This window comes from Paenibacillus taichungensis, assembly GCF_013359905.1.
Taxonomy (GTDB): domain Bacteria; phylum Bacillota; class Bacilli; order Paenibacillales; family Paenibacillaceae; genus Paenibacillus; species Paenibacillus taichungensis.
Genome location: NZ_JABMCC010000112.1, coordinates 461,371 through 576,713, shown reverse-complemented (window position 1 = coordinate 576,713; position 115,343 = coordinate 461,371). Strand labels below are relative to the sequence as shown.

Here is a 115,343-nt window from a genome sequence, read left to right as displayed (position 1 = left end):
GCTATTCAATCCCGTATATTACTTAACGGGGCAGCAATTCCAGCGAGTGTAGTTTCACCATTGCTTTCCCTGAGTCAGTTACAGTCTGACTTTATTGTGACGGTAACTGCCGGATCTACAATACAGTTCCAACTATTTGGTCTTGTTGGTACCGCTGTCCTCTCTCCACCAGGAGCTACATTAAACATTATTCAATTAAGTTAATGCATGAATTACGCTTTAAAAAAAGAAGTTTGAGTTTATAAAAAGAGGCGAACCCAATAAGGGTTCGCCTCTTTTTTTATCTTATAAGTGAATAGTCCGACAATAATTAATTCAGAACGATTTCAACGGCAGTATTGATTTCCTGAAGAGCTGCAAGTTGCACAAGTACATCTTTTGGAACTTCTTTATCTACAGTCAGAATCATGATAGCCGCCCCACCGATGATTTTACGTCCGACCTGCATGGAGGCGATGTTAACTTCGTTCTCTCCAAGCAAAGTTCCAACACGTCCGATAATACCCGGTTTATCATTATGAGAAATCAGAACTTGGTGACTTTCTGGAGCAATATCCACTGGGAATTTGTCCAGACGCACGATACGCTCTCCATAACCTGCAAGCAGTGTGCCCGCAACACGACGCTCCTCAGCATCCTGATTCGTCACAAGTGTGACGGTAATCAGATTAGTAAATCCTTTCGTCGCCGAAGTTTGGCTAACCACTACATTGAGATCCCGCACTTTAGCCAAATGCATGGAGTTGACAATATTGGCTTCTCCGCCTAAATGCCTTGCGAGAATACCTTTTACAATGTAACGAGTCAAAGGCGAAGTATCCACTTCCGACAGATCTCCAGCGTAGTCAATCCGGATTTCCTGAACTGCATTTTGAGTGATCTGAGCTGCAAAGCTGCCCAGTGTTTCACCAAGTTTAAAGTACGGCTGCAGTTTGTTCATTACAGTTGGAGCTACAGCAGGCATGTTAACTGCGTTTTTGAACGGTTCATTGCGCAGAATATGCAGGACTTGCTCGGATACGTCGATCGCTACATTTTCTTGTGCTTCGACTGTCGATGCACCAAGATGAGGCGTCACAATAATGCTAGGATGATTCAGGAACGGATGGTCAGCAGCTGGTGGTTCGCTCTCGAATACGTCGAATGCTGCACCAGCAACGATACCTTCATCAATTGCTTCTACAAGTGCCATTTCATCAACAACTCCGCCACGGGCACAGTTGATAATACGCATCCCTTTTTTCATCACTTCGAATTGAGGGCGGGAAATCATATGGCGTGTCTCAGGTGTTAATGGTGTGTGAACGGTCATGAAGTCGGCATTGCGAATGATGTCATCTACACTAGCCAGCTTAACCTGAAGTTTCTCTGCGCGATCTTGAGTGAGGAACGGGTCGTAAGCCAGAATATCCATTCCGAATGCTTTTGCACGTTTAGCTACTTCGCTACCGATTCGTCCCATACCGAGCACACCTAGCGTTTTATTTCTTAACTCCACACCCAGGAAGGTTTTACGATCCCAAGTACCTTGAATGGTTTTGGCATATGCCTGAGGAATATGTCGTGCCAGTGCCATCATCATGGCAAATGTATGCTCACATGTCGTAATCGTGTTACCGTCAGGGGCGTTAATAACAATGATACCGCGTTGGGTAGCAGCTTCCAAATCAATGTTATCTACACCTACGCCAGCACGTCCGATGACTTTAAGGTTTGTACCAGCCGTCATAATACGATCCGTTACACGAGTCTGACTTCGAACTAGAAGGGCATCATAATCGCCGATAATTGCAACAAGCTCATCTTCGCTAAGACCTGTTTTCTTCTCAACTACAACATCATTTGCATCCACCAGTTGCTGGATACCCAGATCACTAATGGGGTCCGACACTAACACTTTGTACATGGTTTCTTCCTCCTTAGGTATGTGTATCTATATCGTCAAGGTCTCACCTCACGAAAGAGGCATTCCTTAAAACCATTGAAACTCTTCCTTCCAACAACGCGGTGTCGCAGTAGAGGGGGAGGGTGTAGCAAATAGGGCGATTCCCACGTCTGTACTCTAAAATAAATCAAAAAACTCTCAATCCACATACTGCTTGCGCAATAAGGGACGAGAGTTGTCGTGGTACCACCCTAATTCACCGCCGTTTCGCAACGACAGTCTTAGCGGTCAATGAAGACCGAAGAGGATAACGGGTCTAAACCGATTGCACCTACTCCAATTTCAATGCAATAACTCAGGAGCGCTCAAGATCATCTGCCTGCCACCGATTTACACCATCCATCGGCTCTCTGTAAGACAAAGCAACGTCTTTTTTCCATCATCGTGTTTAACGTGACTAATTTTTTCATAATGTATCATGGCTGACATGAGCATGTCAATAGGCTTAAATGTTTTAATTCGATTTGCTAATGTAATTTTCTTCAGTGGGGGAGAAGGCGTACAGATGATAAAAATTGATCTCATTAATCGATTGATATAGCTCGATTACAAGCTGTTTTGTGAATCGGATTTTAACACATTAATGAACTAATTCATTGGATAAAACTCTGTTGAAAAACCGGGACTTGGGGCAGGCCTTGAACCTATTTGGTTTTTTGGCTATCATTTAGTATACTATCCGATTGGACAACGAAATTGTTATCCATCAAATATAAGTCAAGAGGACAGACATAGGCGATGAAAAAATTAAAGTTTCCCAAGTTCAAGATTCAGAAGGCTGAACCACAGCAGCTTACCGAGCGTTTGCTTCTGATCAATCTATACTTTACACAAGGGTTAACTTTGATCATTGGGGTTGTATGGATTTTATTGCAGAAGAGAAATCTTTTTGATGTGCTTGCGTGGCCAGACAGTTACCAGTTTATATGGTGGGGACTTGGTCTTGCTGGCATTATGCTTGTTATGGACTTGGTTCTTTCTTATGTTATTCCTCAAGAAAGCATGGACGATGGTGGAATTAACGAGATGCTGTTTCGCAAGCGTCCAATCTGGCACATTGTATGCATAGCAGCTATCGTTGCTGTTTGTGAGGAATTATTATTTCGTGGAGCCATTCAACATGCGATAGGTCCTTACTGGACAAGTATTTTATTTGCGGTCATCCATATACGCTATTTGCGGCACTGGATTCCGACTGGTTGGGTATTTGTTTCGAGCTATGGATTGGGTTGGATTTATATGCAATCCGGCACATTATGGGCGCCTATATTATGTCATTTTATTATTGATTTGGTGTCTGGATTAGCGATACGTTTTCGGAGGGAATCATGAATCAGCAATTAAGTAGAATGAAGACATACGGCAGTCAGCGCCATCGTCACTCGGATAAGACAGAGACAACTGAGCGTCCTGGAGTTTCTCAAGTTAATCTGGTCGTTGAACCAGCTGCTGCCTCAGAGGTGGGAGGACTCACACCAATTACCTCAGTCTCCATACCAAGATCACAACGTAAGTCTTATACATCATCACTGGAAAGTCCAGTACTTCCCCGGCGGGCGCCAGCGCGTGCCAACAAAGCAGAAAAACCATCAGAAGAATCCGTTTCCGAAGCGGGCACACTTCCTACGCGGACTGAACTTCATCCGTCTCGTCGTTTGCGCCTCAGTAAACGATTTGTTAATTCGCTCATTTTTATATTTGTTTTGCTTACAATCAGTCTGGTTTGGTGGGGGATTAAAGGAGCGCCTTCATTGGATACTTTCCTTCCATGGCCATGGTAATACTGGCCTGGTTCGTTACCGTTATTTTGGCCGGGATTGCTTTGATGGTTCATATGTGGCGTGAGGCGCATCTTCATCACATCGTTTCAGAAGAGGTTGAAGTTCCGAATTTGCCCTCTTCTTTTGATGGCAGCAAAATCCTGTATTTATCTGATATCCATAAACGCAAGCTGAAAAAGAATGATCTGGAACATCTTCGCAATCAGGTGGACTGGGTTATCATTGGGGGTGATGTGGCGGAAAAAGGAATTTCATGGCCACTCGTCAGACATAATATGAGCTTGTTATCTTATATTGCCCCTGTTTTTACAGTGTATGGGAACCATGACAAAAGAGCAGGAACTGTGCATCTCGAACGTATATTCCGAGATACGGGTGTTCAACTCTTACAGGATTCTACCACTTACCTTCGTAAAGGCAAAAGCAAACTCTGCCTGGTCGGAGTTGATTATCGTTCACGGCGAGGCGATTCGCTGCTTGCAGAATTGGACACCAAAGATTGCAAGATTGCCATCGTGCATGATCCCTTAGAGGCTCTTCATTTGAATGGACCTGTTGATCTGATATTGAGTGGTCACACTCACGGTGGGCAATTAGTATTTCCAGGCTTTGGCCCCGTCTTTCTTAACAAAGCATACCGCTCCGTATCTAGTGGGTGGTTCTCTCTAAAAAAGGATGATAATGACACCGAGCAAGAAGGCAAATTGCTGGTTAGCAAAGGATACGGAACCAATCATTTGCCGTTCAGACTTTGTTGTCCCGCAGAAATGCATATTATTACTTTGCGAATGCTCTCAAACAAACAGCCTTGATCCGCATAGGACCAAGGCTGTTTGTTATAACTTTTCAGTTCCTTCGTGTGAGTTTTGATTCATCAATTAATGATATTAAGCCGAATGCTGGGCAAATAATCGAAGCTCAGCGGGCTTCGAGTTCAATGGAGCGAGGGTCGACAAAAGTGTAGCCTTTCTGTTCAATTTTGGTTAACAACTCATCCAACGCTTCAACCGTCCATGGCAACTCATGCATCAAAATATTACTGCCGGGATTTAATTGATCCAGTACATTCTGGATAACTTTCTCCGGTTTGTTTTTGGTGCTCTTATCCCAATCCAGTGAACCATTGGACCATGTCATGTATAACATGCCGTTTTTCTTGACTGTGGCCTTTAGTGCATCATTTCCAGAACCGAACGGCGGGCGGAAAAACTGAGGTTCCACGCCAATCGTATCTTTCACAATCTTTTGCACATCGGTTACCTGTTTGGCTGCTGCTGTGGTGGACATTTTTTTCAGGTCTTCATGATCCCACGCATGATTTCCTATTACTTGCCCACGTTTATGAATGATCTCTAGCAACTCGGGATGACTTTTCACTCGGTATCCGTTAACAAAAAATATTGCTTTCGCATTATGTTTATCCAATGTGTCGATTAATCCATTAATCATTTTTTCTTCTTTGGGCCCATCATCAAATGTCAATAATACAACCTTGCTTTCGCTCGTCTTATCGTTGGGTTTGATGTAGTAATTGGCGTTCATGTGATATGTTTTTTCAATATTAACTTCGGCTACTTGTGAATCGGGAGCATTATCAGTTCCTTCTTTTTCTGTCAAAGATGTTTCGTCATTACTTGGTGATGCTTGATCCGTATTCGAGTCCGAGTCCGTTGAGGACGGGGAATCCGTGGTTTGCTTTTCGCTTGTGCCAGTGGAAGTTGGCTCATTCTGCTGCTCCTTCGTTGAAGTAACCGAATCATCATTGGGCTTCGTGGATTCAGGTGTTGTTTCGACTTTGGTTCCACAAGCTGACAACAGCATGCATGCGATCATAATTAAGGCGATGGTGTGTCTAATCATGCTTTCAACTCGCTTTCCTGTATTTATGCGGAATGAGATGAGGCACTCCCGCAAACACTAGTTGTGATTTTAACATTAAAAGGAGGTTGGTGTAATGAAGGCGTCATCCTTTTTCTGGGGTGTTGTAATTGGCGTAGCAGCCAGTTCTTGGCTGTCCAAAGGTAAAATGTCAATGCTGTCTTCCGGTTCATCCCGCAACATGATGAATCAGGCCAAACACAAAATGATGGAGATGACATTCCCGGGCATGGACGGTTTCAGCTCCAAGCCAAACGAACAGAGCGGAGATGCCCACAAAAGCACGCATAAAAAAAGTGCAAATCCGATAACTCCGCAAGAAAAAGAAGAGAACATGAGCATGCTAAAAGATTTTATTCGCACCAATCCGGATGTTAAACAAGAAGTTGAGCAAATTTTAACTCAAACAAACACAACAGTACCGGGTTTATAAACACAAACCTCCCATTAGAATCATCCACAGTCCTGTTTTGATGTGGAATGATTCTTTTTTTGTCGATTTTACTTCGTGCATTTGCAGGTATAAAATGATAACATAACTACATAGATTTATTTTCAGCACATATTGTTTTGTGCTTCATAATCTGTTATAAGACTTGCTTATAAAGGGGAGATCCTGTATGAAAATAGAACGATTAAGTCACGATAAGATACGGATTTTCCTGACCTTTGACGATCTGAGCGAGCGCGGAATACAAAAAGAAGATATGTGGCAGGAAATACCTAAAGTTCATGAACTGTTCACTGAAATGATGGACCAGGCCTATTCCGAACTTGGATTTGATGCTACAGGTCCACTTGCTGTCGAAGTATTCGCACTTCCCGCTCAAGGGATGGTTGTCATTGTCACCCGGGGGAAATATGATCCGCAACAATATGGTTCAGGTAATGAGGATGATTTGCCTGAAGAAGTATATGAGATGGAAGTTACACTTGAGCAAAGCGATTCCATCGTCTATGCATTCAAAGATTTTGAAGTGTTGGTTGAGGCTGCACATATGTTGCATCAGCACGTAACGGATGCTGGAAGACTTTATTCCTATAAAGACAAATGGTTTTTGCATTTTGAACCGGATGACTTGGATTCCACTAAACATGCAGCATTGATTGCCTTGCTTGCTGAATTCGGTGAAGGATCTTCCGTTACCCCTGCCGTCATGGAAGAGTACGGAAAGGTTGTTATGCCTGAACAAGCGGTTGAGGTTATTTGCACCCACTTCAAGCGTCAGGAGTAAGCTCTCGTTGTAATCGCGTCTTTAGTCAGAGGAGGGAATTTCGGTGCTTTTGTTTTCGGTTTTAGCGGCAGCAGTAGCTCCGGGTCTCGCCTTGTTAACATACTTTTATCTGAAAGACCGTTATGACTCAGAACCTCTTCACATGGTATTTCGAGTCTTTCTCATGGGGATTCTGATGGTATTGCCTGTGATGATTATTCAGCGTGGCATGATGATCTGGCTTGGAGATAATCCTTATGTTGAAGCTATCCTGATTTCAGGTGGTGTTGAAGAGTTCGTCAAATGGTTTGTGATATACCATATTATTTATAACCATACCGAATTTGACGAGCCTTATGATGGGATTCTATACTCCGTTGCTGTTTCACTCGGATTTGCTACAGTTGAGAATGTGTTGTATGCCTTTGCGGGGAATGCTTCCGTCTCAGCTATGTTCATTCGTGCATTGCTTCCTGTATCGGGTCACGCCATGTTTGCAGTAATTATGGGTTATTACATGGGGCGGGCCAAGTTCTCGGATGGTAAGAAAAAACGTTGGTTTCTTATGCTCTCACTCGTTTTACCGTTCTTCTGGCATGCGCTTTACGATGTCATTATGAATACGATGGTGAATCATTGGTTATGGTTCATTGCGCCACTGATGGCGGGTCTATGGTACGGTGCGATGGGCAAGATTACAAGGGCCAACAATCGTTCTCCTTTTCGTTTTGTGAAGCGTGAGGAAGAGATTAAATTATAAAAATACGGACACACTGGTGGACATGGAGCGCAACCTGCGCCTGATGCCCCGGTGTGTTTTTTGTTGCAATAAAATAAAAATTCCCGGGGAAAGACAAATAGAAACGGGGATAAGCGTGATGAGAATCAAAATTAAAATCAGATGCAAGCAATGTGGAGAACGTTTTACGCTGCGAGGCAAGAAGGAACGAGGAAGAATTGAGACTGGTTTTAAACAGTGTTTGTGTGATAATCGCGATCAGTTCGAAATTGAGGAAGATGGCGGCACAACCTGGGTACAATTGAATTAAACAGAACGTTTGAGACCACGCGTCATAAGCCCGTCATTGGACAGACTGGAAATCGCATGCATAAGAGGTCTTTCTTCGATCCACAATAGAGGTAGTGGCTTAGAAGAAAGGAGACTCTACCGATGTATAAACGTTTAAGTTCAGTTATGTTTCCGATATTTGCAGTTCTGTTAATCGGTGCTCTCGTATGGGGTTACCAAGAGAACCAGGAGAAAAATGCCATACTGATCAAGGCAGAGAATCAATATCAGCGTGCCTTTCACGATTTATCTTTTCATATGGACAAATTGCACTCCGAGATTGGGAATACACTGGCAGTTCATGCTACGTCCCAAGGGATGCATCGTAAAGGTCTGATGAACGTATGGCGACTCACCAGTGAAGCGCAGAATGAGATTAACCAATTGCCGCTTACAATGTTGCCATTCAGTGAGACGGAGGAGTTTCTCTCCCGCATCTCTAACTTTGCTTATCAGGCGTCCATGCGTGATCTGACCAATGAACCTTTAAGTGAAAAAGAAATGGGCAACTTGAAAAAGCTGTATGCGAATTCATCCGAGATCACTAAAAATCTGCAGGATGTACAGCAAAAAGTCATTTCTGACCGTTTACGCTGGATGGATGCCGAGTCGGCTATGGCAACCGAAGAGCAAACGATGGACAACACCATCGTGGATGGATTCCGGACAGTCAACAAAAAGGTACAGGAATACCCTGAACTTGACTGGGGTCCTTCAGTCTCCAGCATTTATGCCAAACGTTCGGTGAAAAAGCTGGATGGCTTACCGATGACCAAAGAGCAGATCCAAACTAAAGCTGCAAAGTTCTCCAATGCCGAACACGGCAAGATTCAAATACAGGAGAATGGTAAGGGTACAGACTGGGAATCGTACACAGCTACGATTGATCAATCCAAAGACAGTAAATTGAGTATGGACTTCACGCGTAATGGCGGTCTGCTCATCTCTTACAGTGACACTCGTCCAATCGGAACAAAGAAAGTCACACGTAAGGAAGCTATGGCCAAAGCAGATCATTTCCTTTCCAATAAGGGTTACAAAGATATGAAGGCAGTCAATTATGACGAGTTTGGCAATCTCGGTAATCTGACCTATGTTCGCAAACAAGGCGATACACTGATTTATCCTGAAAAAATGTCTGTTAGGGTTGGCCTTGATAATGGGGATGTTACAGGCTTCCAGGCAAGTGACTTTGTATATGAACATCAGAAAAAGCGGGAGATTCCAAAAGCCACACTCACGGTTGAACAGGCCCGCAAAAAACTGAATCCGGAATTCAAGGAGAGCTATGCTCGCAAATCACTCATTAAGAATGATTACAGCAAAGAAGTTCTGTGTTACGAATTCGGTGGACGCATCAATGGTGCAAAATATAAAATTTACATCAACGCTGATACAGGTATGGAAGAAGCCGTTGAGGAAATCAAACCGGTGAATGAGACCACATAACATCAAGAAACCGGTAGGCTGTTAAATTGCAAATAGATAACTGAACAGGCCACGCAGTGGTCTGTTTTTTGTTGTCCACTATGAGAAAGGTCATGGTATAATAGTCCTTGTACATACGATTACGAAGATAAAAAGCTAAGGTGGCGGTGAACAGCTTGTTTCCCAAAATAAATGAAGTTTTATACATCCAGATTGCCTCTGCAGATGAAAAAGAGGAAAGCAAAGAATATAAATCACGTATAGCTGATGTGGATGACAATAGTTTTCTGATCGAAGTTCCGATGCAGCAGGGAAGCAGCCGGTTGAAACGGTTGTTTTTTGGTGAAGAATTGTCCATTTCTTATATTACGGAAGACGGGGTTCGTCATTATTTCAACACGTATGTGACCGGATTTGAGGAAGATGTAGTACGGCTAGTACGAATTCGCAAGCCGTTGCCGGACGACATTACCAAAATCCAGCGTCGCAGTTTTCTGCGTGTTCATGCAAACCTTGAAATGGCCATCCAGGGTGAAGATTTGACCCGTGCAGTGGGCTTGACTGAAGATATTGGCGGCGGGGGATTGTCCATTTATGGAGAACCCAATTTTGCTATTGCGGAAGGGCAGAAGCTGAAATGCTGGTTGCTTATTCCTTATCGGAATGCAGCAATTGAACATGCTAATTTTGAAGCTGAAGTGGTACGTATCAAAACACTGGAAACAGGCAGACAGCTATGCATGTTAAAGTTTGTGCAGATTACGGATTCGGAAAGGCAGAAGATCATCAAGTTTTGTTTTGAACGGCAATTGGATTATCGATCGAAATAAAGAGGATAATTGTCTGGTATAGCAATGGACAATGCTGGGCACTGTAATGGAAAAACGGAGGTTCGGCTTGTGAACAATCGCCATGCATCCCGCAGATACGAGCGCCTATATTATGTTTTATCCAAGCGAATGGAAAGAAGGGCTCTGAAGCTGATTACAGCTCTTCTTATTCTGCTTGTGTTTTATCAATTATTACTTCTTGTGCCTAATATGAAAAAGAATATGACCTCCATTGATCGTCTGGAAGGAACACCAATTCAGATGCAAACGGTACACGAACAATAGCATTAAGGATTTGTCTGATTTTGCATCCATGTGTATAGTGTGGTATAATTTTGACGATGCAGGCAATGCCTGTTTTTTTATTGAGGCTTATCGTTTGAGGAGGAATGCCCCGTTGGCAAGCCAGAACACATCAGAGAACGGGAAAATGAACGTCGCAATTGACGGACCTGCCGGTGCCGGGAAAAGCACGGTGGCCCGATTGGTTGCAGAGGCGCTCGCGTATATATACGTCGATACTGGCGCGATGTACCGTGCGGTAACCTTGCATATGCTTCGAAAAGGTATTTCACCGGAAGATGTGCCAGAGGTGCTTCAGGAAACCCAAAAGCTGGTCATTGATTTACAACCGGATCCCGACGGACAGAAAGTGTTCTGTAATGGGGAAGATGTAACCTCGGAAATCCGCTCCCGTGAAGTGACGGGAATCGTGTCCCGATATGCGCAAATCGAGGGGCTGCGTACGCAATTGGTGGATACACAGCGGCAAATGGCTTTGCGCAAGGGCGTCGTCATGGATGGACGCGATATCGGAACGACAGTACTGCCCGACGCGGAAGTGAAAATCTTCATGACTGCCAGTGTGGAAGAGCGTGCACTTCGCCGCTTCAAAGAACTGGATCCCTCAGAAGGACTGACGTTGCAGCAACTTGAGCGAGACATTGCCACCCGTGACAAACTGGATGAAAGTCGGGAAATTTCCCCGCTTCGTTGTGCTGAGGACGCTACAGTGCTCGATACAACCGAGATGAGCATCCATGAAGTGGTTGACAAAATCGTGTCTTATTGCACAATGGTCAGAGGAGAGATCGGTCTATGATTTACACATTTTGCAGCACATTACTGCGGATCATTTACACCATTCTTTTCCGCCTGGAGGCAGTTGGACGGGAGAACATCCCGAAAGAAGGCGGCGTACTTTTATGTTCCAATCATATCAGTAACTTTGATCCTCCAACGGTTGGGATCAAGATTCGTCGTCAGGTGCGCTTCATGGCCAAAAGCGAATTGTTTGATATTCCGGTCTTTGGCCGAATTATCAAAGCCGTAGGCGCTTTCCCTGTTAAACGTGGAGGCGTCAGCAAGGAATCCATCAAGACCTCACTCAACATTTTGCGTGGTGGTGAAGTGCTTGGCATTTTCCCTTCGGGAAGCCGACACAATGATGGAGGCATCGGCAAAAAAGGGGCAGCGAGCTTCGCTCTCCGAAGTGGTGCTACTGTTATTCCTACTGCTATTATCGGTAACTACAAGGTTTTTCGTAAGATGAAAGTTGTTTATGGAGCACCGGTGAATTTGGACGAGTTCAAGGAAGATCCTTCCGGCGATGCGCTGGAAAGAGCGACGGAGAAGATTATGTCCAAAATTAATGAAATGGTGCAAACGGGCGTACCGAGCAAGTGATTAAGGTGACGTCGAACAACTGAGTGCATGTTTCCATTTTTTTGTGGGAAGCTAAGCTATGCATTTAGTTCTGAAAGTGTTTTGAACTCTGCTACAGGCAGGTTTGAATATAATGGGGTTTTTGAATTGAGGAGGGTATTTGACATGTCGGAAGAAATGAAAAATCAAGAAGCAACCCAAGATGAGTTGGATCAATTCGTTTCCTTGAAAAAAGGAGATACCGTAAAAGGAACCATCGTCAAATTGGAAGATAACCAAGCCTATGTGAGCATTGGATATAAATATGACGGTGTAATTCCAATTCGTGAACTGTCTTCCCTACACGTAGACAGCGCGTCTGATGCAGTTGAAGTTGGACAAGATGTTGAAGCTAAAGTACTTAGCATCGACGACGAGAAAGAAAAACTCGTTCTGTCCAAACGTGCAATCGACAGCGAAAACGCTTGGGATCAATTGCAAAAGCATTTTGAAGACCAAGACGTATTCGAAGTTGTTGTAGCTGACGTTGTTAAAGGCGGTCTGGTAGCAGACGTGGGCGTACGCGGATTTATCCCGGCTTCCATGGTAGAGCGCCATTTCGTTGAAGATTTCAGCGATTACAAAGGACGCACATTGCGTGTTAAAGTGAAAGAGATCGACCGTGAGAATAACAAAGTGATCCTTTCCCAAAAAGACGTACTTGAGCAAGAATTCGAAGCAAACAAAGCTACGGTTATGGCTGGTTTGCAAGAAGGTCAAGTTATCGAAGGTACGGTACAACGTTTGACTCAATTCGGTGCTTTCGTTGATGTTGGCGGAGTAGACGGATTGGTTCACGTATCCGAGCTGGCTTGGACACACGTTGACAAACCATCGGACGTTCTGTCTGAAGGCGATAAAGTAAACGTAAAAGTGCTGAAAGTTGATCCTGAAAAAGGTAAAATCAGCCTGAGCATGAAAGCTGTTCAACCAGGTCCTTGGGAAACAGCTGGCGACAAATTCAACTCTAGCGATATCGTAACAGGTGTTGTAAAACGTCTGGTTGACTTCGGTGCTTTTGTTGAAATCGCTCCTGGTGTTGAGGGACTTGTGCATATCTCGCAAATCTCCCACAAACATATTGGCACTCCGCACGAAGTGTTGAAAGAAGGACAAGAAGTTCAAGTTAAAATCTTGGACATGAATCCTTCTGAGCAACGTGTAAGCCTGAGCATCAAGGAAACTGAAGAAGCTCCTGCTCAAGCGCCAAAATCAGAAAGACCTGCAAGAAACAATGCTCCACGTGAAGAAATCAACAACCCGAACGTTTCCTTGAGCAATCAAGGTCTGAGCATCACGCTCGGCGAGCGCTTCGGTGACAAACTCAGCAAATTCAAATAAGTTATACATGCATGGTTCTTAGTTATATACTGCATATTTTGCTGAACAATAAAAGCAAGATCGGCGAGCCCCAGCGGGTTCGCCGATTGTTTTTATTGCGAGTATAACGGCATGAAACGTTAGCCAAGACAGGCGTTTTTTGCTATGATGATTATCGTAAGTATGGACAGGAGGAGTGGAATGTATGGCAAGACCCGTTGTGGCAATTGTCGGGCGACCGAATGTGGGCAAATCCACCATTTTTAATCGGATCATCGGCGACAGATTGGCCATTGTGGAAGACAAGCCGGGCATTACCCGTGACCGTATCTACGGAATCGGCGAATGGAACGGTAAACCATTTAGCATTATCGATACAGGTGGTATCGAAATCGACGGCGAGGACGTCATTTTAAAATCAATCCGGATGCAGGCAGAGCTCGCCATTGAAGAAGCGGATGTTATTGTATTCATGTGTGATGCAAAAGCAGGGATTACGCAATCTGATGAAGAAGTCGCAGAGATGTTGTACCGCTCAGGTAAGCCTATCGTTGTAGCCGTTAACAAAGTGGATAATATCGGGCGCAGTGAGCTCATTTATGAGTTTTATGGATTTGGATTTGGTGATCCAATCGGAGTATCGGGAAGTCATGGTACAGGTGTAGGTGATTTGCTGGATGCCATCGTTGAGAAATTGCCTGAACTTGAGGAAGAGACTTACGATGACGATGTCATTCGTGTAGCTCTGATCGGACGTCCTAACGTGGGTAAATCTTCATTGGTGAATGCCATTTTGGGCGAAGAACGTGTTATTGTCAGTGATGTTGCTGGTACGACGCGGGATGCGATCGATACACCGTTTGAAAAAGACGGTCAGCGCTATGTGCTGATTGATACAGCAGGTATGCGTAAACGTGGTAAAGTCTATGAGACCACGGAGAAATACAGCGTGATGCGTGCGATGCGTGCCATTGAGCGTGCAGATGTTGTTCTGATTGTAATTAATGGTGAAGAAGGCATTATCGAGCAGGACAAGCATATTGCAGGTTATGCATTTGAAGCAGGCAAAGCCTCCATGTTTGTTGTGAACAAATGGGACGTTGTAGAGAAGTCTGATAAAACAATGAATGAGTTTGAGAAAAAAATTCGGGATCATTTCCTGTTTATGACTTACGCTCCGGTTGTATTTTTGTCAGCCAAGACAAAACAACGCTTACAAAAATTGTTGCCTGTGGTGCAGCGTGTGGCCCAGCAGCACTCGATGCGTGTTCAGACGCATCTGCTTAACGATGTAGTGTCTGATGCAGTGGCGATTAATCCGCCACCAACAGATAAAGGACGCAGAATGAGAATCAACTATGTGACTCAGGTTGCAGTTAAACCTCCGACCATGGTTATTTTTGTGAACGATCCGGAATTGATGCACTTTTCTTATGAACGTTACCTGGAGAATAAAATTCGTGCAGCGTTTGATTTTGAAGGGACGCCAATTCGCATATTTACTCGGAGGAAGTCCGACGAAGGTTAGGGGAGAAGTTTGTGATTTTACAAATCGCAGCGATTGTACTGAGCTATCTGCTCGGTTCAATCAGCTTTAGTGTCCTCCTTGCAAAAGCACTACGGGGGATCGATATCCGTCAACACGGAAGCGGAAATGCAGGGGCTACCAATACTTTGCGGATATTGGGTAAAGGACCAGCAATTCTGGTACTGCTGTTGGATGTACTCAAAGGTATTGCGGCCGTTTGGATTGGGGTTTGGTTCAGCAATGGCTCCGATTGGATTCCTGCACTTAGTGGTATAGCTGCCATTGCAGGACATAACTGGCCGCTGTACTTCCGTTTCCGTGGAGGAAAAGGAATTGCGACAGCGATTGGTGTACTCGTGACTCTTGCACTTATTCCTGCGCTATGCGCCGGGGTATTTGCGATCCTGTCCATCGTATTGACACGATATGTTTCATTGGGTTCCCTTATTTTTGTAGCTTTGACACCGCTCTTCATCCTTGTGTTACCCGGATATTCGATGAGTATTTTCTGGGGAAGTCTGATTATTTGTCTGTTTGCGTTCTGGAGACATCGTACCAATATTGCGAAGCTCGCCAAAGGACAGGAAAATAAATTGGGATCGAAAAACCCTGGAGGGGGAAAACGCGTTGTCTAAAAAAGTTGCTGTTCTGGTTGCTGGCAGTTGGGGTACTGCACTTGCCAGTGTATTGGCTGCCAATCAACTGGATGTGATCATGTGGACACGTGGTGAAGACCAGGCCGCAGAGATCAATAATAAACATACAAACCAACGCTTCCTTCCCGATGCAGAGCTGTCACCTCGTATTCAGGCAACCACGGATATGGCGACGGCAGTTGAAGGGGCTTCTGCTGTGTTAATTGTTGCTCCATCATCGGCGATGCGTTCGGTTGCACATCAGCTTAAGGCCTATTACAAACCGGAAATGTTAGTCATTCATGCAACCAAGGGTTTTGAGACAGAAAGTCTGAAACGTATGTCCACGGTCATTTCGGAAGAACTCGAATGTGAAGAAGGCCGTGTCGTTGTACTTTCTGGTCCAAGCCATGCGGAAGAAGTGGTTAAGCGTTGCCCAACGACGGTTGTTGTGGCATCACTGGATAAAGCTTCTGCCGAGGCGGCTCAAGGTTTATTTATGAATGCTTATTTCCGTGTGTACACGAATCGAGATATGATCGGTGTAGAACTGGCGGGAGCGTTCAAAAATATTATCGCGCTAGGAGCTGGTATGTCAGACGGGCTTAACTTTGGTGACAATGCCAAAGCAGCGTTGTTAACACGCGGGCTTGCCGAAATCACACGCATCGGTGTGGAGATGGGAGCGAATCCGCTCACGTTCTCTGGACTCGCAGGGATCGGCGATTTGGTCGTGACTGCGACCAGTCAGCACAGCCGTAATTGGAGAGCTGGCTCCTTGCTGGGCAAAGGACAGAAGCTGGACGATGTTTTGAATTCCATGGGCATGGTTGTGGAAGGTATTCGGACCACGCAGGCCGCCCACTTTATTTCTCAGAAATACGGTGTGCAAATGCCGATTGCAGATCAGCTTTATCACGTTCTTTTTCAAGAGAGACAGCCGCGGGATGCGGTTGAAGCTTTGATGGGACGTGATCCCAAGACCGAAATGGAAGTCATGACGCTTGAAACATGGGAGCAGTGGCATTCCTGATGGTAGCGTAGGCAGCTTTCCCGAAATGAGAAGCTTCTTCACCTTTTTTGCGGTGCACTCATATTATACACATGAGTATTGCCGGAGGAGGGGAGACGAATGGCTAACAACATTTCCAAGGAAGCGCTGAAAGCGATCAACAAAAAAACAGGGAAATCGATTACGGAAGGTGCCGTCAAGAAATTGGCGAGTACAGTAAAACCGTCCACCATGCAGAATGAAGCTCAATTGCGCCAACTGATCAAGCAAGTATCCGCCATGGCAAAAGTGCCGGTATCTGAAGATACAGTTCAGGATATCGTGAGTGCCGTCAAAAAAAGCGGATTAAACCCAAACAGTATGGAATCATTAATGAAAATGATGATGAAAAAATAATAGATCGCGCCTGCGTGCAGGCGATCAGGCAAGACAAAAAGACGAGTCCGCATCTGCCGGCTTGCTTTTTGTCTTTTTTTTTGGAAATCTGAGCAATGTTTCGTGTTATAATAGTTGCAATTGTCACAGTGTCAGTGATGAATAACGGACTGAAGGGGAGAACTCTGGATTATGAACGCGATGGACAAGATGTGGCTTTCATTGGTCGCAATCCTTATTATGGGACTATCTGTATTCCTGATTACGTTTGCTCGATCCAAAACGAAAGGTATTGTACGGGGGATTCTTTCTTTAATTGCTTTTCTCATTATGCTGATTGGCTTCTTCGGCGGAATAGCTTCTCTGACCTGATCTTTCTCGCCTGAGAGATAACATCCGCATAAACACATCATAAGAACTGACACAACGAAAACGGATGAAGGGAAGGTGAGCCGATGAGGTTGCATGAAACGGAGGATCGGATAGAGCGCTATCCAGAATTACAAGCCGCTTTGCTGGAAACGGCGAAAGCTTGGGATGCAGAGCCTTATACGTGGCTGCTTGGGGGAAGCTGTGGGTTGTTGCTCCAACAGGTGGCATTACAGCAGGCTCCCAGAGATATTGATGTTTACGCTGACATCACCGCCGCGAAGTTGCTTCATAAATCTGCGCCTGGAATGGTGCTGGACGAGCCTGTCGTAGATAAAACTGGACCTTATGCCTCGCTGCTCAGTCATTATCAGGTAGGGACTTGTGCGTTGGAACTGGTTGGTGGTTTCGAAGTGTGGTCACGTAAAAGTTGGTACCGCATTGAAATTGAGCATATATTGGCCAAGTATGCACCTGAAGCCAAAGTAGGTTCTTACACATTGCGTTTAATGCCGCTTGCTCATGAGCTGTTGTTCAATCTAATGAGAGGCCGTGCCGATCGTTATGAACCCATTGCAAGACAGATCCGGCAGATGCCCGAATCACATCAACCTCTAATGACTTTATTGGGGAAGCAAAATATATGGACAAGCCGATTCAGAGCAGAAGTGGAAGAGCTTGTTGGCTTCGAATGGCCTCAATAGGTTGGGAGGAAGAATGATGGATTACAATATTACATTTTTACCGCAAAATAAAACGATTCGGCTAAAGCCGGGTGTAACACTGCTAAATGCTGCACGTCGTGCAGGGGTGAAAATTGCAACGCGATGCGATGGAAAGGCAGCCTGTCTGATGTGTAAGGTGAAAGTAGATTCAGAACATCTTGCAGCGCTTCATCCACCAACAGATGCGGAGAAGCGTAAGCTAGGTTCGCTGCTGGATGCAGGTACTCGGTTGTCATGTCAGGCAAAGGTGCGGGGATCGGTGATGGTTCATGTTCCAGAGGACCCGCTGAAGGCAGCGATTCGTAAACAATTGGAGCGTCAACAGCAGGAAGAGGACGATTGGTTCTAAGAATACCTGAGTGGAACGATTTCAAGGAGGATACGGATGAACGAGAATATGGCGAAGGTCGCGAAACCAAGAGGGCAGAGGCGTCATTTGCAGAAGATGTCCTGTCTACTCTTGTTCCTATTGTTTGCTTTTACAGCAACGGGGTGTATGTATCAATCCCAGAGTAATCCTGATCCCAAAATAGCTTATAGGGAAAGCGTAAGCCGTATTCAAACTGCGGTAGAAGCATTCCAACAGGATCAGGGGATTTTGCCCATGGTCAATGCAGATATAGAAACACCGAAATATGAAAAATTCAGAGTAGATCTGTCCAAGCTGAAACAGCAGGGGTATCTGGATGAAATACCCGGCACTGCGTTTGAAAGTGGTGGGAGCGCTTACTTTCTCATTCAGGATGAAGAAGTGAACCCGACAGTCAAAGTCATGGATCTTCAAACCGTACAGAAAGTAAATGATGTTCAGCGAATGGTCAACCAGTACATGTCCGTACATAACAATCAACTGCCAAGTGGGGAAGAATTGTATCCGAATCTATACGCTGTAGATATGGAACAAGCCGCACAGGCAGGTGCCCCAGCGGTTACACTGAATAGTGTATATTCGGGTCAGGAACTGCCTTTCATGATGGATGACGAGGGTAATGTCTATGTGGATTATGCTTTTGACATTATGCAGGCTGTAGAGAAGTCAGATAATGCTCCAACAAAAGTGGAAGATATGCGTGAATTCTTGCTGGAGCATTCTTACTTCGTCCCTGTAAAATCGGTCGCTTATACCTGGCAGAATAACACCCCGGTTGCAACAAAGTAATAATGAGCGTTAATTCAATTCGAATGCATGCAATCAATGATTATCCTTAAGGTAAAAAAAGAGATATTCCGCATCACGGAATATCTCTTTCTTGTATGTTGGTTTATAGTTCACATCATAAGGAGCATAAACTATATTCAGATTACGTTGTTCAGACCTCCACTTTATAACTCAAGTCAAGTTCATCGCCGGGTAATCCCCGAATACCCCAATGACTACGCGGTGTTTCAAATATGGTGATCTCCACATCATTAGGTGATAACTTCAACTGTTCATTCATTCGTGTGAATAATTGCTGAATGAGTTCTTTCTTGACTTGATCTGTGCGGCCTTCGAACATGCTGATTTCAATAATGATATATGCTGCTGAACGATCAGAGGGAAAAAGAAAATCATCCGTTTCCATGGGAAAGTAACGTTGAAACTTCTTGTTCTCCGGTAATCCCACAACATCCACCATAACGGAGTGTATAACTTGTGAAAGCTGTGCTTTCAATGGATTCAGGTGCTCACCTAGTCCATATACTTTGATCTGTGCCATGCTCATCTCACCTTTCTCAGCTCATTATCTCTGCTCTTCTCTGCTAAAAAATGCCTTACCCTCACAGTATACCTTCTGCACGGCTTGAACGGTACCACGAAAACCAAATCAACGAACCGGCATAAAAGCTTCGGCACGCTCATAAAGTAGATTGAAATAAAGACGCGCAGTCCGAGAGCGGGGCGATTCTCTTAAGGCAACTACCTTGAGAAAAAAACAAAAAAATACGCGTCATAATGCTGCATACGGATACATAAGATGATACTAGTCCAATTGCATGTACGAGTTAACGCCGCTTTCGCCGGTTTCATCAGAATGCAACGTTCGGCGGCGGACGACTTCCGGGCACTCACAAAGGCGGCTCTACCGTTGCAGGGATTTCAGTCTTCTGATTGAAAAAACGAAGCGGATGCTCTTTAGCATTTTTCCTTCGGAGTAATTTAGGGAGGGGATTTCATTGGAGAAAGTGGACATTTTTAAGGACATTGCCGAGCGGACCGGAGGGGATATCTATCTCGGGGTTGTCGGCGCAGTCCGGACAGGTAAATCAACATTTATCAAACGTTTCATGGAAACGATTGTACTGCCAAACATCACAAACGAGGCAGACCGCGGGAGGGCAGTTGATGAACTGCCACAGAGCGCAGCTGGCAAAACAATCATGACTACGGAGCCAAAATTCGTACCGAATAACGCGGTTCAAATCAAAGTCGCCGAGGGACTTGATGTCAATGTGCGCCTTGTGGATTGTGTAGGTTACGCAGTGGAAGGAGCCAAGGGATACGAGGATGAGAATGGACCACGCATGATCTCCACACCTTGGTTCGAAGAACCGATTCCTTTCCAGGAAGCTGCCGAAATTGGTACACGCAAAGTCATTCAGGAGCATTCCACATTGGGTGTGGTGGTCACAACAGATGGCACAATCGCTGAGATTGCCCGGAGTTCCTATGTGGAATCAGAGGAACGCGTTATAGCCGAACTGAAGGAAGTAGGCAAACCGTTTGTACTGGTGATCAACTCCACTCGCCCTCGCAGTGAAGAAGCGCTGCAGTTGCGAAGTGAGCTTGCTGCCAAGTATGACATTCCGGTTATGACACTCAGTGCAGCTACAATGACCGAAGATGATGTGACAGGTGTACTTCGCGAAGTGCTATATGAGTTCCCTGTACATGAAGTGAATGTGAATTTGCCGAGCTGGGTGATGGTGCTGAATGAAAATCACTGGCTGCGCAGCAACTATGAAAATTCCGTTCGCGATACGGTTAAGGATATCCGCAGATTGCGTGACGTGGATCGGGTAGTTGCTCAGTTCATGGAATACGAATTCATCGACCGAGCCGGTCTGAGTGGTATGAACATGGGGCAAGGTGTGGCAGAAATCGATCTGTATGCACCGGATGAACTATATGATCAGATCCTCGTGGAAGTTGTTGGTATTGAAATTCGAGGTAAAGATCATCTGCTGCAATTGATGCAGGAATTCTCCCATGCGAAGAGGGAGTATGATCGCTTCGCTGAGGCGCTGGAGATGGTCAAAACGACTGGCTACGGCATCGCGGCTCCATCCCTCGCCGAGATGGCACTGGATGAACCAGAACTCATCCGGCAGGGCACCAAATTCGGCGTCCGCCTGAAAGCAACCGCACCATCCATTCACATGATCCGGGTCGATGTGGAATCGGAGTTTGCACCGATTATCGGAACGGAAAAACAAAGTGAGGAACTGGTGAGATACTTGATGCAGGACTTCGAGAACGATCCGATCAAGGTATGGGATTCAGATATGTTCGGTCGTTCGCTGCATTCCATCGTGAGAGAAGGCATTCAGGGTAAAATTGCGATGATGCCAGATAACGCACGATACAAATTGCAAGAGACACTAGGACGTATCATTAACGAAGGTTCAGGTGGATTAATCGCCATAATTCTGTAACTCCAAAAGGCCGTAGGGGTATCCCTCGCGGTCTTTTTCTTGTTTTATTTACATGATTCTGGATGAACTGGATAAGATACTTTAGTTTCGGATGAAAACTTAGCGAGTTTTAGCTTTAAATTACTAAAACCCATTTACATACTAGGGATTAGCCGTTATATTAATATTCAACTATTGTGATCGAGATCACAGAGAGTGTGAACAGGGGGAGAAAGAGATGAGAGGGAAAAACACAAAATGGGTATGGTTGAGTGTGCTGCTTGTATTTACATTGGCGCTGTCCGCTTGCGGAATTAAAAAAGAACCTGCTTCAACTACAGCTTCCGGCGCAGCAGAGGACAAGCCTCAAACCGAAGCAGTAACAGGCCCACTCAGTGGAAAACGAATTGCACTGATTATGGAATTTAACACAGGTACGTTCTCGCAGCAATATGTGCAAGGGGTTAAAGAAGAAATCGAAAAATTCGGTGGACAACTGACTACGTTTGTCGCCGATAATGATAAAGCCAAAATGGTATCGTTGCTCGATAGCGCAATTAACCAGAAATTCGATGCCATTCTAACGGATCATGGGGATTCCTTGCTGACGCCGGGCGTGAAAAAGGCAGTAGAACAAAACATTCCGGTTGTTGTGTTCGATGCAGACATTAGCGTTCCGGGAGCAACAGTGTTGTCCCAGGATGATCAGAAGATGGCTGAGCTTACGCTGGAGCAAATGAAAAAAGATATTAACGGACAAGGCAATATCGTAAAAGTATGGGTAGCCGGTTTTGCACCAATGGAACGTCGTCAAATTGCTTATGGCAAGTTCCTGAAAGAAAACCCGGACATTAAGGAGATTGCAACGTTTGGTTCAGCACAGAATCCAGCACTGGATACACAAGCCAAAATGGAAGCGATTTTGAAACAATATCCAAAAGGTGAAATCACGGCGGTATGGACTGCTTGGGATGAGTTCGCTAAAGGTGCAGCACGTGCCATTCAGCAAGCAGGACGTGATGAGATCAAGGTATATGGTATTGACATGAGTGATGAAGATTTGCAGATGATCCAGGATCCGAAAAACCCTTGGGTAGCTTCCGCAGCGGTTGATCCAACAGACATTGGACGTGTTCAGGTTCGTTATGCGTACCAGAAGCTGAATGGGGATGAGACAGAGGATCAAGTGGTTCTCAACCCGGTTTATGTACAGCGCGATGCGCTGCCAGACAAACAAATCTCCACTTCAGAGCTGTCCGAGTATGTTGAGGGCTGGGGAGGAAGTACACAGGGAATCAAGGATTGGATGTCGGAATACGGAGTTACTGCTAAATAAAACAGCGTAACGGAGGCGCGCCACAAGGCGCGCTTTTTCCAACCATGATGAAAAAACTACATGAGAAAAGTGATACTCCCGTAGGGAGCGATTGGAGGTTGGCGTCATGAGTACTGCACCGATTCTGCTTCAAATGAAACATATCCACAAGCAGTTTGCAGGTATTCCTGCACTGAAAGACGTGGAGTTCTCCGTGAAAGGCGGGGAAATTCATGCGCTGCTTGGTGCGAATGGTGCCGGCAAGAGCACATTGATGAAAATTCTATCTGGTGCCTATCAACTGGATCAGGGCACCATTCAATTAAGTGGGCAAACAATTCATCTGAATTCACCAGGAGATGCTAAAGCGAGTGGAATTCACTGTGTGTACCAGGAAGTGGATGCTGCGCTAGTTCCACAATTGACAGCTGCCGAGAACATTATGCTGGATCAATTGGCGTCGCCGAGTGGAGGTTGGTGGAAAAGCCCGCGGAAACTGCAACAGCGTGCGGCTGAAGCTTTGCAGCAATTAGGAGCGGCTATATCGGTTCACAAAAAAGTAGCCGACCTGACACTCGCGGAGAAGCAGATGATTCTGCTCGCACGTATCCTGATTCAGGATGCCAAGGTCATTATTTTTGATGAACCAACTGCACCGCTGAGCCAAGAAGAAACGGATGCTTTTTTTCGAATCGTTCATTTATTGAAAGAACGCGGAGTGGCATGTATTTTTATTACGCACCGTCTTCCTGAAGTTACAAGTCACTGTGACCGCGTTACCGTTATGAGAGATGGACAACATGTGTTCACGGGTGAGGCAAAAGAGCTTACGATCAATGATCTGGTGACGCAGATGCTCGGAAAACCATTTGAGGAAGAGTTTCCCAAAACAGAAGCTCCGGTAGGTGAAGTGTTGCTGGAAGCAAGAGGACTTCGGCGTGGAGTCCGGGTCAAGGGCGTGGACCTGTCTGTTCGTCGAGGCGAAGTGCTTGCTGTGGTAGGGCTTGTAGGTGCGGGGAAAACGGAATGTTCCCGCTTGTTGATTGGTGCAGATCGGCTGGAGAGTGGAGAGATTCGGCTTAACAATCGTGAACTTCGTCTTTCCCAACCAGCTGATGCTGCGGCTCAGGGCATTGTTTCCGTGCCTGAGGAACGGCGGAAACAGGGGATTCTAATTGAGGAAAACGTAGAACGGAATTTGAGCCTGCCATTGCTTGGACGTCTTAGTAAATTGGGCTTTGTAAGTCGAAAGCGAGAGCGCGAGAATGCGGAATCTTTGGTGCAGCAGCTCGGTATCAAAACATCGTCAGTGCGGCAGGAAGTGAAGTATTTAAGCGGTGGCAATCAGCAAAAGGTGGCCATTGGCAAATGGCTGAATGCGGACGCAGACGTCTTTATCTTTGATGAGCCGACAAAAGGTGTGGATATCGGCGCCAAAAGTGACATCTTTCGCATCATTAACGAACTGGCTTTGGCGGGTAAAGCTGTTATCTATTTCACGTGTGAACTGGATGAAGGATTGGGCATTGGTGATCGAATTGCAGTCATGTGTGAAGGAACTATCGTAAAGGAATTCAAACGGGGCGAGACTAACCAAGAACAGCTGCTATACTATGCAAGCGGTGGACAAGAGGTGGGAGCATGAAGGATAAATCATTGGATTTTGCGTTCCGTTATGGCGCAATTATCGTTATTATTGGTGTTATAGCATTTTTCGGTATTAAATTGCCTTATTTCTTCACATACAGTAACTTGACCGATATTTTGGGTTCAATCTCTATCGTGACATTTGTGGCGATTGGTGTTACCTTATCTCTCATTGTTGATGGATTTGACCTCTCGGTGGGGGCTACCGTCTCGTTAACTACTGTCGTTACTGCTTCATTGATGATTTGGTATCAGCAGCCGCTGGCAGTTGTCATTATCGTCCCACTAATTATTGGGGCTGTGATTGGTTGGCTTAATTCCTTACTCATTGTGAAACTGCGTATCCCGGATCTGCTCGCTACACTTGCCACGATGTACATTATCGGTGGAATTCATAAAACGTATGCTCAAGGATACACGATCTATAACCATATGCAGTTTCCTGACGGAAGCAAGGCTGCCGGAGAGATGGACCCCACATTTCTGCAGCTTGGGCAGGGAAAATGGCTGGGAATGCCGATTTCGGTCATCCTGCTGCTCATTGCGGTTATCGGTGTGCATATCTTTTTGACCTATACGAAGTATGGGCGCCAGATGTACGTTACGGGGGGCAATGAAGAAGCGGCACGCCTATCCGGTATCAAGGTGAAAAAGGTGCGTACACTCGCTTATGTAGCTGCTGGAGTGTTTGCTGCAATCGGCGGTATTATCTATGCATCCAAAGTAGGTTCAGGGCAAATAGATGCGGGATCACCGTTGTTAATGGAATCCGTGGCTGCTGTGTTTGTCGGATTCTCCGTATTTGGTGCAGGTAAACCAAACGTGATCGGAACATTCATCGGTTCGGTTCTGATTGGTGTTCTGGTGAACGGTCTGACTATGATGAATGTTCAATATTTCACGCATGATATTGTAAAAGGTGGGGTGCTCGTGCTTGCCCTAGCGGTTACATTTTACGTGTTAAACCGCAACCGCACTTGAAATTGTGTGCTGTCTGTATTAGTATAAAATTTGTTCGGCGTCTGAAACAACCTTTGTTTCAGGCGACATTCTGCCAGAAATGACTGTTGACCGCAGGCCGAGATTTCTGTTCATCACGCTCAAGATGTACGTAGATTTTTTGTGTATGAACGTATATTTCGCTATAAAACGGAAACACAGTATAACATTCAGGACATTGATTCAGGAGGTGAAAAAACAAATGAACAAATCAGACTTGATTACACACGTGTCCGAAGCTACTGAATTGTCCAAAAAGGATGTAACGAAAGCGGTTGATGCCGTATTCGAAGCAATCTCTGAGGCTCTTCAAAGCGGAGACAAAGTACAATTGGTTGGTTTTGGGAACTTCGAAGTTCGCGAGCGCTCTGCACGTAAAGGACGCAACCCGCAAACAGGTGAAGAAATCGAAATTCCTGCGAGCAAAATTCCTGCATTCAAACCAGGTAAAGCGCTCAAAGACGGAATTAAATAAGATTTCTACATATTCCATATGTCGACAAAAAGACCGTGACTTGTTCACGGCCTTTTCTTTTGTCCTTTAATTATTTTTCTTCCTGCCATCTTGCGATTCCGGATCATCCGGTTGCTGTGCATAGGCAATCAGAATAAGCTCTTCTCCAGCTGCTGCGGACATATGCTGTTCGGTTTCTTTTAACTGGTGAATATGCTCGTCTGTTAGTGCTGCGGGAATGTACTTCATATAAACTCTCCTTTCTGTGGCAGGATCACTTGTAGTATGACCTGGGAGTAAAAGATTATTGCGCTCCATCCACATAAGGGCTGGTTGACAAATGAAACAATATTTATCATCATTAACGCTATTGAACAAGGAGAGGGGATGTGCGTGATGGATCATCCAACCGGCAGTGATTATATCGTAATTAAGGCGGAGGAGAACGGTGTTCAGGTGATCGGCTTAACCCGAGGTCAGGATACCCGCTTCCACCATACGGAGAAGCTGGATAAGGGAGAAGTCATGTTTGCCCAGTTTACCAATCATACTTCCGCCATTAAAATCCGTGGAAAAGCCACGCTGATTACGAAGCATGGACAGATTCAGTCGGAATAATGAAAATTGCAGGCATAGCCTGCTTTTTTTCATTGTACAATGAGGTATGAGCCTTTACCGGACAGACTACACTAATAGGTAAGGGCAGGGAGGCATTTATGAAACCGCGGATGATCGTGACTGCTTCACTGCTGGCAACGGTTGCGGCGGTCCTTCTGCTTGTTGCCATACAAACCTTACATATGCGTACCTTGGGCGGTGAAAACGTACAACCCGTTTCTGCGGCGCAGCATCCCGTCCAGCTAACAGAAGACAATCTGGTGGACGTGCTGAGCACCATGAAATTATCGACACCCATTGCCAGGGTGGAGTGGAAACAATCCATTTTGACACTTGATCTAAAGGTTACCGGAACCAGCACAAGTTACACCGAAATCTATGGTAATATGGCTACTGTGGCAGATTTAGGATTTCGAAGTCTGGATAACGTGGAACAGGTGATGCTGCGTGTTATGGCAGAAGATGAATGGCTTCATAAAAGACATTTGTTGCTCGCTGCCGATTTTCGGCGTGGGGAATGGCCAATGTATGCAATCGAAACGCTTCGAGACTGGAAAAGTCCGATCCTCTCGGACGAATTAAAGGACTGGTTTCACATGATGGAGACCGAACTTTGGAAGAAGCAATTCGAAATGTCAAGTCAGGGGTAATAGAATAGCATGATTCAGTGCGTGCCCGATAAACATATGCTATAATATATAAGATTGTAGTGCAGAAATGGTTTAACAATGTAAAGGCTCGGAGGCTGAGAATGAATTCATATCGCGTACCCCAACTAGCAAAGAAATATACGGATTACGACATGATTCGACAACATACGGAAATCCCATCATTTCCGGATAGCCGGGCTCGTCTGCTGCAGGTATTTGTGGGCCGCACAGACGAAAAGGTGCATGATGAGCTATACGCTCTCGCAACCTCGCTCGTTCAGTTGGCCATGGATACGCATGATCGAATCGATACGATATCCGGAGAGCGTAGAGAACTGGAGATGCGTTCACGCCAGCTGAACGTGCTTGCCGGAGATTATTTCAGTAGTCGTTTCTATCAGTTACTTGCCCATGCAGGTAAAATTGAAATGATCGGTAAACTTAGTGGTGCTGTATCCGAAGTGAATGCACGCAAGATGACGCTGTATGAACGGATGAAAAAGCTTCTCGTTTCGGCTGAAGAATACTTGCGTGAAACAGTACAGCTGAAGATGCAGCTGTTTCTTTCTTTTACAGGCATGATCCGTGATAACGAAGCATCGCTATGGAACGACCTGTTGGCCGAATTCAGCTACTGCGAAGCAATTATGGAAGAGCTGCGTCGGATGAATGACGAACAGAGGTTTTATCACAGTTATGCTTTCTGGCATATTTACGAGTACGGTAATGACGATGAGCGAAAAATGCTGCGTCAGCCCGAGCCGGATACAAGAGCATGGAGCGGTATGGTGCTGAAGTATCGGATCGGCGAGTTTTTGCTGGACAAGCTTCGTGAGTGTACACACCGTATACAACTGTTGCTGCAAGACGAGGAAGATCAACTGGGCCTGCATGAGATTAATGCAATCCTGGAGCCTTACCTGACGTATTTGCAGCCTTCACATGCGGCAGTTAGGGAAGATTGAGGGGGAGACAGACGAATGGGGAGCGGAGAGACCAAACCTAAAGAAGAATTTGTCCATTCTGTTTTTCAGAGTATAGCTGGTAAATATGACGTCATGAATGATATTCTGAGTTTCCGCAGGCACAAAGCTTGGCGTAAATTTACCATGAAGAAAATGAATATGTCCAAAGGCGATACCGGTCTCGATTTGTGCTGCGGCACGTGTGACTGGACACTTGCCATGGCCCAAGCAAGTGAAACGGGTCACATGCATGGACTTGATTTTAGCAGCAATATGCTGGAAGTTGGACAGACCAAAGTTGATGCTGTAAACCGTCAGAAACAGATCACGCTGGTTCAAGGCAATGCGATGTCACTTCCCTTTGAAGACAATTCATTTGATTATGTCACCATTGGATTTGGACTTCGCAATGTACCTGATCTCAGACAAGTTCTGTCAGAGATGAAGCGTGTAGTGAAACCGGGAGGCATGGTAGTTTGTCTGGAGTTGTCTAAGCCGACATGGCAACCATTTAAAGCTATTTATTATTTTTATTTCGAACAACTATTACCGAACATTGCCAAATTGTTTGCCAAACGTTATGAGCAGTATAAATGGCTGCCGGACTCACTGGCACTTTTTCCAGGGAGGAAGGAACTGGCCGACATTTTTGCAGAAACCGGATTAAAGCAAGTGCAGGCCTATCCTCTGACCGGAGGTATTGCGGCATTGCATATTGGAACCAAGGAGAATCAGCATGTTTAGGAAAATTCGCATCTTTTTAGAAATGATTAAGATTGAACATACGCTTTTCGCGTTACCTTTTGCATTTATGGGGGCCATTCTCGGTTCCATGGTAGTGAATGATACATTCCCGACCTGGATGCAGATAATGTGGGTATTACTGGCTATGATTGGTGCAAGAAGTGCTGCTTTTGGCTTAAACCGCATGATTGACCAAGCCATAGACAAGAAAAATCCACGTACCGCAATGAGAGCAATTCCTGCCGGTTTGTTGAAAAACGGTGAGGTCGTTATTTTTATCATAGTATCATTTGTGCTCTTGTTCTGGGCTTCATCCAACCTTAACGTGTTATCCATGCAGCTGTTGCCGATAGCTGTATTTATGCTGGTATTGTATTCATATACCAAACGTTTCACCTGGTTGTGCCACATAGTGCTCGGTATGACCATTGGTCTGGCTCCACTGGGGGGTTGGGTAGCGGTAACGGGTACGATGGATTGGACAGCGATTGTACTGTACGTTACGATTGTGTTCTGGACTGCAGGGTTCGATATCATCTATGCATGTCAGGATCTGGATTTTGATCAGGGAGAGGGTCTTCATTCCATACCTTCCCGTTTTGGTCTTAACAAATCATTGCAGATCGCAAAGTTCTTCCACGTGATTACCGCAATCGGTTTTCTTGCTTTGTTATTGTTGACTGATCTGAGCTGGTGGTATGGTGCCGGAATGCTAATTACTTATGGTATCCTCTTCTATGAACACTATATTGTATCGCCAAATGACATGAGCCGCGTGCAGACCGCATTCTTTACAATGAACAGTGTGCTAAGTCTGGTTGTATTTACATTTACTTTAATTGATCTGGCGGTGAAATAAAGATGCAGCAGCCGGACAATAAACGACTAGTTGTCGGAATTACCGGGGCCAGTGGAAGTATATATGGCATCAGATTAATTGAAACGCTGCTTGATCTTGAATACACCGTGCATCTGGTGATCTCCAATGCCGGGTGGCGTGTATTAAAAGAAGAAATGGACTGGGATGTTACGAATCGGGACCGTGTGCTGGGAGAAAAATTCGGCGGCCGTGCGGGTTCCCTGATCTATCATCCCGTTAGTGATATTGGTGCCTCCATCGCAAGTGGTTCTTTCTTGGCAGAAGGCATGATTATAATGCCGTGCTCCATGGGTACTCTTTCATCCATTGCACAAGGTTCGTCGGACAATCTAATGTCCCGGGCTGCAGATGTCATGATGAAAGAGGGAAGAACGCTGATTTTGGTGCCACGTGAGACGCCACTGCATGCAATCCATCTGGAAAACATGCTGAAGCTCTCACGGCTTGGTGTCCGAATGATACCAGCCATGCCTGCTTTTTATTACAAACCCCAAACGATGGACGAGTTGATTCTATTTCTGGTGGGTAAAGTGCTTGATAGTCTGCGCATCCCGCATCAACTGTTTACCAGATGGGGAGAACCGGATGAACGGGGATAACTTCTTAGCTTCCTGCAATTTTGAATCTGCTGACCGAATTGCAGGGGCAATTTGTTGTCCCCCAATCCCGGGGTATTGGTGAGCGCTGATGGCGACCTTTGGATGGAACCACAGCCTTGACCCATGCTCCGGCAACTTCTGTACTTATGTTTCAGAACAAGTCGCAGAGTTTAATTCCCGGATGTCGGCCTTGACATTCGAAGAAGAGTAGTACGTCTCAGAAGAACACAAGCAGGAAAGGCAAGCCCTGGTTTTTCGTTATGCCTGCAGGCCCGACTTGCTGGAGGGGAAGGTAAGCATGGATTTATGGACTGACAATACGCTGACACGGGTGAACGAATGAAACTATTGGATATTTTCGGATTGTTAAAAAAAGACATGGACTACATTGAAAAAGAGTTGTATCGCAGTGTTCAGGGAGAACAGAAGCTGCTAAGTGAAACGTCACTTCACCTGCTCAAGGCAGGGGGTAAGCGTTTGCGTCCGGTATTTGTGTTACTCGGTGGGAAATTTGGTACATACGATATTGAACGTCTGAAGCTGGTAGCGGTTCCGTTGGAACTAATTCATTCGGCTTCACTGGTTCACGATGATGTTATTGATAATGCCGCGACACGAAGAGGTAAACCAACGGTGAAGTCCAAATGGGATAATCGGATTGCCATGTACACCGGAGATTACATTTACGGCAAGGCGCTTGAGATGACTGCGGGCCTATCCGATCCGGCGATACACCGTATTCTGGCCAAAGCGATGGTGCAGATGTCCATTGGTGAAATGGAGCAAATTCGGGACTTTTTCAATACGGGACAAAGTGTACGTAACTATCTCTTACGAATTCGTCGCAAAACGGCGCTTCTTATTGCTGTCAGCTGCCAGCTGGGGGCGCTTGCTACTCGTGCGCCGGAACATGTATCTTCGTTGCTGTACACCTATGGTTACAACGTGGGTATGGCGTTCCAGATACAAGATGATGTACTTGATCTGGTTGGTACCGAGAAGCAATTGGGCAAGCCTCCAGGGAGTGATATGAAGCAGGGAAATATCACGCTGCCTGTACTTTATGCATTGCAGGAACCTAATTTGCGTGAACCATTGCTGGAGGAGATAACCCGCGTTCAGCACGAGGAGGGACGGGCGAGTGCATCCGATGCAATTGGCATGATTCGCCAAAGTCAAGGAATTGCTAAAGCAGAAGCCCTGGCTGACCGATATATGAAGAAAGCGCTCGATGCTCTGGATCAACTACCTAACATCAAGACCACCAAAAACTTGCGTGATATCGCTCATTTTGTGGTCAAACGTACGCATTAATATGTTTGAACATTAGACTGCTATGGACGGGCATCTTTTCATGAATGCAGTTCCTCGTGTAGCTGTCTCTTACTCAAAAATAACATTCATGTGATATTCCTCATTGGGAGGATTTGGACATGTATGTTACAATCAAAGGGATTGCGTTTACATAATGAAATAACTTTGAACCGTGAGTGAGGAGTGAGCCTATGGATCGTACATTTTTGATGGTGAAGCCGGATGGTGTGCAGCGTGGATTGATAGGGCGTATCGTTAGCCGTCTGGAAGACAAAGGGTTTAAGTTGGTGGCAGGCAAGCTGGTGCAGATGTCTGAAGATCAGGCCAAACGCCATTATGCTGAACATGAGGGGAAACCGTTCTTCGATGATCTGGTTCGTTTTATCACATCTGGACCTGTATTTGCTATGGTCTGGGAAGGTGACGACATCGTGGCACTTGCGCGCATCGTAATCGGGAAAACCAATGTGAAGGAAGCGGCTCCGGGTACAATTCGCGGAGATTTCGCCAGCCACACACCGCATAATCTGATTCATGGGGCGGATTCACCGGAAAGCGCCACTCGTGAAGCAGCAAACTTCTTTACTCCGGATGAGCTGGTAACGTACGACAAGAGCATCGCAGCCTGGTTGTAATTTTTTAGCCAGAAGGGTGATACGATGCTGGAGCAGGAACAACTACTAGACCCGGATTACGCTGGATTTATTCGGAAAATCAAAGAGAGCACAGGCATTGATCTTGCTCAATACAAGGAAGGCCAGATGAAAAGACGGCTGACCACACTTCGTAACAAAAACGGATTTCATACGTTTTCTATCTTTTTTGATGCCATGCAAAAGGACAAGTCCTTGTTTTATGAGTTTCTGGATCGCATGACCATTAACGTCTCGGAATTTTGGCGTAACCCTAATCGCTGGGAAGTACTGCGGGATGAAATCCTGCCTGAGTTACTAGGTCCGAAGCGTGGCGTTAAAGTGTGGAGTGCCGCTTGTTCTACAGGCGAAGAACCGTACACGCTAGCGATGATTCTGGACACGATGGGCATTCTTAAGGGAAGCTCCATTACGGCAAGTGACTTGGATGAAGGTGCTCTCGCTAAAGCCAAGGAAGGGCGTTATATGGAACGCTCGCTTAAAGATGTTCCGAAGGAAACAGCCAATCGATACTTCAAGCAGGATGGCTTGGTGTACCGTATTGATGAACAACTGAAAAGTTCAGTTAAGTTCATGAAGCAAAATCTGTTACTGGATCGTTTTGACGAAGGATATGATCTGATTGTGTGTCGTAATGTCATGATCTATTTTACAGAGGAAGCCAAAAACCTGTTGTATCACAAGTTTGCAACAAGTTTGCGTCCAGGTGGTATTTTGTTCGTGGGCAGTACGGAACAGATTTTTTCCCCGGGACAATATGGTCTGGAGACAGCGGAAACATTCTTTTATCGCAAAAAATAATTTTAATTATTTCATAACCGTCTGGCGTGCACATGTATATGTGTCCAGGCGGTTATTTGCATAATGAATGAATGGATACTTCTCACAGTCGTCGACATCTCAATCAATCACCATTCGAGTCCAATCCAGTTTAGGATAAGAAACGACCAGTTTTCTTGTCAAAGCCGGTCAGCTATACTATAATAAGCAAAGAAATTATGGGATTTTAGCAATGTGAAGTTTAACAGTTTAAAGGGGGAACGTATTATGAGTTTACGCTATTTAACCGCAGGGGAGACGCACGGACCCCAATTAACCGCAATTATTGAAGGATTGCCAAGCAATCTGAATATTGACTTTGAAGAACTGAATTTTCAACTTCACCGCCGCCAGAAAGGATATGGCCGTGGACGTCGCATGCAAATTGAAAAGGATCAGGCCAATTTCGTTGGTGGTATCCGTCACGGATATACAACAGGTGCTCCTGTAGCATTGGTTGTTCAAAATAATGACTGGAAACACTGGCAGAATATTATGAATATTGAGCCGATTGAAGGCAGTGACGAAGAGAAACGTCGCGTTCATCGTCCACGTCCGGGACATGCTGATTTGAATGGTGGGCTCAAATATAACCTGAAAGATTTGCGTAATGTACTGGAGCGTTCCAGTGCCCGTGAAACAACGGTGCGTGTAGCATGTGGTGCTATTGCACGTCAATTCCTTGCTGAATTCGGAATCAAAGTAGCTGGACGTGTGTTGCGTATCGGAGAAATTGAAGCTCCTTATCAAGATCTGCCGATCGATGAACTGATCGAAGTGACAGAAGCTTCTTCCGTACGTGTAACCGATGCTGAAACCGAGAAAAAGATGGAAGCCTACATTGATCAGATCAAGCAGGAAGGCGACTCCATCGGTGGAATCGTGGAATGTATCGTTGAAGGTGTGCCTGTAGGGCTTGGTAGTCACGTACAGTATGACCGCAAACTGGATGCACGGATTGCTCAGGGTGTAATGTCCATTAACGCATTCAAGGGTGTGGAAATTGGTATTGGGTTCGAAGCTGGAACGATTCGTGGTTCTCAGGTGCATGATGAAATCATGCATAGTGAAGAGCGTGGTTATCACCGAGCTACCAACCGTTTGGGCGGATTCGAGGGCGGAATGACTAACGGTATGCCAGTTGTGGTACGTGGGGTTATGAAACCTATTCCTACGTTGTACAAACCGCTTCAAAGTGTGGATATCGATACAAAAGAAGCATTTACAGCCCAGGTTGAGCGTTCTGATGCATGTGCTGTTCCGGCAGCTAGCGTCGTAATGGAGCATGTGGTAGCCTGGGAAATTGCAAAAGCTTTCCTTGAGAAATTTGGCGGAGACTCCATGGAGGAAATTCGCGCTAACTTTGCTAACTACAATAATCAACTGGAGAATTACTAAGATGCGCCAGCTGACGGTGCAGTTGGAGGAACGCTCTTATCCAATCCTAATTGGCAGCGGCCTGTTGGCTCAAGCACCTCAATATTTTGAGCAATATGGCTTAACCAAAAAAAGCCCCTTACTCATTATTACTGATGAACATGTGGCACCCAAGTACTTGTCCAATCTGGAACAAACGCTGAGTACGGCTGGTTTTACAGTCGTCTCCGCAGTTGTTCCATCGGGTGAAACATCGAAATCCCTTTCGGTATATCAGGATATGATGACTGTCGCCATCGAAGGCAAACTGGATCGCAGTTCGGCGATTGTTGCTCTAGGCGGGGGTGTAGTAGGGGATCTGGCTGGTTTTGTTGCTGCTACATATATGCGTGGAATCAAGTTTGTACAGGTGCCTACGACGATCCTTGCGCATGACAGCAGTGTTGGCGGCAAGGTAGCTGTCAATCATCCGCTGGCTAAAAATATGATCGGTGCATTCCATCAGCCAGAGCTGGTACTCTATGATGTGGATACTCTTCAAACCTTACCGCCACGCGATGTCTCGGCTGGTTTGTCAGAGATGCTGAAGCACGGACTGATTCGGGATGAAGCTTTTGCATACTGGTGTGAGGAACATGCAGATGAGCTGCTTGCTCTTGATCCAGAAGCTCTGGGCTATGGCTTGGAACGAGGCTGTGGTATTAAAGCAGAGATTGTGTCACGTGACGAACGTGAAAATGGAGAACGTGCATTGTTAAACCTGGGTCATACGATTGGTCATGCTATTGAAGCGATTGCTGGTTACGGCGAATTTCTGCATGGTGAAGCCATCTCGATTGGTATGGCGGGCTCGGCATTGCTCGGCGAGAAGTTGGGAGCTCCAGCAGGACTCTATGACGACACGGTTCGCATGTTGCGTTCATTGCGCCTTCCGGTGACGATGCCAAAACATCTGGATACGGATGCATTAATGGATGCAATGATGCACGACAAAAAGTTCCGTGAGGGCCATATGGTCTTCATTATTCCTGACCGGATCGGCGCTGCCAGAATTGTAAAGGATGTACCGGTTACGGCAGTACGCGAAGTCATTGAAATGCTCAAGAAGGGAGATTAAAAGCGATGGTTACTCGGGGAATTCGCGGGGCTACTACGGTCACGCATAATAACGAAGAACATATTTTGAAAGAAACGGCTGTACTTTTGCAGGAAATCGTGGATCGTAACGAGATCCAACCCGAAGATATTTGCAGTGTCTGGATTACGATGACTGGAGATCTGGATGCAGCTTTCCCAGCAAAGGCAATTCGCCAGTTGGATGGCTGGGAGCTTGTACCTTTGATGTGTGCATTAGAAGTTCCGGTTGCAGGCGCCTTGCCACAGTGCATCCGTTTTATGGTACATGTTAACACTGCAAAAGGTCAGAATGAAATCAACCATGTGTATCTTAACGGTGCACAGTCTCTGCGTCCTGATTTGGCGGCACCTTCCAATTCGTAAGATTAGAGTGGTTGTCAAATCATTCGGAATGATGTATAGTGAGAACCAGTTGAGTAGAGTAGAGATTGAGCTGAGAGCAGCTGAGATGAGTGGAGTATATAGCAGAGTCCAGCGGGTGGTAACCGGAGCAACAGAAGCCGGTCAACTGATTCGCGGTACGTCGAGCTACGGAATTATTAGAAACAGGATGAAGGAATGCAAACGTGTCTAGCGACATCGTTTTGTTTAGGTATAACACGACCGATATCCTCTTGCATTTCATGAAAGATTGAGTGCTATGGGTGAGAATTAGTGTATGCCGGTACATTTCCTTGTATTTGATGGATTGATATTACATCCATACAACAGCCTGTGTGATAATTCGGTAAGGATGCATGTATAGGGACTTGTTATTTATGAAGCACCAACCTGTTGAAACAGCTTATAACCAAACCTCTACCTGATGGTAGAGGTTTTTTTGTTGTAAATATTACTTTTTCTTCTACCCTTATAGGTTCAACTAAACTTTTATACACAAAAACGGAGAGGACAGAAATAACCTGAAGAAGCGGAGTGTTCGCCTTTATCACCGGATTTTCCCTTTAGAAGGGGAATCAAAAAATCTGGGGATAACAGCAATCGGAAGGGTGTTCTGTCATCGGAGTGCTCAGTGTAAACCTCTTTAGTTGAACTTATATAAATCTGAAAGGACGTGATCTGATGATAACGCCAAACGTTAATCAAGTACTGAAAATGTCGAATGAATATAATCTGATTCCGGTAGTCAAACGGATTCTGGCAGACATGGAGACCCCGATTCGGATTTTCCGCCGTTATGCTGACAACGACCGGGCATTTCTGCTGGAAAGTGTGGAGGGTGGAATTCAATGGGCGAGATATTCCTTCATCGGTACAGATCCGTTCCTGATGATCTCGGCCAAAAAAGGGCGGATCGTGGTAGAAGAAGCGGGACAGATTCGAGAACTGCCAGGCAAGCCGATTGAAGAGCTCAAAGCGCTGCTGCGTAAGTATCGCAGTCCGAAAGATGATGAACTGCCGCCATTTACAGGCGGGGCCATTGGTTTCTTTGGATACGATCTGCTGCAATATTATGAGAAGCTTCCGGCCCACGCGCTGGATGATCTGAAAATGGATGATATTCGCTTCATGTTCTGTGACCAGATTATTGTGTTTGACCATGTGAAGCAGCAGATGCTACTTGTGGGCAATGTACATGTGAAAGACGGTGCAACGGATGATGATATCCGTCAAGCTTATGCTTTAACTTCTGAGAAGCTGGAACAGGCGGCTGAACGCTTGCAGCAGCAAGGACCAGGGGAAAACCTGAATCCGCGTTCCATTCCAGGAGACGTGGAACTGGGGGATATTCGATCCAATCTCACGAAGGAACAGTTTATCGGAAATGTAGAGCAAGCCAAAGAGTACATTCGGGCAGGAGATATTTTTCAAGTGGTATTATCCCAACGTTTCCATATAGATACCGAAGTTTCTCCGCTGCATGTATATCGCGTGCTTCGGACGTTGAATCCATCACCCTACATGTATTATCTGAAGATGGACGATGAAATTATTGTAGGGACTTCACCGGAAGCGTTGGTAAAAGTGGATGGAAACCGCGTAGAGACACGGCCGATTGCGGGGACTCGTCCAAGAGGAGCTACGGAAGCAGAAGATCGTGCATTAGCGGCAGATCTGTTGCAGGATGAGAAGGAACGTGCGGAACATCTGATGCTTGTTGATCTGGGGCGTAATGATCTGGGACGTGTGTCTAACTTCGGAAGTGTGAAATGTGACATGTTCATGGAGATTGAACGATATTCCCACGTCATGCATATGGTGTCCAACGTTACAGGTGAGCTTAGAGAAGACAAGGATTTCTTTGATGCATTTCTTTCATGTTTGCCAGCGGGGACGGTATCCGGTGCGCCGAAGCTGCGTGCGATGGAGATTATCGCGGAACTGGAAAAAGAAGCGCGGGGTGCTTATGCAGGTGCTATCGGTTATCTTGGTTTCTCAGGAAACATGGACTCCTGTATTACAATTCGAACGATTATCTTCAAAAAAGGAAAAGCTTATGTGCAGGCTGGAGCCGGAATCGTATGGGATTCGGTGCCTGAGAATGAATATGAAGAAACAGTAAATAAAGCCAAAGCGCTGCTGAAAGCGATTCGCACAGCAGAAGCGATGTTTCCTGCCAAAGAGAAGGATCACACCTTGAAACTTGCCAACGCCGATTATTTTGTTACCCCAGCCACGGCTGCACAAAACTGAGAGAGGAGAGACCGGAAATGAATATGAACCCAGTCATGAATGAAGAATCAGAGCGATTTGGAACTAAAGATAGTCATGCGGAAGGGATGAAGAATGGCCTTGCCAAAATTTTGGAGGGAAGCCATCTGGAGCAGGCAGAAGCGCGCGACTTAATGTACTCCATCATGAGAGGTGAGGCCACTCCGGCTCAAATCGGAGGTTTGCTTATGGGCTTGCGGATGAAGGGGGAAACGGTGGATGAAATCACGGGGTTTGCCGAAGCCATGCGTGGACAGGGCGGACGGATTCTAACCGACGGCAATGGACTGCTGGACACCTGTGGAACAGGTGGTTCAGGTATTCATAAGTTCAACATTTCAACGGCATCGGCCATCATTGCTTCAGCAGTTTCTGTCCGGGTGGCGAAGCATGGTAATCGCTCTGCCTCAGGTAAAGCGGGCAGTGCGGATGTACTTGAAGCATTGGGCGTGAATATTCATCTGGACGGAGAGCAGGCGAGACAATGTCTCGATGAGATCGGAATCTGTTTTTGTTTTGCTCAGGTGTATCACCCTTCTATGAAACATGCTGCTGCGCCAAGAAAAGAGCTGGGTGTGCGTACGATCTTTAACATGCTCGGACCTCTAACCAATCCTGCGGGAGCGGATCGACAATTGCTTGGTTTATACGACCGCAGCCGGACACCGATGATCGCTGAAGTGCTGAATCGTCTAGGGCTGAAAAGAGCTTTGGTCGTAGCGAGTCATGATGGACTGGATGAAATCAGCATCTCTGCACCTACACAAGTATCCGAACTGCGTAATGGTGAAGTGCATACGTATGACATTGATCCACGTGATATGGGATTATCGTTACATCCGCTGGAATCGGTTCTTGGAGGAGATGCGGCTCAGAACGCCGAAATTATTAAAAGGATCTTCCAGGGAGAACGGAGCGCATACCGTGATGTCGTTCTGTTGAATGCCGGGGCGTGCATCTATGTATCCGGTCTAGCGAATACCATTGCAGAAGGTGTGTTGATGGCGAAAGAAGCTGTAGACTCGGGCAAGGCTGCCGGGAAGCTGGAACAGTTAATTCATACAACGGAGGCGTACAGTCATGTATCTTGATCGAATCGTAGCAACCAAACATAAAGAAGTTGAAGTTCTCGCACAAACATTTCAGATGGACGATGCGCTGAAAAAGATAGAGGCATTACCCAATACTCGTGGATTCGAACGTGCTTTATCAGAGAGACGTAACCGTAAGCTGGGTCTCATTGCCGAAGTGAAGAAAGCTTCTCCATCCAAAGGACTGATTCGTCCTGATTTCCATCCAGTAGAAATTGCTTCCGCATACGAACGGGCTGGAGCAGATTGTATATCCGTATTGACCGACGTTTCTTATTTCCAGGGAAATAGCGAATACTTGCAGGCCATTCATGAAGCTGTGAACATACCGTTACTGCGCAAGGATTTTATTATAGATGAACGACAGATTGCCGAGGCAAGGCTGCTTGGCGCGGATGCCGTTTTGCTGATTGCGAGCATTCTGACACCCGAACAAATGCGTCAATATCTGACATTTGCCAAAAGTCTGGGTCTTGATGCATTAATTGAAGTCCATGATCGTGCTGAACTGGAGCAAGTACTTGATATTCCTCAGGCAACACTTGTGGGCATCAACAACCGCAATCTGAAAACGTTCGAAACGAGTCTGAACACCACATTGGATTTGATGAATTTGATTCCGGAGGGTGTAACATTAATCAGTGAAAGTGGAATTGACGGTCCTCAGCCATTGGAATCTCTTATTGAGGCAGGTGTGCATGGTATCCTTGTTGGGGAGCATCTGATGCGCAAAGACAATGTTGAGGCTGCGGTATATGAACTGATGGGACCAAAAGCATGAATGCATTCAATCATGACGGCACAAGCAGCAGAGACGTGGATCTGCGAAACCAGCCGGCAGCGGCTGTAAAAATATGTGGACTTCAGGACGTTGAAGTGCTAAAATCGATGATAAACTTGCCTGTGGATTACGTTGGTGTTGTTTTTGCCCCATCCCGTCGCCGTATTACACCTGAACAGGGTGCGGAGCTAAGAACGGTTCTCTTGGAATGGACGATGTTCGATCGGCCGAAGCTGGCGGGTGTTTTCGTGAATCCCACGCTCGAAGAGCTGGAAAGCATCATGCAGATTTCACGCCTGGATGTCATTCAGCTGCACGGACAGGAATCGCCGGAATTTTGTGAACAGGTGAAACAGCGCTTCGGTATCGAAGTGTTCAAGGCTTTCTCTTTTCCAAAAGATGAAACAGGTTCATTAGCTGACGATACCGCCTTACTGGCACTTGATCCATATAAAAATGTGGTGGATGCCATATTGCTCGATACGTTTGACCCGCTCTATGGAGGGGGTTCCGGTAAAACCTTTGCCTGGGAACGAATTCCATTCTACGCCGAGTGGGCAAGAAAACATGGAATCGCGTTGTTCGTGGCAGGAGGTTTACAGCCGGATAATGTGCAACAACTGATACAGACATATGCACCTGACGGCGTCGATGTATCCAGCGGCGTAGAGTCCGAAGGTGTGAAGGATATTGCGAAAATAACAGCATTTGTAGAAAGGGTGAAGCAGGCATGACACATCAATTGCCGGATCAACACGGGCGTTTCGGTCCCTTCGGAGGCCGCTTTGTACCTGAGACACTAATGAACGCTCTGATCGAACTGGAGGAAGCGTATAGCCACTTCTCCGAAGATGAGGAATTCAACAAGGAACTGAATTATCTGTTAAGCGAGTATTCTGGACGGGAAACGCCTTTATACCATGCAGAACAATTGTCCCGCCGCTTGGGTGGACCCAAAATTTATCTGAAACGTGAAGACCTGAACCATACAGGAGCGCATAAGATCAATAACGCTATTGGACAGGGATTGCTGGCTAAACGGATGGGGAAAAAGAAAGTCATTGCCGAAACAGGTGCAGGACAGCATGGCGTTGCCACGGCAACAGTTGCTGCATTGCTGGGGCTTGAATGTAAAGTGTTTATGGGTGAAGAAGATACGCAGCGACAACAATTGAACGTATTTCGGATGAAGCTGCTTGGAGCAGAAGTCATTCCGGTGACATCTGGCACGCGTACATTGAAAGATGCGGGTAATGAGGCGCTTCGCTACTGGGTTAGTAATGTGGAAGATACCTTCTACGTGCTTGGATCCGTAGTCGGTCCTCATCCGTACCCAATGATGGTACGTAACTTCCAGCGAGTGATCGGTGATGAGACACGGCGCCAGATTCAGGAGATTGAAGGACGGTTGCCGGATGTGATTGTTGCAGCTGTAGGCGGCGGAAGTAATGCAATCGGTATGTTCTATCCGTTTATTGGCGATCAGGATGTGAAGCTTGTTGGAGTTGAAGCAGCTGGTAAAGGGGTGGACACCGAGTTCCATGCGGCTACGATGAGCAAAGGGACACATGGTGTATTCCAGGGTTCGATGAGTTATCTGCTGCAAGATGAATATGGACAGGTTCAGCCAGCCCATTCCATTTCAGCGGGACTTGATTATCCGGGTGTTGGTCCTGAGCATTCCTATCTCAAAGATATTAAACGTGCCAAATATGTTCCGATTACGGACCAGGAGGCATTAGATGCCTTGCAGTTGCTGAGCCGAACAGAAGGCATTATTCCGGCTTTGGAGTCAGCCCATGCTGTTGCGCAGGTCGTCAAGCTTGCGCCTGAACTCAGCGCTGATGATATCGTTGTGATCTGTCTTTCCGGTCGTGGTGACAAAGACGTTGAATCCATTATGAAATACACAGGAGGGGACTTGGCATGAACCTGATGGACCAGACCTTCCAGCAATTGAAAGAACAGAACCGGACAGCACTTATTCCATTTCTTACGGTTGGAGATCCAGATGTGGACACCACGGTGGAGATCATTAAGGAACTGGAACAGGCAGGAGCGGACATTTTGGAACTCGGTGTTCCCTATTCTGATCCGCTCGCAGATGGACCCGTAATCCAGCGTGCTTCCGAGCGTGCATTGAAAAGTCAGATCACAATTCGGACTTGTATGGAGACAGCAGCAAGAGCACGTGCTGCGGGTGTGAAACTACCTTTTGTACTGTTCACCTACTATAATCCGGTGTTACAGACGGGACTGGATGTATTTTTTGACGAGTTGATCAAACATGAGATCAGTGGCATGATCATCCCGGATCTTCCGATTGAGGAAGCGGAGGACATGCGACGCCGTGCGGATGCTGCAGGTGTGCATTTGGTTCCGCTCGTAGCCCCTACGTCCAACGCGAGAATCGAGCGTATTGTTACGGGAGCACGTGGTTTCATCTATTGTGTCTCTTCTCTGGGTGTCACGGGAGAGAGAGCTTCCTTTTTCGATGGAGTAGAAAGCTTTATTGAAACTGTAAAGAGCCTGACAGATCTTCCGGTCGCTGTTGGCTTCGGCATTTCCAGTCACGAGCAGGTAGCTCGTTTCTCCCGCATCTGTGATGGTGTTGTTGTTGGTAGTGCTATCGTTCGTCAGGTGGAAGAAGCTATACCTCTTCTTGGAAATCCGGATACGCGTCAGGCGGGACTGTTGCAAATTCGCAACTTTGTGGCACAATTAAAAGGATAGGGATTCAATGATGTTACATCCCCAGGGCATGCTCAGCACAGGCTGAGGCATGTCCATAACTATTTCAATAACAGGAGGCGGTCGGGTTGAAACCGAAGTCCCAGATTGTCAATCTGCCTGTATATAAACCGGGCAAACCGATTGAAGAAGTGAAACGTGAACTGGGTTTGGAGCAAGTGATCAAGCTGGCCTCCAACGAAAATCCATATGGAAGTTCGCCTGCTGCGCTTGAAGCAATCACTAGAGAGCTAGTCAATGTAAGCATATATCCGGATGGAAGTTCCACGGAACTGACTGAAGTGCTGGCGAAGCATCTGGGAGTGGAACGGGATAATCTAATCTTTGGTTGTGGATCGGATGAGATCATTGCGTTGATCACTCGTGCATTCTTTCTCCCGGGAGACGAGAACATCATGGCTGACCAGACGTTCTCTGTATACAAAAGTAACGCTGACATCGAAGGTGCTATCAGCATTGAAGTACCGCTCAAAGATGGAACTCATGACCTGACTTCCATGCTGGCGCAAATCAATGATAAGACGAAAGCAGTCTGGGTGTGTAACCCCAATAATCCAACCGGTACAATTATCTCTGAGCAGGAATTGACGGCATTTATGGATCGTGTACCTTCTCATGTGATGGTTGTGCTGGATGAAGCTTACTATGAATTTGTAACGGATGAGGCGTATCCACAAAGTGTTCCTATGATTGAGCGTTATCCTAACCTGGTTATTTTGCGGACATTCTCCAAAATCTATGGATTGGCTTCATTGCGTATTGGATACGGTATTGCACGCCCAGAAGTAATCGATCTGATCAACCGTGTGCGTGAACCGTTTAATACTTCACGATTCGGTCAGGCTGCGGCGAAAGCTGCACTTGAGGATCAGGCTTTTGTCCAAGAGTGTGCGGAGCGTAATGCAGTAGAACGAGCGTATTTACAAAATGAATTCACACGGTTAGAACTGCCGTTTTTCCCTTCGCAGGGTAACTTCATCATGGTTGATCTGGACATGCCATCTGCAACGGCGTTCCAGTCGCTTTTGAAACAAGGCATTATCGTTCGTCCTGGATTCCATGTATATCCAACATACATTCGTGTGTCCGTCGGAACATCAGAACAGAACCGTGCGTTTGTCACGGCACTGAAGAACACGCTGGCTGAGAAGGCGGTAGCACGCCCTTAAATCTGGCGATGAAAAGAGTGAGGACCCATGAAACTAAAAATTGCAATGATCGGTGTAGGGCTCATCGGCGGTTCACTGGCGCTTTGCTTCAAAGGCAAGCCTGGTGTAACGGTGATGGGCTATGCCCACCTGCCTGAACTGAAAGACAAGTACATAGCGAGTGGTGTAGTGGATGATGCTACGCTCTCTCTGGAGGAAGCGGTACAGGATGCCGACTTTATTTTTTTGTGCGTACCTGTTGGGCTGCTCGAATCCTATTTTGGACAATTGGCCAAGCTTCCCTTGAAAAAGGGATGTATCATTACGGACGTAGGAAGCACAAAGGCGTCCATCGCAGCTTGTGCTGAGCATGTCCGCATGAGTGATGCATACTTTATTGGCGGTCATCCGATGGCTGGATCTGAGCGTGCAGGTGTGGATGCAGCCTCGTCTGTATTATTTGAGAATGCATACTATGTCTTGACCCCTTCAGAACAAGTACCTGAGGAAGCTTATGACAGATTATCTGATCTTCTTGCGTACACACGTGCACAGATTGTTCGTGTAGAGCCACTGCTGCACGATGACATAGTTGGAGCGATCAGTCATTTGCCACATGTTATTGCAGTTGCGCTGGTGAACCAGGTGCGTGAATATAATGAGTCGAACCCTTTGTATAAAATGCTGGCTGCAGGCGGTTTCCGTGATATTACTCGGATTGCCTCCAGTGATGCCATTGTATGGAGAGATATTCTGCTGAGCAACCGTGAGGTGCTGCTGGGCTTGTTGAAGGACTGGAACGGCCAAATGACGGCTTTCACCGAAATGCTGGAGCAACAAAATGGTGAGGGCATTGAGGAGGCGTTTCGTCAGGCACGCGAGTTCCGCAGTGTGCTGCCAGAACGACGGAAAGGCATGATCTCGTCGTTGTTTGATCTATATACGGACGTACAGGATGCACCGGGGATGATCGGCAAGATTGCCACCGAGCTTGGGGCGAATGATATTAACTTAAGCAACATGGAGATTATTGAGAACCGGGTCGATGTGCCGGGCATTATGCGTTTGTCGTTCCGGCAAGAAGAAGAAATGGAACGTGCCAAAACGTTGCTGGATTCCCTGGGGTATCAAGTGTGGGTTTAGGTTATTGGAAGGGGGCGAAAGCCCTCTTTTTTATGTTGATAATCGGCTGTTACAGGACATGTTCTAAAAAAGGACAAAAAAAAGACCGCTTACATAAGCGGCCATTGCTCACGTGGAGCAATACAGTTATTGGATAGGAGTGGAGAGAAACCATACTGTACTTTTATTATATGTATCCGTTTTCATTTTGTCAACACTTTGAGTAAAATTGTTTAAGTTAATTATAACATTCGTAAATTAAGGAAATATAATCCTTGCATAAAGTGAGTTGGAAATGCATTTTGTCTATTGCTCGATGATCGGAAATAAGGTTTAATGGTGCAATTGCTAAAAATATGTTATGACGAAATTCTGCTGAAATTTTAAAATTATTTCTTAATTCACACAAACTTTTTGAGGCCTTCGTTCGTCCAATATATGAGTGGCTTCACAAAAGGGATCAAATTGAAGTCATGGACGAGAAAATGGCTGCATAATAATGACTGGTCGGGCTTCAACGGAAGCCATGGATTTGCCAGGATGATGCAGACCGTTGTACAATAAATACTGTTAATGTAGAAACGTTGGGGAAATTGCCATTACATAGGGGAATTTGGCGGGAAGGCCTGTTTTGGCGCTGAACGCTGTTTTATGCGGTGAAAACCGCAACTTTTTTGTGCCTGTTCGGTAATACATGGATAGAGTCGAACGGGGAGAAGCACATGGATGGGCGAGGAGGGGTCGCACTCAAATGACGGATTCCCAGTTGATTCGAGAGATCAAGGAAGGTAACCTGGAGTTATATTCCGAGCTGATGAGTCGTTATCAGCGTAAAATACTGGCTTTCGTATATCATATGTTGAAAAGTTCTAATATGGAGCTGCTTGCGGAAGATCTCTGTTCTGAGACTTTCTATAAGGCGTTCCGCAGTCTGCACTCATTCCGAGAGGTGGATGCCTCATTCTCAACCTGGTTATATACCATTGCGAGAAATACGGTACTGAGTGAGCTTCGCAAACAGCGTAGTGGGAGTGTTCCACTTGAAGAGAGCGGTATTGTACCTGTTGCTCCTTCTGAGAATGCGCCAGAGCATGCTGTATTGCGCAGTGAGCGGGTGATGCTGGTTAGGGATGCAATTAACAATTTACCGGAGAAGCAGCGTTCTGCCATTATACTCCGTGAGTATGATCAACTAGATTACCAGGAGATTGCAAATATTCTTGGGCAGAGCGTCAGTTCTGTAAAATCGTTATTGTTCAGAGCAAGGTCAAGCGTAAAAACTCAATTGGAACCTTATTTCTTCGAACCGGTCTACGAGCCATATGAAGGGATGAAGAACAGATGAATTGCAATGAAGCCCAGGAACTGTTTGCACTGGTCTGGGACTTGCCGGAAGCTCATCCTCAGCGAATTGCATTTCATGCTCATCTCGCTGGTTGTGAAGATTGCTCGCAGCAATTTGAGGTTTGGGAAGAAGCTCAAATTCTGCTGCACAGCATACCGGTCCCAGTGACAGAACAACAAGCAGAGAAAGTGAACCGTAATGTTATGGACCGGATCTATGCGGAGTCTCCATGGCTACTGCCGGAAGAGGCAAAGGTTAATCGTTTCTCTGCTGTGATCCGCAAGCATATGTCTTTGTGGATTGCTGCGTTCCTGGCAATTTTCTTATGCAGCTTTCTGTACATGGCGATGTTTAAGCCGGACGTATCAGAAGCTGAGCAGACCAGCGTGGTCTCTACGGGTATTTTGGAGACAGGAGTAGCGGGCAGTGAGCCTTCTTCCTCCGGATTGTACAAGTACAACATGACGGGAGCAGATAGAGGGAGTATTATTGAGCCCTTCGTTGTGAGCATGGGCCCAGCGTATCCACAGTACTGGATGGCGTTGTCGCTGCTTGCAATAGGTATGGCTCTGTTCTCTCTTGGGCGGATGCATCGTTCAACAAACAAACGCAAACAAGGTGCACGTGCTTAGGTAAAGCTTTCGTTCACCGTATAGAGAAATGAGGGATGAGATGCGCATTGGGCTTATTCGTCACGGTCTAACCGACTGGAATGCAGCAGGGCGTATTCAGGGACAGACAGACATACCTCTGAATGCGGAAGGTCGTGAGCAAGCTGAGCGTCTGGGTAGACGTTTGCTTACCGAAGAGTATCGCTGGGACCATATCATTACGAGCGGGCTGTCCAGAGCTCAGGAGACGGGAGAGATTATCTCCGGGCTATTGAATGTTCCTTTGCTTGAGCCGGATGCACGCTTGAAAGAGCGTGCCTTTGGTCAAATTGAAGGTCTGACATCCGAAGAGCGTGTGGCTCGCTGGGGCGCTTCCTGGGAGACGCTTGATTTGGGACAGGAACAGATTGCTGATATTCAGACACGTGCATTGGGCTTTCTGGAGGATTTATGGGAGGCTCATCAGGACCAAAATGTGCTGATTGTCTCCCATGGCGCTTTTTTAGCCAGTTTGCTATCAGCTTTGTATAAAGACCGCTATACGGAACGAATTGGAAACCTATCGCTTACGATCCTGGAGAAGGAACGTGACGATTGGAGTCCATTGCTTTATAACTGTACACGACACCTTTCATTAGATCTGGCAAAACAACCTGAGTAATTAACTCAGGTTGTTTTTTTGCGTTATAGCAATGTGTAACTGGCATTCTATAGAGATTGAAATAAACATTTACACAAGAACGGAGAGGACAGAATTAACCTGAGGAAGCGGAGCTAAAAGCTTTCTGAAAGAAAGCTGCGTCGGAAGCATACGCTTCGCCTTTATCCCCAGATTTTCCCCTTCGAAAAAGGGAATCCAAAAAAATTGGGGATAACAGCGATCAGAAGGTTGTTCTGTCATTGGAGTGGCAAGTGTAAATATTCTCTAGTTCAATTTCTATATGATTTTGAACCTCTCATTCTTCTTCTGAGCAGGCAACTTCGGGCATAGTATGGTTAAAACATAAAAGATTTGCAAAAAAGAGGTTTAGATCATGGGAATTCCGTCAACGATGTTTACAAAACCAAACTACTCCAGGCCCCGAATCAACAGCCAAAAAGTAGTCAAGGGCGAGGCGATGGACCCATGAATCTAGCGGATATGCTTACTTTTGCCGATATCGGCCAGCTTAATCGAATAGCAGACTATTACCAGTGCGAGTGTAAGCCCAATTCCAAACATGAACTCATCCAGAGTATTCTCACTACATTGGGCAGCAGACCTTTTTTTGAGCAGCAGGTTAGGGAGCTAAACCAGGTAGATCTACGGTTTTTGAACAACTTGCTGTTTGATACCCGCCAATACTTCGGTATGGAGGAACTTGTCGCCATTGCTCGTCAATCGATGGATAAAAAAGATAGCGAGGCTGGAGCCAGTCCACGTGATCTTATCGTACGCTTCACGAAGAGTGGATGGTTATTCAATGGCACAACTCAGCAGACCAGATACCTGTATCAGGTACCTAAGGATTTGCAAATGAGATTTCGTGATGTGTTATCCACTCACCTGAAAGCAGGCATTGCACAGACGAGCGAGCCGCCCGTTTACAGGGATGAATACCATCTACTCGCAGATGATCTGAAACTGTTTCTGCAATTTGTCCAGCAGCATGAAATAGCACTGAACGCAGAAGGCATGATGTATCGTCGTTCTCAACAGCAGATCATGGAGCATTTGCATGTGAGTGAGGCGCTGGTGGGTAAGGCAGGATGGAGATTCGGTTATGGTCGTTCGTTCAAAGACTACCCCGACCGATTTGCGTTCATCTACGACTATGCTTTTCATCATCGTCTGGTCCGTGAGGAGCAGGGCACGCTGAAATTGTCACCTTCTGGTGAAGACAAGCTGGGTGCGGAGAAAACAGCCGAGATGATACAGCTATTTCGGTTTTGGTTAAGACTTTATAAAGGTGCTATTCCCAATCTGTCCTCCATAGTGTACTGGACAGGGGAATGTGCAGCTGGCTGGTCCACAGCAGAGTCTTTGTTCCGCCAGATTGGTCCCTACATTCAGCCGTTCTATTATGACACTGCCGAGACGATTTATGACAACAGGATACTCAAAATGATGCTGCACCTAGGCATGCTTCGCATTGGAGAACATGCAGATGGGCGAACAGTACAAATGACAGCATGGGGTTCACGGCTTGCGTCATCCTGTCGCTCGCTGTCCGGGGATATTAGTCCCGTTATGTTTGACAAGTGAAGGACAAGTTGCTAAAATCACTCCCAAATTAAGGAGTGATACTAATGATAATTCCATACAAAGGTATGCAACCCCAGTTACACCCTTCGGTCTATATGGCTGAAGGCGCCAAACTTATAGGTGATCTGACAATGGGTGAAGAATCTACGATCTGGTTCAATGCTGTGCTGCGCGCCGATCTGGCACCCATTGTGATTGGACGGCGCTGTAATATACAGGATAATGCTGTTGGGCACGTCAACACGGATCAACCTTTGATTTTGGACGACGATGTATCGGTAGGGCATTCTGCGATTATCCATGGATGTCGTATCGGAACAGGTTCGCTGATTGGTATGGGCGCTATCCTTCTCAATGGAGCCGAAATTGGTGAATATACGCTGATCGGGGCCGGTTCTGTTGTAACTGAAAATACTAAAATACCGCCCTATACCCTTGCTTTGGGCACACCAGCCAAAGTGATACGTGAGTTGACTGACGCAGATCTTGAGCGGATGTCCAGAACTACACTAGGTTATGTTGCCAAAGGAAAGGAATATAGGAGCTCTTAAATCCGTTTTGGAGGTGCATCCTATTGGATAAAATGAAAGTTACGTATGAAGTCATGTTGGGGCTGGCTGCTGAGATGGTGTGGGACGACGCGCTTCGTAAACAGCGCAGCGAGAAGCTGTATATGGAAATCGATAAGGCATTGGCTACCGGAGACGAAGTAGCTTTCCGGAATCTGACGGATGAACTAAAGGCCATAAACTGATGAGCATGTAAAATAATATATACGACAGGAAATGCGTGAAACACGCATTTCTTTTTTGTGTTCTTCATCATTCTTATGCGGAAAAAGTATGAATCTCTGGATTTATAATATACGCTCATATATAATATGGGAATAAAATGGATAGAGAGGGGAATTAGGGAATTGAAATTCAGTGAGATGACTCAAGACAGCTGGGCGGAACTGCAACTCTATCTGGATACATGCCTTATTCCATATACAGCCCTGACGGGCAAGCAGTCCCCGGTTGAAGCAACTGAGGCGTTGGAGCGACTTAGAGATTTTTTGGATCTGGTGGAGATTCCTTTTAAAGGACGTATCATGACTTACCCTGCATTCCATTATGCGTGTCCAGATATGTCAATGGCATTAAATACCTTATCCGAACAGCTCAAATCCTCCGGTTTCAAATATGTGGTTATAATGTCATCTGATGGCGAGTTGGAACATACCCAAATTACCTCTGCAGATTTGGTATTAAGTCGTTCTACTTTAATTCAAGAGGTTGGAGAAGAAGGGATTTCGCGTTTTGTCGGGGAAAAAATCCGTGAGTTATGGAAAAGATGACCTACCTGTGACAAATGTGACAATTTACCAACATTTTCTTAATAACGCTTACAAATGAACCTTAAAAATGTGTGACAAATTCTTGACGGTGTTCTAGGGCTACTATATGATTATGTATGTTCTAGTAAGTCGTGGAATTTCTGATAATGAAAACGATTGAGAGAGTTGGCTGAAAAAGGGGGTTGGAGACAGTATGAGCAGTGAGCATGACCAGCACGAAGCTTCGATGAAATTGCCAAGCCGCATGGAAATGTCACGCAGGCAGTTTTTGACGTACACGCTTGGTGGAGCTACAGCCTACATGGCCGCCGGTGCAATACTCCCCATGGTCCGTTTTGCGGTGGACCCGATTTTGCAGCACAAGGGAGAAGGCACCTCTGTCAAAGTAGCGGAAATCAGCAAAATTACGAATGAACCTCAAGAATTTACGTTTGAATTGAAACAGCAAGACGGTTGGTATTTGAGCAATGCTTCGTTAATCGCCTGGATCAGGAAAGATGAGCAGGGCAAAATCTATGCGCTTTCACCCATTTGTAAACATTTGGGATGTACCGTAGGTTGGAACAGTGATAAGCAATATCCTGACGAATATCATTGTCCGTGCCATGGCGCGCATTATAACAAGGAAGGCAAGAACCTTGCCGTAGCCCCGAAGCCGCTTGATGAGTATGTGGTTAAAGAAGATCAGGGTTGGGTTTATCTGGGCGACATTATTCCGAACACCCGAGTCAAATAGGAGGCGTGAACGCAGATGTTTAAAAATGTCTATGACTGGATTGACGAGCGTCTCGATATCACGCCAATTTGGAGGGACGTTGCGGATCATGAAGTTCCAGAGCACGTAAACCCGGCTCATCACTTTTCCGCATTCGTGTACTGCTTTGGTGGATTGACGTTCTTTATCACTGTTATTCAAATTTTGTCAGGGATGTTCCTGACCATGTATTATGTGCCTGATATTATTAATGCTTACGCCAGTGTTGAGTATTTGCAGACTAAAGTAGCCTTCGGCCAAATTGTACGCGGGATGCACCATTGGGGAGCCAGCTTGGTTATCGTTATGATGTTCTTACATACGATGCGTGTGTTCTTTACCGGCTCTTACAAAGCACCACGCGAGATGAACTGGGTTGTCGGCATGCTGATCTTTTTTGTCATGCTGGGTCTGGGGCTTACCGGTTACCTGTTGCCTTGGGATAACAAAGCCTACTTTGCAACCAAGGTTACTCTGGAGATTGCGAATACGGTTCCTTGGCTGGGACCGATCATTAAGGAATTCCTGCAAGGCGGAACTATTGTAGGTGCGCAGACGTTAACACGATTCTTTGCCCTGCACGTCTTCTTCCTTCCGGCTGTGCTTCTGGTGCTTCTGGTCGGTCACTTTATTATGATCCGCAGACAGGGCATTTCGGGACCACTATAATCTGAGAAGGGAGGAATCGACATGGCTCACGGACACAAGTCAGATGACCAGGAAAAGATTATCTTCGTCGGGGACTCACGCGTCCGTAAAGGAGCGGGGTTTATAACTCCACCGGATTACACGGCGTATCCCGGCAAATCAGAGGCTTTTATTCCTAACTTCTTGCTGAAGGAATGGATGGTTGGTGTCGTTGTACTGGTTGGTATTCTGGTATTAACGATTTCGGAACCTGCACCACTGGGCTATCCGGCCAATCCAAGTGCATCGGTTATCCCGATGCCGGACTGGTACTTCCTTTTTCTGTATCAGTATTTGAAATACCCATATGCCTCAGGTGATTATGTCCTGCTCGGGGTACTTGGAGTCAGCGGAGTTGCTTTCGGTGCTTTGTTACTGGCCCCTTTTCTGGATACAGGCAAGGAGCGGCGTTTCTACAAACGTCCGATTGCATCATCACTTATGATTCTATCGGTGATGGCCGTTTTCTACCTGACCAATGTAGCGTGGACACACTACGCGCATGAATTGGAAGCAAGCGGCCAAAAGCCGGAACATATTCAGCGTGAAGAAGAAGCGCGGGAGAAACACGCGCAGGGTCTGCCTACCTCCAACGCGCCAGGTCAAAAAGAAGAAGTGGCGATCGTTGAGAAGGATGACCCTGCAATGGAAACCTTCAAAAAGGCCGGATGTATCGGATGTCATGCGGCTGATATGAAGGGTGCAGGAGGCCCTTCGCTTCGGGGGGTGGGTGACAAACACAGCCAGGAAGAAATCCTGACGATTATCAAAGAAGGATATAACAGTATGCCTGCTCAGTACGACAACGCCATTGCTCAAGGGCTGACAGATGATGACATCAATCACTTGGCGGAATGGCTTGCGAAACAGAAGGCAGAACAGTAAAATCGAAATAAGCAATGAAACCTGATCGTTTATGCGGTCAGGTTTTTTTGAGGCGTTTTTCGCAACATCATCTTTTGGAACGCAGAATACACATAATGGAAGGGGCAGAGCATGTGGCTTTATCGTACTTTTGGAGCCGGGAATTTCTAACAAACCGTTACTTCCTGTGGCTTCTTTTTTGGTGTAACGCATTAGGAACAGTATATGGATACATATGGTACGGGGATCAATTGGAATATACGCTGGCACAGCAACCACTATGGCAAATTGTGTTTGTGCCGGACAGTCCGACAGCGAGTCTGTTTTTTACACTATCCTTATTGTGGATTTTGTACAAGCCGAAATCGAGGCTTCTGAATCGGATTGGACATGTCATACAGGCGCTTGCTGTGGTTACTTCGGTAAAATACGGCGTATGGGCAGTCTCCATCATTTTTGCAGGTTGGATGCAAGGGGGCGCACAGAACTGGCAGGATTGGATGTTAATTGCGTCACATAGCGCCATGGCTATCGAGGCTTTGATGTATGTGAGGTTCTTTGGGTTCCGTTGGGGTGCTTTGGTGGTTGCTGCCTTGTGGACACTGCTAAACGATACAATGGATTATACCTATGACATCTTCCCTTGGCTGCCTGCATCGCTGATGGATCATCTGGATGGTGTACGCAATTTCACCGTGGGACTGACGCTAGTGAGCATTCTCTGTGCGTGGGTTGCCTTGAGACAGGCCAAACGGGCCTGATTTCATCATGTAAGCTTGTTCTAAGGAACTCTTCCCTGCCATACATTGATGGTGGGAGGGATGTCCATGAAGAGAACGTTCAGGATCAAAACTGGATTTGTGGTGGTGTCGTTCATGACTCTACTGTTCTGGACGAACTTGTCATACAGCGTATCAGCGGAAAGTACAGATGCGAACGGAAATACAGATCAGCAAGTATCAGCCAAAAATTCAATTGAGCAATTAAATGAAGAAGCAGCCCTGCTGTATCGACATGCCTTGGAGAATGATATTGAAGAGGTTAGAGGCAGTATTTTGCGAATCAGTAAAGGTCTGGAGCATATATCCTTTGAGGGTCAGACTACTGTAGAAGGCATTCATGCCCTATCCGAGACCATTGTTGAAGTAAAAGAAGCTGCGGTCAGGGTGAAAAGTGATGATGCGTCTTTGCAGCAGGCTTCTGCCAAACTTCGACTTGCGGCAGATAGTCTCGCCAACCCGGCCAAACCTCTATGGCTCCAATATTATAAAATTGTAAAAAATGATATTGATGCGCTGTCAACCGCGGCAGACCAGCAGTTAAGTTCGGCGATAATAGCAGGCCGCTATGCCTTGCTGGAGGAGCATTACGAGACGATCCGGCCTGCAGCGATGATCCGCCGAGAACCTTACGAGATCGCCCAACTGGACGCCTGGTTATCTCATACCAAAGGTCTGACTGAGGCCAAGCAGATTGACATCGCACAATTAAAGAGTATGGTAGCCCATGGTGAAGAGTTGGTGAACCAGTTGTTTGGTCGTGAAAAGGACGAAAGTGCCTTTGTACCGTTTGTTCAGGGGCCCAATCGCAGGGCGGCCGGATTGCTGATTACTTCCATAATCATAGCAGCACTAAGTTATGCGGGTTACCGTAAATATCGGGCACAGCAGCAAGGCATTTTTCCGTTTCGTCGTTGAGCTATTACTGTCATCATGATATGACAAAGACCTCTGTCTACAAGGAAGGCCAGCTGGTGGCGCTTCTCTTGAAGATAGAGGTTTTCTTTTTGTACAAGTATAAAGTTCAGCTTTCCTTAAATCCTTCTCCATGTACGTCATGCACATCGCTAATAATAACAAATGCTCTAGGATCAACCGAACGCACAATCGTCTGCAAACGTCTGAATTCCTGCCTGGAGATGACACAGTAAGCAACATGTTTGGCTTGTTTCGAATACGCACCAATGGCTGGAATGAGCGTTACGCCGCGATCCATATCACGGGTAATCAAATCTGCAATCTCAGGTGCATGATCACTGATGATCATAAATGCGCGGGCCGAATAAGCCCCTTCCTGAATGAAGTCGATTACTTTAGAGGCGATAAATACAGCCACAAGGGTATACAGTATTTTTTCTTTGGGAATGTAGACGAGTGAGATACCAATAATGATGAAATCGATACCTAATAGTACACGTCCCATACTCCAGCCATATTTTCGATTAAGAATGCGGGCTATGATGTCAGAACCACCTGTCGTTCCGCCCCAGCGGAAAACGATTCCAAGGCCTGCTCCCAATGTAACCCCAGCGTAAAGCGCCGCAAGTAAAAGGTCATTCTCGGTATGCAGCGGTTCAATCCAGCCAAGATCAATCATTTTTTCAAATAACCACAGGAACACCGTAAGCGCACCTATACCCACGCCTGTATAAATCATCTGTCTGCCGCCCAAAATCTTGAGCCCCACTAGAAAGAGTGGAATATTAACGACCAAGGTTGTAAGCGAAGGAGAGATGTTGAATGCATAATTCAGCAGGACCGTAATCCCGGTTACGCCGCCTTCCATGAGCTGGTTGGGGATGATGAAGTACAGAAGTCCAAAGGCATACAATGCCGTACCCAATAGGATGGGGAGAATCAATTTGAATTGAACCCAGGTTTTGGAAGTGCTCATAAGTTCCCTCTCCGTTTTACAAATTAGAATGAGAAAGCAATCATTCCCATCTTAGTATACCTGTTTATTGATTCTTTAAAAATGATTTGTCGTTTATGATGGTGGAAGTGAATCTAAATAACTGATATATTAGGAACAAATACGACACAATTTCAAAAGGAGAATCCGTTCTCATGGAGAAAAGCATTGCAGAAATGCAGCGTGAGGTTGATCTGTATATTTCCCAGTTCAAAGAAGGATACTTCAGCCCGCTGGCCATGCTCGCCCGTATGTCTGAAGAGGTGGGAGAGCTTGCAAGGGAAGTGAATCACGAGTTCGGTGAAAAACCGAAAAAATCTTCCGAAGCAGACAATTCCATTGAGCTTGAGCTCGGGGACATTTTATTTATCACGATTTGTTTTGCTAACTCTCTCGGGATCGATCTGGCAGAGGCGCACGACAAAGTCATGCATAAATTTAACACACGCGATGCAAATCGGTGGACGCCAAAAAACACCGATTAGGCGTAGATTACATATGCTGTACCATCACCTCAATGGGGGAGGGACAGCTTGGATGATGAAACCGGAAGAGTATATGCAGCATGCTTACCGCTGTATTTTGCAAAATGATTTTGAGCAGGCGATTCGTTGGTTTGAATCTGCCATTAATGCTTACCCGGAACATGCGGAGCTCTATTATCGTTGTTCCATTACACATGCTCGTAGTCAACACCTTGTTCCAGCGCTTGAATATGCCCGTAAGGCTGTTGAACTGTCACAAGGGATAGAGGAGTATGTTTTGCATTTGCAGACCCTGGAAGCCAAACAGATAAGCCTTCAGGCCAAGGTGCTGCTTGAACAGGCCGGAAACGGAACGCATGAACGATATGTGCAGGCGGCCGATCTGCTGAAACAGGCAGTAAAACTTGACCCGTTATATGTGGAAGCTCATATCATGCTTGCTCTTGCTCACAGTGATCTGAATGAGTTCGACCTTGCAACCCGTTCCGTTCGTGACGCATTGTTGCTGGACCCGCAGAATGATCAACTGCATCTATTGTTACAGGAAATTAAGCAGCGTATGAAATCCATTCAATAAGATGCCGTTTCATAGCGGGATGGAGATCTTTTGAATGGATTTAACCAATCGAACCAATATAGTGAGGAGATGCAGTCAAGATGAGTGAAGTAATAAGAGTTGCCGTAATCGGAGCAGCTGGCCGGATGGGCCGTGAAGTAGTGAAACTGGTGCTTCAAGATCCTGAACTAGAGCTCGCCGCAGCGGTCAACCGCTCCGGAGTAGGCACGGATGCCGGAACACTTGTCGGTCTGTCCGAATGTGGGGTGCTTCTGACCGATGATATCGAGATGGCTTTTGCAGAGACTAAACCACAGGTTATGGTGGACTTCACAGTCCCTCAATATGCCTTTGCTCATACAGAGATTGCGATCCGTCATGGGGTCAGACCTGTTATGGGTGTTACCGGCTTTACGCCGGAACAGATCGAACAGCTGGACAAGCAGTGTCAGGACAAAGGAATTGGAGGGTTGATTGCCCCGAACTTCTCAATCGGTGCTATTCTGATGATGAGATTTGCCGCACAGGCTGCCAAACATATGCCGAATGTGGAGATCATCGAATATCACGGGGATCAGAAGCTGGATGCTCCTTCGGGTACAGCAATCAAAACAGCCGAGCTAATTGCAGCAAACCGCGAGGAACTTCGTCAGGGTAATCCGAATGAAGAAGAGACGATCGAAGGATCGCGTGGTGGATATTATAATGGTTTCCGAATTCATAGTGTTCGGTTGCCGGGGGTATTCGCCCAGCAGGAAGTGGTATTTGGAGACTTTGGCCAATCCCTCAAAATCCGTCATGATTCCTATGAGCGTGCAGGTTATATGCCTGGTGTTAAGATTGGTGTACAGAAGGTTATGGAATATACAGGACTTATCTACGGATTTGATCACTTTATCGACTAAAAGAGGTAGTTCAAAAAGTCAACTTTTGATCACGAGGTCACTCGAGAAGCGTATACGACATCGAATCTTGAATGAAGCCAGGCCTTCCGTTGCTCACGTAGGTTCGCAAGCATATGCTTCCGAAGCCGTTTTCTCCGAAAACGTGTAGCTCCGCTACTCAGTCCCTAGCTTCATCCAACCTTCTTGGTGCTGAAAACCTGACTTTTTGAACACACACTAAAAGGAGATTGTCATGTTGAAAATTGCATTTATTGCCCATGATCGCAAAAAAGAAGAGATGGTTAACTTCGTGACAGCCTACGAAAACGTATTTACAGACCATCAATTATACTCGACAGGTACAACAGGTCTTCGTATTATGGAAGGAACCTCACTACAAATCCATCGGTTTGAATCCGGTCCACTGGGCGGAGATCAACAGATCGGAGCCTTGGTTGCACAAAATGAGATGGATTTGATTATTTTCCTGCGTGATCCATTGATGGCACAGCCTCATGAACCAGATATTAACGCTTTGCTGCGTCTGTGCGATGTACAGGGGATTCCGCTTGCTACGAATATTGCAACTGCAGAAATTCTCGTCAAAGCGCTCGATCGCGGTGATTTTGGCTGGAGAGAGCTTGTACATAAATACAAGCCTGAGGGTGGATTGAATTCGGGTGATGCTCAATGAGTTTGGACATTCTCATATTTGGTGCACACGCGGATGATGCAGAGATTGGGATGGCAGGAACGATTGCCAAACATACTGCAGCTGGACTGAAAGTAGGCGTGTGTGATCTGACCCGAGCGGAGATGTCTTCCAACGGGACGGTAGAGCGCAGAGCCGAGGAAGCGGAGCAAGCCTCCCGCGTCCTCGGTCTTTCGTGTCGAAGCAATCTCGGTTTGCCTGATCGGGGGCTGTATATTACTCCTGAACACATCGAAGCTGTGACTGCCGAGATACGGCGTCATGCCCCTCGAATCGTGTTTGCGCCATATTGGGAGGATCGTCACCCAGATCATGTAATGTGCAGCAAGCTGGTGCAGGAGGCTGTCTTTAATGCCAAGCTTAGAAACTATAAGCCGGACATGCCCGCAGTTCAAGTGAAAGAATTGTATTTTTACTTCATTAACGATATCGGACCAACGGATTTGATTGTGGATATTACGGAACACTATGAGCAGAAGGAAAATTCATTGCTAAGTTATCGTTCCCAGTTCGAATTGGGAGAAGGCGCAGTTGCCACTCCATTGACTCAAGGATATATTGAACGTGTGAAAGCCCGGGATTCTTTGCTCGGACAGCGGAGCCTCATTCCTTTTGCAGAAGGGTTCGCTAGCATTACACCTTATGTAGTTCATCAATTTGGCCAAGCAGCCAAGTCATAAAACGATCGAACTTGCTCGTATAAATCATTTATCAATTGCATTTCCGTTGCATTACATCAACCTGCACACGCGGGAGATTAAAGGAGCGTCCACCGGATGGATCAAAAGCTAAAAATTGGTATTACCTGTTATCCGTCCCTCGGAGGGTCTGGCGTTGTCGCAACGGAGCTGGGCAAATTGCTTGCCGAACAGGGTCACCAGGTTCACTTTATTGCCAATAGTATCCCGTTTAGACTGGGTAAATTTCAGAAAAATATTTTTTATCATGAAGTTGAGGTCAACGATTATTACGTCTTCCGTTATCCACCGTATGACCTGTCATTGGCCACGAAAATGGCGCAAGTAGCCAAAGCACAGCAGCTGGATCTGCTGCATGTACATTATGCAGTGCCCCATGCGGTGTGTGCCTTCTTGGCAAAACAAATGGTTGGTGAGGATTTAAAGGTGGTCACAACGTTACACGGAACAGATATTACCGTACTGGCGCAGGATGAGTCGCTGAAGGATCTGATTCGACTTGCCATCAACGAGAGTGATGCGGTTACGGCCGTATCCCAGGATTTAATTCGTGAAACGGTTGATTTGCTGGATATTAGGCGTCCAATCGATCTGACCTATAACTTTATTGATAAAAGAATTTATTATCCACGTGATGCAGCAAGTCTGCGTAGAGACTTCGCAGCACCTCACGAAAAAATACTGATGCATATTTCCAACTTCCGTCCAGTGAAGAGAACACAGGATGTGGTAGAAGTGTTCCGTCAAGTACAGGAGCAAGTACCAGCCAAACTGTTATTTGTTGGAGAAGGACCGGATTTGCCGAAGATTCAATGGAAGATTAATGAGCTTGGACTGAATGACAAGGTCCATTTCCTAGGCAAGCAGGATGATATTGCTCAAGTCATTTCAATGGCTGATGTGCTTATGCTGCCGTCGGAGAAGGAAAGCTTTGGTCTGGTGGCACTCGAAGCCATGGCTTGTGGTGTACCTACCATTGGTTCAATAGCAGGGGGGATCCCTGAATTGGTATTGCACGGCAAGACCGGATTTTTGTCTCCAATCGGTGACACGCAATCGATGGCGGAGAACACGATTCGTTTGTTGACAGACGACCGTTTGACAGCGGACTTTAGAGAAGCGTGCCTGAAACGGGCACACCATGATTTCTGCAACGATGCTATTCGGCATGAATATGAACAAATATACTACCGGGTGCTGGGACGTGAAGTTCCGAATCTGAAGCCGGTTTGTGGCTGATTGTCAGATAGGATTGTTCCATCTTGGAAATATATCTGTGTAAGCCACACCAAGCAACACGTAGTTATGGGGTGAGAGTAAGTGGTTCAATGGACACAGGTAGATCATGAAATGGCAAGACAAAGTGAACAGGTGCTGCGAACATTAAATGAAAAAGGATACGAAGCTTATTGGGTCGGTGGTTGTGTGCGTGATGAACTGCTGGAACGTAGCGTGGATGATATGGATATCACCACGTCCGCTTCTCCTGAGCAAGTCATGGAACTGTTTGCGGATTGCATTCCTACGGGCCTCCAGCATGGAACGGTTACTGTACGTTCAGGAGGTTTTTACTTTGAAGTTACAACGTTCCGCACTGAATCTGAATATAAGGATAATCGAAGACCCGCTGCCGTTCAATTTGTGCAGGATGTCAAAGAAGATTTGCAGCGGCGTGACTTCACCATGAATGCTCTCGCTATGGATCAAGACGGAAATATCGTTGATCCTTTCGGCGGACAATCGGATATCCAGGATGGACGGGTCAGATGTGTAGGATCGGCGACAGAACGGTTTGGTGAAGATGCGCTGCGCATGCTTCGCTGTGTTCGTTTTGCTTCGGTATTTGATTTCAAAATTGCCTACAACACCTGGAAAGGGCTTGTTCATCAAAAGGATCTGCTCCAACATATCGCCATGGAGAGAGTACGTACCGAAATGGTGAAAATGATGGCAGGCCCCCATCCGCTGCGCGGTCTGGAATTGCTGTTTCGCAGTCAGGCACTGGAGCATGTGAAGGCACCAATCCACAGGGAACGATTCAATAAAGCCCTCATGTCTAATATGGAACAATTAATGGAACAGAACGTTTTGTTGCGCTGGTCCATGATACTGATTGCAGGCCATTATACCAAGGATGAAGCAGATGCTTTGCTTCGAAAATGGACGTTTTCTAATGAAGATCGTTCCCGCATTAATGGAGTTCTGCAGGTCGAAGAGTTGATCCAGAAAGTCATACAGGAGCAAAAGGATGAAGAGACACTGCGATCAGAATGGATCATAACTGTGCTGTCTTGCGGACGTCAGGCAGTAGAGGACTGGCTCATTATTCAACCACTGCTTCCATTAGGTTGGCGAGATCAAGAGGTCCTACACGAAGAACAGATCGTGGTAATACAATCCCAAGGCGCTGCATGGAGCCAATCCATGAAGGTGCACGAACTGAAAGATTTGCAAATTACAGGTGAGAACATTCTACAGCTGCTTGGACGTAAGGGTGGACCATGGCTTGGACAACTGATGAAACATCTCTTAAGAGAGACTGCGATCGGAAATATAGCGAATCAGCATGACATGCTGACCAACGAAGTAAAGCGGGTGGCTGCAGATGACAAAGCATGAGGAACTGTTACATATGTTACTAAATGCAGAAGGAGAGTTTGTGTCTGGTGAAGAGATCAGTCGCAACCTTTCCATTAGCCGAACGGCCGTGTGGAAGCACGTAAACAAACTGCGTGACATGGGTTATGAGTTTGAAGCCGTATCTCGCAAAGGGTATCGCTTGGTCACGAAACCGGACAGTATCGATGCCACAGCGCTTCAACTGGCACTGGAAACGACGGTGTTTGGTCGGAAGGCAATCATTCTGAATTCCACATTGTCCACCCAAGGTGATGTTCAGCACATGGCTGAACAGGGGCAGGGCGAAGGGACAGTGGTGCTGGCAGAAAAACAGACGGGTGGACGAGGCCGCTTTGGACGTAAATGGTTCTCACCACCGGGAAGAGGCATCTGGATGAGTGTTCTAATGCGTCCGGAGCTTGCACTGCAAAAAACACCACAGCTTACATTATTAACGGGTGTGGCGGTGTGTCGTGCGATTAGATCGTATACAGGCGCTGATGCCGGTATCAAATGGCCTAATGATCTTTTAATTGATGGTCGCAAGGTATGCGGGATTCTGCTTGAATCAACCGTTGAAGATCACGAATTACGGTACTGTATCGCAGGCATAGGCGTAGATGTGAACTTCGATCCCAAGGATTATCCCGAGGATCTGATATCAATTGCTACTTCACTTAAGATGGAGACCGGACAAACGATAGACCGAACCAAACTTGCAGCGGCCATTCTCTCGGAATTGGAGCGTTTGTATTATTTGTATCAAAAAGAAGGGTTCGGCGTGATCTCTTCGCTCTGGGAAGCTTTGTCCGTATCCATGAACCGTGAAATTAAGGTGGCTAATCCGCAGGGTATCATCGAAGGTACAGCCATAGGGCTTGATCCTTCTGGTGCATTGATTTTGGAGAAGAAAAACGGTGAGCGTGAATCGGTATACTCCGGTGAAGTTTCATTGATAAATTAAACAATTTGTCGAATTTACACCGTTAAAATGAACATAAGACGTGAACTTTGGGCAGAACTTTGGTATACTGTGTTCGTGAGGCGATATCGGCTAATGCAGACCGAATTGCACTCCGGCAATAGTATGCTTTGTTCTGCTTTTAAAATGTTGCAGTGACAAGGCAGGAATAGTAGTAAAGTGAGTTGTTGGATTCTGCTCTGAGCCGAAGAGGACCGAGACAGAAGGGACGATCGCAAGTGACTCTTTTTTGACTTTTCGGGACTTTTTAGTGGAAACTAAAAGGTTTTTTTGTTGCGTTTAAATTGAAAAGATGAGAGGAGCCATGACGAAAATGGCAAACAAACAAGCATTGAATATTGTGAAAATGAAAAAATATAAGCAGGACGGCGTGCCGCTTAGCATGATTACAGCTTACGATTATCCGACAGCCCAATTGGCCGAGGAAGCGGGTATCGATCTCATTCTGGTTGGTGATTCACTGGGAAACGTGGTATTGGGTTTTAACTCGACCTTGCCTGTTACGATCGACGATATGGTGTACCATACACGCTCTGTAGTACGTGGAGCGGGAAATACGTTTATCGTGGCTGATATGCCCTTCATGACGTATCATGGCAGCTTGGACGAGACGCTCAAAGGGGTCCGTCGCCTGATGCAGGAAGGTCATGCACATGCGGTCAAGATGGAGGGCGGTCTCGAAATTGCAGATACGGTAAAAGCGGTTGTGCAAGCCGGTGTACCTGTACTTGGACATATCGGGCTTACCCCACAATCCGTGAATCAAATTGGCGGTTATCGTATTCAGGGCAAGGATGCTGCTGATGCCAAACGGCTGATGAACGAAGCCAAGGCGCTTGAAGCAGCGGGAGCCTTCGGCATTGTACTCGAACTGGTTACGGAAGAAGTGGCAAGAGCGATCTCGGAAGAACTTTCTATTCCCACAATTGGTATTGGCGCAGGTAGAGGGTGTGATGGTCAGGTACTGGTATTCCATGATGTGGTTCAATATGCTTCCCCATACACGCCAAAACGCTTTGTTAAATCGTATGGAGACGTAGGTACATTGATTCGCAATAGCATTGAGTCCTATGTGAAAGAAGTCAAGGATCGCTCATTCCCGGCAGAAGAGCATGTATTTACCGCCGCTGACGGCGTTCTGGATCAACTATACGGACATCGTAAAGAAAAGGTGGAGACGAACGCATGAAAGTGATACGGACAATCGCAGAATTAAGACAAGAACTGAGCTTGAAACGTCAGTCGATTCAGTCCAGAGAGTCCGTTGTAGGACTCGTGCCTACGATGGGATTTCTTCATGAAGGCCATGCAAGTTTGATGCAAGCGGCTAAAGGACAGAGTGATATCGTGGTTTTGAGCATATTTGTAAATCCAATTCAATTTGGTCCGAATGAAGACTTTGACAGTTACCCAAGGGACGAAGCCAGAGATGTGGAAACTGCACGAGCAAAAGGGGTAGATATCGTATTTATTCCCTCTGTTGAAGAGATGTATCCACAGCCTACACAAACGACTGTATCGGTTTCTCGTCTAACGGATCGCTTATGCGGTGCATCACGTCCAGGGCATTTTGACGGAGTGACTACAGTCGTGTCGAAGCTTTTTAACATTGTACAACCACAGCGTGCATTTTTTGGCATGAAGGACGCACAGCAGGTAGCAGTGATCCAGCAGATGGTTAACGATTTGAACATGGCAGTTGAGATTGTGCCTTGTCCTATCGTTCGTGAGAGTGATGGCTTGGCGCTTAGTTCGCGCAACGTGTACCTCAGCTCAGAACAGCGTCAGGAAGCTCTTGTACTGTCCAAGGCACTACGAGAGGCACAGGAAGCTGTAGATGCAGGGACGGCGATGACAGCAGCGGATATCCGCAGTATATTGCGTCAGAACATTGAACGTTCTCCAATGGCTGTGATTGATTATGCTGAAATTCAGGCTTTTCCAAGTCTGGAGCCACTTGCAGATCAGGAAAAAGTTCATGGTCGTGACGATCTGTTGATCGCACTTGCAGTAAAATTCGGCAAAACAAGATTGATTGACAATATAAGGCTGCAAAAATCGGAGGTACTGTCCCATGTTTAGAACACTAATGAAATCCAAAATTCACCGGGCAACCGTTACGGAAGCAAACCTGAACTATGTGGGTAGCATTACCATAGATGAAGATCTAATGGAAACTTCCGATCTAATGGAAAATGAGAAAGTGCAAATTGTGAATAATAACAATGGTGCACGTCTGGAAACCTATGTCATTCCAGGTCCACGTGGAAGTGGAGTGATCTGCTTGAACGGAGCAGCAGCTCGTTTGGTACAGCCTGGGGATACCGTCATAATCATTTCATATGCAATGATGTCTCAAGAAGAGGCAAATAATCACAAGCCTACCGTTGTATTTGTGGATGGACAGAATAAACCTGTGCAAACGATGAAGCACGAAGTTCATGCGACGATTATGTAATCGACTGGTAAGGGGAATGAAATCGACCCATTCTACAAAAAATGAGTACAGGTCACTGCACTAATCCATTTTTTCAAGGGTGGGGATGCATCGATGTTCCAGCATGTTTTCGCAGAAATGAACGACATGTTAGATGAAATTATCAAGCGCTACCCTTCTGCTGAAGGCCTAAGCAAACAGGAATTGCTGCAAAAGTGGAATTTGCTGAAGCGGATGAGTGACGGGATGATTGATGAGTGGCTGATGTTTGAAGAAAAAATGAGCCAGGTGAGGGAAAGGGGACTGGATAAGCCTGCTTCCCTCGAACCTGAACAGGAAGCTGTTACCGCACTGCCAGAACTGCATCTGGAGTGTTTCAGTCGCGGTCAGGGATATTTCAAACTGCAAATGTACCCGCAGGCGATTATGCAATTTTCTAGGGTTGTGACCGACTATCCGGAAAGTGCATTGACTCGTTTTTACCTGGCTCTTGCTTATCTCAACCTGGAACAAACCGAGGAAGCCGGAATACACTTGCAGCGGATCATGCATCTGAACGGTTCGCCGAGATTGAAGGGGCTGGTATGTAACGTCCTGGGCTGTATCGAGGCCAAGCTCGCGAATCCTGAAGGCGCATGTTCATTATTTGCGCAGGCGCTTCAGTATGACCCATCGTTGACCGAACCGCTGTATAACATGGAAGCATGTCGATTAAACAGCGGAAAACTGCAATATGCAAATCAGCTGACTGCCTTAAATTAAGGCCAATTCGGCGGCATAAAGACGGTGTTCCCTCCTCTGGCATAGCGGCGGGGACACCGCTTTTTTGTCAGTTAATTTTCAAATGCCCTTTTTTTTGCTATGCTGTAACATAGACTGGAATGGAAGGGACCGTACATTGCAATGAAATTTGCCGTATTGGATTTCGAAACAACCGGCACGCAGTCCGACGGTGAGATAATACAGGCCGGACTTGCCATCATAGATCATGACTACAGCATAACTCAAATATATAGTTCTTATGTGAACCCAGGTGTACCGATTCCTCCGTTTATTACGGGGTTAACCGGTATTACTGATGAAGATGTGGCGAATGCTCCCTCATTGGAAGAGATGATGATGGAGATGGTTCCGCTGCTTGACGATGTTGTTCTTGTTGGACACAACGTTGCTTTTGATTTTCATTTTCTTCAAAATGCACTCGATCGATGCGGTTATCTGCCATTTACCGGACGGATTCTGGATACGATTGATTTCCTGAAGATCACTTTTCCGTCACTGGGGTCTTATCAACTCGGTTATGTGTCTTCGGAATTCGGATTTCAGCATGACCGCCCTCATCAGGCAGACAGTGATGCTCTCGCAACAGCTTTTGTATTACTGAAGTGCCTCGATGAGCTGCGTGCACTGCCTCTGATCACGATTCAGCGCCTCAGTGACCTGTTTGCGCCGGAAGACAGTGACTTGGGTTGGTTCTTTGATGGAATGCGTACTGAGAAGGAAGCAGAGCCGATTCAGGATCTGGATGGTCATACGTATTACCGCCAGCTCGCCCTGAACGTGAGTGACTGGACCGATATAGGCTCACCACGCGATGAGCGAGAAGGTAATCCGCTGGAAGGCGTAAGTTTTGAGCAGTTCATGGATCAGGTTAGAGATAACCTGAAGGAGACGCTGGACCATTATGAGGAGCGTGAGGCGCAAACTCAGATGTTCAGCAGTGTACGACAAGCTTTGGATGAAGAGAAACATCTCTTGATTGAAGCTGGAACAGGTACAGGTAAATCACTTGGGTATTTGCTGCCTGCCATCTATGAAAGTGTGAAACAGGAACAGAAAGTCATGGTCAGCACACATACCATCAACCTGCAGGAGCAATTGAGAGAGCGGGATATTCCTATGCTGACCCAGGTAGTTCCGTTCCCGTTCAAGGCAGCAGTGTTCAAAGGACGTGGGCACTATCTGTGTCTGCGTAAGTTTGAGCACAAAATCAATAAACGTGAATTCGCTACACCGAAAGAGGATTATTTTACAGCGGCTCAGATGATTGTCTGGCTTACTCAGACGGAGACTGGAGACGACGAGGAGCTTAATCTAAGCGGGCGCGGAGGAGACTTCTGGGAGACAGTACAGAGTGAGTCTGAGTCTTGTCTTGGACGTTCCTGTCCTTGGTTCCGAAAATGTTTCTATCACCGGGCCAAACATGAAGCCGGGCTGTCTGATATCGTCATTACCAATCACTCGAAATTATTTACGGATGTCAAAGCAGCACATCAGCTACTGCCGGCCTACGAAAGTCTCGTCATCGATGAAGCACATCATTTGGAGGACGTAGCAGGTAAGCATCTGGGTCTTCATATGAAATATTTCACGTTGGTTCATACTCTGACCCGACTGTTTAAAGATAGCCGTAATGGCCAACTGCCGATGCTTCGTTCTCAATTATCGGGTCACGAAAATTCGGTACAGTGGGGCTCCATGATTGATCAGATGTTCCCGCTTGCGGTCGAAGTCAAAGAGATGTGGGATCGACTAAGTGATACATTGTTTGGCCTGCTGCCTGAACGCAGCGATGCTTCTCCAGGCGAGACAGGACAATTCTCTCTTAGACTGAAGCCTTCACAAAAACCAGCTAAATGGCAGGAATTGCAGGATGCTGAAAACCAAATCTATGTCACTCTAGGTGATTTGATTCGTAAAGGCGACAAGCTGCTGCTTGAAGTGAAAGAAGATCAGGATGATTATCAGTCCGATAGTCTGATTACGGATATCTCAGGTCTGCTCAAGGACTTGGCAACGATTAAGGATAATCTGCGTTTCTTCATGCGGATGGATGATGCCAACACCGTGTACTGGATGGAGGCCAGCGGCCAGTTCCGCAGTAAATCACTTCAGCTCTATGCTGTTCCTGTCGATGTCAGTGCACAATTGAAGGATATGTTCTTTGATAAAAAGAAAAGCGTTGTGCTTACATCGGCTACGCTCTCCGTTGACAAGTCATTTCAATTCATGATCGAACAGCTGGGTTTGCAGGAAGCTGCCGAGAATAACCGTTTGTTAACGTCCATGTTGCCGTCACCGTTCAATTATCGAGAACAGGCGCTGCTCGTCATTCCGCGTGATTTCCCAAGCGTGAAGGGCAGTGTAGGCGATGCCCACTTTGTGGATATGCTCGTGCACTCCCTCGCGGAAACGGCTATTGCCACTCGTGGACGTATGATGGTGTTGTTCACCTCCTATCGCATGCTGCGCCAGGTCTATGACCCACTTAAGGAGGCCTTGTCAGGCAATGATATCTCTTTGCTTGGGCAAGGGGTGGACAGTGGCAGCCGTTCCAAGCTTACACGCCGCTTCCAAGATGCGAAAGCAACGGTGCTTCTTGGCACAAGTAGCTTCTGGGAAGGGGTGGACATTCCAGGAGAGGCTCTGACTTGTCTCGCGATTGTCAGACTGCCGTTCCAGCCACCGAATCATCCATTAGTCGAAGCGAAGAGCGAGCTTTTGCAGCAGCAGAAGAAAAACCCGTTTATGAAGCTGTCCGTGCCACAAGCCGTCATCCGTTTCAAACAGGGATTTGGCAGACTGGTTCGTACAGGCAAAGACAGAGGCATTGTAATTGTATACGATACACGCGTTATTGAAGCGTATTATGGCAAGTACTTTTTATATTCATTACCTGGTCCTAAAATGGAGCACATGCTCACCGAGCAGATGGTTCCTCGTATTTCGGAATGGCTCGAGAGACCGACCGAAGAGCAACAATAACAGATACGCTCTGTAGCTTCCATTATTGCAAGACGCCAGTGGTTGGCGGTAAAATTAAGTAATATGATTTTTGTTTCGTGGATATGCGAGTAAAGCAATTAAAGGAATAAAAGCAATAAAAGCAATAAAAGCAATTATCCATTATATAACAACGAGCATCCTGTTTAACTCAGTAATCTTTTTGCTCGTTTTAGACAGGGTGCTCAGCTTTTTCATCTATCTATCGTGGCCTTTGTAAGGGGGAGCAATGAATGAAATCAGATAAAATTTCGGAAGCCGTGGTGCGTAGATTGCCTGTTTACTTGCGTTATTTGAATGAACTGCATCAGCGCGAAGTCAATACGGTCTCTTCACAAGAACTGGGACTGAGGCTGGATTTGAATCCTGCCCAGATTCGTAAAGACCTGGCTTACTTCGGTGACTTTGGTCGTAAAGGGATTGGGTATGACGTTTCATATCTCATTGAGAAAATCCGCCATATTTTAAAAATAGACCAGCAGATCAATGTAGCTCTTGTCGGAGCAGGTAATTTGGGACATGCCTTGTCTAATTACAATGCCTATCTCAAAGACAACATGAAGATCGTCGCTGTATTTGATGCCTACGGTCCGAAGATTGGGAGTCAAATCAATAGTTTGACGGTTCAACCAATGAATGAATTAACGGATTCGGTCAAAAAAGACAACATTCGTATAGGTATTATCACGGTTCCCGATACGGAAGCCCAAAATGTTGCAGATCAACTGATTGAGTCAGGAATTGAAGCGATTCTGAATTTTGCACCAACGATTCTGAAGACTCCGCCGCATATTCGTATTCATCATGCCGATTTTACGACGGATTTGCTTAGTCTGGCTTATTACTTGGAGAATGGAAAGGACGACGAGGAAGATGACGACAAATAGATGGGTAATTCACAACGGCAAATTTGCCGTGTGTGAGGGTACGAATTGGAAAGTGGTTCAAGGTTTTATGGTTGTTGAGAATGACAAGATTGTGCATATTGGTGAGACATTGCCGGAAGGAGACGAAAGTCTGACAAAGGTGGACGGAAAAGGACTGTTCTTCTTGCCGGGTCTGATCAATACGCATGGTCACGCGGCCATGTCGCTTCTGAGAGGCCATGGAGACGATCTGGCGTTACAAGTATGGTTGCAGGAGAAAATGTGGCCAATGGAAGCCAAAATGACGTCTGAAGACGTATATTGGGGCACATCACTATCTGTTCTTGAAATGTTGAAAGGCGGAACAACAGCTTTCCTGGATATGTATGATCATATGGATCAGGTGGCGAAAGTGGTGGAGCAATCCGGCGTTCGGGCTGCTCTGGCACGTGGGGTAATCGGACTTTGCTCAGAAGAAGAACAACTGCGCAAGCTCGAAGAGTCCGCAGCATTTGCCCGTCAATGGAATGGACAAGCAGACGGAAGAATTACAACTGTAATCTCTCCACACGCCCCTTACACTTGCCCTCCGGATTACATAGAGAAGCTGGTACAGGTTGCTCATGACCTGAATCTGCCTTTGCATACGCATATGTCTGAAACGCTTCGTGAAGTGGAGCAGAACGTGGCTGATTACGGACTTCGTCCGGTTGCACATCTGGAGAAACTAGGATTTTTCTCCCGTCCATCTCTGGTTGCCCATGCGGTACATCTGAATGATGAAGAGATCGAGATTCTCGCAAAGCATGATGTAGCAGTTTCCCACAATCCAGGTAGTAACCTGAAATTGGCTTCGGGTGTTGCACGAGTACCTGATCTGTTGAAAGCAGGCGTGACTGTGTCCCTGGGAACAGATGGACCAGCAAGTAACAATAACCTGGATATGTTTGAAGAGATGAGATTGGCTGCGTTGATTCATAAAGGTGTATCTGGTGACCCTACTGCAGTGCCGGCAGGGGAAGCGCTTCTGCTTGGAACTTCATATGGTGCCAAATCCATATTCCTGAATAATACAGGCGCTCTGCAAGTTGGCATGAAGGCTGACTTCATCGCGTTGAACATCGAACAAGCCCATTTCTATCCGCATACGGATCTGATTTCCCATACAGTCTACTCGGCATCGGCCAAAGATGTGGAGCATGTGTGGGTGGATGGTAAACAAGTGGTTAAACATGGCGAATGTCTTACGATGGATGAAGAGCGCATTCTGCGTGAGTCTCAGCTGGCATTTGACAGTTTGCTTGCCCGATAATTACAAGGACAGCATCGTCATAGGGAAAGGAAGTTCGGCTTTTGAAGAAAAAAAAGAAGTGGATATGGATTTCGCTGCTGCTCCTGGTTCTGATTCTGTTTGGACTTCAGCGTTATTATGTCTATGTTACCCAGGATCAGCGCAAGGAAGAGGCGTTGGCCATACAGGCGGCCCAGGAACAGCTGGGGATTACGTCCCACGAAGAGCTGCGTAAGTATGTTTGGGGACAGAAAGACGGCGGAGACAACATATACTGGACCCTGATTGGCAAAAATAAGGATAACCAGGATGTCATGGTGTGGGTGAAGTTTGATGAGAATAACAAACCGGTGACGGGAACCAATGCGGTACACGGGGAACTGTTAAAGAACGGCATGAATGAGGCTCAGATTCGAAATCGGTTCAGCTCTGAAGTTCCGGGCGGGGAGATCAAACGAATCATGCCAGGCGTTGTGAATGGAATCTATGTATGGCAAGTGTATTACAACGATGATACGCACAACTATTATCGGTTTTACCGCTTCAGCAACGGGGAACAGGTGGACCTGGTCTATACGATACCGAACAGCTAGAATTAGCAGACTTACTAACGTCTGAAGAGAAAACATTAAAGAACCGGCAGACGGAAACCCGACTGATCCGGTTCTTTGGCGTACTTTGTTGATCATTTTGGATTTGAATAGTTAAAATTAATAATTTATTCATATTTTCGCCTTAGATATTGTATATACGATGTGATATACTCAAATATGTATTCAAGGATACATCATACACAAATAAATCCTGTTAGGCACATCACAGGACATTACGTACACATATTTATATTCTTGCCTACAAGTTATAGGATGGGCCAAAATTTAGGAGGGGTAACTCACTTGAAAATAAAAGTATTGCCTATTGCTCTGACTGCCGTCATTTCAGCCGTTGTGTTGTTTGGAGGTTGGTTTGTGTATCGTCATGTGGCTGTGCAAAGCCCAATTGAAAAGATGGTTACCCAGTACGATGGAGTCAATGATGTTCAATTAACTATTAACCGCAATGATGTACAGTTGAAACTCGATCTGCAGCCGGATGTTGATCTGGGCAGGTTGGTACAATATATTCACAAAGAAGGACAGACCTTGATTGGCGCTCGTTCGTTGAAGTTGGATGTCGTGGATCATTCCAACGAGGCGCTGGAGAGCTGGTGGGGAAGCGCGATGTTTACCGTAGCTCAAGCGATGGAAAACAAGCAATACACCGAGATTACACCGACCTTGTCTAAAATGGCTACAAATGGGATCAAGGTAAATACAGCCATGGATGACAATAATGTATATGTCAGTCTCAGAGATGGAGATGCCAGTAAGTTTATCATTCTGCCGCGTGTGCCCGGTCAGATAGGAGTGTGGCCTAATGCCTAAATGGACGAAAGAAATTGCCATTGGATTTGTACCCGTATTAATTATCTTTCTCGCTTTTATCGGTGTAAACATGATTCCCATTCTGATCGCTGCAATGCTTGTGGGTGCTCTGCTGCTTATGATGCAAATGCGTGGCGGAATTACGGTGGGCGCAGGTCAGGAACGTAAACGCAAGAAAAAAGGACCTTCCAAGCTGACTTTTGAAGAAATCGGGGGTCAAGAGAGTGCCAAGCAGGAATTGCGGGAAGCGCTTGATTTTCTCATTCGACATGAAGAAATTCAGAAGTTTGGTATTCGTCCTTTGAAAGGTATCCTGCTTACTGGCCCTCCAGGAACAGGTAAAACCTTGATGGCCAAAGCTGCTGCTCATTATACCGATTCTGTTTTTGTTGCTGCTTCAGGCAGTGAGTTTGTTGAGATGTATGTTGGTGTAGGTGCAGGCAGAATACGGGATTTATTCCGTGATGCAAGAACACGTGCTGCTAAAGAAAATAAGGAAAATGCCATTATATTTATCGATGAAATTGATGTGATCGGTGGAAAACGGGAAGGCGGACAACAGCGTGAATATGATCAGACGCTGAATCAGCTGTTGACGGAGATGGATGGCATATACTCTTCCGACACACCGCGCATCCTTGTGATCGCCGCTACGAACCGAAAAGAGATGCTGGACAGCGCGTTGACACGTCCAGGACGCTTTGACCGTCATATACAGGTAGACTTGCCAGATAAGAAAGGCAGAAAACACATACTGGAGCTGCATGCAGTCAATAAACCTCTTTTGGAAGGGGTAAGTCTTGAGAAGACAGCAGAAGAATCCTATGGTTTCTCTGGAGCACAGCTGGAAAGCGTGATGAATGAAGCTGCAATTTACGCTATGAGGGACGGGCTGCCCAACATTGAACAGCGTCATCTGTCCCTTGCGATTGATAAAGTAATGATGGGTGAGAAGACAGACCGCGAATCCAGCGTAGAAGAGAAGAAAAGAGTGGCTATTCATGAATTGGGACATGCCATCATGGCTGAACTGGTTCGTCCTGGCAGTGTGAGTCAGGTTGCACTAAGCCCTCGTGGACAGGCCCTGGGATATGTACGTCATAACCCGCAACAAGAGCAATTTTTGTACACGAAGCGCTTCCTTGAAGAGCAAATCATGATTGCCCTCGGAGGTGCAGCAGCGGAGGAAATGTATTATGGTGGACGCAGTACTGGATCACGCAATGACTTTGAACAAGCAACGAATGTGGTACAGACGATGATGGCTTCCGGGCTCACAACGTTGGGTATTGTTAACATGGATATGGTCACAACGGAAGAGCTAATGCGGGAGAACAAATTGATCCTGCAAGACCTGATGGAACAGACTAAACAATTGCTTGAAGAACAGCGGACAATTTTCGACAATTCTCTCGACACGTTGCTCAGGGAAGAAGTATTGTCTGGCGATCAATTTCGTTGTCAATTTCGTGACAGCGCCCTTCTACCGGCATAATTTATTTATGTCGGTTATTTTTTTTTACATTTCAGTCGTGCTAAGATATTATTATATGTTGGGTCGAAATTTGTAATTTTCGGCGAACAGGGTACAATAGAGAAATAGAGAACCGAAAGGATGGAGCAGAACCATGTTTTTCAAAAAGATAGGAGTTGTCGGCGGCGGCACGATGGGGCAAGGTATTTCCCAGATGCTTGCAGCCAAAGGACTTGATGTGCTTCTGGTGGAACACACAACGGAGAAGCTGGATCATGCATATAACATGATTGAGACTAACCTCGATAAACAACTGGAGAAATGGGCTATTACGAAGGCTGAGAAGAAATTGATTCTCTCCCGTATTACCAAAGTTGCTCATCTGGCTGAACTCGGAACTTGCGATATGGTCATTGAGACTATTTCTGAAGATCTGGAAGCGAAAAAAGCGGTATTCAGTCAACTTGACCAAGTTTGCCCAAGCAACGTAATTCTTGCAAGTAATACATCCACGCTGAGTTTGACTGAGCTTGCAAGCTCAACCAAATACCCAGAGCGTGTTATTGGTATGCACTTTATTCACCCGGTTTCCCGGGTTGATCTTGTAGAAATTATTCGTGGTCTGAAAACATCCGATTCCACTTTTGCAGAAACTAGACGTTTTGTGGAAGAAGTAGCGGACAAAAAAGGCGTTATGATCTATGAATCACCTGGATTTGTTACGTCCAGACTGATCTGTCTTTTGATCAACGAAGCGCTGCATGTACTGCAGGAAGGTGTCGCTTCCGCTGAAGATATTGATGACGCTATGCGTATCGGATACAATTTCCAGCACGGACCGCTTGAGATGGCAGACCGTTTCGGATTGGATTCAGTAGAAGCTGCACTCGAAAGAATGTTCCGTGAATTCGGTGAATTGAAATATCGTCCTTCCACAGTCCTGAAGAAAATGGTACGTGCAGGACACCTGGGTGTCAAAACAGGCGAAGGATTCTTCAAGTACGACAAGGATGGTGACCGGCTGTGAAAGTACTCGTAATTAATGCGGGGAGTTCCTCGCTCAAATATCAATTGTATAACATGACGGATGAATCCGTATTGGCAAAAGGTCTGGTAGAGCGGATCGGGATGGATTCTTCCATTCTGACTCATAAACCAACTGGCCGCGAGGATGTTACGGAAGTTAGCGAAATTCTAGAACATACTACAGCGATTCGTAAAGTTATTGACATCCTGACAGACAAAGAAAACGGTGTGCTTGGTTCCGTTGATGAAATTCAGGCTGTTGGACATCGTGTAGTTCACGGTGGTGAAGCATTTAAGGAATCAGCATTGGTAGATGATGCTTCCAAAGCAGAAATCCGCCGTCTGTTCGATCTGGCTCCACTGCATAACCCTGCAGCAATGATGGGGATTCGTGCGGCTGAATCCAATATGCCAGGGGTACCACAGGTAATGGTCTTTGATACGGCTTTCCATCAAACGATGCCTGAAAAAGCATATCTGTATGCCATTCCACGTGTGCTTTACAAAAAGTATAAAGTGCGTCGTTATGGAGCACATGGTACTTCCCATGATTACGTAAGCAAGGCAGCAGCTGAATATCTGGATCGTCCATTGGAAGATCTGAAGATCATCACATGCCATGTTGGTAATGGTGGTAGCGTAACGGCTGTACAAGGCGGCGTATCCGTGGACACGTCCATGGGTATGACTCCACTCGAAGGATTAATGATGGGAACACGTAGTGGTGACCTGGATCCGGCCATTGTACCTTATGTTATGAACAAGGAAGAACTGAGCGTAAGCGAAGTAAACTCCATGTTGAATAAGCATAGTGGACTTCTTGCAATCTCCGGTATTAGTAGCGACATGCGTGAAATCACGGAAGGTATGGAGGCTGGCGATGCTAACTCCACGCTTGCATTTGAGATGTACGAGTATCGTTTGCGCAAATACATCGGTTCTTATGCAGCAGCAATGAACGGTGTAGACGTGATCGTATTTACGGCTGGTGTAGGTGAAAACTCCGTTGTTCTTCGCCAAAAAGTATGTGAGCAACTCACGTATCTGGGTGTTGAACTGGATGAAGCGCTGAATGCAATTCGCTCTGGAGAACCACGTCGCATCACAACAGCGAATTCCAAAGTAGACGTTCTCGTAGTTCCTACGAACGAAGAATTGGTGATTGCAAGAGATACACACCGAATCGTATTGAATTCTCTGTAATCTAATTGTAAAGTGAATATAGCATGACAAGGAAGTGCAGGGGACAGGCATATGCCTGCCCGCTGCATTTTCAAATTCAGGATTCCAAGGAGAGATATGTGCATGAGTACGGATTGTGTAATTCGTAATGTGAGTGAGCATGTGGGCGAGACTGTTAAGATCGGCGCCTGGATTAACAACAAACGTTCCAGCGGCAAAATTCAATTTTTGCAACTGCGTGATGGAACCGGATATATTCAAGGGGTAGTGGTTAAGAGTGAAGTCAGCGAAGATATCTGGAATGCTGCAAAGAGCTTGACTCAAGAAAGTTCATTGTATGTAACAGGAATTATCCGTGAAGAACCACGTAGTGCATCCGGTTATGAGATGACGGTTACTGGTGTGGAAATTATCCATCTGACTGAAAACTATCCAATTACTCCAAAAGAGCATGGGGTAGACTTCCTGATGGATCATCGCCATCTGTGGCTGCGTTCGACAAAACAACGTGCGATTATGGTTATTCGTGCGGAGATCATTCGCGCTGTTCAGCAGTTCTTTGATGGTAACGGATTCACACAGGTTGATCCTCCGATTCTTACACCTTCATCTGCTGAAGGAACGACGAACTTGTTCCACATCAAATACTTTGATGAAGATGCCTATCTGACACAAAGTGGACAGTTGTATATGGAAGCTGCAGCAATGGCGCTGGGCAAAGTGTACTCCTTCGGTCCTACGTTCCGTGCCGAGAAATCCAAAACACGTCGTCACCTGATCGAGTTCTGGATGATTGAGCCGGAAATGGCTTTTGTGGATCATGAGGAAAGCCTGCGAGTGCAAGAGAAGTTTATTGCACACGTAGTTCAAACGGTTCTGAAAAACTGCCGTGCTGAACTGGAGTCCATTGGACGTGATGTATCCAAGCTTGAAAAAATTGTAGCTCCATTCCCGCGCATTACGTATGATGAAGCGATTGAATTCCTGAATGGACAAGGCTTCGATATTCCTTGGGGAGAAGACTTTGGTGCTCCACACGAAACGGCGATTGCCGAGAAATACGAAACACCGGTCTTTATTACCCATTATCCGGCTGGAATCAAGGCATTCTACATGAAACCTGATCCAAATCGTCCTGAAGTGGTCCTCTGTGCAGATATGATCGCACCCGAAGGATACGGAGAGATCATCGGCGGTTCCCAGCGTATTGATGATCCGGAACTGATGCAGCAGCGCTTTGATGAGCATCAATTGTCGGAAGAGGCATATCAGTGGTATCTGGACTTACGTAAATACGGATCGGTTCCTCACTCCGGCTTCGGTCTGGGATTGGAGCGGACGGTAGCATGGATCTGTGGATTGGATCACGTACGTGAAACAATTGCATTCCCACGTATGCTCTATCGTCTGTACCCTTAATGCTTAACCGCGAGTCCATGGAAGAAACCGGCTCCAAAGCCTGGTTGAATGGAGCAGCTTACGGTATGGCATCAGGGACAGCGCAGCTCCCATATGCTTTATTGCGCTATTATCATCAGCTGGGGTTAAGTGATGCAGAGGTGCTTCTGCTGATTCAATTGTTTGGATTCCGGCAAGTCGAATTCAATGAGTTCCCAACGCTTGAAGAGCTTGCAACCCGTATGGGTCTTGCTCCTGAAGGCATCGCCAGAATGCTGCAACGTCTTATGAGAGACGGGTACATTCACATTGACGAGCATCGGGATGAAGAGCGTGACATTCAATATGAACGGTATGATCTTCATGGATTATATGCCAAGCTTGCAGGTTGTACAGCAGAGGATATGGACGTTGCTCGTAAGCAGCAGCTGGACAGTAATGCATTGCGCCCGGATTCGAACAGTGTTCAAAAAGAAGAGGAAGAACGAAATATGTTCTCTATTTTTGAAAAAGAATTTGGCCGCCCGCTTTCCCCGATGGAATGCGAGACTATATCCAGCTGGTTGGATCAGGATCGCTATCAGGAGGAACTGATTCTCATGGCATTGAAGGAAGCGGTGTTTGCTGGTAAAGTGCATTTCCGCTATATAGATCGAATCCTGCTTGAATGGAGTCGTAACCGCGTGAAGAATGTGCAGGACGCCAAGGCATATACGCAGCGGTTTCGTAACGGAGGACGTTAACATCAATGTTAGATTAGGCAACGACTTCATTCAGAATAAATCAAAAACAGGCCAGAATTTATTCTGTGCCTGTTTTTTTAGATTATAGAGATGTTAAGTAAGATGTATTAAGTTCCCGGTAGGATTGACTTTTCAGGCAATGTATAACCTTTTTATAAAAAAATGAATGAATACGCAGGGGTCAACAAACAAGTTGTCGTCTATTGTAGTGGAGAGGAGGGGAGAGTTATTGATGAAGCGCGCTTAATCGAACAAATCCGTCAAGGCGATACATCCCAGATGCGCTTGTTGATCGAAAAGTACAGCCAGCATGTATACCATGTGGCTTACTCCGTATTGCGGAACGATCAGGATGCACAGGATGCAGCGCAGGAGGCGTTCATTCAGATGGTTAAATCTCTCCCCGATTACCGATCCGAAGGTTTCAAAACGTGGTTAACCCGAATTGCCTTTCACAAAGCAATTGATGCCAAACGCAAGCTGGGCAGACGAAGCGCTGAGGATATGGGCGGAGAAGAAAAAATAATAAACATGCCCGGTCGTGAAGAAGATGTTCTTGCCCGCCTTGTACGTGAAGAGCGTCAGGAGAAGTTGCGCGAGCGTATCAATCAGTTGCCTGCCCAGCACAGGGACATTATAACTGCGTATTACTTAAGCGAAAAAAATTATGAGCAGATTGCCCGTGATGCACAGGTGGCAGTGAAAACCGTGGAGTCCCGTCTGTATCGTGCCCGGCAGTGGATTCGAAATCATTGGAAGGAGGATGAGTGGCGTGAGAAATAAAAGAATGTATACCGTCCAGGAATGGACTGATTATATTGAAGGCCGAATGACTGCAAACCAGGCAAGTATGATGGAACAGGTGCTTATGGACGTTCCGGCAGCAATGGACAACTATCTCGAAGCACTCGGCATTCATCGGGAGCTGCCACAACTGAAGGACCCGGTAGGCTTCGCCGATTCAGTCATGAATCAAATTACGGAAATGCAATCCTCCAAGCCAAAGCGCAAATCGCGTTCCGGACGAAGACGTCTCTGGCTGGATCACAAAGTGTTTCATTATGCTGTAGCGGCTTGTCTGACGTTAATCTTCCTCTCCTCAGGGCTATTTGACAAGGTTGCGCCTTATCATAAGTTCCAGGATGGTGATCACAGAGGTTCATTTACGGAAAAATGGACGGAGGCAGCTACTTCATGGCTGGATCACTTCAAGCCTGGACCATAAATTAAATTTATTCGCATTGCCTGAAAAGAAAGGATGAAGACTGTGCAATCAGATCGTAACAAATTACTTGCATTCTTATTAAACCTGATTCCGGGTTTGGGTTTTCTCTATTGGGGTCGACCTGCCAGAGCTGTAATCTATCCATTACTCTTTTTTGGGACAGCTGTTGGTTCGTTTATGCTGGCAATTCTGGTGAGTGAGCGGGAATTAATGATTCTTGGGGCTTTGGGGACCATATTCTTCTGGTGTGTCAGCATGCTGGATATGATTATCGTTCTGCTGCGTGCCCCATCGCCTAATGATGCCCGATACCATGGATATGGCGCACATTACAGTGGACCGCATCAGGGGGCGGCATATCAGGGAGCGGCATATCAGGGAGCATACACTGGTCAGGAAGGTCATCTGGGACAGATGGAGATGGACATGGAGGGAATACATCAGCATCAGGGTGGTGAGTATGGTGGCCCCGAAGGGGCTTACGGTCAACCCATGTATCGAAAAGGCAGTGAAAGCGAACGATTTTTTACGATTTTGCTTTCTTTTGTTCCAGGTCTGGGACATCTTCATCTCGGACTGTTACATCGCGGTTTATCATTCCTGATCGCGTTCTTCGGTTCATTTGCCATGATGGTTTTTGTAGCTTCCATTACGAATGAATCCGTATTTCTGATGTTCTTGCTCATTCTGCCTGTCATTTGGGTATACTGCATGTTTGATGCCGTCCAGCACGTGCATCGCAAGCAGGCTGGTGAGGTATTGCAGGATCGTACGTTGTTCGAGGAGCTGGAGATGGGCAGGGCTTCTGGACGGAGAAGCAAAGTGCTGGCAACCCTGTTGTCAGCCTTCCCGGGTGCGGGCCATCTGTATCTTGGACTGCAAAAAAGAGGCATGCAACTCATGTTCCTGTTTCTCGGCAGTATCTACGTTCTGGACCTGCTTCATTTATCGGTGTTCCTGTTCATGATTCCGTTGATCTGGTTCTACAGCTTCTTTGACGGACTTCAGTGTTCAAGCCGGTATGGCCGCGAACCGTTGACAGATCAACCCATTTTCAAGGATTGGGCTCGTCACCAGCGCCTGATTGGATTCGGAATTGCTGCGTTGGGATTGTACTATCTGTTTATCCGTTTGGTCATTCCACAGCTCAATGAGATGTTCCCGGATGCATTTATGACGTACGAGATTCGTTCGTATGTGAACACCGTCATTGTGTCCTTGCTGCTCATTTTTGGCGGTCTGAAGCTGTTGTTTGGCAAGCAGAGGGGGACGGTTATCCCTAGTGCGGCTCATCGAAATGATGAGGGAGCAGACAGTCTCTTTTTATTCAAGGATCGGGATGATCGATTGTAGAACTTTACAGATTTTTTCTGAATGGGAACAAAGAAATCATAGAAAACAAGAAATTCCCCAAACATAAAAAACACGCCAAGGCCTATGTATATCAGCCTTGGCGTGTTTTGGTTGTGCAGCTTTGATTTCGAATAAATGATTGCTATTTCGTAGCACCCTTTAACAGAAGCTGACGGTACATCACTTCAAATAGGAACTCGAACGCTTCCAAATGACGTTTGGCTTCAAAAGCATCTTTGCCCCAGGCATAAATACCGTGGTTACGCAGTAAAATTCCCGGTACGTTGGCATCAAGTACACCTGGCACCAATTCAGCGATAGATGGAATATCTGCAAAGTTAGGTAGAACCGGTACACGAATCTCCGCATTTTCTTCCCAGATGTTGAAAGCCTTGATCAATTCGATGCCTTGAATCGGTACGTGTCCGTCTGCTCCAAAGAATTCACTGATCAGGTTGTTAAATACGGTATGCACGTGGAACACCGCGCCGCAGCCGGTTAAACGATAGATTTCGCAGTGAATTAACGTTTCAGCGCTCGGTTTCAGGGTTGTGGTCTCAATGGCTTTACCATGCTTGTCCACAAACAGAAAGTCTTCCGGTGTACGGAGAGATTTGTCTTTGCCTGATGCAGTAACTGCAAAGTAGAATTGCTCCGGGTCGAAGTCGCCCACACGCATCGAGAGGTTGCCACTTGTACCAGGGAACCAGTTACGGCTGGCAAACAGCGCTTTGATATCAGCCAGCTCTTCGAGGACCTGGCGTTTATGTTCCAATGTAATCTTTTCAAAACCCATTTTTACAGCACTCCTTGTGTTTGCTTCTGTTTCATATCTTCCATAATATCGTAGAAGGTTGTGAATGGGACATGGTCCACACCCAGCTCTATACACTTATCCGTCAGAATAGAACGGGAGTAGACAAGATCAGCGATTTTGGCACCTTCAAAATCCGTTAGACTGTCTCCAATGAGGATACGATTATATTGTTCTTCCGGGAATGTACGAATAACCGTCGTTTTACACATGCCGCAGCCATTCTCACAAGGAGGCTGACATGGATTAGGCCATTCAATACGTATGAATTCATCTGTGAAATCTGCCCCGTTGCAATAAACGTGATCCTGTGGAATATCGAATGGAGCGAGCAAAGGCTCAATAAAAAAGTCCATTCCGCCACTGGTGACATTGAATTCTATGCCCTCGTCCCTAACATATGCAAGAAATTCGCTGAAACCTTCTCGGATGCCGGCCTGTCCAAGGACAAATTCCACAATCTCATCTTTCTGCGAAGAAGGCAACAGAGCGAACATCGCTTCCACACCTTCGCGGAGCGAAATTCGCTGTTCAATCGTGTCTTTCATAATCGCTTCAATACCTTCGGGTTTAAAATGTTTCATAATCGCTACGATATTGTCCGAAAGGGTGATCGTGCCATCAAAATCACAGAAAATAACTGTTTTTTTATCACTTCTCATCGTTCGCCACCCCACAGATCCAGTGCACTTTTCAGCTCGGGATGTTCGACTGCATATTCTGCCAGTGGAATGCAACGTTGGGCTGCCTCGATAGCCTGCAAAAATGCCCGTCCGCCTGCCTCAGTGCCCATGGGATGTCCATGGATACCTCCGCCGGCATTAACGATGACATCAGTGCCGAAGTCACGCAGAATAAGCGGTACAAGCCCTGGATGTATACCAGCCGAAGGCACAGGCATGCTGGTTCTGACCGGAAGCTCAGGTGACAGCAATTGTTCTGTAATGGCCATATTCTCTTCCTTCGGCATCGTCACCGATCCGTAAGGGGAAGGGAAGAGCACCAGATCCGCTCCGGCAAGTCGCATCAGCTGCCCCAGCAGGACGGAAGCCGAGATTCCATAGTGTGGTGAAGGATACAGTGCACCTGCAAGCGCAGGGTGAGCCATGATTGGTACGTTGATGTCCGGATCACTGCTTAGTTCGTGCAGCACGTCATATCCGTAAGACAAGACATTGAACAACAGCGCATTTGCTCCTGCCCCTATCGCGCGTTCAGCCTGTTGTTTCAGGCGTGAGGTAGGTCCAGTTAAATTTGCGGCATAAAGAAGTTTCTTACCCGTCTCCTTGCGTGCCTGTTCCGCAGCTTTCATGCAGACCTCGACTCTTTTCTCAATCGGAGTCAGTTTGTTCTCAAACAGAATTTCATCATCTTTGATCAAGTCTACTCCACCAAGAGCTTGGCGAATAAACTGTTCCCTCAGTTCTTCAGCATCCAGTCCAATGACTGATTTAAAGATACTCATTAACAACGGACGATCATGTACACCTAATAGATCACGAACACCATTCAGTCCAAACTTGGGACCGGGGAATGCGCTGAGGAACCCGTCCGAGAATCCAAGCCGTGTCAGTTTGATGCGTCCGTCCATTGAAATTTTGCCAAAGACCGTCACGAGTAGGGCAGGAATGTCACGGCTGAAATTTACATCCGGATAACCGATGGTAATATCAGCGTAACGCTCACCTGGGGCCATGTCCTCAACTTCATGCACCTCAACGCTGATGACCTCACCCAGATGTTTCTGCATCGCCTCACGCTTGGCCTGAGGCAATTCAGTCCAACTGCCAACGGTCATGCCGACAGCAATGGACTCAGCTTTCTTGCGGAAGTCTGCACGATCATCATGCAGACGATATGTGGCTGTGCACATATTATTCATTTTAAATCTCCTTCCAAAGCAGCTCCCATCTCCCGTGAGCGCTCTGCACAGCGGTTGACGGCTGCGATTACATTTTCAAAGAAATCTCCCTCATCCAGCGTTTTTAGTGCTGCCTGAGTTGCACCTCCCGGGGAGGTCACATCACTACGGAGTTTCATTGGCTCTAAGCCAGTCTGTTGTACCATGCGTGAAGCACCCAGCACGGTCTGAACAGTCAGATCGCGGGCTTGTTGGCTGGATAGTCCGCCACGAATACCTGCGGCAATCATGGCCTCCATCAAATAGTATACATAAGCCGGACCACTTCCGGAAATACCTGTGAGCACTTCAAGTTTATCTTCAGGCACGATGGTCACGATTCCAACAGCTTCGAACATCGTCATGACTGTACTGCGCTGTTCATCCGTAATCTCTTCGGAAAAGGCAAGTCCGGTTGCGCCGAGCCCGATTGTACTGGACGTATTCGGCATGGTGCGGGCGATCGGTTGCTTACGTCCCAGTAGGGATTGCATCGTACGGATCGATAATCCGGCAATAACCGAAACGATTAATTGATCCGGCGACAGGAGCGGCCCGAGTTCACGCAGCGCTGTGGCAGCATCCTTTGGCTTCATGCAGAGTACAATAACCGGAGAAGCAGCGAGATGATCCAGCGATTGTGCAGCAGTTCCGGTATTTACGGCATAACGGGTGCTGAGCTCCTCCTGACGTTTCTGGTTGCTTCGGTTCAGCATCGTAATATCCTGAGGACGAACGACAAGGCGGGAAATTAATCCGCGCACGATGGCTTCAGCCATCGCACCTGCTCCGTGAAATGTAATCTTCTGTTGTAATAACGTCTGTTGTTCTTGACTCATATTTATCGTTCCTCCTATATAACTGTAGCTGCGATATTATTGCCGGATTTGTCCATTTCCAGTGATACGGTATTTGGTTGACGTTAATGCAGGCAGACCCATAGGTCCACGAGCATGCAGCTTCTGGGTACTGATCCCAATTTCGGCTCCATAACCGAATTCAAATCCGTCTGTGAAACGAGTAGAAGCATTATGGTATACAGCAGCCGCATCGACATCATGTAAAAAACGTTCTGCATTGCTGGTATCCTTGGTGACGATACACTCTGAATGCTTTGTGCCATAACGGGCGATATGCTCCATCGCTTCATCCAGGTTCTGAACTACACGAATATTTAAAATATAATCATTGTACTCTGTCGCATAATCTTCTTCCGTCACAGAAAGGGCAGAGGGAACGAGACGGCGGACCGTGTCACAACCCTTCAACAGGACATTCGCCTCACGGAGTTGTTCAGCCAGAGCCGGCAGATGCTCCTCCGCGTATACAGCGTGCAGCAACAAGGTTTCCATGGAGTTGCATACGGATGGACGCTGTGCCTTGGCATTAACGGCAATCTCCGCTGCCATGACTGGATCAGCAGATTCATCCACATAAGTATGACAGATACCTGCACCGGTTTCGATCACAGGCACTGTTGCATTGGCGACCACATTGCGGATCAGTGAAGCACCGCCGCGTGGGATGATGACATCGAGCAGTCCATTTAACTTGAGCATTTCGTCCACGGAGGAACGGTCTGCATCCTCAACAAGCTGCAATGCATCAGCTGGCATATCTGTTGTTGCCAGTGCCTGATGGAGTACCTCCACAATTTTGCGATTGGAGGAGAGGGCCGAGGAGCCGCCTCGTAGCAGTACAGCGTTACCTGTTTTGAGGCAAAGTCCGGCAGCATCTACTGTAACATTTGGACGTGCCTCGTAAATGATGCCGATTAGACCGATGGGCACTCTCAATTTTTCAACATGCAATCCGTTCGGACGAGTGAAAGTCTCCAGCACTTCGCCCACAGGGTCCTGCAACTCCACGATCTGACGCAGTCCTTCAGCAATACCGGCGATACGCTCCTTATTCAAAGCGAGGCGATCCAGCATCGATTCTGGCGTACCTTGATGTCTGCCACGTTCCAGATCGTCAGCGTTTGCTGCAATAATGGAATCCGCTTGGGCAATTAATGCGTCCGCCATGACCAGCAGGGCGTTATTTTTTTGTTCTGTGCTCAGTCGATTCAGCTGCGGAACCACGGCTTGGGCCTTGCTCGCTTTTTCCCTGACTTCACTCATCATAAATTCCTCCCATATATAAAGTGGAAACAAAAGAATATTTAATAGCTGTATCATATGATCCTGAGTAGTACACTCGGTAGGATTATAGGTGTTCTATTTTAACGTAATCCACTCGTCTCGATGGATAACCTCAAGTCGATGGATGCTGTTCAACTGCTTCATCACTTCGCCACTTGGCAGTCCTGCGATGAGCCGTAGCTGGTCATCATCATAATTGACGATACCACGACCGAGCAAAGTGTCATCCATACCCAGCACCTCTACAACATCTCCGGCATGGAAGGTACCCAGCACACGTTTGACACCTACAGGCAGGAGACTATGACCACCATGAACCAATGCTTCTTCGGCACCATTATCCACAACGACGGTACCGAGCGGAGTAGACATGAAGCCAAGCCATTGTTTTTTGCGAGAGAGAGCGGCAAGGCGAGTTTCGAAATACGTTCCTTTTCCGGTGCCATCAACCGCTCTTTGCATATCTCCAGGTTCCTTCACACTTCCTACAAAGACAGGTACGCCTCCACGCGTTGCCACTTTGGCTGCATCTACCTTGGATCGCATGCCTCCGGTACCTACGGATGATCCAGAACCGCCAGCATAGGCGTAAATTTCTGCCGTAATTTCGTGGATACGGTCATAACGAAACGCAGATGGATCTTTTCGAGGATCAGCCGTGTACAGACCGTTGGTATCTGTAAGAATGACCAAATGCTGTGCCTTGACCAGATTCGCTACCAGAGCAGACAGGAGATCGTTATCTCCGAACTTCAATTCATCGACAGATACGGTATCATTCTCATTAAAGATCGGAATGACGCGCTGTTTGAGCAGTTCTTCTACCGTCATGCCTGCATTGCCCATACGTTTCCGGCTGTGAAAGTCGGTACGGGTGAGTAGAATTTGTGCTGTAGTAACGCGGTGCGCTGCAAAAGCCTGTTGATATGCCTGCATCAGCAAAGCTTGCCCAACAGCCGCTGCAGCTTGTTTTTCATGCAATTGCTTGGGACGCTGGGGGTAACCAATCTCCCGGAATCCGGCAGCTACCGCTCCCGAAGTGACCAGAAGAACCTCGTGGCCCTGTTCGGCCAAGGCAGCAATTTCTCCAGCAAAAAAAGTAATGGCACTCCGATCTAGCCCGCCTTCTTCCGTAGTAAGCGAACTGCTTCCGATCTTAACTACAATACGTGAGGTCATAATTTCACTTCCTTAAACAATATTAATGATTGACCCTGGAGCAGACCGTTGGGTACAAAAAAAACTCCCGCCCTTTTAATTAAAAAGGACGAAAGTTCGTTACTTCCGCGGTACCACCTTTATTGATGATTGGATCATCCGGCTTCATGCCCTGTAACAGAAGGCACTGTCCTGTGCATCACAGGCCGCTCAGGGGTAGGTTTCGGAGAGAAGCCGCGGTAAATTCTTGCAGCCCGATGGAATTTACTCTCTGGGCGCGGCTGATCCTCTCGTACTGGTCCCGTCATCACGTTTCGTTCAATATTTCCTTATAACATACCATGGAAACTTGGCAGATGCAAAGGGGTTATGCACCTGTAAATTACTTGAATAAATTCAACTTGCCAATCCGCTCCGCTGCTTCCCTTAATCGATCTTCATCACTTAGGAGTCCTGCGCGCACATAGCCCTCACCATGTGAACCGAAACCAATACCCGGTGCTACGGCCACCTTAGCTTCACGCAGTAATACGTCAGCAAAGGAAGAAGAAGTAAAGCCTGCAGGTACAGGCAGCCAGCTAAAGAAGGAACCTCCCGGTTTAGGAGCCTGCCAGCCGATGGATGAGAGTGCATCATAGAAAGCGTCGCGACGTGATTCATAACGTGCAACCAGTGAAGTCACACATTCCTGGGAAGATGTCAGTGCTGCCGCAGCAGCGGCCTGGATGCCTCCGAAGAGGCTCACGTAGATATGATCCTGCAGCAGATTGATTTTGGAGATGATCTCCGAATTACCTAGAGCAAATCCGACGCGCCAACCCGCCATATTGTAGGTTTTGGATAATGTGTAGAACTCAATTCCCACCTCTTTGGCACCTGGTGCCTGCAAAAAGCTCACTGGACGATGTCCATCGAATCCAATTGCACCATAGGCGAAGTCACTGGCTACGACGATTTTATTTTGAATGGCAAACTCTACCGTATCTTCATAGAAGGAAAGAGGGGCAGTTGCTGAGGTTGGATTGTTAGGATAGTTCAGGAACATCAGCTTGGCCTTTTCTCGATCCTCAGTAGAGATTGCTTCATAATCAGGCAGGAATGCATTGGACTCCAGCAGTGGCATAAAAGACATGTGCGCTTTCGCCAGAGCCACACCAGACCAATAATCCGGATAACCTGGATCAGGTACAAGACATACGTCGCCGGGATTGAGCAATACCTGAGGTAACTGGACCAAGCCCGTTTTTCCGCCAAATAAAATCGCAACTTCCGTTTCGGGGTCCAGATCCACGTTGTAATCTTCCTTGTAACGTTTCGCAACAGCTTCCTTCAGAAAAGCATGCCCGCTAAAAGGCGAATATTTGTGATAGAGCGGGTTCTCAGCCGACTCCTGCAATGTTTTGACAATGTGGGGTGGTGTAGGTGTATCCGGGTTCCCCTGACCCAAGTTAATGACGTCGTGACCACTTGCAATTTCTCGGTTTACATTTTGAACTAGGGAAGCAAAAAATTGTGTAGGAAGCTGTGTCATTACATCGGATGTAGGTATGGTAAAGGCTGAACGACCCGATGATTGAGGTTGATTAGTCATGCTATACATCACTCCGGTTATTAAAGATGGCAATATAGTATTCATTAATTTATCACGTCAATCCCGAGCTGTATAGGGGGAAAACACTTCATGAATACTTGGGAGGAGCCAATATTTAAGTTTTTGTACAAAACTGAAATGAGATATTTTGTTTTGTCCATTGAGATTAGGGGAAATCCTGTTTTATGATAATATTCGATAATGATAATCAATATCATTTGTGAATAGGAACGAAGCACTTATTAGGGGGAGAAATAGAAATGAAAAAGGGTATACGAAATACGGCAGTATTATTGACGGTTACATGGTTATCCATTCTTCTGCTGGCTTGTGGAAATCAGACTTCAACTCCGTCTGCCGGAACGGATGATTCCAAAACGGTCAATGAAACACAGACAAACGAAGATCAGTCCAATCAGGATCAGTCGGCATCCGCAGATAACAGTGAGGGTGAAACCCGGATGTTCAAGGACTGGACAGGCCATGATGTAGAGGTTCCGGTTACGCCGAAGCGTGTAATTTATCATGGTGAAGTTACAGGGGACTTGCTAGCGCTGGGCGTTGTACCTGTAGGTATTCTTCGTCAGGAGGGAACAGTATATGATGATCAGGTCGCCCAAGCGGAAGATGTGGGTTTCCCGTTGAGTGTTGAAAAGGCGCTTACCTTGAATCCTGATCTGATCATTTTCTCGAATAGCGATGAGGCACAATATGATCAAATCTCGAAGGTTGCGCCAACGGTTACCTTTGATTCATTTGCGTCATTGGACGACCGCATGCGTATTCTTGGCGATCTTTTGAACAAAAAGCCGGAAGCGGAAGCTTGGATCACGGCCCATCAACAAGCAACGGAAGAGATGTGGAAGCAGCTTCATGAGAATGGACTGAAAGAAGGGGAAACGGCTTCGGTATTCACCATGTATCCTGGTAATCGACTGTTTGTAATGGCCGGAGCAGGATTGCCACAGTTATTATATGGAGCCGATGGGATGAAGCCAACCGCGGAAATTCAGAAAGTGTTAGATGAAGGAATGGGCTTTGCTGAGATTTCTACTGAAAAGCTGCCTGAAATAGCAGGTGATCGCGTATTTATACTGGATCCAGTAACGGATGATGCGAAGCAGTCCACCAAAGAATTGCTGGATAGCCCGATTTGGAAGAACCTGCCCGCTGTAAAAGAAGGAAAAGTATATCGCTTTGATCTGGTCAAGGCTTCAAGTGACGCAACTTCAAGAGAATGGCTTTTGAAAGAGTTGCCGAAACAGATGATTCAATAGTCGTTTATAGATAGATACATCATAATATTGTATTGGATTAAGAACGAAAATGCCGACTAAAAAAGAGCCTTCAACATTTCGTTGAATGCTCTTTTTTGTGCTGATTACAGCCAGATCTGGATTAATGACAAAAGCTCGCTTATAATCAGTTCATACAGATAGAATGATAATCATTCTCATTTTAAAAAACGAGGTGAACCACCATGCAGGCTTTGAATGCCGATGCCAGAGGGTTGTATTTTTCAGCATTCATGTTTCGGCTGGATCATCTGGAACAACGAATTGAACAACCAGAACAGGTGATGCTGGAAGTGGCATGTGATAAACATACATTTTTGATCTGCGAAGAAGGTGAAGGTCGCTTATATATAGGATATGAACAGTTTCCTTTTACCACCGGATGTGTTTACCCGCTTTCTCCGGGTGAAGGGTACCAGATTGAACATGGAAACCGATTGAAATTGAAATATATGGTGATATCATTTGATGTTATTCATGTGTTGACGGGAGATCCGGAACAGTATACGCGCCCTGTATTCGAACATAGAAATCAATTGAATGGCTATCCTTATGCCCCGTTAAGTGGGCTGTTGGAGCAATTGTATGCCATTCGGGATTATCAAACAGATGCCGAATATAGCCATTTGAATGCACAGTTTCAGAGATGGATGGAGATGATCATCACCCGGTACACTTCAGCAAAAACAGAGCAGAGCATGGAATCCAGACTACACAGTACAATTCAATATGTAGAAGATCATTACGCTGAAGAAATCACAGTAACGAAACTGGCCCGTCTTGCAGATATCCGACCCGTGCAATATACAAACTTGTTCAGACAATTAACAGGCCACAGGCCGCTTGATTATGTGAACCATGTACGAATTAAACATGCTAAGGATTGGTTGCGCAAATCCGATGAACCGCTTCGGGATATAGCAACCCGGGTGGGTTTTAAGGATGAGTATTATTTCAGCAGGCGTTTTCGTCAAATGACCGGATTATCGCCTCGTCAATATGACCGATCTATTCAGCAACAAACACTGGTTCAGGATTGGTTGGGTCATGATGTGAATATTCCGTCACAGCCCGAGCGAATTATGTTTTATGGTGATTCCGGTGGAGATTTGCAAGTGCTGGGCATTGGTTTATTAGGAGATCAGGCCTATGATGCGTTTGCCCCGGTTAATGTGGAAGAGGCAGTCCGGATGAGGCCAGACCTGATCATTTTCGATAGCACTAACGAACAACAATATGAACAATTTTCCCGAATAGCACCCACACTGGCATATAACTCTCATGCAACGCTGGAAGATCGAATTTGTAGGGTGGGAAGCTGGTTTGGCAAGCAATCAGAAGCTGAAAAATGGCTCTCCTCCTATCAGCAACGTATGGAAAAGATGTGGATGAAGATTCATGCTTCAATTGAACCGGGGGAAACGGTGTCCGTATTCACCTATCATCGGGGTGCCCGATTATTTGTCATGGGCAATATTGGTCTGGCCTCACTCTTGTATCATCCGATGGGATTCAGGCCCGTTACGAAAGTGAAGGAGGCGCTTGTCGCGGGCAGAGCGTATAAGGAAATTTCGTCTGAAGCGATTCGTCAGTATGCCGGTGACCATATATTTGTCTTGCTTCCTGAAGACGTTATTGCAATGCAGGCCACAGAGAAGTTGATGCAGAGTCCAAACTGGCGAGCACTTACAGCCGTGCAGAAGGGGCAGGTGTACGAAGTGGAAGAAACAACATGGAATTTGGGCGATGCACTGACGAGCAACCGTTTGTTAACTTTGTTGCCCGAGTTATTATGTAGGAGTTCAGAACGAAAACAGGTTGCAGATGTTTGAATGATCAAGCTATGATTATAGGTATTACGGTTCAGAGGAGTGCTGGTTATGACAGAACAACAAGGGGAAATGCGTGTAGCCCTGATTCAGGGCGATATTCAGATCGGAGACCCTGAAGCCAACCATAAACATATGCAGTCTTTGCTCGAAAGAGCGGTAGAACAGGTTCCCGACTTGGGATTGGCTGTGCTGCCCGAGATGTGGAATACGGGATATGCTTTGGAACAAATTCATGAGCTTGCTGACCCGGAGGGCCAGAAATCAAGAGAGTGGCTCGCGACTTTTGCCCAAAAACATCGAATCTCCATCGTTGGCGGTTCCATTGCGGAGAAACGTGATGGCCAAATCTTCAATACAATGTACGCCTATAATAGTGAAGGAAATCAGGTGACACGTTACGATAAATTGCATTTGTTCCGCCTGATGGATGAAGAGAAGTATTTGCAGCCTGGTGCAGAACCGGAAATATTTGAATTGGAGAACGGCCTCACCGCTGGAGCTTCAATCTGTTACGATATCCGTTTCCCTGAGCTTGCTCGAACACTTGCCTTGAACGGAGCCAAAGCATTAATTGTCCCCGCTGAATGGCCGAACCCGCGCTTGCATCATTGGCGCACACTGCTTACAGCAAGGGCCATTGAGAATCAGATGTACGTTATTGCCTGCAATCGCGTAGGGAAAAGCGGAGACACCGAATTTTTCGGGCATTCCCTCATTATTGATCCTTGGGGTGAAATTGTGGCTGAAGGTGGAGAAGGAGAAGAGATCGTGACCGGAATTATCTGTCCTTCACTTGTGGATGAGGTTCGTGGCCGTATTCCGGTATTCGAAGACCGTAGACCTGGCATTTATTTTGGCAGCAAATAAAAATCTGTAATTTTCCAATAAAGTGTTTATTCATCCGGGAGGCGGGTAATGATAACTATCCCGTCACCAAGGAGGATGATCAATCAATGGACAACCATGTGAAAGATACGCTCAGGAGACTGGAACAGGAAAACACTAGGGTAGATCACTTGAGGCCATTCTTAGAGAATGGGGCAGGAGGGCTATCACCACCTGAACAATCTGTTCAGGACGAAGGCCGCCTTGTGAATCAACAGAACAGGCTGACAAGTGAACGTAATTTGCGAAAATAAACCGCCAAACTTGAAATTCTCATATGTACGTTTTTACGTTAACAATTCAATGATGATTTAGCAACATTGTACTGTAACGATGATGTACTGCTAATACCATGTAAGAACTTTATCCTGCGGATGCGGGAGACGAGTATAGAACAAAGGCTTGGCCCTTATGGGTCAAGCCTTTGTTTATTTTATTGCCATGTATGGCGTGCTATTTCGCTGACCGTCCAATTATTCTCCTTGAGAGAGCTCGGCTACGGTTTGTTGAAACGTATGAATGAATGCCTCCGCGGCTTTGGAGAGAACCCGTCCTTGGCGGTATGCAACTACAAGGGTACGACTGGGCGTTGGCTCAGCTAGCGGTACGTAAACAGGAACAAATTCACTGCGGGGCGCACGGGCAATAAAGCGCGGAACCAGTGTAATCCCCATACCTGTAGCCACTAGTGACTGCACCGTCTCAATATTTGTACTCTCAAATACCACATTGGGGTCAAACCCAGCTTCCTCACACAGATCAAATGTAAGTTTGCGGAAGCCTTGTCCTTTCTTCAGCACAACAAAGGGTTCATCTCGAAGCTCTTCCATCCGTACTGGAACTGGATGCTCCGGATCTCCTCTGCGTGCTAGAGGGTGATTTGGCGGAACCGCCAAGTCAATTCGCTCTTCACCAATCGTTACATAAGATAGGCTTGGCTCCTGCAATGGGAGCGAGAGCAGGCTTAAGTCAGCCTTGCCACTAGCCGTCAACTTTTCAAGCGTCAGCCCGGAGTCTTCCAGCAAGGTTACTTCAATCTCGGGATAGGCCTGCTGAAATGCGGGAAGCACATGCGGAAGCAGGTGGGAGCCAGTGATCGGCATGCTGCCTACAACGACTTTACCTTTGCGCAGCTGGGAGATGTCCGACATTTCCTGTCTTAGCAGCTCGACTGCATCAATTATTTTCTGAGCCTGCTCTACAAAAGTCACCCCTGCATGGGTCAGTTCCACGGTGCTGGTATTACGCTGAAATAACAGTACGCCCAGTTCCTTTTCAAGTTTGGATAGCTGCTGACTTAAAGAAGGCTGAGCAATGTGCAGCTTCTCAGCTGCCCGGGAGAAATTCCGCTCTGCCGCAATCTGCAGCGTATATTGAAGTTGTCTGAATTCCATATCCACACGTCATTCCTTTCGTTATGCCATTATTATATCACTACAAATAAGAAATGATTAGTTTAACTGAAACGCTTAAACTGCTTACAAAGAGTTAATGCAACACAGGCAAAACTATAACAAAAAGAACTGTCCCAAGGGAGTGAAAAGCGTGAAGTCCAATTCTGCAACGAGCATTAAAAAAACCTATTGGGAATCCATTGGACTCAAGATCGTATTTATCTGAGTGATTTAAGTCAATTTGATAAGCAAATGGCTCCGAAATCCATTCATTAATTTTTTCTTAGCAGTAAATCTTAACTTATGAAGACGTTAACGGATGTAAATTCATCTGGCTAACGTCTTTTTTATTGAAAAGTCAGGAAAAATACTTGCACTTACTTAATATTTACTTATAATAACTTGCTAAAATTAAAATAATGCTTATAATTACTTAAAAGGAGGTGCATGTACTGTGTATCAAGAGGAAAGATTGTTAAAAATACTCGAATACTTGAAACAACACCAATCGATGAGTGTTACAGATATATGTACGCTGTTTGAAGTATCAAGGGATACTGCACGAAGGGATATTGTTAGATTAGTACAAGAAGGCGTTGTGATTCGAACTCATGGGGGGCTATCGTTACCTGAGTTACAGAAAGAAATGCTGTCTTATCAGGATCGTTTGATTGATGAATCCGAGAGTAAGAAAAAAATAGGGAAGTTTGGGGCAAAACTTATCCAAGACCATGAGACTGTGATTTTAGACGTATCAACCACGGTGCAATTTGTAGCAGAACAAATTAGCGCAAAAAATTGTACGGTGGTCACGCACTCGATTGATAACGTAGGGATCTTGTCCAATCGAGAGGATCTTCAAATCTATATTCTCGGTGGTTACTTGAATGTAAAGCACCGCTTTTTATATGGTTCTTCCATTATCGATAAACTAAGTGAAATTCGTGCTGATAAAGCCTTCATTGGAGCATCGGCGATCCGGTCTGATGGACTTTATTATCCATATGAAGAAGATGCCCGGGTAAAGAAAGAAATGGCCAGAAGATCTGATCAGGTTATCGTAGTAGCCGATCACACAAAATTTAACGGCAAATCTATTCATCGGCTGGACTTTGATTTCGTTGATATTTTAGTCACAAATCTGGAACTCCCGAGTGAGATCAGAGAAGTTCTGGATCAGAAGAACATCACTGTTATTGAGTGTCAGGAAGAAAATGAAGAGGTTCGAAAGCAAGACTGATAACCATCGGGTAGAGGAGGATTTTTATGGATTATATTTTGCATAATGTACAAATGGCACTTCGCAATCGTATCGTTCCATCAGCCAATGTGTGGATTTCTGAAGGGAAAATCATGAGGGTAGACACAGCTGATCTTCCTACGCTAGAAGGAGAGTATGAACGGATTGATGGGAGAGGACATTTGCTAGTCCCAGGGATGATAGATGTTCATATCCACGGTGCCAATGGCTTTGATATGATGGACGGTACTGAAGAAAGTATTCAAGAAGTTTCACGCCAATGCGCTTTAACGGGGTGTACCTCATTTCTGGCTACATCTGTTAGTTCTACGATGGAGGATCTTCTAAAAATGATTCGTAGTGTCAAGCGTGTAATAGGACAAGAAGTGGGAGCAAAGATCGCAGGGATTCACTTAGAGGGGCCGTATTTGAACCCGAAGCGAAAAGGAATGCAAAATGAAAAGTATTTGCGGCATCCTAACATAGAAGAAATGAAGATCATTTTCCAGGAAGCAGGGTCACTCATTAAGATGGTTACTATTGCTCCCGAGCTGCCGGGAGGAATGGACTTGATTTCCTTTTTGAAAGAACAGGGAGTAGTTATAGCGATCGCTCATTCGGATGCCACATATGAGGAAGCCAAACAAGCCTTTACATCAGGTGCGAGTCATGTTACGCATTGTTTTAATGGCATGCGGCCGATCCATCATCGAGATCCGGGTCTGATTGTGGCTGCTTTTGAAGAGAAACATGTAAGTCTTCAAGCTATTGTGGATAATGTCCATCTGCATCCTGCTATTATTCGACTGATGCATAACCTGAAAGGACCTGAAGGAATGGTCTTGATCACAGATGCTTTACAAGCAATGGGTATGGGCGATGGGAATTATCTATTTGGAGGCCATCATGTCACGGTATCGGGTGGCATTGCAAGACTGGAGGATGATACACTGGCCTCCAGTACAGTTACCATGAATGAAGCCTTACGTTATACTGTCGAAACAGGAATTCCCTTGATAGATGCCGTACAGATGGCTTCAACTACGCCGGCCAATATTCTTGGATTTCAACAAAAGGGGGAAATTTCCTCTGGTTTCGATGCCGACCTGGTCCTATTGGATGATGAATTTCAGGTTCTCTGGACGATGGTGGGCGGTCAAATTCTATAAATCACTATTATTTGCGATTCTACAGAGAAAGTCCATTAGATAAGTCTAGTGGGCTTTACATAAATAAACCCAAGAATTGTGAGAGGTAGGGGCTTGACGCCCCCACCTACTCGATTATGGGTATTTTTCAAAAGGTATCCATAATGGCGAATGAGTATATGAGGTAATCTCACTAACCGGAATGTTAATATTCTATCGTTATACATGTCGGCAGGGTACGCTAGTATGCTTTCGAATACGGCGATGCTCTTTTTATGCAAATCAATTCCCAGTACGAAGGGGAGGTCAAGCCGTACAAAGCGGATATTCAGTTCACGAAGCAATTGGGATGGATGCGGAATCAGGTGGCAAAGACCGATAAGAAGTGGAAGTTCGTCTCTATGCATAAGGGAGCTTATTCTTCAGGAGATAATGCTTCGGCAGAAAGCGAACGTGTAGAATTTTACCGGAAATATCTGATTCCAGTATTTGATGAGCTGGGTGTGGATATGGTGTTTGAGGGACATGACCATATGTATATGAGGTCTTTTCAAATGCTGAATAACGTTCCTATTAAGAATGTCATTACCGATGAGCAAGGAAATGTGCTGAATCCCAAAGGGACCGTATATCTAATGGGCAACTCGGCCGCTTCGAAATTCTATGCTCTTAATCCAGATGCAGACACGTTTTTTGCAGCAAAAAACGATCAGCCCAACAAGAAAATGTTCATGGATGACTCCATTACAAGAGACGTGCTGAATTTACATTCCTACACAGCAGTTAAAGATAAACCTCTTGCCGTCTATGATGCTTACAGTATTAAACGGACTGACGTCAAACCCGGAATAGTCGAAAATCCAAGCGCAGTAAGACAGTCAGCGAACCGTGCAGTTCTTTCGTGGAAAGCGCTAGCTTCTAGCTCTGAGCCGGTGCGAGGTTACCGGATTTACGAGAAGAATGATAAAGTCAGCACGAATTGGAGCGTGTATGTGCCGGCGGTCAGCGGTCAAACAAGTTACAGCTATACTTTAAACGGCATAGATTCTGCCAAAGCCTACAATTTCGTTATTAAAGCAGTGGGGATAAGAAGTAATTCACTTCCAGCAGAGGCAGGAATGCAATGAATGGATAGATGTGGGGAATACGGGAGGTAGCGATCGTACTTTTTTTAAAGACCTCAATCAGCTGATTCGTTGTCACATTTATTTCATTCGGTTATTCATATGTCGTTTGTACTGTGTGTGGACGGAACGTCTAGAGCTGGTGAGAATTAGTCATCGCAGCCCTGGCATCAGGGCTGCTTTTTTTCTATTTAACATAAAAAGCATTGACATTGAAGTGACTGGAACGTAGTATAGGACTTGCATGATAATGATAATTGTTATCAATTGAAGCCTCTGCATATAGCAGTGGTTTATTTGCTTTTCCCTCATTATAGGTTAAACCTATTACATCTATAGATATTATATCTTGGAACAATGAAGGACTGGGTGATATATTTATGTCATTCAAGAGCTTCACTTTTAAAGGAACTACTGAGGCTCTTCCAAGGACCGAACTTATGATGAGGTGAAAATGATGAGTAAAAAAACGATGTTTGAGAAAATTTGGGAAAATCACGTGATTCATCAGGAAGAAGGCAAACCAAGCATTTTGTATATCGATCTGCATTTGGTACATGAAGTAACATCCCCACAGGCTTTTGAAGGTCTACGTCTGAGCGGCCGTAAAGTTCGTCGCCCTGAGCTGACATTTGCAACAATGGATCACAACGTTCCAACGAAGGATCGTTTCAACATTACAGATCCAATCTCCAAACAACAAATTGACACACTTTCACAAAACTGCCGTGACTTCGGCGTAAAACTGTATGACCTGGATACGATTGATCAAGGTGTCGTACACGTTATGGGTCCTGAACTCGGCCTGACTCATCCAGGTAAAACGATTGTATGTGGTGACAGCCACACGTCCACACACGGCGCATTTGGCGCACTTGCATTCGGGATTGGTACGAGTGAAGTAGAGCATGTTATGGCAACCCAATGTTTGCAGCAAGCCAAAGCCAAAACGATGGAAGTTCGTTTTGTCGGTAAACGTAACCCGGGTGTAACCGCGAAGGATATGATTCTCGCAGTTATCGCCAAATACGGTACAGACTTCGCTACTGGATATGTTATTGAATATACGGGTGAATCGATCCGTGAACTGAGCATGGAAGAGCGCATGACCGTCTGCAACATGTCCATTGAAGGTGGAGCAAGAGCGGGCATGATTGCTCCAGATGAAACAACATTTGAATATCTGCGTGGACGTGAATACGTACCTTCCGATGGCCAATTCGATGAAGCGGTTGCTGCCTGGAAAGAGCTTGTAACCGACGAAGGTGCTGAATTCGACCATGTGGTTGAAATCGATGTAGAATCATTGATTCCGCAAGTGACTTGGGGTACTAGCCCAGGTATGGGAACCGACATTTCTTCGAAAGTTCCTGTTCCGGCTGATCTGCCAACTGAAAACGAACGTAAAGCCGCTGAAAAAGCGCTTGAATATATGGGCTTAGAACCTGGAACACCAATCTCCGAAATTCCAGTTGATTATGTATTTATCGGTTCATGCACGAATGGACGGATTGAAGATTTGCGTGCTGCTGCACAGGTAGCCAAAGGTCACACCGTATCCAGTAATGTTACAGCGATCGTTGTACCAGGCTCGGGACGTGTTAAAATTCAGGCGGAAAAAGAAGGTCTGGATAAAGTCTTCACAGAGGCTGGATTTGAATGGCGTGATGCTGGATGCAGTATGTGTCTGGCAATGAACCCGGATGTATTGAAACCAGGACAACGTTGTGCATCGACTTCCAACCGTAACTTTGAAGGACGTCAGGGACGCGGAGGACGTACTCACCTCGTATCTCCTGCAATGGCTGCAGCAGCAGCAGTTAAGGGACACTTCGTAGACGTACGTGACTGGAATTTCAAAACGGAAGCAGCTATCTAACAACGAACGGATTGAAGGGAGAACGAATGATATGGAAGAATTCAAAACACTGCAAGGCATCGTTGCACCGGTAGACCGGGTCAATGTAGATACAGATGCAATCATTCCGAAACAATTTTTAAAGCGGATCGAACGGACCGGATTTGGACAATTTTTGTTCTACGAATGGCGTTTTGACGAAGAGGGTAACAACAATCCTTCTTTTGAAATGAATAAACCACGCTACGAAGGGGCATCCATTCTGATCTCACGCGCAAACTTTGGTTGCGGTTCTTCTCGTGAGCACGCACCATGGGCAATTATGGACTACGGATTCCGTTGTGTAATTGCACCATCCTATGCGGATATCTTCTATAATAACTGTTTCAAGAACGGGATCTTGCCGATTAAACTGTCGGAAGAGCAGGTTGAGGATCTGTTCCAGCGTACAGCGACACATGAAGGCTATGAGATGAATGTAAATCTGGAAAACAAAACGATTACAGATGCATACGGACTGCATATTGATTTTGATCTGGATGAGCATCGTCGTCAATTCTTGTTGCAAGGGCTGGACGATATCGGTTTGACTCTTCAACATGATGATGAAATCGCTGCATATGAACAGCGTCATGCGGCAAAGCTGTTTGGACAAACGGCCTCAGTCTAATCTTTCATCTGTAATTTGTATTTCAAACCTCCAATTGTGCAGGGAACTTCACCGTTCCTTGGATCGAATTGGAGGTTTTTTTGCATTTGGCAATGATGCAATTATGTTTTCGAGTTATAGGATATTCCGACTAAATATGACAACGTTGTAACCGGATGACGTGACAATATCTGATAAACTGATTAGTAGATTATGGAAGGGTAGATAGAGTCGAGTGTTGCATCACAGCGAATCAGGTCGAAGGTTCAAAAGACAAACAGAATGGTGGTTGATGTATGAAGAAATGGTCGGCAGCAGTCTTTGTTTTTCTGTTCCTGTGTTTATTTCCTGTCATGGCAAATGCCGATTCGTCTCCCTCGATTGTGCTGGACGGTGTGACCATTAACCAGCAGTCGGGAGCTCCAGCCGAGAATACTGGCAAAACCGTGATGGTGCCCATTCGGATCGTCTCTGAAAACCTCGGTTATCAGGTGAAATGGGAGAAAGCCACTCAGACTGTTCGTATTCTCAAAGGTAACAGCAGTATCCAGATGACGGCAGGCGAAGATGCGGCCACCGTGAATGGAAATCGGGTGAATCTCGATTCTCCGCCTCTAATTAAACAGGGGACTACACTGGTTCCGTTACGTTTTGTCGGTGAAGGCATGGGTCTTCAGGTGGGATGGGACAATGGAACCAAGACAGTAAGCCTATTAAGTATTCCTCCTGTAGCAAGTATGGAAGGTGAAAATGACCCGGTGGAAGCTCCTGTACCAGAAGGTCTGTCAGAGCTTCAAAGTATCAGCTTCGGCGGGGATCGTTTGATCTTGGCGACGAACGGGAAAATCACACCAAAGGTTTCCAGTCTCAGTGGACCTGATCGTATCATCGTCGATCTGCCCGGCACCACATTTGCTAAGGAGTTCATCCAGGGACAGGCTTCCAATCCGGATGGTAGCGGAACTCTTCTGGTTACGGATTCATCGCTGGTATCCAAGGTGCGATATGCAATGTTCAGCCAAACGCCTTCAACGGTGCGTGTGGTCCTTGATCTGAGTCAGGTGGCGACTGCCAAATGGTCACTGGGCGAGAACAACGTGTTGCTTGTTGACCTTGCGGCGAGTAATGGAGAACCAACAAGTCAGCCTGCTGTTCCAACCAATGATGGCAAAAAGGTTGTCATTATTGATCCAGGACATGGTGGACGACAGTCGGGGGCCGTCAGTGTGACAGGCGCCTATGAGAAGGACTTTAATTTGGCTGTGGGACTCAAAGTTCAGGCACTTCTGCAACAACATACGGAGATTCAGACGGTGATTACAAGGCAGGATGATACGGAATTATCCCTGCAGCAGCGTGTAGATATCGCCCAACTGAATCAGGCGGATATTTTTGTGTCGATCCATGGAAACAAGTTTACAACTCCTGTTCCTAATGGAATTGAAACGTTGTACAGTCGTAAAGATAGCAAGGATTTGGCCGACATTTTACACAAGCATGTGTTGCAGATTACAGGATTTAAGGATCGGGGAGTCAAAACGGCAAGTCTGCATGTAACCCGTGAAACAACGATGCCCGCAGTTCTGATTGAACTTGGATTTCTAAGTAATCCAGCTGATGAAGCAATGATGCTGACTGAAGATTATCAGAACAAATGTGCACAGGCCATCGTAGACGGAATTGTAGAATATTTGGGTCTTTAATGTGGGTTGTGCGCAAATATGAAGGTCAGGGTAGTCCGTTGTTTCGAGATGCATAATTGATAATTAAGGAAAAATTCAGACAATAAAATGTAGAAAAAGCTTGATTTGACAACGTTTTTTTTCTGTTATGTTGGAATATATTCGCAACTTTTGAGAGTACGAGGCGTCTAATAGGTGTCTGGTAATGCCTCAGTGGTCAGTCGGAGCTGAAGGTTCACAACATGCGGCAAAAAAATATGAGAATGGTAGGGGTGAAGGATGAAGAAGTTCGGTTTTTTGGTACTGTTATTTGTCTTTGGGCTCGTTTTCCCGGGCTATAGTCATGCAGCAGCAGATACGCACATTATCCTAGATGGGAAAGAAATTGTGCAGCCTTCGGATGCCAAAGCGGAAATCATCAATAGCAGTGTGATGGTTCCGATTCGGGTTATTTCGGAGAGCCTGGGATATGGTGTGGACTGGAAACAGGCAACAAGCACCGTGACTATTAGCAAAGACAACACTGCCATGCAGATGATTGTTGGACAGAAGACGGCAACGGTGAACGGCAGTAACGTGAACCTGGATGCCCCGCCACTCGTGAAAAATGGAACCACACTTGTGCCTTTAAGGTTCATTGGTGAGCAAATGGGTCTTAAGGTGGGTTGGAACAATACAACGAAGACGGTAACATTAGTTACCCAGAATTCAGGTTCCGGAAACGGGACAACCACTCCTCCGAACTCTGGTAATGATGGTGGAGGATCGGATCAGGAAGGTCTTGTACTGGTGAACGGCATCAGCTTCAGTGACAACCGCTTTTTGATTGCAACAAGCGGAAATACGAAGCCGAACGTCTTCACGATGACAGGACCGGATCGAATCGTTATAGACTTGCCAAATACCGCATTCGCTGACTCTTTTAGTGAAGGACAAGCTTTGGACAGCAACCAGAATGGACAGCTTGTAGTGAGTGGATATCCGGATGTGTCGAAGATTCGTTATTCCTTGTACAGCAATAGTCCTTCTACTCTTCGTTTTGTCATTGATCTGAGCAATGCCAAAGGTTATGACGTGCAAAGTGACTCCGGTCTGGTTATGATTGATCTGAACAAAGAAGGCACTACAACACCGCAACCTCCTGTTGGAAACAACGGCAAAAAAGTTGTTGTTGTAGACGCTGGACATGGTAATCAGGACCCGGGAGCCATCGGTGTAACCGGCAAGAAGGAAAAAGACTTCAATCTGGCAATGGCTCTGAAAGTGGAAGCATTGCTGAAAAAAGAATCTAACATTGACGTTGTGCTGACGCGCAGCGATGATACATTTTTGGCTTTGAGTGAACGAGTAAAGATCGCAGAAAAATTGAAGGCGGATATCTTTATTTCCATTCATGCGAACAGCGGGTCTGCAGCGGCAAACGGTGTGGAGACGTATTACACTCGTTCGAATAGCAAGGCATTGGCTACGGTGATGCACAAGTATCTCTTGCAATCATCTGGCCTGAAGGATCGCGGAGTAAAAACGGCAAGTCTCCACGTAACCCGTGAAACAACGATGCCGGCTGTTTTGCTGGAAGCCGGTTTCCTGAGCAACAAGAGCGATGAAGCCGCATTGTTCACTGAAAGTTTCCAGAACAGTGTAGCCAAAGGGATTGTTGCAGGGATCAAGGAGTATCTGGGAATTAAATAAGGGTTCAACCCTTATGATCAGGAGGCGGAGTTAGAATGAACAAAAAATTATGGATTGCAGCGCTGCTGGTAACGGTTATGACAGTTGCTGCTGGATGTGGAAGCAAGCCAACAGCTGCTCCAGCTCCAAATCAGACTCAAGGTGCGGGAACAGAGAATAATGCGCCTGAGGATCAGAATGAGACGGATATTACTGAACCTGTAACTGTGGATCCAGAGGATACAACGACAACGACACCGGATACCACTGAAGGCACTAATACGGAGGGTACAACGACTCCATCGGGTGGAACTACTTCAGAGAAACCTGGAAGTTCCGAAAGTAATGAGAAGAAGACCATTGAAGTGTACTACACAGATCTGGAAGAGTTGGAATTGCACAAAGCATCCGCAGATATTTCTTATGCTTCTGATGAAGCCAAGTACAAGGCTGCATTTGCAGCGCTGCAACAAAGCAAGGACGACAAGCTTGTTCCGCTTTGGGCTAAAGAAATTGAATTGAAATCTGTTCAGTTCAAAGACGGTGCGCTTACCCTGGATATTCACATGCCGGATACAGCACGTCTTGGTGCAGGTGGCGAAGTGTTTGCCATTGATGCTTTGAAGCAAACGTTTTTCCAATTTGATGAAGTTAAATCACTTGATTTGCTGGTAGATGGCCAGCAATCCGAGAGTTTGATGGGCCATGTGGATCTTGAGCATCCAATGACACGATCCGAATAGGTTGTACAGCATGTTGTTTTACCGTGAATCTGCGGAATATCGGCCGTTTTACATGAGAGAGGGGAATCACAGGTGACTTTTAAATATAACAATCCATCACACTCTAAAAAAGTAGTTTCAGCCGTGCTTGCAGGCATGATGGCCCTTAGCGCCGGCGGAGCTGCCATGGCAGCAGAATCAACAGATACGGGGCAAGGTCAGACTGCAACTGTAAGCAATACAGCTGCACCAACCGGTTTGTTCAGTGATATCAAGGTCGGATATTGGGCCGAGAAACATGTGTACAAACTGGCCTATCAAGGCATTCTTCTCGGTAACAACGGCCTGTTCCGTCCGGGAGACGCGGTAACGCAGCAGGAAGCTGTGACGATGGCGATCCGTTTTATGAACAAGGAGGACCAGTTGAACGACAGCACGGCTACGGCATTACCGACAAATATGGAAGTGGGAAACTATTTCAAGCCATATGTCGCTTTGGCGCTTCAACTGGGACTGATTGATAAAACTGAAGAATCTACAGTGGATGTGTCCAAAACAACCTGGGGGCAAAAACAGGCATCACGTGAATGGATTACAAAATTGCTGATCCGTTCGTTGAACAAAGATGCTGAAGCGAAGGCCCAAAACAATCAATCTACCGGATTCGCTGATAATGATAGCATTTCCGAAAGTGGCAAAGGGTATATCAATCTGGCTGTAAGTTTGGATCTGGCCAAAGGTGTAGATGGCAACAAATTTAATCCAACCGGTTCTGTAACTCGTGCTCAACTCGCTACATTCTTTAGCCGCGGCGAAACTTTAACGGATACGAAGTATGCGAACACATTCACGGGTTATGTAACTGGATTAAAAGATGGGCAGATCACACTGGTTGTGGACGGAAAAGCTGTTAACTTTGCAGTGAACAGCAGTACACCTTACTTTACAAAAGACAGTGAATCCCGTGCATCGTCTACGGATGTGAAGCTGTATACAAAAGTTCAGATTGTAGGTACTACGGGTACAGCCTCATATGTAGAAGTGGTCGATGCTACACCGCAGGTAGAAAGCATTGAAGGTACATTTGCTCGTTCATTGTCAGGTAATAAAATTGGCTTGTTTGTAGGCGAGAATTATGAAACATACGGCTATGATGAGGCAACAGCATTTATCGATCAAAACGGGAATGCAATCAAACTGTCTGATATTACAGCAGACAGCACCATTGAAGTACAACGTGAGACGTTCTCGGCTGACAAAAAGACAGTTGTTGTTCGTGTGAAGTCCGGAATTGTCAACAAAAGTGATAGTGGTGTCGTTGCTGAAGTCACGACTTCTGCCAAAACGATTAAACTTACCAATGCAGCGGGAACTACAGAGCAATACACGTATAACGATAATCTGATCATTCGATATCAAGACCGAATCCTTTCCTTGGCTGAGCTCAAAGCGGGAAGTGCAGTGAAGTATACGGTGAAAGACAGCATCCTGCAAACAATTGAATTGTCGCAAGGTGTAGAGCAGTCTTTACGCGGTACACTGGTGGAGATCGGTGGAAACCAATCGACACTGACGTTTAAACGTGAAGGTGGATCGCTGGAAGCGAAGTTGCTTGCAGAAAAACCGGAAGTAGTTATTAACGGAATCCAGGATGCTACGCTGAATGATCTGATTACAGACGCAACTAATGGAGATCAGGTTGAACTTACGCTAAACTCTGAAGACCGTGTGACGCGCATTCAAGTGATCGGACGTCAGATGGAGCCAATGAACGGAGTTTCCGTTGTATCCTACAACAGTAAAACAAAAGTTTTGACGGTTCTGGACAGCAATAAAAAACCGTTTGTGTTCACGCTGGATGACAAAACGAAGCTGGACTACAACACATCGAAGCCTACACTTGCTGGATTGGAATCTTTGTTGAATGATGGTCGCAAATTGGATCTGACGTATGTGGGAACTCGTGCGTTATCCGTTAAAGTGATCTATAAATACGAAGGCACAATCAGCAGTATTGATACTGCGGGTAGAAAAATCAGTTTGTTGTCTGGAAACCAGACGATCACTGTGCCGTACTCTACGGTTCCAACAATAGAGATCTACAACAAATCTGGAGCAAGTCTGAGTGACCTGAAGATCGGTGATAGTGTCACAGTTACGCTGGGTTCGAATCAGGACTATGTACAGAAAGTGGCTTTGAACACCGTGGCTCAATTTGAAGTAGTTTCTGTAGAGACGAATGGTCGTGTTCGTGTGAAATCGGATTCGCTGACAAGTCAGTTCTATGTTGATCAAGCGGCTCTGACAGGAGAAAGTGGTCAGACCATTACGGTCTCGCAATTGACAGCCGGCAACCTGATTAACGTTACATTTGAGGGAACTACGCCTAAAGCGGTTCAAGTCGTTAAACGTACGCTAGCGGAGGTTACATCTGTTGACGCTTCGTCAGTTACACTGAAACTGTTCAATGGTCAAAGTGAGACGGTTCCTGTTAGTGGTTCTGTAAAAGTGGTTAAATCGGGATCTACGTTAACCACACTTGGCAGTCTTACTGTAGGTGATCGTGTTGAAATGACGAAAGATACGGATAATTCTACCCGTTTTAGAGTGTTGACAGTCATGAGCAAACAGTTCTGGTCTTATGATGGAGTAGGTAACCAAATTTTGGTTAAACGCGAGTCCACATCTGACACAAATTATCGTTTTGCACTGGGTACAGGCGCATTTGTTCACCAGGGTGACAACACTTTAAGCGTGCAATCTCTCAAAGATAATGATAATATTGTATTGTATCTCCTGAACAACGTTGTACTGGAGATTCAAAAACAGTAATCGTTTCTTTTCGAGGATCAAAAGAATGACCGTCTTGATGCGGGATCTTTCCCGTATCAAGACGTTTTTTTTGCAAGATTTTTGGGGTCCCCGCAAAGTACTCGAAAAAAGCTTCGAAGTAAGGCTCCACCGTGTGGAGTCATTTTGTGGGAGGTAGCTCTTCATGAATGCAGCCACTGTAAGACATATACTCGAAACAATGGAAGCGATGTTTCCTGATGCACATTGCGAATTAAATCACAGCAATGCGTTTGAATTGACTGTAGCCGTCCTATTGTCTGCCCAGTGCACCGACGAAACGGTAAACAAGGTAACCGCAGACTTGTTCAAAAAGTACACCAGTCCTGCCGATTATCTGTCTGTTCCTCTCGAAGAACTGGAACAGGATATCCGGCGTATCGGTTTGTACCGAAACAAGGCCAAGCATATTCAGAACATGTGCCGAATTTTAATAGAGCAGTATGGCGGTGATGTACCGCAGGAACATGATCAGCTTGTGACGCTACCTGGTGTCGGGCGGAAAACTGCAAATGTCGTTGTATCCAATGCATTTGGAGTCCCGGCAATTGCGGTGGATACGCATGTTGAACGTGTATCCAAAAGGCTGGCACTGGCAGGTTGGGATGACTCCGTACTTGAAGTCGAGAAAAAACTGATGAAGCGCGTACCCCGGGATGAGTGGACTTTAACTCATCATCGGTTCATATTTTTTGGACGCTACCATTGCAAGGCACAAAACCCTCAATGTCATGTCTGTCCATTACTGGACATATGCAGAGAAGGTAAAAAGCGTATGAAAACGTCCCAAATCAGGAAAGATAAGGAACGTGCCACAACCCCAAAACGAAAAATAAATTAATGAGTAGAAGAGGATGAGTAATCATGAAATGCATTTCCGTGTACACTGACAATTTTGAGGCCTTCTCCGATATTTTTGAACAAATCGTTGAACAGGAAATGGCTGAAAACGAAGAAAAAGAAGTAGAAGGTATCACTGTAAGCCATTCTGGCGATGTGCCTGAACATTATCTCGAGCGTATGTCCACGAAACCAGAAGTGGTTGTCATGAGAGACAAAGGTCGTGACATTACGATTTTGCAGCATGGCCAAGTATTTGAAATTTTGCTGCCTTCGATGGAGAACGCTGTTTCTTAAGAGGTTTGGAATAATAAGATATGCTGCTTCTATGTCACTGGGTTATCCTTTTGAAGTTGATCCAATTGGGCATGGAAGCAGCATGCTTCTTATGGAATACAATCGTTTCACAGATAAAACCGACAGGATCGGTTTTATTTTTTTATGTGGAGAATTGCGATGTGTAATTTTCGATGTCAGTCATCTTGCATTCAAACCGTTCAATTTCAAACTTGATAATGGTAAAATAAATGAATTACAAGATAAAGACATCGGATCAGATGTCAAATTAGAGGAGCCAGGGGGAAGGCCAGTCATGTCCAGAACAGATTACCCAGTAGAGATGGCCAAACCTCTGCTTCCACTGCGAGAAGCGATGGAGCAGACAGGGGACCATACAGCTGTACAGGCTTTAACGGATTTGATCAGTAAGGCGGAAATGAAACAGTTAACGATTGCGTTTTGTGGACACTTCTCGGCAGGTAAATCGAGTCTGATTAATAGTTTATGTGGCAAGCGGGTGTTGCCTTCGAGTCCTGTACCTACAAGTGCGAATGTAGTATCCATCCGTAATGGTGAGCCAAGAGCACTTATTTATACGTCATTGAACGTAAGCGCTGACAATTCAGCGGGAGTTCTTGAGGTTTCGCCAGAACAATTGGAAGAGTATTGCAAGAATGGTGGGGCATACACCTCCATTGAAGTATGGGATGACATTCCCCTACTGAAAAATGATGCGGTATTACTTGATACGCCAGGTGTGGATTCGACCGATCAGGGGCACAGCCTAGCAACACATTCAGCACTTCATCTTGCTGATGTGGTGTTCTATGTGATGGATTATAACCATGTGCAATCGGAAAGCAACCTTTCTTTTGCCAAAAGTCTATCCGATTGGGGCAAACCGTTGTTTCTTATCGTGAACCAGATTGATAAACATCGGGACCGGGAGCTATCGTTTGACCAATATGTTGAAGGTGTAGAAGCTATTTTTGCAGCCTGGGAAGTTCGGTATGATGGACTGCTGTTTACTTCGCTTCGGGACAAGGAGCATCGTTACAGCCAGTGGAAGCAGCTTCCTCAACTGATTGAACATATGATGAAGGAGAAGGAAGGGTTAATCAAGCATAGCCTTGCAAGCTCTGCGAGCCATGTGACCGAGCAGCATCTGACAAGACAGGCAGAGGAACGCGAAGAGGAAGAGGCAGCGCTCTTGGAGGAAGTTGGGGGCAAGGAAGGTATTGAACGCTTGGAACGGGAACTGGGTCTCCTGGATCAAAAAGAAGCAGAACTACGTTCCAAACCATCACGTGAACGGGAGAAGTTTCGGGCAGAGCTGGAGCCCCTTCTGGCGAATGCGAACCTGACACCGGCCGATATTCGTACCTCTGCGGCGGCTTATTTGGAGAGCCGTAAACCCGGTTTTCGGGTAGGCTTATTGTTCTCTGGTGGCAAGACCGAGCAGGAGAAGCAGCGTCGGGCTGCTGAGCTTGTGAGACTCTTGCAAGATCAGGCATCAGGACAAGTTGAGGTGCATATTCGTACCATGCTTAGACAGTTGGGTGAAGCACATCAGCTGTGGGGTGCTGAGTGGGAGCAGGCGCTGAACGCGGAGCTGCCTGCGGTAGATGAAGCACTGCTGGAGATGAAACGAAGCGCCAGTGCAGAGGTATCTCCCGAGTATGTGCTTCAATTCAGCAAGGATATACGGGGCGAGATTGAGGCCCGTTACCGCAGGGCGGCCATGATGCTGGCCGACCGCTTGCTTGAAGCGCTGGGCGCGCAGGGCGAAGCAGCGCTCCAGGCGCTGGACGCCAGCCGCACCGCGCTGCTGGCGCAATCCGCGTCGGCGGCGCGCTACACGGCGCTACAGCGCGCCGCCGACGCCGAGGCAGCAGGGCTGCGCAGCCTGCTGCCTCCTGCGGGCCCCCTCACCTCCGGGCTGTTGCCGGAGGTGCAGGGCCCGCCCGTGCCCGCGCACGAGCCGGGTGAAGCACCCGGCCCGCACACGGGCACGGCAGAGTCTGTGGCTGCGCAGCCACAGACTCCAGGGGCACCGCCGCCGCGCAAAACGGCGGTGCCTGGGCAGCCGGCGGCTGGCGCACAGCGCCGCCGGCGCCTGGATGCAGCGGCGGCACGGCTGGAAGCCGCCGCTGCGCTGGTAGAGCCGTACCCCGCCATGGGGTCGGCGGTACGGGATCTGCGTGCACGCGCGGCTTCGCTTGCGGGCGGCACGTTTACGCTGGCGCTGTTCGGAGCGTTCAGCGCCGGCAAGTCCTCCTTCGCCAACGCGTTGCTGGGCGAAGCTGTGTTACCGGTCTCGCCGCATCCAACGACAGCGGCAATCAACCGGATCATGGCTCCGTCCGGTGGCGCGGAGCATGGAACTGCCCGGGTCCGGATGAAGACTCCGGACGCCTTCCAGGAGGATCTTGCGTATTCCTTCCGTTTGCTTGGACTGGGTGAGCCTGGGGCAGACTGGCAAAAACGGGTCAAAGCCCTTTCACCACAGGATGTGCATCCGGCAGGGCGTCCGCATTACAGCTTTTTGCAGGCAGCCGCAGCAGGCTGGGAGGATACCGCAGCTCAACTCGGCCAGGATGTGCTGGTGGATCTGAACGGATATCGTAACTTTGTCGCTAATGAGAAGAAGTCTTGCTTTGTCGACAGTATTGACCTGTACTACAGTTGTGATGTAACAGAACAAGGCATTGTCCTTGTAGATACGCCAGGGGCTGACTCCGTGAATGCCCGTCATACGGGTGTCACTTTCAATTATATGAAGAATGCGGATGCACTCATTTTCGTAACGTATTACAATCATGCCTTCTCTCAGGGAGACCGACAGTTCCTGAATCAATTGGGACGCGTGAAAGACAGCTCAGCGATGGATCAGATGTTCTTTGTGGTTAATGCGAGTGATTTGTCTTCCTCTGAAGAGGAGTTGGAGCAGGTCCTTGACCATGTGAGTACTCAGCTGCGCAGTAATGGCATTCGGGCACCACGCTTATTTCCTGTATCCAGCATGCAGGCAATGGAAGGCAAGACGGGCAACGATGCGACATTGCTGGAGCAATCCGGCTTCATTCGGTTCGAGGAAGAATTTAACCGGTTTGCAGGAAGTGAGCTTGCGGACCTTGCGGTTGGTGGGGCTTCTGAAGAGATCGCACGGGTGATCAAACGACTGAAGACACGTGCCGAGGATGCGACCCAGGGGGAAGAGGTTCTACAGCGACGTCGGGATGAGCTGGGCTCAATCCAGGAACAGTCCCTTCAGAGGGTACATTTGCTCGCGGAACGGTCCATGAAGGCAGAACTGGCCCAGGAAACGGCTGAACTGCTGTTCCATGTGCGGCAGCGCCTGGGTTATCGTTTTGGGCTGTTCATGGCAGAAGCGTTCCATCCGTCCGTTCTTCGTGAGGATCGCGGGAATCTGAAAGCAGCCTTCGCTGCCTGTGGTCGAGAACTGTTGCGCATGATTGCCATCGAACTGGAGCAGGAACTGCTTGCCACTACACTCAGACTCGAACAGGCAGGTCAGACTTGGCTGCACAAGCAAGTGACCGAATGTGTAGATGAACTGAAACGATTGTCCGGAGGCATGGATCTGTCGTTACCGCTGAACGAACGCTGGAGTACACCTGTTTTGGAAGAGGTGCGTTTGGAAGAACCTTCGGGTTGGAAAGCGTATCTGAGTTATTTCCGAAATCCGAAACAGTTTTTCGAAGGAGATGGACGACAGCGGCTACAGGAGACACTTGACCCAGTTATTAAGCAGATGGTGATCGATGTTCTGCCTGCTGCGGAGAATAAGCTGGTCCAGTTCTATGACAACCAGCTTGGTCAGTCTTTGCAGCATCAATCCCGTCAATTGGAAGAGAGACTTGAGGAGGCCGTTGGTGCCCTACATGAGACAATGACCAGTGGAATTCCTGCCGAAGAATGGGAGAGTCTGTCTGTACAACTGGGGCAGATTGAACGTGAATAAAAGGTATTCAAATCCATGTCTGTATGTAAACGGTTGAAAAGCGGAATGAGTTGTACAGTGATATTTTGAAATGTTGTCGTTGTACCAAAAAAGGCCCCTGCCTCTAAAGGCATACAGGGAGCCTTTTTTGGTACGAACAACCTGAAAGGAAGAGAATATTCAAACATTTGATTGATAGGAGGGTATCTACCTTCCTTAATGACGCATTAAGGTGAAAGTAGCCTGAATATGGTCGCTTATTCGCTTTGCCGCGAATGGGGGACGGTGATAAACTTCATAAATGTTCATACTGTTTTTGAACGATATAAGAGGAGGAGAGACATGGATGTTCTCAGGCAATTGCAGATTTTTTTCTGGGAGAAGCGCACGTATTTATTTTTATCGATCTTATGCCTCGCCATAGCGACCGCGCTTGGACTGGTGTATCCGAACCTGCTAAGGATACTGATTGATGACGTCATCACTCCGCGCAATTTTGAAGACGTTCCCAAACTTGCTTTAACGGTATTAGGTGTCGTTATTCTGAAAGCGGGAATGCAGTTTTTACACGGTCTTTTTGGAGGGCGTCTCGGGAACTTCCTGGCGTACCGACTTCGTAACGCTTGTTACGAAAAGCTTCAATTTTTGTCCTTCCGGTATTACGACACGGCCAAAACGGGAGATTTGATGTCCCGCCTCACGGGAGATCTCGAAGCGATCCGTAACTTTATCGGATTTGGCTTCGCTCAAATTCTCAACATGGTTCTGATGGTCGTATTCGGCGCAATCATGATGATGACCATGAGTTGGAAGCTTACCTTGCTAACGCTCATATGTATTCCTCTGCTTGCCTTCGTTGCGCTGAGATTCGAATCCCGAATTCACCCTGCATTCCAAGAAATGCGGCTGGCACTCAGCTCTCTGACGACAGCAGTACAGGAGAATATTACAGGTGTGCGTACTGTAAAGTCATTTGCACGTGAACCTCACGAAGTGGAGAAGTTTTCCGTTCGTAATGAGCGTTACAAAACGAACCAGATTCATGCAGCAACATTATGGAGTCAATATTTTCCAATCATGGAGATTCTCGCTTCGGTCAGCGTAGTTCTTCTGCTCCTCATTGGTGGGAACATGGTTATTCAGAAATCGTTAACACTCGGTCAACTCGTTGCCTTTTTCAGTTTGATCTGGTACATAATCGGTCCAATGTGGAACCTTGGTTTCCATATCAATAACTATACGCAATCCAAAGCATCGGGTGAACGGGTGTTGGAACTTTTGAATACGCCGGTAGATGTACAAGAGACAGAAGATCCGGTCATTGTAGAGGCTGATCAAGTTAAAGGGCATGTGACCTTTGAATCCGTTACCTTTGCCTACGGCAATAAAATGCCGGCAGTGACCGATATCAACTTTGATGCGCCACCAGGCTCCGTCATTGGCTTCCTGGGAGGAACAGGCTCGGGTAAATCAACTATTATTCAGCTCCTAATGCGTGCATATAACGTGAACTCGGGCACTATCAAGCTGGACGGCAAAAATATTAAGGACATTGGAATTCGCAGCCTGCGGAGTCAGATTGCTTCTGTGTTCCAGGAGACGTTCCTGTTCTCTTCCAGCATTCGCAACAACATTTCATATGGACTCAAAAATGTAACCATGGATGAAATTATCCGTGCTGCCAAACTGGCCAAAGCGCATGAGTTCATCATGGAATTCCCTGAAGGATACGATACGGTTGTAGGGGAGCGGGGAATGGGCTTGTCGGGAGGACAAAAACAGCGGATTGCAATTGCTAGAGCTCTGCTGAAAAACCCGAAAATTCTCGTTCTGGATGATGCAACCAGTGCAGTCGACATGGAGACCGAACATGAAATTCAATCCGGATTCCAGGAAGTCATGCGTGGAAGAACGACGTTTATCATTGCGCATCGGATCTCTTCCCTGCGTCACGCAGATGAGATTTTGGTACTGGATGAAGGACGTGTCGTTCAACGTGGGACACATAAAGATCTCATTGAAGAGCCTGGGCCTTACCGGGACGTATATGAGATTCAATACGCAGATTATATTGCCCGCGGTAAGCGGGAGGCTGGGGAGCAGGTGAATTCATGAGTGCCGAAACGGTAGCCGATAGGCGCGAGGTCAAAGAGACCTCTGACAAGAAAATGAATGAACGTTTTGTATATCAGGACGACGAAATAATTGAAAAACCGTTTAACTGGCGTGAGTTCGGACGTCTGTTCTCTTACATGAAACCATATGCAAGACAACTCTTGCCACTCATTATCCTAATGATGATTTTGGGTACCATTACGAAATTGTCCGTTCCATTTTTGATCAGTTTGGCGATTGATAAAGCGATTGCACCTGCAACGGGGTTGCCAAGCTTGACGATGCTCTATATTATTGCTGGTTCTGTGCTTGTGTTATACCTGATCCAATGGGCGGCTAATACGTACCGAATCAAATTAACGAACATTATCGGGCAACGTGTCATTTATGATCTTCGCTCGGATCTGTTCAAACATATCCAAAAGTTGTCCTTTAACTTCTTTGACAAAAGACCTGCGGGTTCGGTATTGGTGCGTGTCACCAATGATATCAACTCCCTGCAGGATCTGTTCACCAACGGTGCGGTCAATGTCATGATTGACTGTGTGCAGCTGCTCGGTATTATCGTCATTTTGCTGCTGATCAACTGGAAACTGGGCCTCGCGGTCATTATTACAGTTCCACTCATGTTTATTATTTCGACCAAACTGCGTGTGTTGATCCGCCGTGCCTGGCAGGATGTACGTATGAAGAACTCACGCATCAACTCCCATTTGAATGAATCCATTCAGGGGATTCGTGTGACTCAGGCCTATACGCAGGAAAAAGAAAACATGAAGTATTTTGACAACATGAATCTGTCGAGCAAAAAATCATGGGATAGAGCATCGGCCATGAACCAAGGCTTTGGTCCTCTGATTGAAATTACGGGCGGCTTCGGAACGTTAATCCTGTTCTGGTTTGGTGCTTATCTGATTCAAGAGGGGCAGCTGACAATCGGATTGCTCGTAGCTTTTGCCAACTATGTCGGCAACTTCTGGGACCCGATTAACCGTCTGGGACAGATGTACAATCAATTGCTCGTTGCCATGGCTTCCTCCGAACGGATCTTCGAGTTTATGGATGAGGAGCCAAGTATTGCAGATAAACCTGGAGCCAAGCCGCTTGCTTCTATTAAAGGTGATATTGTATTCGATAATGTCGTGTTTGAATATGAGAAGGGCAGACAGGCGCTGAAGGGAATCAGTTTCGCTGCAGCTGCTGGACAATCGATTGCACTTGTAGGTCATACGGGTTCAGGTAAAAGTACCATTATCAATCTGATCAGCCGATTCTATGACATTTCAGGCGGACGTCTTACCATTGATGGTCAGGATGTAAGAGATGTAACGGTCGAAAGTCTGCGCAGCCAGATCAGTATTGTGTTGCAG

The 115,343-nt window shown here is 46.4% G+C and carries 117 protein-coding genes and 1 other annotated feature (2 of these 118 only partly in view); of the genes, 103 read left to right on the top strand and 14 right to left on the bottom strand.

Annotated features, from left to right (window positions below):
• On the top strand, positions 1–204 hold part of the coding region annotated (locus HP548_RS18750) for a BclA C-terminal domain-containing protein (protein ID WP_409347662.1) (this coding region is incomplete at its 5' end). 1,151 nt of the annotated region lie to the left of the window's left edge; 204 of 1,355 annotated nt are visible.
• A gap of 106 nt (positions 205–310) precedes the next feature.
• Here the strand turns inward: HP548_RS18750 and serA are convergent.
• The gene (gene serA, locus HP548_RS18745) at positions 311–1,906 is read right to left on the bottom strand and encodes a phosphoglycerate dehydrogenase (RefSeq protein WP_099858410.1); all 1,596 of its coding nucleotides are present in this window, start codon (positions 1,904–1,906) and stop codon (positions 311–313) included.
• Positions 1,907–2,106: 200 nt separating this feature from the next.
• Positions 2,107–2,337: a binding site (T-box leader), on the bottom strand.
• A gap of 346 nt (positions 2,338–2,683) precedes the next feature.
• On the opposite strand from serA, the gene HP548_RS18740 reads away from it, so the two are divergent.
• The 3 genes from HP548_RS18740 to HP548_RS18730 are packed head-to-tail and all read left to right on the top strand — an operon-like array spanning position 2,684 to position 4,538.
• Positions 2,684–3,277, top strand: coding sequence for a CPBP family intramembrane glutamic endopeptidase (locus tag HP548_RS18740; RefSeq protein ID WP_076288915.1), 594 nt, complete (start codon positions 2,684–2,686; stop codon positions 3,275–3,277).
• Positions 3,274–3,726: a hypothetical protein gene (locus HP548_RS18735; protein ID WP_175382489.1), complete on the top strand. Its 453-nt coding sequence runs from the start codon at positions 3,274–3,276 to the stop codon at positions 3,724–3,726. The genes HP548_RS18740 and HP548_RS18735 overlap by 4 nt, the downstream gene beginning before the upstream one ends.
• Positions 3,714–4,538, top strand: a complete 825-nt coding sequence (locus HP548_RS18730) for a metallophosphoesterase (RefSeq protein WP_175382488.1) — start codon at positions 3,714–3,716, stop codon at positions 4,536–4,538. Before HP548_RS18735 ends, HP548_RS18730 begins: the two co-directional genes overlap by 13 nt.
• Positions 4,539–4,644: 106 nt before the next feature.
• On the opposite strand, the gene HP548_RS18725 is transcribed toward HP548_RS18730, so the two are convergent.
• Entirely contained in the window at positions 4,645–5,559 is a 915-nt protein-coding gene (locus HP548_RS18725; RefSeq protein WP_409347661.1) for a polysaccharide deacetylase family protein, read from the bottom strand.
• A 121-nt stretch (positions 5,560–5,680) separates the two neighbouring features.
• Between HP548_RS18725 and HP548_RS18720 the strand changes: the two genes are divergently transcribed.
• From HP548_RS18720 to HP548_RS18635, 18 genes are all read left to right on the top strand, one after another.
• Complete coding sequence (locus HP548_RS18720; protein ID WP_175382486.1) at positions 5,681–6,037, top strand: hypothetical protein; 357 nt, start codon at positions 5,681–5,683, stop codon at positions 6,035–6,037.
• A gap of 187 nt (positions 6,038–6,224) precedes the next feature.
• Positions 6,225–6,839: a genetic competence negative regulator gene (locus tag HP548_RS18715; RefSeq protein WP_076288919.1), complete on the top strand. Its 615-nt coding sequence runs from the start codon at positions 6,225–6,227 to the stop codon at positions 6,837–6,839.
• A 43-nt stretch (positions 6,840–6,882) separates the two neighbouring features.
• Positions 6,883–7,578 (top strand): glutamic-type intramembrane protease PrsW, encoded by a 696-nt coding sequence (prsW, locus tag HP548_RS18710; RefSeq protein WP_076288920.1) that lies wholly within the window; start codon positions 6,883–6,885, stop codon positions 7,576–7,578.
• Between the two features lie 118 nt (positions 7,579–7,696).
• Positions 7,697–7,867, top strand: coding sequence for a hypothetical protein (locus tag HP548_RS18705; RefSeq protein ID WP_167666101.1), 171 nt, complete (start codon positions 7,697–7,699; stop codon positions 7,865–7,867).
• Positions 7,868–7,989: 122 nt separating this feature from the next.
• The gene (gene ypeB, locus HP548_RS18700; RefSeq protein ID WP_076288921.1) at positions 7,990–9,336 is read left to right on the top strand and encodes a germination protein YpeB; all 1,347 of its coding nucleotides are present in this window, start codon (positions 7,990–7,992) and stop codon (positions 9,334–9,336) included.
• 155 nt (positions 9,337–9,491) lie between these two features.
• Positions 9,492–10,145, top strand: a complete 654-nt coding sequence (locus HP548_RS18695) for a flagellar brake protein (protein WP_076288922.1) — start codon at positions 9,492–9,494, stop codon at positions 10,143–10,145.
• A 69-nt stretch (positions 10,146–10,214) separates the two neighbouring features.
• Positions 10,215–10,430, top strand: coding sequence for a hypothetical protein (locus tag HP548_RS18690; protein WP_076288923.1), 216 nt, complete (start codon positions 10,215–10,217; stop codon positions 10,428–10,430).
• 112 nt (positions 10,431–10,542) lie between these two features.
• A complete protein-coding gene (gene cmk, locus HP548_RS18685; RefSeq protein ID WP_063566751.1) occupies positions 10,543–11,247 on the top strand; it encodes a (d)CMP kinase in 705 nt (234 codons plus the stop codon).
• The gene (locus HP548_RS18680) at positions 11,244–11,831 is read left to right on the top strand and encodes a lysophospholipid acyltransferase family protein (protein ID WP_063566752.1); all 588 of its coding nucleotides are present in this window, start codon (positions 11,244–11,246) and stop codon (positions 11,829–11,831) included. The genes cmk and HP548_RS18680 overlap by 4 nt, the downstream gene beginning before the upstream one ends.
• 144 nt (positions 11,832–11,975) lie before the next feature.
• Complete coding sequence (gene rpsA, locus HP548_RS18675; RefSeq protein WP_175382485.1) at positions 11,976–13,190, top strand: 30S ribosomal protein S1; 1,215 nt, start codon at positions 11,976–11,978, stop codon at positions 13,188–13,190.
• Positions 13,191–13,374: 184 nt separating this feature from the next.
• The gene (der, locus tag HP548_RS18670; protein WP_024630683.1) at positions 13,375–14,697 is read left to right on the top strand and encodes a ribosome biogenesis GTPase Der; all 1,323 of its coding nucleotides are present in this window, start codon (positions 13,375–13,377) and stop codon (positions 14,695–14,697) included.
• 11 nt (positions 14,698–14,708) lie between these two features.
• Positions 14,709–15,332: a glycerol-3-phosphate 1-O-acyltransferase PlsY gene (plsY, locus tag HP548_RS18665; protein WP_076288925.1), complete on the top strand. Its 624-nt coding sequence runs from the start codon at positions 14,709–14,711 to the stop codon at positions 15,330–15,332.
• Positions 15,325–16,365 carry an NAD(P)H-dependent glycerol-3-phosphate dehydrogenase gene (locus tag HP548_RS18660; protein ID WP_076288926.1) on the top strand — a complete coding sequence of 347 codons (1,041 nt, stop codon included), beginning with the start codon at positions 15,325–15,327 and terminating at the stop codon, positions 16,363–16,365. The genes plsY and HP548_RS18660 overlap by 8 nt, the downstream gene beginning before the upstream one ends.
• A gap of 99 nt (positions 16,366–16,464) precedes the next feature.
• Positions 16,465–16,740 carry a stage VI sporulation protein F gene (locus HP548_RS18655; RefSeq protein WP_024630680.1) on the top strand — a complete coding sequence of 92 codons (276 nt, stop codon included), beginning with the start codon at positions 16,465–16,467 and terminating at the stop codon, positions 16,738–16,740.
• A gap of 171 nt (positions 16,741–16,911) precedes the next feature.
• On the top strand, positions 16,912–17,091 hold the full coding sequence (locus HP548_RS18650; RefSeq protein WP_053780676.1) for a DUF2768 family protein: 180 nt from the start codon (positions 16,912–16,914) through the stop codon (positions 17,089–17,091).
• Positions 17,092–17,174: 83 nt separating this feature from the next.
• Entirely contained in the window at positions 17,175–17,792 is a 618-nt protein-coding gene (locus HP548_RS18645; RefSeq protein WP_175382484.1) for a hypothetical protein, read from the top strand.
• Positions 17,793–17,808: 16 nt separating this feature from the next.
• Entirely contained in the window at positions 17,809–18,162 is a 354-nt protein-coding gene (locus tag HP548_RS18640; protein ID WP_076288929.1) for a 2Fe-2S iron-sulfur cluster-binding protein, read from the top strand.
• Between the two features lie 36 nt (positions 18,163–18,198).
• Positions 18,199–18,972: a hypothetical protein gene (locus tag HP548_RS18635; RefSeq protein WP_246318109.1), complete on the top strand. Its 774-nt coding sequence runs from the start codon at positions 18,199–18,201 to the stop codon at positions 18,970–18,972.
• A gap of 151 nt (positions 18,973–19,123) precedes the next feature.
• Here HP548_RS18635 and HP548_RS18630 read toward each other — a convergent pair whose 3' ends face one another.
• The gene (locus HP548_RS18630) at positions 19,124–19,513 is read right to left on the bottom strand and encodes a tautomerase family protein (RefSeq protein ID WP_175382483.1); all 390 of its coding nucleotides are present in this window, start codon (positions 19,511–19,513) and stop codon (positions 19,124–19,126) included.
• 457 nt (positions 19,514–19,970) lie between these two features.
• On the opposite strand from HP548_RS18630, the gene spoIVA reads away from it, so the two are divergent.
• The 5 genes from spoIVA to HP548_RS18605 all read left to right on the top strand — a co-directional run bounded on the left by spoIVA (position 19,971) and on the right by HP548_RS18605 (position 25,864).
• A complete protein-coding gene (gene spoIVA / locus HP548_RS18625) occupies positions 19,971–21,449 on the top strand; it encodes a stage IV sporulation protein A (protein WP_076288931.1) in 1,479 nt (492 codons plus the stop codon).
• Positions 21,450–21,666: 217 nt separating this feature from the next.
• On the top strand, positions 21,667–22,764 hold the full coding sequence (locus HP548_RS18620; RefSeq protein ID WP_076288932.1) for a sugar ABC transporter substrate-binding protein: 1,098 nt from the start codon (positions 21,667–21,669) through the stop codon (positions 22,762–22,764).
• Between the two features lie 106 nt (positions 22,765–22,870).
• Entirely contained in the window at positions 22,871–24,388 is a 1,518-nt protein-coding gene (locus HP548_RS18615; protein WP_175382482.1) for a sugar ABC transporter ATP-binding protein, read from the top strand.
• Positions 24,385–25,371 (top strand): ABC transporter permease, encoded by a 987-nt coding sequence (locus HP548_RS18610; RefSeq protein WP_063566763.1) that lies wholly within the window; start codon positions 24,385–24,387, stop codon positions 25,369–25,371. The genes HP548_RS18615 and HP548_RS18610 overlap by 4 nt, the downstream gene beginning before the upstream one ends.
• A 220-nt stretch (positions 25,372–25,591) precedes the next feature.
• On the top strand, positions 25,592–25,864 hold the full coding sequence (locus HP548_RS18605; RefSeq protein ID WP_024630670.1) for an HU family DNA-binding protein: 273 nt from the start codon (positions 25,592–25,594) through the stop codon (positions 25,862–25,864).
• A 66-nt stretch (positions 25,865–25,930) separates the two neighbouring features.
• On the opposite strand, the gene HP548_RS18600 is transcribed toward HP548_RS18605, so the two are convergent.
• A complete protein-coding gene (locus tag HP548_RS18600) occupies positions 25,931–26,092 on the bottom strand; it encodes a hypothetical protein (RefSeq protein WP_175382481.1) in 162 nt (53 codons plus the stop codon).
• Between the two features lie 147 nt (positions 26,093–26,239).
• Between HP548_RS18600 and mtrB the strand changes: the two genes are divergently transcribed.
• From mtrB to HP548_RS18435, 33 genes are all read left to right on the top strand, one after another.
• Positions 26,240–26,461 carry a trp RNA-binding attenuation protein MtrB gene (mtrB, locus tag HP548_RS18595; RefSeq protein ID WP_024630669.1) on the top strand — a complete coding sequence of 74 codons (222 nt, stop codon included), beginning with the start codon at positions 26,240–26,242 and terminating at the stop codon, positions 26,459–26,461.
• Between the two features lie 98 nt (positions 26,462–26,559).
• Positions 26,560–27,111 carry a hypothetical protein gene (locus HP548_RS18590; RefSeq protein ID WP_175382480.1) on the top strand — a complete coding sequence of 184 codons (552 nt, stop codon included), beginning with the start codon at positions 26,560–26,562 and terminating at the stop codon, positions 27,109–27,111.
• Between the two features lie 101 nt (positions 27,112–27,212).
• Entirely contained in the window at positions 27,213–28,076 is an 864-nt protein-coding gene (locus HP548_RS18585) for a heptaprenyl diphosphate synthase component 1 (RefSeq protein WP_175382479.1), read from the top strand.
• 15 nt (positions 28,077–28,091) lie between these two features.
• Positions 28,092–28,820, top strand: coding sequence for a demethylmenaquinone methyltransferase (locus tag HP548_RS18580; protein WP_076288936.1), 729 nt, complete (start codon positions 28,092–28,094; stop codon positions 28,818–28,820).
• A complete protein-coding gene (locus HP548_RS18575; protein ID WP_076288937.1) occupies positions 28,813–29,679 on the top strand; it encodes a UbiA-like polyprenyltransferase in 867 nt (288 codons plus the stop codon). The genes HP548_RS18580 and HP548_RS18575 overlap by 8 nt, the downstream gene beginning before the upstream one ends.
• Before the next feature lie 2 nt (positions 29,680–29,681).
• Positions 29,682–30,299, top strand: coding sequence for a UbiX family flavin prenyltransferase (locus tag HP548_RS18570; protein ID WP_175382478.1), 618 nt, complete (start codon positions 29,682–29,684; stop codon positions 30,297–30,299).
• A 339-nt stretch (positions 30,300–30,638) separates the two neighbouring features.
• Positions 30,639–31,613 carry a polyprenyl synthetase family protein gene (locus HP548_RS18565; RefSeq protein WP_053780687.1) on the top strand — a complete coding sequence of 325 codons (975 nt, stop codon included), beginning with the start codon at positions 30,639–30,641 and terminating at the stop codon, positions 31,611–31,613.
• Between the two features lie 191 nt (positions 31,614–31,804).
• A complete protein-coding gene (ndk, locus tag HP548_RS18560; RefSeq protein WP_063566769.1) occupies positions 31,805–32,248 on the top strand; it encodes a nucleoside-diphosphate kinase in 444 nt (147 codons plus the stop codon).
• 24 nt (positions 32,249–32,272) lie between these two features.
• Entirely contained in the window at positions 32,273–33,067 is a 795-nt protein-coding gene (locus HP548_RS18555; RefSeq protein WP_076288938.1) for a CheR family methyltransferase, read from the top strand.
• A gap of 246 nt (positions 33,068–33,313) precedes the next feature.
• Positions 33,314–34,483 carry a chorismate synthase gene (aroC, locus tag HP548_RS18550; protein ID WP_175382477.1) on the top strand — a complete coding sequence of 390 codons (1,170 nt, stop codon included), beginning with the start codon at positions 33,314–33,316 and terminating at the stop codon, positions 34,481–34,483.
• Between the two features lies 1 nt (position 34,484).
• Entirely contained in the window at positions 34,485–35,579 is a 1,095-nt protein-coding gene (gene aroB, locus HP548_RS18545; protein WP_175382476.1) for a 3-dehydroquinate synthase, read from the top strand.
• A 5-nt stretch (positions 35,580–35,584) separates the two neighbouring features.
• Complete coding sequence (gene aroH, locus HP548_RS18540; RefSeq protein ID WP_063566773.1) at positions 35,585–35,962, top strand: chorismate mutase; 378 nt, start codon at positions 35,585–35,587, stop codon at positions 35,960–35,962.
• Positions 35,963–36,011: 49 nt separating this feature from the next.
• The gene (locus HP548_RS18535) at positions 36,012–36,173 is read left to right on the top strand and encodes a hypothetical protein (RefSeq protein WP_167434661.1); all 162 of its coding nucleotides are present in this window, start codon (positions 36,012–36,014) and stop codon (positions 36,171–36,173) included.
• 488 nt (positions 36,174–36,661) lie between these two features.
• Positions 36,662–38,233, top strand: a complete 1,572-nt coding sequence (gene trpE / locus HP548_RS18530; protein ID WP_063566774.1) for an anthranilate synthase component I — start codon at positions 36,662–36,664, stop codon at positions 38,231–38,233.
• An 86-nt stretch (positions 38,234–38,319) separates the two neighbouring features.
• A complete protein-coding gene (gene trpD, locus HP548_RS18525; protein ID WP_373561760.1) occupies positions 38,320–39,342 on the top strand; it encodes an anthranilate phosphoribosyltransferase in 1,023 nt (340 codons plus the stop codon).
• Complete coding sequence (gene trpC / locus HP548_RS18520; protein WP_076288940.1) at positions 39,332–40,123, top strand: indole-3-glycerol phosphate synthase TrpC; 792 nt, start codon at positions 39,332–39,334, stop codon at positions 40,121–40,123. The genes trpD and trpC overlap by 11 nt, the downstream gene beginning before the upstream one ends.
• The gene (locus HP548_RS18515; protein WP_175382475.1) at positions 40,120–40,857 is read left to right on the top strand and encodes a phosphoribosylanthranilate isomerase; all 738 of its coding nucleotides are present in this window, start codon (positions 40,120–40,122) and stop codon (positions 40,855–40,857) included. Before trpC ends, HP548_RS18515 begins: the two co-directional genes overlap by 4 nt.
• Positions 40,854–42,053, top strand: a complete 1,200-nt coding sequence (gene trpB, locus HP548_RS18510) for a tryptophan synthase subunit beta (protein ID WP_063566776.1) — start codon at positions 40,854–40,856, stop codon at positions 42,051–42,053. The genes HP548_RS18515 and trpB overlap by 4 nt, the downstream gene beginning before the upstream one ends.
• Positions 42,050–42,856 (top strand): tryptophan synthase subunit alpha, encoded by an 807-nt coding sequence (gene trpA / locus HP548_RS18505; RefSeq protein ID WP_090900565.1) that lies wholly within the window; start codon positions 42,050–42,052, stop codon positions 42,854–42,856. Before trpB ends, trpA begins: the two co-directional genes overlap by 4 nt.
• Positions 42,857–42,942: 86 nt before the next feature.
• Complete coding sequence (hisC, locus tag HP548_RS18500; protein WP_175382474.1) at positions 42,943–44,043, top strand: histidinol-phosphate transaminase; 1,101 nt, start codon at positions 42,943–42,945, stop codon at positions 44,041–44,043.
• Between the two features lie 27 nt (positions 44,044–44,070).
• Complete coding sequence (locus HP548_RS18495) at positions 44,071–45,165, top strand: prephenate dehydrogenase (protein WP_175382473.1); 1,095 nt, start codon at positions 44,071–44,073, stop codon at positions 45,163–45,165.
• Positions 45,166–45,895: 730 nt separating this feature from the next.
• The gene (locus tag HP548_RS18490; RefSeq protein ID WP_053780698.1) at positions 45,896–46,489 is read left to right on the top strand and encodes an RNA polymerase sigma factor; all 594 of its coding nucleotides are present in this window, start codon (positions 45,896–45,898) and stop codon (positions 46,487–46,489) included.
• Positions 46,486–47,121: an anti-sigma factor family protein gene (locus HP548_RS18485; RefSeq protein ID WP_076288946.1), complete on the top strand. Its 636-nt coding sequence runs from the start codon at positions 46,486–46,488 to the stop codon at positions 47,119–47,121. Before HP548_RS18490 ends, HP548_RS18485 begins: the two co-directional genes overlap by 4 nt.
• Positions 47,122–47,161: 40 nt before the next feature.
• Complete coding sequence (locus HP548_RS18480) at positions 47,162–47,761, top strand: histidine phosphatase family protein (RefSeq protein ID WP_076288947.1); 600 nt, start codon at positions 47,162–47,164, stop codon at positions 47,759–47,761.
• A gap of 465 nt (positions 47,762–48,226) precedes the next feature.
• Positions 48,227–49,345, top strand: coding sequence for a hypothetical protein (locus HP548_RS18475; protein ID WP_099858393.1), 1,119 nt, complete (start codon positions 48,227–48,229; stop codon positions 49,343–49,345).
• 44 nt (positions 49,346–49,389) lie between these two features.
• Entirely contained in the window at positions 49,390–49,896 is a 507-nt protein-coding gene (locus tag HP548_RS18470) for a gamma carbonic anhydrase family protein (RefSeq protein ID WP_063566783.1), read from the top strand.
• Between the two features lie 23 nt (positions 49,897–49,919).
• Positions 49,920–50,099, top strand: a complete 180-nt coding sequence (locus HP548_RS18465; protein WP_024630643.1) for an IDEAL domain-containing protein — start codon at positions 49,920–49,922, stop codon at positions 50,097–50,099.
• 162 nt (positions 50,100–50,261) lie between these two features.
• Complete coding sequence (locus HP548_RS18460; RefSeq protein ID WP_076288949.1) at positions 50,262–50,684, top strand: DUF2487 family protein; 423 nt, start codon at positions 50,262–50,264, stop codon at positions 50,682–50,684.
• A 193-nt stretch (positions 50,685–50,877) separates the two neighbouring features.
• The gene (locus HP548_RS18455; protein WP_076288950.1) at positions 50,878–51,420 is read left to right on the top strand and encodes a QcrA and Rieske domain-containing protein; all 543 of its coding nucleotides are present in this window, start codon (positions 50,878–50,880) and stop codon (positions 51,418–51,420) included.
• Positions 51,421–51,435: 15 nt separating this feature from the next.
• Positions 51,436–52,107: a menaquinol-cytochrome c reductase cytochrome b subunit gene (qcrB, locus tag HP548_RS18450; RefSeq protein WP_017687726.1), complete on the top strand. Its 672-nt coding sequence runs from the start codon at positions 51,436–51,438 to the stop codon at positions 52,105–52,107.
• Positions 52,108–52,128: 21 nt separating this feature from the next.
• Positions 52,129–53,010 (top strand): menaquinol-cytochrome c reductase cytochrome b/c subunit, encoded by an 882-nt coding sequence (locus tag HP548_RS18445; protein ID WP_090807379.1) that lies wholly within the window; start codon positions 52,129–52,131, stop codon positions 53,008–53,010.
• A gap of 113 nt (positions 53,011–53,123) precedes the next feature.
• A complete protein-coding gene (locus HP548_RS18440; protein ID WP_175382472.1) occupies positions 53,124–53,750 on the top strand; it encodes a DUF1405 domain-containing protein in 627 nt (208 codons plus the stop codon).
• 66 nt (positions 53,751–53,816) lie between these two features.
• Positions 53,817–54,686: a sporulation protein YpjB gene (locus tag HP548_RS18435; protein ID WP_175382471.1), complete on the top strand. Its 870-nt coding sequence runs from the start codon at positions 53,817–53,819 to the stop codon at positions 54,684–54,686.
• 106 nt (positions 54,687–54,792) lie between these two features.
• Here HP548_RS18435 and HP548_RS18430 read toward each other — a convergent pair whose 3' ends face one another.
• Complete coding sequence (locus HP548_RS18430) at positions 54,793–55,662, bottom strand: YitT family protein (RefSeq protein ID WP_099858391.1); 870 nt, start codon at positions 55,660–55,662, stop codon at positions 54,793–54,795.
• 173 nt (positions 55,663–55,835) lie between these two features.
• Between HP548_RS18430 and HP548_RS18425 the strand changes: the two genes are divergently transcribed.
• From HP548_RS18425 to HP548_RS18305, 25 genes are all read left to right on the top strand, one after another.
• Positions 55,836–56,165: a nucleotide pyrophosphohydrolase gene (locus HP548_RS18425; RefSeq protein ID WP_024630636.1), complete on the top strand. Its 330-nt coding sequence runs from the start codon at positions 55,836–55,838 to the stop codon at positions 56,163–56,165.
• Between the two features lie 52 nt (positions 56,166–56,217).
• Positions 56,218–56,742 (top strand): tetratricopeptide repeat protein, encoded by a 525-nt coding sequence (locus HP548_RS18420; RefSeq protein WP_175382470.1) that lies wholly within the window; start codon positions 56,218–56,220, stop codon positions 56,740–56,742.
• A gap of 80 nt (positions 56,743–56,822) precedes the next feature.
• A complete protein-coding gene (gene dapB, locus HP548_RS18415) occupies positions 56,823–57,626 on the top strand; it encodes a 4-hydroxy-tetrahydrodipicolinate reductase (RefSeq protein WP_175382469.1) in 804 nt (267 codons plus the stop codon).
• Between the two features lie 232 nt (positions 57,627–57,858).
• Positions 57,859–58,299, top strand: a complete 441-nt coding sequence (gene mgsA, locus HP548_RS18410; protein WP_024630633.1) for a methylglyoxal synthase — start codon at positions 57,859–57,861, stop codon at positions 58,297–58,299.
• Entirely contained in the window at positions 58,296–58,997 is a 702-nt protein-coding gene (gene bshB1, locus HP548_RS18405; protein WP_099858390.1) for a bacillithiol biosynthesis deacetylase BshB1, read from the top strand. The genes mgsA and bshB1 overlap by 4 nt, the downstream gene beginning before the upstream one ends.
• Before the next feature lie 96 nt (positions 58,998–59,093).
• On the top strand, positions 59,094–60,254 hold the full coding sequence (gene bshA / locus HP548_RS18400) for an N-acetyl-alpha-D-glucosaminyl L-malate synthase BshA (protein WP_076288956.1): 1,161 nt from the start codon (positions 59,094–59,096) through the stop codon (positions 60,252–60,254).
• 81 nt (positions 60,255–60,335) lie between these two features.
• Positions 60,336–61,634, top strand: a complete 1,299-nt coding sequence (locus HP548_RS18395; protein ID WP_343054878.1) for a CCA tRNA nucleotidyltransferase — start codon at positions 60,336–60,338, stop codon at positions 61,632–61,634.
• Positions 61,621–62,598, top strand: coding sequence for a biotin--[acetyl-CoA-carboxylase] ligase (locus HP548_RS18390; protein ID WP_175382468.1), 978 nt, complete (start codon positions 61,621–61,623; stop codon positions 62,596–62,598). The genes HP548_RS18395 and HP548_RS18390 overlap by 14 nt, the downstream gene beginning before the upstream one ends.
• A 331-nt stretch (positions 62,599–62,929) precedes the next feature.
• Positions 62,930–63,805, top strand: coding sequence for a 3-methyl-2-oxobutanoate hydroxymethyltransferase (gene panB, locus HP548_RS18385; RefSeq protein ID WP_175382467.1), 876 nt, complete (start codon positions 62,930–62,932; stop codon positions 63,803–63,805).
• Positions 63,802–64,698, top strand: a complete 897-nt coding sequence (gene panC, locus HP548_RS18380; protein WP_175382466.1) for a pantoate--beta-alanine ligase — start codon at positions 63,802–63,804, stop codon at positions 64,696–64,698. The genes panB and panC overlap by 4 nt, the downstream gene beginning before the upstream one ends.
• Positions 64,691–65,074, top strand: a complete 384-nt coding sequence (panD, locus tag HP548_RS18375) for an aspartate 1-decarboxylase (RefSeq protein ID WP_024630626.1) — start codon at positions 64,691–64,693, stop codon at positions 65,072–65,074. The genes panC and panD overlap by 8 nt, the downstream gene beginning before the upstream one ends.
• Positions 65,075–65,191: 117 nt before the next feature.
• Positions 65,192–65,815, top strand: a complete 624-nt coding sequence (locus HP548_RS18370; protein ID WP_246318108.1) for a tetratricopeptide repeat protein — start codon at positions 65,192–65,194, stop codon at positions 65,813–65,815.
• Positions 65,816–65,956: 141 nt separating this feature from the next.
• Entirely contained in the window at positions 65,957–68,818 is a 2,862-nt protein-coding gene (gene dinG, locus HP548_RS18365; protein WP_076288961.1) for an ATP-dependent DNA helicase DinG, read from the top strand.
• 251 nt (positions 68,819–69,069) lie between these two features.
• The gene (locus tag HP548_RS18360; protein ID WP_053780717.1) at positions 69,070–69,723 is read left to right on the top strand and encodes a redox-sensing transcriptional repressor Rex; all 654 of its coding nucleotides are present in this window, start codon (positions 69,070–69,072) and stop codon (positions 69,721–69,723) included.
• Positions 69,710–71,014 (top strand): amidohydrolase, encoded by a 1,305-nt coding sequence (locus tag HP548_RS18355; protein WP_175382464.1) that lies wholly within the window; start codon positions 69,710–69,712, stop codon positions 71,012–71,014. Before HP548_RS18360 ends, HP548_RS18355 begins: the two co-directional genes overlap by 14 nt.
• A 41-nt stretch (positions 71,015–71,055) precedes the next feature.
• A complete protein-coding gene (locus HP548_RS18350) occupies positions 71,056–71,586 on the top strand; it encodes a cell wall elongation regulator TseB-like domain-containing protein (protein WP_076288963.1) in 531 nt (176 codons plus the stop codon).
• Between the two features lie 303 nt (positions 71,587–71,889).
• The gene (locus tag HP548_RS18345) at positions 71,890–72,417 is read left to right on the top strand and encodes a hypothetical protein (protein WP_175382463.1); all 528 of its coding nucleotides are present in this window, start codon (positions 71,890–71,892) and stop codon (positions 72,415–72,417) included.
• Positions 72,410–73,912 (top strand): AAA family ATPase, encoded by a 1,503-nt coding sequence (locus HP548_RS18340; protein ID WP_099858383.1) that lies wholly within the window; start codon positions 72,410–72,412, stop codon positions 73,910–73,912. Before HP548_RS18345 ends, HP548_RS18340 begins: the two co-directional genes overlap by 8 nt.
• A gap of 133 nt (positions 73,913–74,045) precedes the next feature.
• Positions 74,046–74,918 carry a 3-hydroxyacyl-CoA dehydrogenase family protein gene (locus HP548_RS18335; RefSeq protein WP_063566802.1) on the top strand — a complete coding sequence of 291 codons (873 nt, stop codon included), beginning with the start codon at positions 74,046–74,048 and terminating at the stop codon, positions 74,916–74,918.
• On the top strand, positions 74,915–76,120 hold the full coding sequence (locus HP548_RS18330) for an acetate/propionate family kinase (RefSeq protein ID WP_076288965.1): 1,206 nt from the start codon (positions 74,915–74,917) through the stop codon (positions 76,118–76,120). Before HP548_RS18335 ends, HP548_RS18330 begins: the two co-directional genes overlap by 4 nt.
• A 102-nt stretch (positions 76,121–76,222) precedes the next feature.
• Positions 76,223–77,518, top strand: a complete 1,296-nt coding sequence (gene asnS / locus HP548_RS18325; RefSeq protein ID WP_063566804.1) for an asparagine--tRNA ligase — start codon at positions 76,223–76,225, stop codon at positions 77,516–77,518.
• Positions 77,518–78,240: a DnaD domain-containing protein gene (locus HP548_RS18320; protein ID WP_246318107.1), complete on the top strand. Its 723-nt coding sequence runs from the start codon at positions 77,518–77,520 to the stop codon at positions 78,238–78,240. The genes asnS and HP548_RS18320 overlap by 1 nt, the downstream gene beginning before the upstream one ends.
• A gap of 162 nt (positions 78,241–78,402) precedes the next feature.
• Positions 78,403–79,023, top strand: a complete 621-nt coding sequence (locus HP548_RS18315) for an RNA polymerase sigma factor (protein WP_175382462.1) — start codon at positions 78,403–78,405, stop codon at positions 79,021–79,023.
• A complete protein-coding gene (locus HP548_RS18310) occupies positions 79,013–79,465 on the top strand; it encodes a hypothetical protein (RefSeq protein WP_076288968.1) in 453 nt (150 codons plus the stop codon). Before HP548_RS18315 ends, HP548_RS18310 begins: the two co-directional genes overlap by 11 nt.
• Before the next feature lie 42 nt (positions 79,466–79,507).
• Positions 79,508–80,818: a multi-tm2 domain protein gene (locus HP548_RS18305; protein WP_343054876.1), complete on the top strand. Its 1,311-nt coding sequence runs from the start codon at positions 79,508–79,510 to the stop codon at positions 80,816–80,818.
• A gap of 142 nt (positions 80,819–80,960) precedes the next feature.
• Here HP548_RS18305 and HP548_RS18300 read toward each other — a convergent pair whose 3' ends face one another.
• The 8 genes from HP548_RS18300 to HP548_RS18270 form a co-directional block, all read right to left on the bottom strand.
• Complete coding sequence (locus HP548_RS18300; RefSeq protein WP_036607600.1) at positions 80,961–81,614, bottom strand: methylthioribulose 1-phosphate dehydratase; 654 nt, start codon at positions 81,612–81,614, stop codon at positions 80,961–80,963.
• A gap of 2 nt (positions 81,615–81,616) precedes the next feature.
• Positions 81,617–82,294 (bottom strand): 2-hydroxy-3-keto-5-methylthiopentenyl-1-phosphate phosphatase, encoded by a 678-nt coding sequence (locus tag HP548_RS18295; protein WP_175382460.1) that lies wholly within the window; start codon positions 82,292–82,294, stop codon positions 81,617–81,619.
• Complete coding sequence (locus HP548_RS18290) at positions 82,291–83,514, bottom strand: 2,3-diketo-5-methylthiopentyl-1-phosphate enolase (protein WP_175382459.1); 1,224 nt, start codon at positions 83,512–83,514, stop codon at positions 82,291–82,293. Before HP548_RS18290 ends, HP548_RS18295 begins: the two co-directional genes overlap by 4 nt.
• Positions 83,511–84,371 carry a pyrroline-5-carboxylate reductase gene (gene proC, locus HP548_RS18285; RefSeq protein ID WP_175382458.1) on the bottom strand — a complete coding sequence of 287 codons (861 nt, stop codon included), beginning with the start codon at positions 84,369–84,371 and terminating at the stop codon, positions 83,511–83,513. The genes HP548_RS18290 and proC overlap by 4 nt, the downstream gene beginning before the upstream one ends.
• 36 nt (positions 84,372–84,407) lie before the next feature.
• Positions 84,408–85,655 (bottom strand): glutamate-5-semialdehyde dehydrogenase, encoded by a 1,248-nt coding sequence (locus tag HP548_RS18280; protein ID WP_076288973.1) that lies wholly within the window; start codon positions 85,653–85,655, stop codon positions 84,408–84,410.
• 96 nt (positions 85,656–85,751) lie between these two features.
• On the bottom strand, positions 85,752–86,855 hold the full coding sequence (gene proB, locus HP548_RS18275; protein WP_175382457.1) for a glutamate 5-kinase: 1,104 nt from the start codon (positions 86,853–86,855) through the stop codon (positions 85,752–85,754).
• A 134-nt stretch (positions 86,856–86,989) separates the two neighbouring features.
• Positions 86,990–87,142 carry a hypothetical protein gene (locus HP548_RS33105; protein ID WP_217504745.1) on the bottom strand — a complete coding sequence of 51 codons (153 nt, stop codon included), beginning with the start codon at positions 87,140–87,142 and terminating at the stop codon, positions 86,990–86,992.
• 74 nt (positions 87,143–87,216) lie between these two features.
• Positions 87,217–88,425, bottom strand: coding sequence for a pyridoxal phosphate-dependent aminotransferase (locus HP548_RS18270; protein ID WP_175382456.1), 1,209 nt, complete (start codon positions 88,423–88,425; stop codon positions 87,217–87,219).
• Between the two features lie 260 nt (positions 88,426–88,685).
• Between HP548_RS18270 and HP548_RS18265 the strand changes: the two genes are divergently transcribed.
• From HP548_RS18265 to HP548_RS18250, 4 genes are all read left to right on the top strand, one after another.
• Positions 88,686–89,702 carry an ABC transporter substrate-binding protein gene (locus HP548_RS18265; protein WP_175382455.1) on the top strand — a complete coding sequence of 339 codons (1,017 nt, stop codon included), beginning with the start codon at positions 88,686–88,688 and terminating at the stop codon, positions 89,700–89,702.
• A gap of 203 nt (positions 89,703–89,905) precedes the next feature.
• Complete coding sequence (locus HP548_RS18260; RefSeq protein ID WP_175382454.1) at positions 89,906–91,552, top strand: AraC family transcriptional regulator; 1,647 nt, start codon at positions 89,906–89,908, stop codon at positions 91,550–91,552.
• A gap of 48 nt (positions 91,553–91,600) precedes the next feature.
• Positions 91,601–92,419 (top strand): carbon-nitrogen family hydrolase, encoded by an 819-nt coding sequence (locus HP548_RS18255; RefSeq protein WP_175382453.1) that lies wholly within the window; start codon positions 91,601–91,603, stop codon positions 92,417–92,419.
• Positions 92,420–92,505: 86 nt separating this feature from the next.
• Positions 92,506–92,691, top strand: coding sequence for a hypothetical protein (locus HP548_RS18250; RefSeq protein ID WP_024630602.1), 186 nt, complete (start codon positions 92,506–92,508; stop codon positions 92,689–92,691).
• 219 nt (positions 92,692–92,910) lie between these two features.
• On the opposite strand, the gene HP548_RS18245 is transcribed toward HP548_RS18250, so the two are convergent.
• A complete protein-coding gene (locus HP548_RS18245; RefSeq protein WP_064636917.1) occupies positions 92,911–93,831 on the bottom strand; it encodes a LysR family transcriptional regulator in 921 nt (306 codons plus the stop codon).
• A gap of 454 nt (positions 93,832–94,285) precedes the next feature.
• On the opposite strand from HP548_RS18245, the gene HP548_RS18240 reads away from it, so the two are divergent.
• From HP548_RS18240 to HP548_RS18175, 14 genes are all read left to right on the top strand, one after another.
• Positions 94,286–95,071, top strand: a complete 786-nt coding sequence (locus tag HP548_RS18240) for a DeoR/GlpR family DNA-binding transcription regulator (RefSeq protein ID WP_076288980.1) — start codon at positions 94,286–94,288, stop codon at positions 95,069–95,071.
• A 26-nt stretch (positions 95,072–95,097) separates the two neighbouring features.
• Positions 95,098–96,240 carry an N-acetylglucosamine-6-phosphate deacetylase gene (nagA, locus tag HP548_RS18235; RefSeq protein ID WP_175382452.1) on the top strand — a complete coding sequence of 381 codons (1,143 nt, stop codon included), beginning with the start codon at positions 95,098–95,100 and terminating at the stop codon, positions 96,238–96,240.
• A gap of 254 nt (positions 96,241–96,494) precedes the next feature.
• Entirely contained in the window at positions 96,495–97,346 is an 852-nt protein-coding gene (locus HP548_RS18230) for a fibronectin type III domain-containing protein (RefSeq protein WP_246318106.1), read from the top strand.
• A gap of 454 nt (positions 97,347–97,800) precedes the next feature.
• Positions 97,801–99,222: a 3-isopropylmalate dehydratase large subunit gene (gene leuC / locus HP548_RS18225; protein ID WP_175382451.1), complete on the top strand. Its 1,422-nt coding sequence runs from the start codon at positions 97,801–97,803 to the stop codon at positions 99,220–99,222.
• Between the two features lie 31 nt (positions 99,223–99,253).
• On the top strand, positions 99,254–99,871 hold the full coding sequence (gene leuD / locus HP548_RS18220) for a 3-isopropylmalate dehydratase small subunit (RefSeq protein ID WP_076288982.1): 618 nt from the start codon (positions 99,254–99,256) through the stop codon (positions 99,869–99,871).
• Between the two features lie 275 nt (positions 99,872–100,146).
• The gene (locus HP548_RS18215; protein ID WP_175382450.1) at positions 100,147–101,553 is read left to right on the top strand and encodes an N-acetylmuramoyl-L-alanine amidase family protein; all 1,407 of its coding nucleotides are present in this window, start codon (positions 100,147–100,149) and stop codon (positions 101,551–101,553) included.
• A gap of 258 nt (positions 101,554–101,811) precedes the next feature.
• Positions 101,812–103,224 carry an N-acetylmuramoyl-L-alanine amidase family protein gene (locus HP548_RS18210; protein ID WP_076288984.1) on the top strand — a complete coding sequence of 471 codons (1,413 nt, stop codon included), beginning with the start codon at positions 101,812–101,814 and terminating at the stop codon, positions 103,222–103,224.
• 35 nt (positions 103,225–103,259) lie between these two features.
• A complete protein-coding gene (locus HP548_RS18205; RefSeq protein ID WP_076288985.1) occupies positions 103,260–103,946 on the top strand; it encodes a GerMN domain-containing protein in 687 nt (228 codons plus the stop codon).
• A 72-nt stretch (positions 103,947–104,018) separates the two neighbouring features.
• Positions 104,019–106,757, top strand: a complete 2,739-nt coding sequence (locus HP548_RS18200; protein ID WP_175382449.1) for an S-layer homology domain-containing protein — start codon at positions 104,019–104,021, stop codon at positions 106,755–106,757.
• Between the two features lie 163 nt (positions 106,758–106,920).
• Positions 106,921–107,616, top strand: coding sequence for an endonuclease III (gene nth / locus HP548_RS18195; RefSeq protein WP_063566827.1), 696 nt, complete (start codon positions 106,921–106,923; stop codon positions 107,614–107,616).
• 23 nt (positions 107,617–107,639) lie between these two features.
• Entirely contained in the window at positions 107,640–107,912 is a 273-nt protein-coding gene (locus HP548_RS18190; protein WP_024630585.1) for a hypothetical protein, read from the top strand.
• Positions 107,913–108,207: 295 nt separating this feature from the next.
• Positions 108,208–111,879: a dynamin family protein gene (locus tag HP548_RS18185; RefSeq protein WP_175382448.1), complete on the top strand. Its 3,672-nt coding sequence runs from the start codon at positions 108,208–108,210 to the stop codon at positions 111,877–111,879.
• Positions 111,880–112,200: 321 nt separating this feature from the next.
• Complete coding sequence (locus tag HP548_RS18180; RefSeq protein WP_076288990.1) at positions 112,201–113,973, top strand: ABC transporter ATP-binding protein; 1,773 nt, start codon at positions 112,201–112,203, stop codon at positions 113,971–113,973.
• On the top strand, positions 113,970–115,343 hold the 5' portion of the coding sequence (locus tag HP548_RS18175) for an ABC transporter ATP-binding protein (protein ID WP_076288991.1). Its footprint extends 477 nt past the window's final position; the window shows 1,374 of its 1,851 coding nt (coding positions 1–1,374); its start codon is at positions 113,970–113,972; the stop codon falls past the right edge of the window. Before HP548_RS18180 ends, HP548_RS18175 begins: the two co-directional genes overlap by 4 nt.

Bases quoted from the DNA above. Each gene is read 5' to 3' on its own strand.
- HP548_RS18355 (WP_175382464.1), top strand. From the start codon at position 69,710: ATGACGACAAATAGATGGGTAATTCACAACGGCAAATTTGCCGTGTGT.
- HP548_RS18255 (WP_175382453.1), top strand. From the start codon at position 91,601: ATGACAGAACAACAAGGGGAAATGCGTGTAGCCCTGATTCAGGGCGAT.
- HP548_RS18205 (WP_076288985.1), top strand. From the start codon at position 103,260: ATGAACAAAAAATTATGGATTGCAGCGCTGCTGGTAACGGTTATGACA.
- HP548_RS18680 (WP_063566752.1), top strand. From the start codon at position 11,244: ATGATTTACACATTTTGCAGCACATTACTGCGGATCATTTACACCATT.
- ndk (WP_063566769.1), top strand. From the start codon at position 31,805: ATGGATCGTACATTTTTGATGGTGAAGCCGGATGGTGTGCAGCGTGGA.
- leuC (WP_175382451.1), top strand. From the start codon at position 97,801: ATGAGTAAAAAAACGATGTTTGAGAAAATTTGGGAAAATCACGTGATT.
- HP548_RS18420 (WP_175382470.1), top strand. From the start codon at position 56,218: ATGATGAAACCGGAAGAGTATATGCAGCATGCTTACCGCTGTATTTTG.
- dapB (WP_175382469.1), top strand. From the start codon at position 56,823: ATGAGTGAAGTAATAAGAGTTGCCGTAATCGGAGCAGCTGGCCGGATG.
- trpB (WP_063566776.1), top strand. From the start codon at position 40,854: ATGACACATCAATTGCCGGATCAACACGGGCGTTTCGGTCCCTTCGGA.
- rpsA (WP_175382485.1), top strand. From the start codon at position 11,976: ATGTCGGAAGAAATGAAAAATCAAGAAGCAACCCAAGATGAGTTGGAT.
- HP548_RS18615 (WP_175382482.1), top strand. From the start codon at position 22,871: ATGAGTACTGCACCGATTCTGCTTCAAATGAAACATATCCACAAGCAG.
- HP548_RS18480 (WP_076288947.1), top strand. From the start codon at position 47,162: ATGCGCATTGGGCTTATTCGTCACGGTCTAACCGACTGGAATGCAGCA.
- HP548_RS18260 (WP_175382454.1), top strand. From the start codon at position 89,906: ATGCAGGCTTTGAATGCCGATGCCAGAGGGTTGTATTTTTCAGCATTC.
- nagA (WP_175382452.1), top strand. From the start codon at position 95,098: ATGGATTATATTTTGCATAATGTACAAATGGCACTTCGCAATCGTATC.
- HP548_RS18495 (WP_175382473.1), top strand. From the start codon at position 44,071: ATGAAACTAAAAATTGCAATGATCGGTGTAGGGCTCATCGGCGGTTCA.
- HP548_RS18335 (WP_063566802.1), top strand. From the start codon at position 74,046: ATGTTTTTCAAAAAGATAGGAGTTGTCGGCGGCGGCACGATGGGGCAA.
- panD (WP_024630626.1), top strand. From the start codon at position 64,691: ATGTTTAGAACACTAATGAAATCCAAAATTCACCGGGCAACCGTTACG.
- HP548_RS18645 (WP_175382484.1), top strand. From the start codon at position 17,175: ATGAGGTTGCATGAAACGGAGGATCGGATAGAGCGCTATCCAGAATTA.
- HP548_RS18630 (WP_175382483.1), bottom strand. From the start codon at position 19,513: ATGGCACAGATCAAAGTATATGGACTAGGTGAGCACCTGAATCCATTG.
- panC (WP_175382466.1), top strand. From the start codon at position 63,802: ATGAAAGTGATACGGACAATCGCAGAATTAAGACAAGAACTGAGCTTG.
- panB (WP_175382467.1), top strand. From the start codon at position 62,930: ATGGCAAACAAACAAGCATTGAATATTGTGAAAATGAAAAAATATAAG.
- HP548_RS18640 (WP_076288929.1), top strand. From the start codon at position 17,809: ATGGATTACAATATTACATTTTTACCGCAAAATAAAACGATTCGGCTA.
- HP548_RS18555 (WP_076288938.1), top strand. From the start codon at position 32,273: ATGCTGGAGCAGGAACAACTACTAGACCCGGATTACGCTGGATTTATT.
- aroH (WP_063566773.1), top strand. From the start codon at position 35,585: ATGGTTACTCGGGGAATTCGCGGGGCTACTACGGTCACGCATAATAAC.
- HP548_RS18300 (WP_036607600.1), bottom strand. From the start codon at position 81,614: ATGGGTTTTGAAAAGATTACATTGGAACATAAACGCCAGGTCCTCGAA.
- HP548_RS18180 (WP_076288990.1), top strand. From the start codon at position 112,201: ATGGATGTTCTCAGGCAATTGCAGATTTTTTTCTGGGAGAAGCGCACG.
- HP548_RS18370 (WP_246318108.1), top strand. From the start codon at position 65,192: ATGAACGACATGTTAGATGAAATTATCAAGCGCTACCCTTCTGCTGAA.
- HP548_RS18655 (WP_024630680.1), top strand. From the start codon at position 16,465: ATGGCTAACAACATTTCCAAGGAAGCGCTGAAAGCGATCAACAAAAAA.
- trpD (WP_373561760.1), top strand. From the start codon at position 38,320: ATGAAGAATGGCCTTGCCAAAATTTTGGAGGGAAGCCATCTGGAGCAG.
- HP548_RS18735 (WP_175382489.1), top strand. From the start codon at position 3,274: ATGAATCAGCAATTAAGTAGAATGAAGACATACGGCAGTCAGCGCCAT.
- HP548_RS18445 (WP_090807379.1), top strand. From the start codon at position 52,129: ATGGCTCACGGACACAAGTCAGATGACCAGGAAAAGATTATCTTCGTC.
- HP548_RS18725 (WP_409347661.1), bottom strand. From the start codon at position 5,559: ATGATCGCATGCATGCTGTTGTCAGCTTGTGGAACCAAAGTCGAAACA.
- nth (WP_063566827.1), top strand. From the start codon at position 106,921: ATGAATGCAGCCACTGTAAGACATATACTCGAAACAATGGAAGCGATG.
- HP548_RS18565 (WP_053780687.1), top strand. From the start codon at position 30,639: ATGAAACTATTGGATATTTTCGGATTGTTAAAAAAAGACATGGACTAC.
- proC (WP_175382458.1), bottom strand. From the start codon at position 84,371: ATGAGTCAAGAACAACAGACGTTATTACAACAGAAGATTACATTTCAC.
- HP548_RS18265 (WP_175382455.1), top strand. From the start codon at position 88,686: ATGAAAAAGGGTATACGAAATACGGCAGTATTATTGACGGTTACATGG.
- HP548_RS18580 (WP_076288936.1), top strand. From the start codon at position 28,092: ATGGGGAGCGGAGAGACCAAACCTAAAGAAGAATTTGTCCATTCTGTT.
- HP548_RS18570 (WP_175382478.1), top strand. From the start codon at position 29,682: ATGCAGCAGCCGGACAATAAACGACTAGTTGTCGGAATTACCGGGGCC.
- trpE (WP_063566774.1), top strand. From the start codon at position 36,662: ATGATAACGCCAAACGTTAATCAAGTACTGAAAATGTCGAATGAATAT.
- HP548_RS18575 (WP_076288937.1), top strand. From the start codon at position 28,813: ATGTTTAGGAAAATTCGCATCTTTTTAGAAATGATTAAGATTGAACAT.
- HP548_RS18190 (WP_024630585.1), top strand. From the start codon at position 107,640: ATGAAATGCATTTCCGTGTACACTGACAATTTTGAGGCCTTCTCCGAT.
- HP548_RS33105 (WP_217504745.1), bottom strand. From the start codon at position 87,142: ATGACGGGACCAGTACGAGAGGATCAGCCGCGCCCAGAGAGTAAATTC.
- bshA (WP_076288956.1), top strand. From the start codon at position 59,094: ATGGATCAAAAGCTAAAAATTGGTATTACCTGTTATCCGTCCCTCGGA.
- HP548_RS18280 (WP_076288973.1), bottom strand. From the start codon at position 85,655: ATGAGTGAAGTCAGGGAAAAAGCGAGCAAGGCCCAAGCCGTGGTTCCG.
- HP548_RS18230 (WP_246318106.1), top strand. From the start codon at position 96,495: ATGCAAATCAATTCCCAGTACGAAGGGGAGGTCAAGCCGTACAAAGCG.
- HP548_RS18590 (WP_175382480.1), top strand. From the start codon at position 26,560: ATGAAACCGCGGATGATCGTGACTGCTTCACTGCTGGCAACGGTTGCG.
- HP548_RS18490 (WP_053780698.1), top strand. From the start codon at position 45,896: ATGACGGATTCCCAGTTGATTCGAGAGATCAAGGAAGGTAACCTGGAG.
- HP548_RS18435 (WP_175382471.1), top strand. From the start codon at position 53,817: ATGAAGAGAACGTTCAGGATCAAAACTGGATTTGTGGTGGTGTCGTTC.
- HP548_RS18320 (WP_246318107.1), top strand. From the start codon at position 77,518: ATGCTTAACCGCGAGTCCATGGAAGAAACCGGCTCCAAAGCCTGGTTG.
- HP548_RS18610 (WP_063566763.1), top strand. From the start codon at position 24,385: ATGAAGGATAAATCATTGGATTTTGCGTTCCGTTATGGCGCAATTATC.
- HP548_RS18740 (WP_076288915.1), top strand. From the start codon at position 2,684: ATGAAAAAATTAAAGTTTCCCAAGTTCAAGATTCAGAAGGCTGAACCA.
- proB (WP_175382457.1), bottom strand. From the start codon at position 86,855: ATGACCTCACGTATTGTAGTTAAGATCGGAAGCAGTTCGCTTACTACG.
- HP548_RS18635 (WP_246318109.1), top strand. From the start codon at position 18,199: ATGAACGAGAATATGGCGAAGGTCGCGAAACCAAGAGGGCAGAGGCGT.
- bshB1 (WP_099858390.1), top strand. From the start codon at position 58,296: ATGAGTTTGGACATTCTCATATTTGGTGCACACGCGGATGATGCAGAG.
- HP548_RS18340 (WP_099858383.1), top strand. From the start codon at position 72,410: ATGCCTAAATGGACGAAAGAAATTGCCATTGGATTTGTACCCGTATTA.
- serA (WP_099858410.1), bottom strand. From the start codon at position 1,906: ATGTACAAAGTGTTAGTGTCGGACCCCATTAGTGATCTGGGTATCCAG.
- HP548_RS18605 (WP_024630670.1), top strand. From the start codon at position 25,592: ATGAACAAATCAGACTTGATTACACACGTGTCCGAAGCTACTGAATTG.
- HP548_RS18295 (WP_175382460.1), bottom strand. From the start codon at position 82,294: ATGAGAAGTGATAAAAAAACAGTTATTTTCTGTGATTTTGATGGCACG.
- HP548_RS18485 (WP_076288946.1), top strand. From the start codon at position 46,486: ATGAATTGCAATGAAGCCCAGGAACTGTTTGCACTGGTCTGGGACTTG.
- HP548_RS18650 (WP_053780676.1), top strand. From the start codon at position 16,912: ATGAACGCGATGGACAAGATGTGGCTTTCATTGGTCGCAATCCTTATT.
- dinG (WP_076288961.1), top strand. From the start codon at position 65,957: ATGAAATTTGCCGTATTGGATTTCGAAACAACCGGCACGCAGTCCGAC.
- HP548_RS18470 (WP_063566783.1), top strand. From the start codon at position 49,390: ATGATAATTCCATACAAAGGTATGCAACCCCAGTTACACCCTTCGGTC.
- mtrB (WP_024630669.1), top strand. From the start codon at position 26,240: ATGGATCATCCAACCGGCAGTGATTATATCGTAATTAAGGCGGAGGAG.
- HP548_RS18455 (WP_076288950.1), top strand. From the start codon at position 50,878: ATGAGCAGTGAGCATGACCAGCACGAAGCTTCGATGAAATTGCCAAGC.
- aroB (WP_175382476.1), top strand. From the start codon at position 34,485: ATGCGCCAGCTGACGGTGCAGTTGGAGGAACGCTCTTATCCAATCCTA.
- HP548_RS18620 (WP_076288932.1), top strand. From the start codon at position 21,667: ATGAGAGGGAAAAACACAAAATGGGTATGGTTGAGTGTGCTGCTTGTA.
- HP548_RS18315 (WP_175382462.1), top strand. From the start codon at position 78,403: ATGAATGAATACGCAGGGGTCAACAAACAAGTTGTCGTCTATTGTAGT.
- der (WP_024630683.1), top strand. From the start codon at position 13,375: ATGGCAAGACCCGTTGTGGCAATTGTCGGGCGACCGAATGTGGGCAAA.
- HP548_RS18250 (WP_024630602.1), top strand. From the start codon at position 92,506: ATGGACAACCATGTGAAAGATACGCTCAGGAGACTGGAACAGGAAAAC.
- HP548_RS18390 (WP_175382468.1), top strand. From the start codon at position 61,621: ATGACAAAGCATGAGGAACTGTTACATATGTTACTAAATGCAGAAGGA.
- HP548_RS18360 (WP_053780717.1), top strand. From the start codon at position 69,070: ATGAAATCAGATAAAATTTCGGAAGCCGTGGTGCGTAGATTGCCTGTT.
- HP548_RS18245 (WP_064636917.1), bottom strand. From the start codon at position 93,831: ATGGAATTCAGACAACTTCAATATACGCTGCAGATTGCGGCAGAGCGG.
- HP548_RS18210 (WP_076288984.1), top strand. From the start codon at position 101,812: ATGAAGAAGTTCGGTTTTTTGGTACTGTTATTTGTCTTTGGGCTCGTT.
- HP548_RS18715 (WP_076288919.1), top strand. From the start codon at position 6,225: ATGAAAATAGAACGATTAAGTCACGATAAGATACGGATTTTCCTGACC.
- qcrB (WP_017687726.1), top strand. From the start codon at position 51,436: ATGTTTAAAAATGTCTATGACTGGATTGACGAGCGTCTCGATATCACG.
- mgsA (WP_024630633.1), top strand. From the start codon at position 57,859: ATGTTGAAAATTGCATTTATTGCCCATGATCGCAAAAAAGAAGAGATG.
- asnS (WP_063566804.1), top strand. From the start codon at position 76,223: ATGAGTACGGATTGTGTAATTCGTAATGTGAGTGAGCATGTGGGCGAG.
- HP548_RS18600 (WP_175382481.1), bottom strand. From the start codon at position 26,092: ATGAAGTACATTCCCGCAGCACTAACAGACGAGCATATTCACCAGTTA.
- trpC (WP_076288940.1), top strand. From the start codon at position 39,332: ATGTATCTTGATCGAATCGTAGCAACCAAACATAAAGAAGTTGAAGTT.
- aroC (WP_175382477.1), top strand. From the start codon at position 33,314: ATGAGTTTACGCTATTTAACCGCAGGGGAGACGCACGGACCCCAATTA.
- trpA (WP_090900565.1), top strand. From the start codon at position 42,050: ATGAACCTGATGGACCAGACCTTCCAGCAATTGAAAGAACAGAACCGG.
- HP548_RS18730 (WP_175382488.1), top strand. From the start codon at position 3,714: ATGGCCATGGTAATACTGGCCTGGTTCGTTACCGTTATTTTGGCCGGG.
- leuD (WP_076288982.1), top strand. From the start codon at position 99,254: ATGGAAGAATTCAAAACACTGCAAGGCATCGTTGCACCGGTAGACCGG.
- HP548_RS18585 (WP_175382479.1), top strand. From the start codon at position 27,213: ATGAATTCATATCGCGTACCCCAACTAGCAAAGAAATATACGGATTAC.
- ypeB (WP_076288921.1), top strand. From the start codon at position 7,990: ATGTATAAACGTTTAAGTTCAGTTATGTTTCCGATATTTGCAGTTCTG.
- HP548_RS18185 (WP_175382448.1), top strand. From the start codon at position 108,208: ATGTCCAGAACAGATTACCCAGTAGAGATGGCCAAACCTCTGCTTCCA.
- HP548_RS18290 (WP_175382459.1), bottom strand. From the start codon at position 83,514: ATGAATAATATGTGCACAGCCACATATCGTCTGCATGATGATCGTGCA.
- HP548_RS18215 (WP_175382450.1), top strand. From the start codon at position 100,147: ATGAAGAAATGGTCGGCAGCAGTCTTTGTTTTTCTGTTCCTGTGTTTA.
- HP548_RS18515 (WP_175382475.1), top strand. From the start codon at position 40,120: ATGAATGCATTCAATCATGACGGCACAAGCAGCAGAGACGTGGATCTG.
- HP548_RS18270 (WP_175382456.1), bottom strand. From the start codon at position 88,425: ATGACTAATCAACCTCAATCATCGGGTCGTTCAGCCTTTACCATACCT.
- HP548_RS18430 (WP_099858391.1), bottom strand. From the start codon at position 55,662: ATGAGCACTTCCAAAACCTGGGTTCAATTCAAATTGATTCTCCCCATC.
- HP548_RS18705 (WP_167666101.1), top strand. From the start codon at position 7,697: ATGAGAATCAAAATTAAAATCAGATGCAAGCAATGTGGAGAACGTTTT.
- HP548_RS18475 (WP_099858393.1), top strand. From the start codon at position 48,227: ATGAATCTAGCGGATATGCTTACTTTTGCCGATATCGGCCAGCTTAAT.
- HP548_RS18425 (WP_024630636.1), top strand. From the start codon at position 55,836: ATGGAGAAAAGCATTGCAGAAATGCAGCGTGAGGTTGATCTGTATATT.
- HP548_RS18720 (WP_175382486.1), top strand. From the start codon at position 5,681: ATGAAGGCGTCATCCTTTTTCTGGGGTGTTGTAATTGGCGTAGCAGCC.